Annotated in this window: 109 protein-coding genes and 1 pseudogene (1 of these 110 running past the window's edge); 84 read left to right on the top strand and 26 right to left on the bottom strand. The window is 71.1% G+C overall.

Features of this window, described 5'->3' with window-relative positions:
- From IE255_RS10270 to truA, 33 genes are all read left to right on the top strand, one after another.
- Positions 1-3336: the 3' portion of a DUF6531 domain-containing protein gene (locus IE255_RS10270; protein ID WP_190049862.1), read on the top strand. 1290 nt of this gene lie to the left of the window's left edge; 3336 of the gene's 4626 nt are visible here — the last part of the coding sequence; its start codon lies off the left edge, out of view; its stop codon occupies positions 3334-3336.
- Positions 3337-4314 (top strand): SUKH-3 domain-containing protein, encoded by a 978-nt coding sequence (locus tag IE255_RS10265; RefSeq protein WP_190049861.1) that lies wholly within the window; start codon positions 3337-3339, stop codon positions 4312-4314.
- 694 nt (positions 4315-5008) lie between these two features.
- A complete protein-coding gene (rpsJ, locus tag IE255_RS10260; RefSeq protein WP_003948644.1) occupies positions 5009-5317 on the top strand; it encodes a 30S ribosomal protein S10 in 309 nt (102 codons plus the stop codon).
- Positions 5318-5334: 17 nt separating this feature from the next.
- The gene (gene rplC / locus IE255_RS10255) at positions 5335-5979 is read left to right on the top strand and encodes a 50S ribosomal protein L3 (RefSeq protein ID WP_014674369.1); all 645 of its coding nucleotides are present in this window, start codon (positions 5335-5337) and stop codon (positions 5977-5979) included.
- A gap of 4 nt (positions 5980-5983) precedes the next feature.
- Positions 5984-6640 (top strand): 50S ribosomal protein L4, encoded by a 657-nt coding sequence (gene rplD, locus IE255_RS10250; RefSeq protein WP_030233889.1) that lies wholly within the window; start codon positions 5984-5986, stop codon positions 6638-6640.
- Positions 6640-7059: a 50S ribosomal protein L23 gene (gene rplW / locus IE255_RS10245; protein ID WP_190049860.1), complete on the top strand. Its 420-nt coding sequence runs from the start codon at positions 6640-6642 to the stop codon at positions 7057-7059. Before rplD ends, rplW begins: the two co-directional genes overlap by 1 nt.
- 38 nt (positions 7060-7097) lie before the next feature.
- Positions 7098-7934, top strand: a complete 837-nt coding sequence (rplB, locus tag IE255_RS10240; RefSeq protein ID WP_037669203.1) for a 50S ribosomal protein L2 — start codon at positions 7098-7100, stop codon at positions 7932-7934.
- 12 nt (positions 7935-7946) lie between these two features.
- Positions 7947-8228, top strand: coding sequence for a 30S ribosomal protein S19 (gene rpsS, locus IE255_RS10235; RefSeq protein WP_190049859.1), 282 nt, complete (start codon positions 7947-7949; stop codon positions 8226-8228).
- A 44-nt stretch (positions 8229-8272) separates the two neighbouring features.
- On the top strand, positions 8273-8620 hold the full coding sequence (gene rplV, locus IE255_RS10230) for a 50S ribosomal protein L22 (protein WP_010036727.1): 348 nt from the start codon (positions 8273-8275) through the stop codon (positions 8618-8620).
- Positions 8620-9447, top strand: a complete 828-nt coding sequence (gene rpsC / locus IE255_RS10225; RefSeq protein WP_190049858.1) for a 30S ribosomal protein S3 — start codon at positions 8620-8622, stop codon at positions 9445-9447. Before rplV ends, rpsC begins: the two co-directional genes overlap by 1 nt.
- 5 nt (positions 9448-9452) lie before the next feature.
- On the top strand, positions 9453-9872 hold the full coding sequence (rplP, locus tag IE255_RS10220; RefSeq protein ID WP_125504725.1) for a 50S ribosomal protein L16: 420 nt from the start codon (positions 9453-9455) through the stop codon (positions 9870-9872).
- Entirely contained in the window at positions 9872-10096 is a 225-nt protein-coding gene (gene rpmC, locus IE255_RS10215; protein ID WP_003974259.1) for a 50S ribosomal protein L29, read from the top strand. The genes rplP and rpmC overlap by 1 nt, the downstream gene beginning before the upstream one ends.
- Positions 10093-10380, top strand: a complete 288-nt coding sequence (rpsQ, locus tag IE255_RS10210) for a 30S ribosomal protein S17 (protein ID WP_010036717.1) — start codon at positions 10093-10095, stop codon at positions 10378-10380. The genes rpmC and rpsQ overlap by 4 nt, the downstream gene beginning before the upstream one ends.
- Positions 10381-10477: 97 nt before the next feature.
- Positions 10478-10846, top strand: coding sequence for a 50S ribosomal protein L14 (gene rplN / locus IE255_RS10205; protein ID WP_003998823.1), 369 nt, complete (start codon positions 10478-10480; stop codon positions 10844-10846).
- Between the two features lie 2 nt (positions 10847-10848).
- A complete protein-coding gene (gene rplX, locus IE255_RS10200) occupies positions 10849-11172 on the top strand; it encodes a 50S ribosomal protein L24 (protein ID WP_010036713.1) in 324 nt (107 codons plus the stop codon).
- Positions 11172-11729: a 50S ribosomal protein L5 gene (gene rplE, locus IE255_RS10195; RefSeq protein WP_010036711.1), complete on the top strand. Its 558-nt coding sequence runs from the start codon at positions 11172-11174 to the stop codon at positions 11727-11729. The genes rplX and rplE overlap by 1 nt, the downstream gene beginning before the upstream one ends.
- 5 nt (positions 11730-11734) lie before the next feature.
- Positions 11735-11920: a type Z 30S ribosomal protein S14 gene (locus IE255_RS10190; protein ID WP_003948630.1), complete on the top strand. Its 186-nt coding sequence runs from the start codon at positions 11735-11737 to the stop codon at positions 11918-11920.
- 212 nt (positions 11921-12132) lie between these two features.
- Positions 12133-12531 carry a 30S ribosomal protein S8 gene (rpsH, locus tag IE255_RS10185; protein ID WP_086601011.1) on the top strand — a complete coding sequence of 133 codons (399 nt, stop codon included), beginning with the start codon at positions 12133-12135 and terminating at the stop codon, positions 12529-12531.
- Between the two features lie 23 nt (positions 12532-12554).
- Complete coding sequence (rplF, locus tag IE255_RS10180; RefSeq protein ID WP_190049857.1) at positions 12555-13094, top strand: 50S ribosomal protein L6; 540 nt, start codon at positions 12555-12557, stop codon at positions 13092-13094.
- Positions 13095-13097: 3 nt separating this feature from the next.
- Entirely contained in the window at positions 13098-13481 is a 384-nt protein-coding gene (gene rplR, locus IE255_RS10175) for a 50S ribosomal protein L18 (RefSeq protein ID WP_190049856.1), read from the top strand.
- Between the two features lie 41 nt (positions 13482-13522).
- Entirely contained in the window at positions 13523-14128 is a 606-nt protein-coding gene (gene rpsE / locus IE255_RS10170; RefSeq protein ID WP_030860989.1) for a 30S ribosomal protein S5, read from the top strand.
- Between the two features lie 2 nt (positions 14129-14130).
- Positions 14131-14313: a 50S ribosomal protein L30 gene (gene rpmD, locus IE255_RS10165; protein WP_003974250.1), complete on the top strand. Its 183-nt coding sequence runs from the start codon at positions 14131-14133 to the stop codon at positions 14311-14313.
- 2 nt (positions 14314-14315) lie between these two features.
- Positions 14316-14771, top strand: a complete 456-nt coding sequence (gene rplO, locus IE255_RS10160) for a 50S ribosomal protein L15 (protein ID WP_018564817.1) — start codon at positions 14316-14318, stop codon at positions 14769-14771.
- A gap of 236 nt (positions 14772-15007) precedes the next feature.
- Positions 15008-16321 (top strand): preprotein translocase subunit SecY, encoded by a 1314-nt coding sequence (gene secY / locus IE255_RS10155; protein ID WP_190049855.1) that lies wholly within the window; start codon positions 15008-15010, stop codon positions 16319-16321.
- Positions 16321-16983, top strand: a complete 663-nt coding sequence (locus IE255_RS10150; RefSeq protein ID WP_190049854.1) for an adenylate kinase — start codon at positions 16321-16323, stop codon at positions 16981-16983. The genes secY and IE255_RS10150 overlap by 1 nt, the downstream gene beginning before the upstream one ends.
- Before the next feature lie 132 nt (positions 16984-17115).
- Positions 17116-17952: a type I methionyl aminopeptidase gene (map, locus tag IE255_RS10145; RefSeq protein ID WP_190049853.1), complete on the top strand. Its 837-nt coding sequence runs from the start codon at positions 17116-17118 to the stop codon at positions 17950-17952.
- Between the two features lie 234 nt (positions 17953-18186).
- Positions 18187-18408, top strand: coding sequence for a translation initiation factor IF-1 (gene infA, locus IE255_RS10140; protein ID WP_003948620.1), 222 nt, complete (start codon positions 18187-18189; stop codon positions 18406-18408).
- Positions 18409-18467: 59 nt separating this feature from the next.
- Positions 18468-18581: a 50S ribosomal protein L36 gene (gene rpmJ / locus IE255_RS10135; protein ID WP_190049852.1), complete on the top strand. Its 114-nt coding sequence runs from the start codon at positions 18468-18470 to the stop codon at positions 18579-18581.
- Between the two features lie 194 nt (positions 18582-18775).
- Positions 18776-19156: a 30S ribosomal protein S13 gene (rpsM, locus tag IE255_RS10130; RefSeq protein WP_010036675.1), complete on the top strand. Its 381-nt coding sequence runs from the start codon at positions 18776-18778 to the stop codon at positions 19154-19156.
- Between the two features lie 64 nt (positions 19157-19220).
- Positions 19221-19625 carry a 30S ribosomal protein S11 gene (rpsK, locus tag IE255_RS10125; protein ID WP_003956432.1) on the top strand — a complete coding sequence of 135 codons (405 nt, stop codon included), beginning with the start codon at positions 19221-19223 and terminating at the stop codon, positions 19623-19625.
- Between the two features lie 158 nt (positions 19626-19783).
- Positions 19784-20806, top strand: coding sequence for a DNA-directed RNA polymerase subunit alpha (locus IE255_RS10120; RefSeq protein WP_003966937.1), 1023 nt, complete (start codon positions 19784-19786; stop codon positions 20804-20806).
- A gap of 167 nt (positions 20807-20973) precedes the next feature.
- The gene (rplQ, locus tag IE255_RS10115) at positions 20974-21483 is read left to right on the top strand and encodes a 50S ribosomal protein L17 (RefSeq protein WP_190049851.1); all 510 of its coding nucleotides are present in this window, start codon (positions 20974-20976) and stop codon (positions 21481-21483) included.
- Between the two features lie 142 nt (positions 21484-21625).
- Entirely contained in the window at positions 21626-22480 is an 855-nt protein-coding gene (truA, locus tag IE255_RS10110; RefSeq protein WP_190049850.1) for a tRNA pseudouridine(38-40) synthase TruA, read from the top strand.
- A gap of 3 nt (positions 22481-22483) precedes the next feature.
- Here truA and IE255_RS10105 read toward each other — a convergent pair whose 3' ends face one another.
- Positions 22484-23353: a hypothetical protein gene (locus IE255_RS10105; RefSeq protein WP_190049849.1), complete on the bottom strand. Its 870-nt coding sequence runs from the start codon at positions 23351-23353 to the stop codon at positions 22484-22486.
- 74 nt (positions 23354-23427) lie between these two features.
- Here IE255_RS10105 and IE255_RS10100 point away from each other — a divergent pair, with 74 nt between their 5' ends.
- The 4 genes from IE255_RS10100 (at position 23428) to glmM (ending at position 26476) form a co-directional block, all read left to right on the top strand.
- On the top strand, positions 23428-23739 hold the full coding sequence (locus IE255_RS10100) for a hypothetical protein (protein ID WP_190049848.1): 312 nt from the start codon (positions 23428-23430) through the stop codon (positions 23737-23739).
- Positions 23740-23953: 214 nt separating this feature from the next.
- Positions 23954-24397 (top strand): 50S ribosomal protein L13, encoded by a 444-nt coding sequence (gene rplM / locus IE255_RS10095; RefSeq protein ID WP_010036634.1) that lies wholly within the window; start codon positions 23954-23956, stop codon positions 24395-24397.
- Between the two features lie 42 nt (positions 24398-24439).
- Entirely contained in the window at positions 24440-24952 is a 513-nt protein-coding gene (rpsI, locus tag IE255_RS10090) for a 30S ribosomal protein S9 (protein WP_031118774.1), read from the top strand.
- A 165-nt stretch (positions 24953-25117) separates the two neighbouring features.
- The gene (gene glmM, locus IE255_RS10085; RefSeq protein ID WP_190049847.1) at positions 25118-26476 is read left to right on the top strand and encodes a phosphoglucosamine mutase; all 1359 of its coding nucleotides are present in this window, start codon (positions 25118-25120) and stop codon (positions 26474-26476) included.
- A 93-nt stretch (positions 26477-26569) separates the two neighbouring features.
- On the opposite strand, the gene IE255_RS10080 is transcribed toward glmM, so the two are convergent.
- Both IE255_RS10080 and coaA read right to left on the bottom strand, forming a co-directional pair.
- Positions 26570-27502, bottom strand: a complete 933-nt coding sequence (locus IE255_RS10080; protein ID WP_190049846.1) for a DUF389 domain-containing protein — start codon at positions 27500-27502, stop codon at positions 26570-26572.
- Between the two features lie 32 nt (positions 27503-27534).
- Complete coding sequence (gene coaA, locus IE255_RS10075) at positions 27535-28503, bottom strand: type I pantothenate kinase (RefSeq protein ID WP_190049845.1); 969 nt, start codon at positions 28501-28503, stop codon at positions 27535-27537.
- A gap of 191 nt (positions 28504-28694) precedes the next feature.
- Between coaA and IE255_RS10070 the strand changes: the two genes are divergently transcribed.
- From IE255_RS10070 to glmS, 3 genes are all read left to right on the top strand, one after another.
- Positions 28695-29702, top strand: a complete 1008-nt coding sequence (locus IE255_RS10070) for an ATP-binding cassette domain-containing protein (protein WP_190049844.1) — start codon at positions 28695-28697, stop codon at positions 29700-29702.
- The gene (locus tag IE255_RS10065; RefSeq protein WP_190049843.1) at positions 29699-30508 is read left to right on the top strand and encodes an ABC transporter permease; all 810 of its coding nucleotides are present in this window, start codon (positions 29699-29701) and stop codon (positions 30506-30508) included. The genes IE255_RS10070 and IE255_RS10065 overlap by 4 nt, the downstream gene beginning before the upstream one ends.
- Positions 30509-30614: 106 nt before the next feature.
- Positions 30615-32462 carry a glutamine--fructose-6-phosphate transaminase (isomerizing) gene (gene glmS / locus IE255_RS10060; protein WP_190049842.1) on the top strand — a complete coding sequence of 616 codons (1848 nt, stop codon included), beginning with the start codon at positions 30615-30617 and terminating at the stop codon, positions 32460-32462.
- Between the two features lie 58 nt (positions 32463-32520).
- On the opposite strand, the gene IE255_RS10055 is transcribed toward glmS, so the two are convergent.
- Positions 32521-32907 carry a hypothetical protein gene (locus IE255_RS10055; protein WP_190049841.1) on the bottom strand — a complete coding sequence of 129 codons (387 nt, stop codon included), beginning with the start codon at positions 32905-32907 and terminating at the stop codon, positions 32521-32523.
- Between the two features lie 51 nt (positions 32908-32958).
- On the bottom strand, positions 32959-33624 hold the full coding sequence (locus IE255_RS10050; RefSeq protein WP_229906341.1) for an ankyrin repeat domain-containing protein: 666 nt from the start codon (positions 33622-33624) through the stop codon (positions 32959-32961).
- 74 nt (positions 33625-33698) lie between these two features.
- On the opposite strand from IE255_RS10050, the gene IE255_RS10045 reads away from it, so the two are divergent.
- Positions 33699-34070 (top strand): holo-ACP synthase, encoded by a 372-nt coding sequence (locus IE255_RS10045; RefSeq protein WP_190049839.1) that lies wholly within the window; start codon positions 33699-33701, stop codon positions 34068-34070.
- 143 nt (positions 34071-34213) lie between these two features.
- On the opposite strand, the gene IE255_RS10040 is transcribed toward IE255_RS10045, so the two are convergent.
- The gene (locus tag IE255_RS10040) at positions 34214-35368 is read right to left on the bottom strand and encodes a hypothetical protein (RefSeq protein WP_190049838.1); all 1155 of its coding nucleotides are present in this window, start codon (positions 35366-35368) and stop codon (positions 34214-34216) included.
- A 158-nt stretch (positions 35369-35526) separates the two neighbouring features.
- Between IE255_RS10040 and IE255_RS10035 the strand changes: the two genes are divergently transcribed.
- From IE255_RS10035 to IE255_RS10010, 6 genes are all read left to right on the top strand, one after another.
- Positions 35527-36975 carry an NAD(P)H-hydrate dehydratase gene (locus IE255_RS10035; protein ID WP_190049837.1) on the top strand — a complete coding sequence of 483 codons (1449 nt, stop codon included), beginning with the start codon at positions 35527-35529 and terminating at the stop codon, positions 36973-36975.
- A gap of 170 nt (positions 36976-37145) precedes the next feature.
- Complete coding sequence (locus IE255_RS10030; RefSeq protein WP_190049836.1) at positions 37146-38033, top strand: L,D-transpeptidase family protein; 888 nt, start codon at positions 37146-37148, stop codon at positions 38031-38033.
- 60 nt (positions 38034-38093) lie between these two features.
- Positions 38094-39260: an alanine racemase gene (gene alr, locus IE255_RS10025; RefSeq protein WP_190049835.1), complete on the top strand. Its 1167-nt coding sequence runs from the start codon at positions 38094-38096 to the stop codon at positions 39258-39260.
- A 125-nt stretch (positions 39261-39385) separates the two neighbouring features.
- Complete coding sequence (locus IE255_RS10020) at positions 39386-40645, top strand: alpha/beta fold hydrolase (protein WP_190049834.1); 1260 nt, start codon at positions 39386-39388, stop codon at positions 40643-40645.
- Positions 40611-41132, top strand: coding sequence for a tRNA (adenosine(37)-N6)-threonylcarbamoyltransferase complex ATPase subunit type 1 TsaE (tsaE, locus tag IE255_RS10015; protein WP_190049833.1), 522 nt, complete (start codon positions 40611-40613; stop codon positions 41130-41132). The genes IE255_RS10020 and tsaE overlap by 35 nt, the downstream gene beginning before the upstream one ends.
- Positions 41133-41303: 171 nt before the next feature.
- Positions 41304-41471 carry a hypothetical protein gene (locus tag IE255_RS10010; protein ID WP_190049832.1) on the top strand — a complete coding sequence of 56 codons (168 nt, stop codon included), beginning with the start codon at positions 41304-41306 and terminating at the stop codon, positions 41469-41471.
- Positions 41472-41506: 35 nt separating this feature from the next.
- Here IE255_RS10010 and IE255_RS10005 read toward each other — a convergent pair whose 3' ends face one another.
- A complete protein-coding gene (locus IE255_RS10005) occupies positions 41507-42061 on the bottom strand; it encodes a hypothetical protein (RefSeq protein ID WP_190049831.1) in 555 nt (184 codons plus the stop codon).
- Positions 42062-42174: 113 nt separating this feature from the next.
- On the opposite strand from IE255_RS10005, the gene tsaB reads away from it, so the two are divergent.
- From tsaB to IE255_RS09985, 4 genes are read left to right on the top strand one after another with little or no spacing between them, the layout of a single operon-like run.
- Positions 42175-42828 (top strand): tRNA (adenosine(37)-N6)-threonylcarbamoyltransferase complex dimerization subunit type 1 TsaB, encoded by a 654-nt coding sequence (gene tsaB / locus IE255_RS10000; protein ID WP_190049830.1) that lies wholly within the window; start codon positions 42175-42177, stop codon positions 42826-42828.
- Entirely contained in the window at positions 42825-43331 is a 507-nt protein-coding gene (rimI, locus tag IE255_RS09995) for a ribosomal protein S18-alanine N-acetyltransferase (protein ID WP_229906340.1), read from the top strand. The genes tsaB and rimI overlap by 4 nt, the downstream gene beginning before the upstream one ends.
- Positions 43324-44418, top strand: a complete 1095-nt coding sequence (gene tsaD / locus IE255_RS09990; RefSeq protein WP_190049829.1) for a tRNA (adenosine(37)-N6)-threonylcarbamoyltransferase complex transferase subunit TsaD — start codon at positions 43324-43326, stop codon at positions 44416-44418. The genes rimI and tsaD overlap by 8 nt, the downstream gene beginning before the upstream one ends.
- Positions 44415-44672 (top strand): hypothetical protein, encoded by a 258-nt coding sequence (locus IE255_RS09985; RefSeq protein ID WP_190049828.1) that lies wholly within the window; start codon positions 44415-44417, stop codon positions 44670-44672. The genes tsaD and IE255_RS09985 overlap by 4 nt, the downstream gene beginning before the upstream one ends.
- Here IE255_RS09985 and IE255_RS09980 read toward each other — a convergent pair.
- Both IE255_RS09980 and IE255_RS09975 read right to left on the bottom strand, forming a co-directional pair.
- Positions 44623-45153 (bottom strand): hypothetical protein, encoded by a 531-nt coding sequence (locus IE255_RS09980; protein WP_190049827.1) that lies wholly within the window; start codon positions 45151-45153, stop codon positions 44623-44625. The genes IE255_RS09985 and IE255_RS09980 overlap by 50 nt on opposite strands.
- A 30-nt stretch (positions 45154-45183) precedes the next feature.
- The gene (locus IE255_RS09975; RefSeq protein WP_190049826.1) at positions 45184-47493 is read right to left on the bottom strand and encodes a beta-xylosidase/alpha-l-arabinosidase; all 2310 of its coding nucleotides are present in this window, start codon (positions 47491-47493) and stop codon (positions 45184-45186) included.
- Between the two features lie 184 nt (positions 47494-47677).
- Here IE255_RS09975 and IE255_RS09970 point away from each other — a divergent pair, with 184 nt between their 5' ends.
- From IE255_RS09970 to IE255_RS09950, 5 genes are all read left to right on the top strand, one after another.
- Positions 47678-48736 carry a LacI family DNA-binding transcriptional regulator gene (locus tag IE255_RS09970; protein ID WP_190049825.1) on the top strand — a complete coding sequence of 353 codons (1059 nt, stop codon included), beginning with the start codon at positions 47678-47680 and terminating at the stop codon, positions 48734-48736.
- Between the two features lie 94 nt (positions 48737-48830).
- Complete coding sequence (locus tag IE255_RS09965; RefSeq protein WP_190049824.1) at positions 48831-50180, top strand: glycoside hydrolase family 10 protein; 1350 nt, start codon at positions 48831-48833, stop codon at positions 50178-50180.
- Between the two features lie 72 nt (positions 50181-50252).
- Positions 50253-51305, top strand: coding sequence for an LCP family protein (locus IE255_RS09960; protein WP_190049823.1), 1053 nt, complete (start codon positions 50253-50255; stop codon positions 51303-51305).
- Between the two features lie 129 nt (positions 51306-51434).
- Positions 51435-51791 carry a YciI family protein gene (locus IE255_RS09955; protein WP_190049822.1) on the top strand — a complete coding sequence of 119 codons (357 nt, stop codon included), beginning with the start codon at positions 51435-51437 and terminating at the stop codon, positions 51789-51791.
- Positions 51792-51838: 47 nt separating this feature from the next.
- The gene (locus IE255_RS09950) at positions 51839-53128 is read left to right on the top strand and encodes an RNA polymerase sigma factor (protein WP_229906339.1); all 1290 of its coding nucleotides are present in this window, start codon (positions 51839-51841) and stop codon (positions 53126-53128) included.
- Between the two features lie 3 nt (positions 53129-53131).
- Here the strand turns inward: IE255_RS09950 and IE255_RS09945 are convergent, their stop codons facing one another.
- Complete coding sequence (locus IE255_RS09945; RefSeq protein ID WP_190050101.1) at positions 53132-54295, bottom strand: THUMP-like domain-containing protein; 1164 nt, start codon at positions 54293-54295, stop codon at positions 53132-53134.
- 118 nt (positions 54296-54413) lie between these two features.
- On the opposite strand from IE255_RS09945, the gene IE255_RS09940 reads away from it, so the two are divergent.
- From IE255_RS09940 to groL, 4 genes are all read left to right on the top strand, one after another.
- A complete protein-coding gene (locus tag IE255_RS09940) occupies positions 54414-55337 on the top strand; it encodes a polysaccharide deacetylase family protein (RefSeq protein ID WP_190049821.1) in 924 nt (307 codons plus the stop codon).
- The gene (locus IE255_RS09935; RefSeq protein WP_190049820.1) at positions 55334-56056 is read left to right on the top strand and encodes a polysaccharide deacetylase family protein; all 723 of its coding nucleotides are present in this window, start codon (positions 55334-55336) and stop codon (positions 56054-56056) included. Before IE255_RS09940 ends, IE255_RS09935 begins: the two co-directional genes overlap by 4 nt.
- 225 nt (positions 56057-56281) lie before the next feature.
- Positions 56282-56590, top strand: a complete 309-nt coding sequence (groES, locus tag IE255_RS09930) for a co-chaperone GroES (protein ID WP_053135717.1) — start codon at positions 56282-56284, stop codon at positions 56588-56590.
- 115 nt (positions 56591-56705) lie between these two features.
- Positions 56706-58331 carry a chaperonin GroEL gene (groL, locus tag IE255_RS09925; protein ID WP_190049819.1) on the top strand — a complete coding sequence of 542 codons (1626 nt, stop codon included), beginning with the start codon at positions 56706-56708 and terminating at the stop codon, positions 58329-58331.
- An 83-nt stretch (positions 58332-58414) separates the two neighbouring features.
- Here the strand turns inward: groL and IE255_RS09920 are convergent, their stop codons facing one another.
- The 3 genes from IE255_RS09920 to IE255_RS09910 all read right to left on the bottom strand — a co-directional run bounded on the left by IE255_RS09920 (position 58415) and on the right by IE255_RS09910 (position 64334).
- The gene (locus IE255_RS09920) at positions 58415-59122 is read right to left on the bottom strand and encodes an ester cyclase (protein ID WP_190049818.1); all 708 of its coding nucleotides are present in this window, start codon (positions 59120-59122) and stop codon (positions 58415-58417) included.
- Between the two features lie 3675 nt (positions 59123-62797).
- Positions 62798-63571 (bottom strand): SDR family NAD(P)-dependent oxidoreductase, encoded by a 774-nt coding sequence (locus IE255_RS09915; RefSeq protein WP_190049817.1) that lies wholly within the window; start codon positions 63569-63571, stop codon positions 62798-62800.
- A 94-nt stretch (positions 63572-63665) separates the two neighbouring features.
- The gene (locus tag IE255_RS09910) at positions 63666-64334 is read right to left on the bottom strand and encodes an MOSC domain-containing protein (protein WP_190049816.1); all 669 of its coding nucleotides are present in this window, start codon (positions 64332-64334) and stop codon (positions 63666-63668) included.
- Positions 64335-64414: 80 nt separating this feature from the next.
- Here IE255_RS09910 and IE255_RS09905 point away from each other — a divergent pair, with 80 nt between their 5' ends.
- Entirely contained in the window at positions 64415-65311 is an 897-nt protein-coding gene (locus IE255_RS09905) for a LysR family transcriptional regulator (protein WP_190049815.1), read from the top strand.
- 65 nt (positions 65312-65376) lie between these two features.
- Here IE255_RS09905 and IE255_RS09900 read toward each other — a convergent pair whose 3' ends face one another.
- Positions 65377-65706, bottom strand: a complete 330-nt coding sequence (locus IE255_RS09900) for a WhiB family transcriptional regulator (protein ID WP_107455880.1) — start codon at positions 65704-65706, stop codon at positions 65377-65379.
- A 380-nt stretch (positions 65707-66086) separates the two neighbouring features.
- On the opposite strand from IE255_RS09900, the gene IE255_RS09895 reads away from it, so the two are divergent.
- The 4 genes from IE255_RS09895 to IE255_RS09880 all read left to right on the top strand — a co-directional run bounded on the left by IE255_RS09895 (position 66087) and on the right by IE255_RS09880 (position 70690).
- Positions 66087-66698, top strand: coding sequence for a response regulator transcription factor (locus tag IE255_RS09895; protein WP_003948568.1), 612 nt, complete (start codon positions 66087-66089; stop codon positions 66696-66698).
- A gap of 520 nt (positions 66699-67218) precedes the next feature.
- Complete coding sequence (locus IE255_RS09890; protein ID WP_010036508.1) at positions 67219-67806, top strand: sigma-70 family RNA polymerase sigma factor; 588 nt, start codon at positions 67219-67221, stop codon at positions 67804-67806.
- A 139-nt stretch (positions 67807-67945) separates the two neighbouring features.
- A complete protein-coding gene (gene guaB / locus IE255_RS09885) occupies positions 67946-69448 on the top strand; it encodes an IMP dehydrogenase (RefSeq protein WP_190049814.1) in 1503 nt (500 codons plus the stop codon).
- A 117-nt stretch (positions 69449-69565) separates the two neighbouring features.
- A complete protein-coding gene (locus IE255_RS09880; RefSeq protein WP_190049813.1) occupies positions 69566-70690 on the top strand; it encodes a GuaB3 family IMP dehydrogenase-related protein in 1125 nt (374 codons plus the stop codon).
- A gap of 652 nt (positions 70691-71342) precedes the next feature.
- Here IE255_RS09880 and IE255_RS09875 read toward each other — a convergent pair.
- A complete protein-coding gene (locus IE255_RS09875) occupies positions 71343-72551 on the bottom strand; it encodes a nucleotide sugar dehydrogenase (protein ID WP_190049812.1) in 1209 nt (402 codons plus the stop codon).
- Positions 72552-72822: 271 nt separating this feature from the next.
- Here IE255_RS09875 and IE255_RS09870 point away from each other — a divergent pair, with 271 nt between their 5' ends.
- Positions 72823-74529, top strand: coding sequence for a glycerol-3-phosphate dehydrogenase/oxidase (locus tag IE255_RS09870; RefSeq protein WP_190049811.1), 1707 nt, complete (start codon positions 72823-72825; stop codon positions 74527-74529).
- Between the two features lie 87 nt (positions 74530-74616).
- Here IE255_RS09870 and IE255_RS09865 read toward each other — a convergent pair.
- A pseudogene (locus tag IE255_RS09865) lies at positions 74617-75659 on the bottom strand (serine hydrolase domain-containing protein).
- Positions 75660-75830: 171 nt separating this feature from the next.
- Between IE255_RS09865 and IE255_RS09860 the strand changes: the two are divergent.
- From IE255_RS09860 to IE255_RS09825, 8 genes are all read left to right on the top strand, one after another.
- Positions 75831-77924, top strand: a complete 2094-nt coding sequence (locus IE255_RS09860; protein ID WP_190049810.1) for a serine/threonine-protein kinase — start codon at positions 75831-75833, stop codon at positions 77922-77924.
- Positions 77925-78077: 153 nt separating this feature from the next.
- Positions 78078-80576, top strand: coding sequence for a serine/threonine kinase C-terminal domain-containing protein (locus IE255_RS09855; RefSeq protein WP_229906338.1), 2499 nt, complete (start codon positions 78078-78080; stop codon positions 80574-80576).
- Between the two features lie 167 nt (positions 80577-80743).
- Positions 80744-82504 carry a serine/threonine-protein kinase gene (locus IE255_RS09850; protein ID WP_190049808.1) on the top strand — a complete coding sequence of 587 codons (1761 nt, stop codon included), beginning with the start codon at positions 80744-80746 and terminating at the stop codon, positions 82502-82504.
- 124 nt (positions 82505-82628) lie between these two features.
- Positions 82629-83807 (top strand): serine/threonine-protein kinase, encoded by a 1179-nt coding sequence (locus IE255_RS09845; RefSeq protein WP_190049807.1) that lies wholly within the window; start codon positions 82629-82631, stop codon positions 83805-83807.
- Positions 83808-83925: 118 nt separating this feature from the next.
- Positions 83926-85569 (top strand): serine/threonine-protein kinase, encoded by a 1644-nt coding sequence (locus IE255_RS09840; protein ID WP_190049806.1) that lies wholly within the window; start codon positions 83926-83928, stop codon positions 85567-85569.
- A gap of 68 nt (positions 85570-85637) precedes the next feature.
- Complete coding sequence (locus tag IE255_RS09835) at positions 85638-87422, top strand: serine/threonine-protein kinase (protein ID WP_190049805.1); 1785 nt, start codon at positions 85638-85640, stop codon at positions 87420-87422.
- 136 nt (positions 87423-87558) lie between these two features.
- Entirely contained in the window at positions 87559-89196 is a 1638-nt protein-coding gene (locus tag IE255_RS09830) for a succinic semialdehyde dehydrogenase (RefSeq protein WP_190049804.1), read from the top strand.
- Between the two features lie 106 nt (positions 89197-89302).
- Positions 89303-91090, top strand: a complete 1788-nt coding sequence (locus tag IE255_RS09825; RefSeq protein WP_190049803.1) for a GMC family oxidoreductase N-terminal domain-containing protein — start codon at positions 89303-89305, stop codon at positions 91088-91090.
- A gap of 91 nt (positions 91091-91181) precedes the next feature.
- Here IE255_RS09825 and IE255_RS09820 read toward each other — a convergent pair whose 3' ends face one another.
- The gene (locus tag IE255_RS09820) at positions 91182-92165 is read right to left on the bottom strand and encodes an LAETG motif-containing sortase-dependent surface protein (RefSeq protein ID WP_190049802.1); all 984 of its coding nucleotides are present in this window, start codon (positions 92163-92165) and stop codon (positions 91182-91184) included.
- Positions 92166-92379: 214 nt separating this feature from the next.
- On the opposite strand from IE255_RS09820, the gene IE255_RS09815 reads away from it, so the two are divergent.
- Positions 92380-93522: a hypothetical protein gene (locus IE255_RS09815; protein WP_190049801.1), complete on the top strand. Its 1143-nt coding sequence runs from the start codon at positions 92380-92382 to the stop codon at positions 93520-93522.
- A gap of 498 nt (positions 93523-94020) precedes the next feature.
- Here IE255_RS09815 and IE255_RS09810 read toward each other — a convergent pair whose 3' ends face one another.
- The gene (locus IE255_RS09810; RefSeq protein ID WP_190049800.1) at positions 94021-94302 is read right to left on the bottom strand and encodes a chorismate mutase; all 282 of its coding nucleotides are present in this window, start codon (positions 94300-94302) and stop codon (positions 94021-94023) included.
- Between the two features lie 330 nt (positions 94303-94632).
- Between IE255_RS09810 and guaA the strand changes: the two genes are divergently transcribed.
- On the top strand, positions 94633-96213 hold the full coding sequence (gene guaA, locus IE255_RS09805) for a glutamine-hydrolyzing GMP synthase (protein WP_190049799.1): 1581 nt from the start codon (positions 94633-94635) through the stop codon (positions 96211-96213).
- Positions 96214-96216: 3 nt separating this feature from the next.
- On the opposite strand, the gene IE255_RS09800 is transcribed toward guaA, so the two are convergent.
- Positions 96217-96690 carry a pyridoxamine 5'-phosphate oxidase family protein gene (locus IE255_RS09800; protein WP_190049798.1) on the bottom strand — a complete coding sequence of 158 codons (474 nt, stop codon included), beginning with the start codon at positions 96688-96690 and terminating at the stop codon, positions 96217-96219.
- A 221-nt stretch (positions 96691-96911) separates the two neighbouring features.
- On the opposite strand from IE255_RS09800, the gene IE255_RS09795 reads away from it, so the two are divergent.
- Positions 96912-97751 (top strand): class II aldolase/adducin family protein, encoded by an 840-nt coding sequence (locus IE255_RS09795; protein WP_190049797.1) that lies wholly within the window; start codon positions 96912-96914, stop codon positions 97749-97751.
- Here IE255_RS09795 and IE255_RS09790 read toward each other — a convergent pair.
- Entirely contained in the window at positions 97733-98356 is a 624-nt protein-coding gene (locus IE255_RS09790) for a dihydrofolate reductase family protein (RefSeq protein ID WP_190049796.1), read from the bottom strand. The genes IE255_RS09795 and IE255_RS09790 overlap by 19 nt on opposite strands.
- Positions 98357-98370: 14 nt before the next feature.
- Positions 98371-99267 carry a DUF4429 domain-containing protein gene (locus tag IE255_RS09785; protein ID WP_190049795.1) on the bottom strand — a complete coding sequence of 299 codons (897 nt, stop codon included), beginning with the start codon at positions 99265-99267 and terminating at the stop codon, positions 98371-98373.
- A gap of 184 nt (positions 99268-99451) precedes the next feature.
- Between IE255_RS09785 and IE255_RS09780 the strand changes: the two genes are divergently transcribed.
- On the top strand, positions 99452-100828 hold the full coding sequence (locus IE255_RS09780) for a hypothetical protein (protein ID WP_190049794.1): 1377 nt from the start codon (positions 99452-99454) through the stop codon (positions 100826-100828).
- A 214-nt stretch (positions 100829-101042) separates the two neighbouring features.
- Positions 101043-101573 (top strand): DoxX family protein, encoded by a 531-nt coding sequence (locus IE255_RS09775; RefSeq protein ID WP_190049793.1) that lies wholly within the window; start codon positions 101043-101045, stop codon positions 101571-101573.
- A gap of 41 nt (positions 101574-101614) precedes the next feature.
- On the opposite strand, the gene IE255_RS09770 is transcribed toward IE255_RS09775, so the two are convergent.
- Together IE255_RS09770 and IE255_RS09765 are read right to left on the bottom strand one after the other, a co-directional pair.
- On the bottom strand, positions 101615-101857 hold the full coding sequence (locus IE255_RS09770) for a hypothetical protein (RefSeq protein ID WP_190049792.1): 243 nt from the start codon (positions 101855-101857) through the stop codon (positions 101615-101617).
- Positions 101844-103337, bottom strand: a complete 1494-nt coding sequence (locus IE255_RS09765) for a PspC domain-containing protein (protein ID WP_190049791.1) — start codon at positions 103335-103337, stop codon at positions 101844-101846. The genes IE255_RS09770 and IE255_RS09765 overlap by 14 nt, the downstream gene beginning before the upstream one ends.
- 178 nt (positions 103338-103515) lie before the next feature.
- Between IE255_RS09765 and IE255_RS09760 the strand changes: the two genes are divergently transcribed.
- Positions 103516-104808: an ATP-binding protein gene (locus IE255_RS09760; RefSeq protein ID WP_190049790.1), complete on the top strand. Its 1293-nt coding sequence runs from the start codon at positions 103516-103518 to the stop codon at positions 104806-104808.
- Positions 104805-105545: a LuxR C-terminal-related transcriptional regulator gene (locus tag IE255_RS09755; RefSeq protein ID WP_190049789.1), complete on the top strand. Its 741-nt coding sequence runs from the start codon at positions 104805-104807 to the stop codon at positions 105543-105545. The genes IE255_RS09760 and IE255_RS09755 overlap by 4 nt, the downstream gene beginning before the upstream one ends.
- Positions 105546-105556: 11 nt before the next feature.
- On the opposite strand, the gene IE255_RS09750 is transcribed toward IE255_RS09755, so the two are convergent.
- The gene (locus IE255_RS09750; protein WP_190049788.1) at positions 105557-106624 is read right to left on the bottom strand and encodes a C40 family peptidase; all 1068 of its coding nucleotides are present in this window, start codon (positions 106622-106624) and stop codon (positions 105557-105559) included.
- Between the two features lie 422 nt (positions 106625-107046).
- On the opposite strand from IE255_RS09750, the gene IE255_RS09745 reads away from it, so the two are divergent.
- Positions 107047-107400, top strand: a complete 354-nt coding sequence (locus IE255_RS09745; RefSeq protein WP_190049787.1) for a hypothetical protein — start codon at positions 107047-107049, stop codon at positions 107398-107400.
- Here IE255_RS09745 and IE255_RS09740 read toward each other — a convergent pair.
- Positions 107378-108313, bottom strand: a complete 936-nt coding sequence (locus IE255_RS09740) for an SLAC1 family transporter (protein WP_190049786.1) — start codon at positions 108311-108313, stop codon at positions 107378-107380. The two genes, IE255_RS09745 and IE255_RS09740, sit on opposite strands and share 23 nt — an antisense overlap.
- A gap of 226 nt (positions 108314-108539) precedes the next feature.
- Between IE255_RS09740 and IE255_RS09735 the strand changes: the two genes are divergently transcribed.
- The gene (locus tag IE255_RS09735; protein WP_190049785.1) at positions 108540-109808 is read left to right on the top strand and encodes a pentapeptide repeat-containing protein; all 1269 of its coding nucleotides are present in this window, start codon (positions 108540-108542) and stop codon (positions 109806-109808) included.
- A 271-nt stretch (positions 109809-110079) separates the two neighbouring features.
- On the opposite strand, the gene IE255_RS09730 is transcribed toward IE255_RS09735, so the two are convergent.
- Complete coding sequence (locus IE255_RS09730; protein ID WP_229906337.1) at positions 110080-111747, bottom strand: pentapeptide repeat-containing protein; 1668 nt, start codon at positions 111745-111747, stop codon at positions 110080-110082.
- A 582-nt stretch (positions 111748-112329) separates the two neighbouring features.
- Here IE255_RS09730 and IE255_RS09725 point away from each other — a divergent pair.
- A complete protein-coding gene (locus IE255_RS09725) occupies positions 112330-112959 on the top strand; it encodes a class I SAM-dependent methyltransferase (RefSeq protein WP_190049783.1) in 630 nt (209 codons plus the stop codon).
- The last annotated feature ends 139 nt before the right edge of the window (positions 112960-113098 follow it).

Raw genomic sequence — 113098 nt, 5'->3', positions numbered from 1 at the left:
CTCCTCTATCCGGTGCCCGAGCCCGGCGCTTCGGTGATGCCACAGGAAGGGCCACGCCGGCCGATGCACTGGGACGGCGGCCCCGGGGCGCCGGTCAGCATCACGGATCCGCTCACGGCAGTCACCCGTCACTTCGCTGCCCCGCAGCGGCCGGCCGCCAGCGACGAGGCGTTCTCTCTCTTCCTCGTCGCCCTGACCGACCGCAATGGCTACCGGATCGACATCGACCGCAGCGCCGACGGCACGCCGGTCGCCGTGCGGGACTCCGGAGGCCGACACGTTCACGTTGACACGGAGAACGGGCGAGTCACCGCGCTGAGGCTGCGTGATCCGGAGGCCGGCTCCGAGGGCACGCTGCTCAGGCGCTTCGACTACAGCCCCGAAGGCGACCTCACCGAGATCCGTGACTCAACCGGTCTCCCGCTGAAGCTCACGTACGACGACCACTCCCGCATCACCTCCTGGACCGATCGCAACGGCTACTGGTACCGCTTCACTTACGACGACCAGGACCGCTGCGTGGCCGGTGAGGGCACCGACGGCCTCCTCCGGTGCACCATCGCCTATGACACCGACAGCCGCGAGACCCGCTACACCGACGCGTCGGGCAACACGACGACGTACCGCTGGAACGACCGCTACCAACTCGTCTCCGTGACCGACCCTCTGGGGCACAACACCCGTTCCGAGTGGGACCGTTACGACCGGCTGCTCGCACGGACGGACGCAGGCGGCCGGACGACCCGCTACACGTACGACGGCACCGGAGCCCCGACTGCCGTCATCCGGCCCGACGGCAGCCGGGAGACGGCCGAGAACAATGCGTGGGGGCAGCCCGTCACCGTGGTCCAGGCCGATGGCCACGCGTGGCACCTGGAGTACGACGAACGCGGCAATCTGATCGCCGAGACGGACCCCGCGGGAGCCCGTGTCAGCTACCGGTACCGCGCCGACGGCGCACTCACCACGGTCACCGATGCGCTCGGTCGTACCGCTGTGCTGGAGCCCGACGCGGCGGGCCTGCCCCACACGGTCACGGACGCCGAGGGCGGCATCACGCGGTACATCCGCGATGCGTTCGGACGGGTGGTCACGCAGACGGGCCCCGACGGGTCCGTCACACGGATGAGCTGGAGCCCGGAGGGCCGCCAGCTCGGGCTGGACCTGCCCGACGGCAGCACGGAGCGACGCCGCTACGACGCCGAGGGCAACCTCGTCGAGCACGTCGACGCACAGGGCCGGGTGACTCGCTTCGAGTACGGCGGCTTCGACCTGCTGCTGGCGCGCACGGACCCCGACGGCTCGCAGGTGCGGTTCGCCTACGACGGCGAACTGCGTGTCACCTCCGTGACCAACCAGCAAGGCCACGCATGGGAGTACTTCTACGACGAGGCGGGCCGTCTGGTCCGGGAGCGGGATTTCGGCGGCCGGATCCAGTCCTACCGCTTCGACGCAACCGGGCGTCTCATCGGTCAGACCAACGGCGCGGGCCAGTCCATCGACTATGTCCGCGACGACCTCGGCAAGGTGACGGAGCAGCGGACAGCCGAGGGCGTCACCCGCTACGAGTACGACGCCCGCGGGCAGGTCCGCCGAGTGGCCGGCCCCGGGGCGGAACTGGCCTACGAGCGTGATGCCCGGGGCCGGATCCTGGCGGAGACCTGCAACGGAGCCACCGTGCGCTCGGCCTACGACGTCCTGGGCAGGCGCGTGAGCCGCGTGACCCCGTCGAACGCGGTGAGCGTGTGGGAGTACGACGGGCGGGACCGGCCCGTACTGCTGAGGACGGCCGGAAGAACCGTCGCGTTCGCCTACGACCAGGCCGGGCGTGAGACCGAACGGCGCGTGGGCGGGGTCACGCTGAGCCAGACCTGGGACGCGGTCGGCAGGCTGAGCTCTCAGACCCTGACCGCTGCCGGTCCGGTGAACGGACCTGTCCCGGTGGAGGAACCCGAGCGTCTCCAGCACCGCGCCTACCGATACCGGCCTGACGGCACGGTCGCCGCGATCACCGACATGCTGCAGGGTGACCGCGTCGTCGATGTAGACGGCCACGGCCGAGTCGCCGCTGTGCGAGCGGCGGACTGGTCCGAACGCTACGCATACGACGCGGCGGGCAACCTCGCCGAGGGGGAGTGGCACCTCGCGTCGCCCGCCCAGGCGGTACCGCCCCGAGAACACGCACCGCTCCGCCGGGCCGGGGACATCAGCTACGAGTACGATGACCAAGGCCGGGTCGTCGTCCGGCGGAAGAAGCGGTTGTCCCGCAAGCCCGACGTGTGGCGCTACACATGGGACAGCCAGGACCGTCTGGTCGCCGTGACCACCCCGGACGGGACCGCTTGGACTTACGCGTACGACCCGTACGGCCGCCGCATAGCCAAACGGCGGCTCGGGCCGGACAGCGAAACGGTGGTGGAGGAGACCACGTTCGTCTGGGACGGCTTCGTGCTGGCCGAACAGGTCACCAGGGCGGTCGACGAGGCCCCCCGGTGCACTGTGTGGGACTGGGAGCAGGATCGCTTCAGTCCCATCACACAGATCGAGCGAGTGGCGTCGCCGGACCTGTCCCAGGAGTGGATCGACCGCGAGTTCTACTCCATCGTCACGGACCTGGTCGGGACCCCCACCGAGATGGTCACGGAACCTGGGGAAGTGGCCTGGCGGGCTCGGACCACGGTGTGGGGGGCGCCGCTTCGATCCGTGGGTCCGGACGGTGCGTACTGTCCACTGCGCTTCCCAGGACAGTACGACGATCCGGAGACGGCACTCCACTACAACTATCAACGCCATTACGACCCGGAGACGGGACGGTACGCGTCCCTGGACCCGCTCGGTCTGTCTCCGGGACCGAATCCGCGCACCTACGTGGCCAACCCGTTCACGGCCGTCGACCCCTTCGGCCTCGCGCCTTCCTGCGAGGACGCGGCCCGCAGTGCCGCCGAGCGGCGGGCGGACCTGGAACAGCAGAAACCGGGAGCGAGCAAGAGGACCAGGCCCACGAGTGCTGCGGGACTGTCGGTTCCGGGGCACGAAACGCCTTTCCACGGCGCCAGCATCAAGGGCGGGGGCAGCCACGATCTCCACCCCGATGTGCAGGCTGCCTATGATCGGGTCCCGGACCACATCAAGGAGCAGGTCGGTGGCGCGCACTCGAAGTGCGGCGAGGCCGAAGCCCTGTCGCATGCCATGAGGGCGGGGGTCGACCCCCGAGGCGGGGTGATGGCGGCGGTGGAGGTACGCGCGCCGGGCAATCCGGTTCACGGCCAACCCAAACCGGCCTGCCCGTCGTGCAGGCACGTTCTCGAAGAACTAGGCGTTCGGACGGTGTTGTAAGTGAGCGATGGCTACACGCGGGACTGGTCTCCGCAGACCGAAGACGTACTGCGCCGCGCTGGCTGGCGCCCCGGGCGCTCGGTGCCGACCGTCACCTGGGAGTCGGTCCTGCACGAGCGTGGGGCCTTTGCGGCCCACGACGAGGCACGCCGGTTCCTCTCCGAATTCGGCGGGCTGGTGACCTACGGCTGGCCCGCCGATTCGATCACCACGTCGTCCGCCATCCGGTTCGATCCCGTCCGCGCCCAGTGGCAGGACGAGCGGTTCGCGAGGGCCGGCCGGGAAGCGGGAGCGCCCCTCTACCCCGTGGGCACGGCGGACGAGGGCGCCAGTTTCCTGGGCATCACCGAGGACGGAGCCCTTCACCTCATGAGGGGAGACCGTGTGGAACTGCTCGCCCCGACCACCGACCGGGCGCTGGCCCGCTTGGTCGAGGTGCAGGGTGCCCGGTCTGCCCTCTGGACGCCCGGTGTTCCGACGGCCGAGGACCCCTTCTGGAGGCGACTGCACACGGTGGAGACCGGCCCGGACGCCGGGTCCCGCTGGCCGGAGGAGACCGACCGGGTACTGCGGGCCGGTGGCTGGTTCCCGGGCCGGTCCGTGCCCACGCAGACGTGGGAAAGCATCCTTCTGCAGACCGGCGAGTTCGAGATCCACGACGCGGCGCGGTCCTTCCTGTCCGAGTTCGGCGCCGTGAGCGTGTCCTACCGGGAGCCGTGGGACTCGATGCCGTGGATGGAGTTCTCGCTGGATCCGCTGCTGGCGCTCTGGGACGCGGAGATCATCGACGACCTCGCCGAGCAGGCGGGCGTCGACCTGTACCCGATCGGCATGCGCGACCGCGGAAACCAGCATCTGGCCATGGCGGAGGACGGCTCGGTCTATGCCGGTATGGACAGCGTCTGGCTGCTGGCCCCCACACCCGACGAGGCCCTGCAGAAGCTCACGAGCAGAATTCAGCCAACGGCTTCCTACTGAACGGCGGGCTGCCGACGCCCCGCGCCGCCTCGACGAGGCTTGGAGGGCTCGTGCTCGCGCCATCGGTGTCCTGTCCGAAGACGCCACGTGTCTGGTGGCCGCCGGCACGAAGCACGGCTGGCTGCGCGTACGACTGGCCGAGGACTCAGACGTCTCTGCCCTGCGGTCCCCGGACGGCGAGCTGCTTCTCATCGCTCGCTCCCCGAGCGGCCACCGGGTCCGCGGGCGACCTCCGGCGGGCCCGGGCCTCCCGGCGTGCGCCGGGCGCGCCCCTGGTTTGACCTACGTCACCCCCGGGGTATTCTCTCCGGCTCGATTGGCGTCGGCGTTGCCCCGTATGGCAGACTGTCCGAGTTGCTCGGTCGAGTGTTGATGCTGCGCGCCTCCCGCCGGGAGGACCGGAAGCGAGTCCCACAGTACTCGTCGCCCTAACTGCCACACGGCAGCGCTGGGGCGGACGTACGGGAATCTTTCGGGAAGCAAGGTGCGGCACCGGCCAGGCACCCGGTGGGCCTTCAGCCCCCGGCTCGCGGTTCCGGCAGGGCCGTGCGCAATCCCGCAGGGATGTTCGAACAAGGGACATCTGTGTCAGCGAGAGTGCGACACGCCCGACCGCGTGGGTCGGAGGAACGAAGGCAGCAGAAGGAATCCACCGGGTTCCAGAGCGTAAGAGAGACAGGACTACTGAGTAGCCATGGCGGGACAGAAGATCCGCATCCGGCTCAAGGCCTACGACCACGAGGTCATCGACTCCTCGGCGAAGAAGATCGTCGAGACGGTGACGCGTACTGGTGCGTCGGTCGCGGGCCCGGTGCCGCTGCCCACTGAGAAGAACGTGTACTGCGTCATCAAGTCGCCGCACAAGTACAAGGACTCGCGCGAGCACTTCGAGATGCGCACGCACAAGCGCCTGATCGACATCCTCGACCCGACCCCCAAGACCGTTGACTCTCTGATGCGACTCGACCTCCCGGCCGGTGTCGACATCGAGATCAAGCTCTGAGGCCGGTGATCTGAGAGATGGCTAAGCAGATCAAGGGCATCCTGGGCGAGAAGCTCGGTATGACTCAGGTCTGGGACGAGAACAACCGTGTCGTCCCGGTGACCGTCGTCAAGGCCGGGCCGAACGTCGTCACCCAGGTCCGTACGAACGACGTCGACGGCTACGAGTCCGTCCAGATCGCCTTCGGCGAGATCGACCCGCGCAAGGTGAACAAGCCCCTCAAGGGCCACTTCGCCAAGGCCGACGTCACTCCCCGTCGTCACCTCGTCGAGATCCGCACCGCGGACGCCTCCGAGTACACGCTCGGCCAGGAGATCACCGCTGAGGTGTTCGAGGCCGGCGTCAAGGTCGACGTGACCGGCAAGAGCAAGGGCAAGGGCTTCGCCGGTGTCATGAAGCGCCACAACTTCCGTGGCCTCGGCGCCGGACACGGCACCCAGCGCAAGCACCGCTCTCCCGGTTCCATCGGTGGCTGCGCCACCCCGGGCCGTGTGTTCAAGGGCCTCCGCATGGCGGGTCGCATGGGCAACGAGCGGGTCACCACCCAGAACCTGACCGTCCACGCCGTTGACGCGGAGAAGGGTCTGCTGCTCATCAAGGGCGCGGTTCCCGGTCCGAACGGCGGCCTCGTCCTGGTCCGCACCGCGGCCAAGGGGGCCTGAGGTAATGAGCACTGTTGACATCCTTTCGCCGGCGGGCGACAAGGCCGGTTCCGTCGAGCTCCCCGCGGAGATCTTCGGCGTTGAGAAGGTCAGCATCCCGCTGATCCACCAGGTCGTCGTCGCACAGCTGGCCGCTGCCCGCCAGGGCACGCACAAGACCAAGACCCGTGGCGAGGTCCGCGGCGGTGGCAAGAAGCCGTACCGCCAGAAGGGCACCGGTCGCGCCCGTCAGGGTTCGACCCGCGCGCCGCAGTTCGCCGGTGGTGGCGTCGTGCACGGCCCCGTGCCGCGTGACTACTCGCAGCGGACCCCGAAGAAGATGAAGGCCGCGGCCCTGCGCCACGCCCTCACCGACCGGGCCCGCCACAACCGCATCCACGTCGTCTCCGGCGTCGTCGAGGGTGAGAACCCGTCGACGAAGGCCGCCAAGACGCTGTTCGGCAAGATCTCGGAGCGCAAGAACCTGCTCCTGGTCGTCGACCGCGCCGACGAGGCCGCGTGGCTGTCCGCCCGCAACCTGCCCCAGGTCCACATCCTGGAGCCGGGCCAGCTGAACACGTACGACGTTCTCGTCTCGGACGACGTGGTCTTCACCAAGGCTGCCTTCGAGTCCTTCGTGTCCGGCCCGAAGGCCAATGACACCGAAGGGAGCGAGGTCTGATGGCTATCCGTCACCCCGCTATCGCCTCCAAGGCCGCGAAGAAGGCCAAGGAAGCCCGCGTCAAGAAGGCGCGTCGCCACGCCACCGAGGGCAAGAACACCGTCGAGACCCCGCTGAGCAAGTCCTTCACGGACCCCCGTGACGTGCTGCTCAAGCCGGTCGTCTCCGAGAAGAGCTACGCGCTTCTCGACGAGGGCAAGTACACCTTCGTCGTGGACCCGCGTGCCAACAAGACCCAGATCAAGGAGGCCGTCCAGTCGGTCTTCTCGGTCAAGGTCACCGGGGTCAACACGATCAACCGCCAGGGCAAGCGCAAGCGGACCCGCACCGGCTTCGGCCAGCGTGCGTCCACCAAGCGCGCGATCGTGACCCTCGCCGAGGGCGACCGTATCGACATCTTCGGCGGTCCGACCGCGTAAGCGGTCAGGATCGTCCGGAATCGGACGAGGACTGAGAAATGGGTATCCGCAAGTACAAGCCGACGACTCCTGGCCGTCGTGGTGCCAGCGTCGCCGACTTCGTCGAGGTCACGCGGTCCACGCCGGAGAAGTCGTTGGTCCGCCCCCTGCACAGCAAGGGTGGCCGTAACAACTCCGGTCGTGTGACCGTCCGCCACCAGGGTGGTGGCCACAAGCGCGCCTACCGCGTGATCGACTTCCGTCGTCACGACAAGGACGGCGTGCCGGCGAAGGTCGCGCACATCGAGTACGACCCCAACCGCACCGCGCGCATCGCGCTGCTGCACTACGCGGACGGCGAGAAGCGCTACATCCTCGCGCCGCGTGGCCTGTCGCAGGGCGACCGCGTCGAGAACGGTCCCGGGGCCGACATCAAGCCGGGCAACAACCTTGCCCTGCGCAACATCCCGGTCGGTACCACGCTGCACGCCATCGAGCTGCGTCCGGGCGGCGGCGCCAAGTTCGCCCGCTCCGCCGGCGCCTCGGTGCAGCTGCTCGCGAAGGAGGGCCAGATGGCCCACCTGCGCATGCCGTCCGGTGAGATCCGGCTGGTCGACGTCCGCTGCCGCGCCACTGTGGGCGAGGTCGGCAACGCCGAGCAGTCCAACATCAACTGGGGCAAGGCGGGCCGTAAGCGGTGGCTGGGCGTTCGCCCGACCGTCCGTGGTGTGGTCATGAACCCGGTCGACCACCCGCACGGTGGTGGTGAGGGCCGGACCTCCGGTGGCCGCCACCCCGTGTCCCCGTGGGGCAAGAAGGAAGGCCGTACTCGTTCGCCCAAGAAGGCGTCGAACAAGTACATCGTCCGCCGCCGCAAGACGAACAAGAAGCGCTAAGGACGGGTTGAGATGCCTCGTAGCTTGAAGAAGGGGCCCTTCGTCGACGACCACCTGATCAAGAAGGTGGAAGCCCAGAACGAAGCCGGCACCAAGAACGTCATCAAGACCTGGTCCCGCCGCTCGATGATCGTCCCGGACATGCTGGGCCACACGATCGCGGTGCACAACGGCAAGACCCACATCCCGGTGTTTGTCACCGAGTCGATGGTCGGCCACAAGCTCGGCGAGTTCTCGCCGACCCGCACCTTCCGGGGCCACGTCAAGGAAGACCGGAAGTCGAAGCGCCGCTAGTCAGCGGGGTGCGAATGATCATGACAAACATCGAAGGGACAACCATGGAAGCCAGGGCCCAGGCGCGGTACATCCGCGTCACGCCCATGAAGGCCCGCCGTGTGGTGGACCTCATCCGTGGCCTGAACGCCACGGAGGCTCAGGCGGTCCTGCGTTTCGCCCCGCAGGCCGCGAGCGTGCCGGTCGGCAAGGTGCTGGACAGCGCCATCGCCAATGCCGCGCACAACTACGACCACACCGATGTCGACAGCCTCTACATCTCCGAGGCCTACGTCGACGAGGGCCCGACCCTGAAGCGGTTCCGTCCGCGTGCCCAGGGCCGTGCCTACCGGATCCGCAAGCGGACCAGCCACATCACCGTGGTCGTCAGCAGCAAGGAAGGAACCCGGTAATGGGCCAGAAGGTAAACCCGCACGGGTTCCGGCTCGGTGTCACGACCGACTTCAAGTCGCGTTGGTACGCCGACAAGCTGTACAAGGACTACGTCAAGGAAGACGTCGCCATCCGTCGGATGATGACGTCCGGCATGGAGCGCGCCGGCATCTCCAAGGTCGAGATCGAGCGCACCCGTGACCGCGTCCGTGTGGACATCCACACGGCCCGTCCGGGCATCGTCATCGGCCGCCGTGGCGCCGAGGCCGACCGCATCCGCGGTGACCTCGAGAAGCTCACGGGCAAGCAGGTCCAGCTGAACATCCTCGAGGTCAAGAACCCCGAGACCGACGCTCAGCTGGTTGCCCAGGCCGTCGCCGAGCAGCTCTCCTCCCGCGTCTCCTTCCGCCGTGCCATGCGCAAGAGCATGCAGTCGGCGATGAAGGCCGGCGCCAAGGGCATCAAGATCCAGTGCGGTGGCCGCCTCGGCGGCGCCGAGATGTCCCGCTCGGAGTTCTACCGCGAGGGCCGCGTGCCCCTGCACACGCTCCGCGCGAACGTGGACTACGGCTTCTTCGAGGCCAAGACGACCTTCGGCCGCATCGGTGTGAAGGTCTGGATCTACAAGGGCGACGTCAAGAACATCGCCGAGGTCCGCGCCGAGAACGCTGCCGCCCGTGCGGGCAACCGCCCGGCCCGCGGTGGCGGTGCCGACCGCCCGGCCCGTGGTGGCCGCGGTGGCGAGCGGCGCGGTCGCAAGCCGCAGCAGGCCGCTGGTGCCGAGGCCCCCAAGGCCGAGGCTCCCGCGTCCGCCGCTCCGGCTGAGAGCACCGGAACGGAGGCCTGACCGAAATGCTGATCCCCCGTAGGGTCAAGCACCGCAAGCAGCACCACCCGAAGCGCACCGGCATGTCCAAGGGTGGCACGCAGGTTGCGTTCGGCGAGTACGGCATCCAGGCGCTGACCCCGGCGTACGTGACGAACCGTCAGATCGAGGCCGCTCGTATCGCGATGACCCGTCACATCAAGCGTGGCGGCAAGGTCTGGATCAACATCTACCCGGACCGCCCCCTCACCAAGAAGCCGGCCGAGACCCGCATGGGTTCCGGTAAGGGTTCGCCGGAGTGGTGGGTGGCCAACGTCAAGCCCGGACGCGTGATGTTCGAGCTGTCGTACCCCAACGAGAAGATCGCGCGCGAGGCCCTGACCCGTGCGGCTCACAAGCTGCCGATGAAGTGCAAGATCGTCAAGCGCGAGGCAGGTGAAGCGTGATGTCGGCCGGTACCAAGGCGTCGGAGCTGCGCGAGCTGGGCAACGAGGAGCTTCTGGCGAAGCTCCGCGAGGCCAAGGAAGAGCTGTTCAACCTCCGCTTCCAGGCGGCGACGGGCCAGCTCGAGAACCACGGTCGGCTCAAGGCCGTCCGCAAGGACATCGCGCGGATCTACACCCTGATGCGTGAGCGCGAGCTGGGCATCGAGACGGTGGAGAGCGCATGAGCGAGAGCAACGTGACTGAAGAGACCAAGACGGACCGCGGTTTCCGCAAGACCCGTGAGGGCCTGGTCGTCAGCGACAAGATGGACAAGACCGTCGTCGTCGCCGTCGAGGACCGCGTCAAGCACGCGCTGTACGGCAAGGTCATCCGTCGTACGAACAAGCTCAAGGCCCACGACGAGCAGAACGCCGCGGGTGTCGGCGACCGCGTCCTCCTCATGGAGACCCGGCCGCTGTCCGCGACCAAGCGCTGGCGCGTCGTCGAGATCCTCGAGAAGGCCAAGTAATTCCTGCGGGGCAAACCCGCAGGTCAGTTCCGCCAGGCTCCGGGGGCCCGCTCGGTGAGCGGCCCCCGGGGAACCGGCAGACGATCAGGAGATAGACGTGATCCAGCAGGAGTCGCGACTGCGTGTCGCCGACAACACGGGTGCGAAGGAGATCCTCTGCATCCGTGTGCTCGGCGGCTCCGGTCGCCGCTACGCGGGTATCGGTGACGTCATCGTCGCCACCGTCAAGGACGCGATCCCCGGTGGCAACGTGAAGAAGGGTGACGTCGTCAAGGCGGTCATCGTTCGCACCGTCAAGGAGCGCCGCCGTCCGGACGGCTCGTACATCCGCTTCGACGAGAACGCCGCCGTCATTCTGAAGAACGACGGCGACCCTCGCGGCACCCGTATCTTCGGCCCGGTCGGCCGTGAGCTGCGCGAGAAGAAGTTCATGAAGATCATCTCCCTCGCGCCGGAGGTGCTGTGAGCATGAAGATCAAGAAGGGCGACCTGGTCCAGGTCATCACCGGCAAGGACAAGGGCAAGCAGGGCAAGGTCATCGCGGCCTTCCCCCGCGAGGACCGTGTCCTGGTCGAGGGTGTCAACCGGGTCAAGAAGCACACCAAGGCCGGTCCGACGGCTCGCGGTTCGCAGGCCGGCGGCATCGTCACCACCGAGGCGCCGATCCACGTCTCCAACGTCCAGCTGGTCGTGGAGAAGGACGGCAAGAAGGTCGTGACCCGCGTCGGTTACCGCTTCGACGACGAAGGCAACAAGATCCGCGTTGCCAAGCGGACGGGTGAGGACATCTGATGACGACCACCACCACTCCGCGCCTGAAGCAGAAGTACCGTGAGGAGATCACGGGCAAGCTGCGTGACGAGTTCAAGTACGAGAACGTCATGCAGATCCCCGGCCTCGTCAAGATCGTGGTCAACATGGGTGTGGGCGACGCCGCCCGCGACTCCAAGCTGATCGAGGGCGCCATCCGCGACCTCACCACGATCACCGGTCAGAAGCCGGCCGTCACCAAGGCCCGCAAGTCCATCGCTCAGTTCAAGCTGCGTGAGGGCCAGCCGATCGGTGCCCACGTCACGCTCCGTGGCGACCGCATGTGGGAGTTCCTGGACCGCACCCTGTCGCTCGCGCTGCCGCGCATCCGCGACTTCCGCGGCCTGTCCCCCAAGCAGTTCGACGGCCGTGGCAACTACACCTTCGGTCTCACGGAGCAGGTCATGTTCCACGAGATCGACCAGGACAAGATCGACCGCGTCCGGGGTATGGACATCACCGTGGTCACCACGGCGACCAACGACGCTGAGGGCCGCGCGCTCCTTCGTCACCTCGGCTTCCCCTTCAAGGAGGCGTGAGCGAGATGGCGAAGAAGGCTCTGATTGCCAAGGCTGCTCGCAAGCCCAAGTTCGGTGTGCGTGGCTACACCCGCTGCCAGCGCTGCGGCCGCCCGCACTCCGTGTACCGCAAGTTCGGCCTGTGCCGCGTGTGCCTTCGTGAGATGGCTCACCGTGGCGAGCTGCCGGGCGTGACCAAGAGCTCCTGGTAGTCCCGGTAATTCGGGATTCCCCAGGCTCTCGGTAAATCTAGGGGCGGTCAGACGCCCAGCCCGCATGCCTTAGGCTTGTGGGGTTGGGCGTCTGTCGCCGCCCGTACGACTTACTACGCCGTAGGTCCACCGCGCCGCACCCGTCCCGTCTCGGATCGGGGAGAGGGATGGCGCACCAGGAAACCCCGGCGAGAGAGGCCGAAGGCCAATTCATGACCATGACTGATCCGATCGCAGACATGCTGACGCGTCTGCGGAACGCGAACTCGGCGTACCACGACACCGTGGCGATGCCGCACTCGAAGATCAAGTCTCACATCGCGGAGATCCTCCAGCAGGAGGGCTTCATCACGGGCTGGAAGGTCGAGGACGCCGAGGTCGGCAAGAACCTCGTCCTGGAGCTGAAGTTCGGCCCCAACCGTGAGCGCTCCATCGCGGGCATCAAGCGGATCTCCAAGCCCGGTCTCCGGGTGTACGCGAAGTCCACCAACCTGCCGAAGGTCCTGGGCGGCCTGGGCGTGGCGATCATCTCCACGTCCCACGGGCTCCTGACCGACAAGCAGGCGCAGAAGAAGGGCGTGGGTGGGGAAGTCCTCGCCTACGTCTGGTAATTCGGGAACGGAGGAGAGACACAATGTCGCGTATCGGCAAGCTCCCCATCCCGGTTCCCGCCGGCGTGGACGTCACCATCGACGGCCGGACGGTCGCGGTCAAGGGCCCCAAGGGCGAACTGACCCACACCGTCGTCGCGCCGATCGAGATCGCTAAGGGCGAGGACGGCACCCTCCAGGTGACCCGCCCGAACGACGAGCGGCAGAGCAGGGCCCTGCACGGCCTGTCCCGCACGCTGGTGGCGAACATGATCACCGGTGTGACCCAGGGATACGTCAAGAAGCTCGAGATCAGCGGTGTCGGTTACCGCGTCCAGGCGAAGGGCTCCAACCTGGAGTTCTCCCTGGGCTACAGCCACCCGATCCTGGTCGAGGCCCCCGAGGGCATCACCTTCAAGGTGGAGACCCCCACCCGTTTCTCGGTCGAGGGCATCGACAAGCAGAAGGTCGGCGAGGTTGCGGCCAACATCCGCAAGCTGCGCAAGCCCGACCCGTACAAGGCCAAGGGCGTCAAGTACGAGGGCGAAGTCATCCGCCGCAAGGTCGGAAAGGCGGGTAAGTAAGCCATGGCATACGGGCAGAAGATCCTGAAGGGCGACGCCTACAAGCGCGCCGCGATCAAGCGCCGTCACATCCGGATCCGCAAGCGGATCAACGGTACGGCGGAGCGTCCCCGTCTGGTCGTGACCCGCTCCAACCGCCACATCGTGGCGCAGGTGATCGACGACCTGAAGGGCCACACCCTGGCATCGGCGTCCACCCTGGACGCTTCGATCCGCGGTGGCGAGGACGACAAGTCCACGCAGGCCAAGAAGGTCGGCGCCCTGGTCGCCGAGCGTGCCAAGGCCGCCGGTGTCGAGTCGGTCGTGTTCGACCGTGGTGGTAACCAGTACGCGGGGCGCATCGCCGCCCTGGCGGACGCCGCCCGCGAGGCCGGACTCAAGTTCTGAGTCGGTTCCGTAGCTAGCGGAAACAGAGAGAGGTAATTCCAATGGCTGGACCCCAGCGCCGCGGTGGCGGTGCCGGTGGCGGCGAGCGGCGGGACCGGAAGGGCCGTGACGGCGGCGCTGCTGCCGCCGAGAAGACCGCGTACGTTGAGCGCGTCGTCGCGATCAACCGCGTCGCCAAGGTTGTGAAGGGTGGTCGTCGCTTCAGCTTCACCGCGCTGGTCGTGGTGGGCGACGGTGACGGCACCGTGGGTGTCGGATACGGCAAGGCCAAGGAGGTGCCGGCCGCCATCGCCAAGGGCGTTGAGGAGGCCAAGAAGCACTTCTTCAAGGTCCCCCGGATCCAGGGCACCATCCCGCACCCCATCCAGGGTGAGAAGGCTGCCGGCGTCGTGCTGCTCAAGCCCGCGTCCCCGGGTACCGGTGTGATCGCCGGTGGTCCGGTGCGTGCCGTGCTCGAGTGCGCCGGTATCCACGACGTGCTGTCGAAGTCGCTCGGCTCCGACAACGCCATCAACATCGTGCACGCGACCGTGGCGGCCCTGAAGGGCCTGCAGCGTCCCGAGGAGATCGCGGCCCGCCGTGGTCTGCCCCTTGAGGACGTCGCCCCCGCGGCTCTTCTCCGTGCGCGTGCCGGGGCGGGTGTGTGATCATGGCGCAGCTCAAGATCACGCAGGTCAAGTCCTACATCGGCAGCAAGCAGAACCACCGTGACACCCTGCGCTCCCTTGGTCTCAAGGGGATCAACACGCAGGTCGTCAAGGAGGACCGCCCCGAGTTCCGCGGCATGGTGCACACCGTCCGCCACCTCGTGACGGTCGAGGAGGTCGACTGATCATGGCGGAGCAGAACCCGCTCAAGATCCACAACCTCCGTCCCGCCCCGGGCGCCAAGACCGCCAAGACCCGTGTCGGTCGTGGTGAGGCGTCGAAGGGTAAGACGGCCGGTCGTGGTACCAAGGGCACCAAGGCCCGCTACCAGGTTCCGGAGCGCTTCGAGGGTGGGCAGATGCCCCTCCACATGCGCCTCCCGAAGCTGAAGGGCTTCAAGAACCCGTTCAAGACCGAGTACCAGGTCGTGAACCTGGACAAGCTCGCCGCCCTCTACCCCGAGGGTGGGGAGGTCACGGTCGAGGACCTGGTCGCCAAGGGTGCCGTTCGCAAGAACAGCCTCGTCAAGGTGCTCGGCCAGGGCGAGGTCTCCGTGGCGCTGCAGGTGACGGTCGACGCCGTCTCCGGCTCCGCCAAGGAGAAGATCACCGCCGCCGGCGGTTCTGTCACCGAGCTCGTCTGAACTCCACAGGCGTCTCGGATGACCTGAGCGATCCCGACCGGGGATACCCCACAAATGGGGTATCCCCGGTTGGTCGTTCCTAGGGCGGCAGTCTCGCCGGTAAGGTGGCCTGCACTGCCCACTTTTCACAGGGTGCTGCACTTCGGGCACTCTGAGCGGCAGTTGACCGTTACTTATTCGTCGAACCTCAAGACCGTCACCCTTGACGCAGTTGCGCGGGGGTCGCAGGAGGCACCGTGCTCACCGCGTTCGCCCGGGCGTTCAAGACGCCCGACCTGCGCAAGAAGCTGCTCTTCACGCTCTTCATCATCGTGGTCTACCGGATCGGTACGCACATCCCGATCCCGGGCGTCGACTACCGGAACGTCCAGACCTGTATCGACGCTGCCCAGGCCAACCAGGGCCTGTTCGGTCTGGTCAACATGTTCAGTGGCGGCGCGCTGCTCCAGATCACGATCTTCGCGCTGGGCATCATGCCGTACATCACGGCGAGCATCATCCTCCAACTGCTGACCGTGGTGATCCCGCGCCTGGAAGCCCTGAAGAAGGAGGGCCAGGCCGGTACGGCGAAGATCACGCAGTACACCCGTTACCTGACGATCGCCCTCGCCATCCTCCAGGGCACCGGCCTCGTCGCCACCGCCCGCAGCGGCGCTCTGTTCCAGGGCTGCCCGGTGGCCAGCCAGATCGTCCCGGACCAGTCGATCTTCGTCACCATCACCATGGTCATCACCATGACCGCCGGCACGGCGGCCGTGATGTGGCTCGGTGAGCTCATCACCGACCGCGGCATCGGCAACGGCATGTCGATCCTGATGTTCATCTCGATCGCCGCCACCTTCCCGTCCGCCCTGTGGGCGATCAAGGAGCAGGGCTCGCTGGCCGACGGCTGGATCGAGTTCGGCACCGTCATCGCGGTCGGCCTCGTCATGGTCGGCCTGGTGGTCTTCGTCGAGCAGGCCCAGCGCCGTATCCCGGTGCAGTACGCCAAGCGCATGATCGGCCGCCGCTCCTACGGCGGTACGTCCACCTACATCCCGCTGAAGGTGAACCAGGCGGGTGTGATCCCCGTCATCTTCGCCTCGTCGCTGCTCTACATCCCGGCGCTGATCGCCCAGTTCGCCGGAGGCACCTCTGGCTGGAAGACCTGGATCGAGCAACACTTCGTCAAGGGCGACCACCCGTATTACATCGCCACGTACTTCCTGCTGATCGTTTTCTTCGCGTTCTTCTACGTTGCGATCTCCTTCAACCCCGAGGAAGTCGCCGACAACATGAAGAAGTATGGTGGCTTCATCCCGGGCATCCGGGCTGGCCGACCGACCGCTGAGTACCTGAGCTACGTACTCAACCGGATCACCTGGCCGGGTTCGCTGTACTTGGGTCTGATCGCTCTCGTACCGACGATGGCGTTGGTTGGTTTCGGGGCAAACCAGAACTTCCCGTTCGGTGGGACCAGCATCCTGATCATCGTGGGTGTCGGCCTGGAGACGGTGAAGCAGATCGAGAGCCAGCTCCAGCAGCGCAATTACGAAGGGTTCCTCCGCTGATGCGAATCGTCCTCGTCGGGCCGCCGGGCGCCGGTAAGGGAACGCAGGCCGCGTTCCTGGCTCAGAACCTGTCGATCCCGCACATCTCCACGGGCGACCTGTTCCGGGCCAACATCAGCCAGCAGACGGAACTCGGCAAACTGGCGAAGTCCTACATCGACGCGGGCAACCTCGTGCCCGACGAGGTCACCATCGCGATGGCGAAGGACCGCATGGAGCAGCCGGACGCCGAGAACGGCTTCCTGCTGGACGGCTTCCCGCGCAACGTCTCGCAGGCCGAGGCGCTGGACGAGCTGCTGGAGACCGAGAGCATGCAGCTCGACGCGGTGCTGGACCTGGAGGTCCCCGAGGACGAGGTGGTCAAGCGGATCGCCGGCCGCCGCGTCTGCCGCAACGAGTCGGCGCACGTCTTCCACGTGACGTACAAGCCGCCGGCCAAGGAGGGCGTCTGCGACGTCTGCGGCGGCGAGCTCTACCAGCGGGGCGACGACTCCGAGGAGACCGTCCGCAAGCGGCTGGAGGTCTACCACACGCAGACCGAGCCGATCATCGACTACTACAAGGCGCAGGGCCTGGTGGTCACGATCTCGGCGCTCGGCAAGGTGGAGGACGTCACGACGCGCGCCATGGAGGCGCTCAAGCGTGGCGAGGGCGACAAGTAGTCGTTCGTACGCAGCTACGGCCGCGGTTCCCCTCGGGGAGCCGCGGCTGCTGTGTGGGCGGGGCCGGCCGCACGGCCCCGTATCGTTGAAGGCGTTCGTTGTCGCCGAAGGTCCAGAAAGGCCGTAGCCCCCATGGTGCAGATCAAGACCCCTGAGCAGATCGCCAAGATGCGTGAGGCGGGGCTGGTCGTCGCCGCCATCCACGCGGCGACCCGCGAGGCCGCCGTGCCGGGAGCCACGACGAAGGATCTGGACCAGGTCGCCCGCAAGGTGCTCGCCGAGCACAACGCCAAGCCGAACTTCCTCGGCTACGGCGGCTTCCCGGCGACGATCTGCACGTCCGTGAACGAGGTCGTCGTGCACGGCATCCCGTCCGACGACGTCGTCCTCAAGGACGGGGACATCATCTCCATCGACTGCGGCGCGATCATCGACGGCTGGCACGGCGACGCCGCCTACACGGCCTTCGTGGGATCCGGTCACGCTCCGGAGCTGGTCGAGCTCTCCCGGGTGACCGAGGAGTCGATGTGGGCCGGCATCGCGGCCATGAAGCAGGGCAACCGCCTGGTCGACGTCTCCCGGGCCATCGAGACATACATCCGCCGCCAGCCCAAGCCGGGCGGCGGCCGGTACGGGATCATCGAGGACTACGGCGGTCACGGCATCGGCACCGAGATGCACATGGACCCGCACCTGCTGAACTACGTCGACCGGCGGCGCGGGAAGGGGCCCAAGCTGGTCCCCGGGTTCTGCCTCGCCATCGAGCCCATGGTGTCGCTGGGCACGCCCAAGACGGAGGTCCTCCAGGACGACTGGACGGTCGTCACGACGGACGGTACGTGGTCGTCGCACTGGGAGCACTCCGTCGCGTTGACGGAGGAGGGGCCGTTGGTGCTGACGTCTCCCGACGGGGGGAAGGCGAAGCTCGCGGAGCTGGGGATCGTCGCGGCGCCGGATCCCCTCGGCTGAGCGCCTTCCGGGAAGGGTGGCCCTGCCGGCCGGCGGCTGCGGGCGCGTGGGGGCTGTCGCGCAGTTCCCCGCGCCCCTTCGGGGCGCGCTTAAAGCTCTCTCGGTACGGGCAGACTCTCTCGATTCGTGTTTCCGAGGGCCCTGACGTAGACTGACTCGTCGGCTCTTGTGCATCCGCATGTCTGCGTGCGCTCGCACTGGGCCGATCAAGGTAGTCGATTCGAAGGGCGAAGCGTGGCCAAGAAGCAAGGTGCCATCGAGATCGAGGGCACTGTCGTCGAGTCTCTTCCGAACGCCATGTTCAAGGTCGAGCTCCAGAACGGCCACCAGGTCCTGGCACACATCAGCGGCAAGATGCGTATGCACTACATCCGCATCCTCCCTGACGACCGGGTCGTGGTGGAGCTGTCTCCGTACGACCTGACGCGTGGCCGGATCGTCTACCGCTACAAGTAGATCTTGCCTGTGCCCCGGCTTCCCGGGGTGGTGGCACTGACCCGGAGAACCTCACACCCATGAAGGTCAAGCCGAGCGTCAAGAAGATCTGCGACAAGTGCAGGGTGATCCGCCGTCACGGCCGGATCATGGTCATCTGCGACAACCCGCGCCACAAGCAGCGCCAGGGCTGACGTACGGCCGATCCCTCTGCATCCCTCGCAGAGTTTCGCGCGACGCAAGCTGAATATGTTCATACGCAGGATCCAGGCGAATGGCTGTTCGCCTGACACCCCCGGTTCGGAGGCCGGGGACCCAGTTCGTACCTGGTACGGCGGCTGGGAGTCGGTTCTGCGGAAGACCTCCGACAAGCAACTGGAGCCATTGAATGGCACGCGTTTCCGGTGTTGACATCCCGCGCGACAAGCGCGTGGAGATCGCCCTCACCTACGTGTTCGGCATCGGCCGGACCCTCTCGCAGCAGACGCTGGCCGCCACCGGCGTCGACCCGAACACCCGCGTTCGCGACCTCTCCGAGGAGCAGCTCGTCGCGATCCGCGAGTACGTCGACAACAACATCAAGACCGAGGGTGACCTCCGTCGCGAGATCCAGGCCGACATCCGCCGCAAGGTCGAGATCGGTACCTACCAGGGTCTGCGTCACCGTCGCGGTCTGCCCGTCCGCGGTCAGCGCACCAGCACCAACGCCCGCACCCGCAAGGGCCCGCGTCGCGCCATCGCCGGCAAGAAGAAGCCGGGCAAGAAGTAGTCCTCAGCGGACGCTCGTCAGCGGTCTTCGCTGCAGGACCGACCACCTCCCGTAGGAGTTATAGATGCCCCCCAAGGGACGTCAGGGCGCTGCCAAGAAGGTGCGCCGCAAGGAAAAGAAGAACGTCGCTCACGGCCACGCGCACATCAAGAGCACGTTCAACAACACGATCGTCTCGATCACGGACCCGTCCGGCAACGTGATCTCCTGGGCCTCCGCCGGCCACGTCGGCTTCAAGGGCTCCCGGAAGTCCACGCCGTTCGCCGCGCAGATGGCCGCCGAGTCGGCCGCCCGCCGCGCCCAGGAGCACGGCATGCGCAAGGTCGACGTGTTCGTGAAGGGCCCGGGTTCCGGTCGTGAGACCGCGATCCGCTCCCTCCAGGCCACGGGCCTCGAGGTCGGCTCCATCCAGGACGTCACGCCGACCCCGCACAACGGCTGCCGTCCGCCGAAGCGTCGCCGCGTCTGACGCGAGGCTCCTTCACGCAGACTGAGGTTTCGGGCGGTACGGCTCCGTAAAAGGGCCGTATCGCCCGTACCCTTGCAGTACCCGTCCCTTTCTGTCGGGGACGGTTCAAGTCGGGCGTCAAATAGCGGGCGCCCCCGACTGAAGGATCTGATCCACACATGCTGATCGCTCAGCGTCCCTCGTTGACCGAAGAGGTCGTCGACGAGTTCCGCTCCCGGTTCGTGATCGAGCCGCTGGAGCCGGGCTTCGGCTACACCCTCGGCAACTCCCTGCGCCGGACCCTCCTCTCCTCGATCCCGGGTGCGGCGGTCACGTCCATCCGCATCGACGGCGTGCTGCACGAGTTCACCACCGTGCCGGGCGTCAAGGAGGACGTCACCGACCTGATCCTCAACATCAAGCAGCTGGTCGTGTCGTCCGAGCACGACGAGCCCGTGGTGATGTACCTGCGCAAGCAGGGCCCGGGTCTGGTCACCGCCGCCGACATCGCGCCGCCGGCCGGTGTCGAGGTGCACAACCCCGACCTCGTCCTCGCCACGCTCAACGGCAAGGGCAAGCTGGAGATGGAGCTGACGGTCGAGCGTGGCCGCGGTTACGTCTCCGCCGTGCAGAACAAGCAGGTCGGCCAGGAGATCGGCCGGATCCCGGTCGACTCGATCTACTCGCCGGTCCTCAAGGTCACCTACAAGGTCGAGGCCACGCGTGTCGAGCAGCGGACCGACTTCGACAAGCTGATCGTCGACGTCGAGACGAAGCAGGCCATGCGGCCGCGTGACGCCATGGCGTCCGCCGGTAAGACCCTGGTCGAGCTGTTCGGTCTCGCCCGCGAGCTGAACATCGACGCCGAGGGCATCGACATGGGCCCGTCCCCGACGGACGCCGCCCTCGCCGCCGATCTGGCGCTGCCGATCGAGGAGCTGGAGCTCACCGTTCGGTCGTACAACTGCCTCAAGCGTGAGGGCATCCACTCTGTGGGTGAGCTCGTGGCTCGTTCCGAGGCGGACCTGCTCGACATTCGCAACTTCGGTGCGAAGTCGATCGACGAGGTCAAGGCGAAGCTGGCGGGTATGGGCCTGGCGCTCAAGGACTCGCCTCCCGGGTTCGACCCCACCGCTGCGGCGGACGCGTTCGGCGCGGACGACGACGCGGATGCCGGGTTCGTCGAGACCGAGCAGTACTGAGAGCTCGGGCCTTCCGGTCCGTACTCGGGTGCGGGTGCGCTGTGCTTGATCGCGCAGTTCCCCGCGCCCCTTCCGGGGCGCACCCCGGATCTCCGACGGGCAACCGCTCGCTCGGATACTGACCCCGGTACCTGATACGGCCGGGGCAGACACCTAGGAGAAACACCATGCCGAAGCCCACCAAGGGTGCCCGTATGGGCGGCAGCGCCGCGCACGAGAAGCTGATGCTCGCGAACCTCGCGAAGTCGCTGTTCGAGCACGGTCGTATCACCACCACCGAGGCGAAGGCCCGCAAGCTGCGGCCGTACGCCGAGCGTCTGGTCACCAAGGCGAAGAAGGGCGACCTTCACAACCGCCGTCAGGTGCTCCAGGTCATCACGGACAAGAGCATCGTCCACACGCTCTTCACCGAGATCGGCCCGCGCTACGAGAACCGTCCGGGTGGCTACACCCGTATCACCAAGATCGGTAACCGCCGTGGCGACAACGCGCCCATGGCTGTCATCGAGCTGGTCGAGGGTCTGACGGTGGCGCAGGAGGCGACCGGCGAGGCCGAGGCCGCGACCAAGCGTGCGGTCAAGGAAGACGCGCTGAAGAAGGACGAGGCCGTCGAGGCCAAGTCCGACGAGGGCGTCGAGGCCGATGAGGCTGGCGCCGAGGAGTCGAAGGACGCGTAAGCGTTCTGCCGGGGGCTGTGCGCTTGCGGCTGCGGGTTCGTGGTGGCTTGTCGCGCAGTTCCCCGCGCCCCTTCGGAGGGCGTTGGCGGGTCCGTTCCTTTCGAGGGACGGGCCCGCTTTTGTGTTCTGAGAGGATCTGTACGTGAGTGATGAAGTGGCACCCGGGTACGTCCGTGTCCGGCTCGATCTGTCGTATGACGGGAGTGAGTTCTCCGGGTGGGCCAAGCAGGCCGGGGGGCGGCGGACCGTGCAGGGGGAGATCGAGGACGCCCTGCGGACCGTGACGCGGTCGCGGGAGACGTACGAGCTGACCGTGGCGGGGCGTACCGATGCCGGGGTGCACGCCCGGGGGCAGGTCGCGCATGTGGATCTGCCGCGTGAGGTGTGGGCCGAGCACCACCAGAAGCTGCTGAAGCGGCTCGCCGGGCGGCTGCCCCGGGACGTGCGGGTCTGGGCCCTCAGGGAGGCGCCCAGCGGCTTCAACGCGCGCTTCTCGGCGGTCTGGAGACGGTACGCGTACCGGGTCACCGACAACCCCGGGGGCGTCGACCCGCTGCTGCGCAGCCATGTGCTGTGGCACGACTGGCCCCTGGACGTCGACGCCATGAACGAGGCGGCGCGGGGGCTGCTCGGGGAGCACGACTTCGCCGCCTACTGCAAGAAGCGGGAGGGCGCGACGACGATCCGGACGCTCCAGGAGCTGAGTCTCGTCAAGGGCGACGACGGGATCATCACCGCGACCGTGCGGGCCGACGCCTTCTGCCACAACATGGTGCGCTCGCTCATCGGGGCGCTGCTGTTCGTGGGGGACGGGCACCGGCCCCCGGACTGGCCCCGGAAGGTGTTGGCGGCCGGCGTACGGGACTCCGCGGTGCACGTCGTACGGCCGCACGGCCTGACGCTGGAGGAGGTCGGCTACCCGGCCGACGAGCTGCTCGCCGCGCGCAACAAGGAGGCGCGGAACAAGCGGTCGCTGCCGTCGGCGGGGTGCTGCTGACGCCTACTGTTCGGCCGCGGCCGACGCCTGGGCCTCGCCGCGCAGGCGGATCCGGTCGAACGTGAAGTCCTGGAGGTCGTCGCCCACGGCGAACACCTCGGTGTCCTTCGGCGTCACGTCCTTGCCGTTGAGGAAGCCGGCGTTGGTGAAGTAGGCGTAGCGGCCGTAGGAGTTGCTCGTCGTGCGGCAGAACCCGGCGTCGCAGAAGGACTTCACACCGCCGCCGGAGAGCGACTTGACGAAGCTCTTCTTGTTGGTCTGGGTCTTGGCCTTGAGGGCCTGGGCCTCGGTGTCGAAGACCGCCACGCCGACCGTCACCGCGATGCCGTCCGTGGTGTAGGTCACGCGTATCAGGCGGGTGCAGTCGTTCTCGGTGAGGATCTTGGGGAGCGTGCCGCCCGCCGCCGTGGCGCAGCTCCTCGTGTCGGCCGTGGGGCCCTTCTTGAACGCCCTCTCGTTCCACGTCAGCTGGGTGCCGGAGAAGAGGGTTTCCGGGCTGAGCGGGGCCTTGTCCTTCTTCGCGCTGGAGATGAAGTCCTTCGGGTTCAGCGGGGGCGGGGCGCTGGTCGGGGCGAACGACGGGGCCGAGGCGGAGCCGCTCGGGATGTCCGCGGAGGGCAGGGAGGCCGGGTTGTTGGCCTGGTTGTCGCCGCCCGCCGACACCACGGCCACGGCGACGGCGGCACCGATCGCGACGGTGGCGAGCGCGCCGCCGCCGACCAGTAGCAGCCGGCGTCGTTTGTTACGGGCCTCGGACGCCTCGGCGAGCGCGGCCCAGTCCGGAGACTGGCCGCCGCCGCTGTTCCACGGCTGCTGCGACTGCGGTTTCCAGGGATCCCACTGGGACTGAGGTCCCCCCTGCCCAAAGCTCATGGGGCGCATCTTAGACGGGACATGGGGTGTGCTGGTCCGCGCCGAGCGACCCCGGAGCCCCTAGCGTTCCTCCCATGACGACGGGCAAAAGCGACATCTGCGGGTGGTTGGGGCGACTGCTGCCGGCTGTGGTGCTGCTGGCGTGCCTGCTGGCCTGGCTGCCGCTCCAGGCCGGGGTGTGGCCGTCGCTGCTGGTCGGGGTGGTGCGCGCGTCCCGCCGTCCGCGCGGTGGCGGTTCCGTGCTGCGGTGGGGTGCCGGGGTGTGCGTCGACGTGGTGCTGTCGTCGGTGGTCCCGTACGTCCGGCCGGTGCGGCGGCGGACGCTGTGGAGAGTCGTCACTGTGTGTGCCGTCCTGTGTCTGCCCGTGACCGGTCGTCGGCGGTGATCCCGCGTTTTGACCCTTGTCCACAGCCCCGGTATTCTGCTTGTTCGTTGTGTATTGGCTTGCTCATTCTCACGGGACGGGCCCTTACACCGGTCCACCGGGCCGATGACCAGCGACCAGCACGCGGTTTGCGTCACCGCAGTGCGGTCAAGGCTGTCGTGATCGTTTCGGTGACCTGTTCAGGACCATTCACTCGAAGCGAAGGCTACGAACCGTGCGTACGTACAGCCCCAAGCCCGGCGATGTGACGCGCCAGTGGCACGTCATTGACGCTCAGGACGTCGTCCTGGGCCGTCTCGCCACCACCGCAGCGACCCTTCTCCGGGGCAAGCACAAGCCGATCTACGCGCCGCACGTCGACGCTGGTGACTTCGTCATCATCATCAACGCCGACAAGGTGCACCTGTCCGGCAACAAGCGGACCCAGAAGATGGCGTACCGCCACTCCGGCTACCCGGGTGGTCTGCGCTCCGTCCGCTACGACGAGCTGCTCGACAAGAACCCCGAGAAGGCCATCGAGAAGGCCGTCAAGGGCATGCTCCCCAAGAACACTCTGGGCCGTCAGATGCTCTCGAAGCTGAAGGTCTACAAGGGTGACCAGCACCCGCACGGCGCGCAGCAGCCGCAGCCGTACGAGATCACCCAGGTCGCGCAGTAAGTCCGGCCACCCCCTAAGACTGAAGAGAATCTGAGGAGAATCGTGGCCGAGACCACTGCCGAGCAGCCGCTCGAAGAGCTTGACATCGACAGCTACACCACCGAGTCCGAGGTCCCCGTCGAGGGTGAGTACACCTCGGAGTCCATGGCCTCCCGCTTCGGCGAGCCCCAGCCGGCCGCCGGCCTGGGCCGTCGCAAGAACGCCATCGCCCGCGTCCGGATCGTCCCGGGCACCGGCAAGTGGAAGATCAACGGTCGCACCCTCGAGGACTACTTCCCGAACAAGGTGCACCAGCAGGAAGTCAACGAGCCCTTCAAGGTGCTCGAGCTCGAGGGCCGCTACGACGTCGTCGCCCGCATCGCCGGTGGCGGTGTCTCCGGTCAGGCCGGTGCGCTCCGTCTCGGTGTCGCCCGCGCGCTGAACGAGGCGGACGTCGACAACAACCGCGGCCCGCTGAAGAAGGCCGGGTTCCTCCGCCGCGACGACCGTGCGGTCGAGCGCAAGAAGGCCGGTCTGAAGAAGGCCCGCAAGGCCCCGCAGTACAGCAAGCGCTAATCGAGTCGCCTGTCCTGGCGACTGGCTTCGCAACGATCGCCCCGGCGGCACGGACGTGCTGCCGGGGCGGTTCGTTTACACAACCCCTACCGCCCCCGGACAGTCTCAGGGATGTACTCAGGGGATGTGAGCCGCATTCTCTTCAGCAATTCGGAGGACAGCACAGTGGGACGACTCTTCGGCACGGACGGCGTGCGCGGTGTCGCCAACGCGGATCTGACGGCGGAGATGGCCCTGGGCCTCTCCGTGGCCGCGGCGCACGTACTGGCCGAGGCGGGCACGTTCGAGGGACACCGGCCCACCGCGATCGTCGGGCGGGACCCCCGCGCGTCCGGAGAGTTCCTGGAGGCCGCCGTGGTCGCGGGCCTCGCCAGCGCCGGTGTGGACGTCCTGCGGGTCGGCGTGCTGCCGACGCCCGCGGTGGCGTTCCTGACCGGGTCGCTCGGCGCCGACCTCGGCGTGATGCTCTCCGCGAGCCACAACGCCATGCCCGACAACGGCATCAAGTTCTTCGCCCGCGGCGGGCACAAACTCGCCGACGAGCTGGAGGACCGGATCGAGTCCGTCTACGAGGAGCACCGCACCGGCGCCCCGTGGGACCGGCCGACCGGCGCCGGGGTGGGCCGCGTGCGCGAGTACGGCGAGGGCTTCGACCGGTACGTCGCGCATCTGCTGGGTGTCCTGCCGAACCGGCTGGAGGGGCTGAAGGTCGTCCTCGACGAGGCGCACGGCGCGGCCGCCCGGGTCTCGCCGGAGGCGTTCCAGCGGGCCGGGGCCGAGGTCGTCACGATCGGGACCGAGCCGGACGGGCTCAACATCAACGACGGGTGCGGTTCGACGCACCTGGACCTGCTCAAGGCCGCCGTCGTCGAGCACGGGGCCGACCTCGGCATCGCGCACGACGGCGACGCCGACCGGTGCCTCGCCGTGGACCACACCGGTGAGGAGGTGGACGGGGACCAGATCCTCGCCGTGCTCGCGCTGGCGATGCGGGAGCAGTCCGCGCTGCGGTCCGACACGGTCGTGGCGACGGTGATGTCCAACCTGGGCTTCAAGCTGGCCATGGAGCGGGAGGGCATCCGGCTGGTGCAGACGGCCGTGGGTGACCGGTACGTGCTGGAGGAGATGAAGGAGCACGGGTTCGCCCTCGGGGGCGAGCAGTCCGGGCACGTGATCGTCCTCGACCATGCGACGACCGGCGACGGGACGCTGACCGGGCTGCTGCTGGCGGCTCGGGTGGCCGGGAGCGGGCGTCCGCTGCGGGAGCTGGCCTCGGTCATGGAGCGGCTGCCGCAGGTGCTGATCAATGTGCCGGACGTGGACAGGTCGCGGGTGAAGACGTCCGCGGAGCTCGCGAGTGCCGTCGCTGACGCGGAACGGGAGCTGGGTGTTACGGGGCGGGTGTTGCTTCGGCCGTCCGGGACCGAGCCGTTGGTTCGGGTGATGGTGGAGGCGGCGGATATCGAGCAGGCTCGGTCTGTGGCGGGGCGGCTGGCCGATGTGGTGAAGTCCGCGCTTGGTTGATGACCGGGCAGGGGGCGGGGGTTCTGTTGTGGGCGGGCTGCGGGTGCTTCGTGGCTTGTCGCGCAGTTCCCCGCGCCCCTGGGGAGCTGCCCTTCAGGGCGTGTTCTTGCGCTGTCTGGACCAGAACCACTTCTGGGCCGCCAGCGTTGCCGTGCCCGCCAGGATGATGCCCAGCAGGTTCAGCAGGAGTTGCTCCGTGGAGCCCCAGGTCTGTTTCGTGTCGCCGTAGCTCAGGGCCACCGCGGCGTTCGCGGCGGCCGGGACCGTGGTGACGGAGATGGCCACGCCGACCAGGAGTCCGGACTTGGCGGAGGTCAGGGAGAGGGTGCCGGCGATTCCGGCCAGGACCGCCACGACGAAGGAGAACCAGTCGGGGGCGTAGATGAAGCCGGTGTTGGGGCGGTCGGCCTTCAACTGGTCCTGGGTGAACAGGCCGACGGCGTCCATGAAGAGGCTGAAGCCGACCGTCACCGCCATCGCCGCCGCGAAGCCCACGAGCAGGGCGGTCAGGGAGCGCAGGGCCAGGCGTGGCCGGCGCTGGACGATCGCGGTGCAGATGCCGGCGAGCGGGCCGAACTCCGGGCCCACCGCCATGGCGCCCACGATCAGGATCGCGTTGTCCAGGACCACACCGCAGGCCGCGATCATCGTGGCGAGCGTGATGAACGCCAGGTAGGTGACGGAGAGGGTCGACTCCTCGTGGGTCGCGTCGCTCAGGTGCTCCCACAGGACCGCGTCCGCGCCCTCGCCGGGCGCGTCGGCCTCGGCCTTGTCGGCGCGCGCGGACAGGGACAGGTCGATGGACTCGACGGCGATGGAACCGCTGGAGTCGAGGCCCAGCTCCCGCAGCCCGGTGAGCAGTTCGTCGCCCGCCTCGCGGGCCACGTCGCACATCACCACGTCCCCGGCGGGGTCGCGGGCGCTGTCCGGCAGCACGACGAGGTGCGTGGTGCCGACCGTCTTCTCGATCAGCCGCACCACGTCGTCGGTCTTCTCGCACGGCGTGATCAGGCGCAGATGGAGCATGGCGACCATCTAACAGGCTTTTCGCCAGGGCGTCACAGCTTGCGCAGGCTCAGCCGCTGCACCTTGTGGTCCGGGCCCTTGCGCAGCACGAGGGTGGCGCGGCCGCGGGTGGGGGCGATGTTCTCGACCAGGTTGGGCCGGTTGATCGTGCGCCACATCGTCCGGGCGTAGTCGAGGGCCTCCTCCTCGGAGACCTGGGTGTACTTGCGGAAGTACGAGGACGGGTTCTGGAAGGCGGTGGCGCGCAGCTTGCGGAAGCGGGCGAGGTACCAGTGCTCGATGTCCTCGACGCGGGCGTCGACGTACACGCTGAAGTCGAAGTAGTCGGCGAGGCCGACCCGGGTGCGGCCGTCCTTGCCGGGCAGGGCGGGCTGGAGGACGTTCAGGCCCTCGACGATCAGGATGTCGGGGCGGCGGACCGTGAGCCTCTCGTCGGGGACGATGTCGTAGATCAGGTGGGAGTAGACGGGGGCGGTGACCTCGTCCTTGCCGGCCTTGATGTCGGCGACGAAGCGGGTCAGCGCCCGGCGGTCGTAGGACTCGGGGAAACCTTTCCGCGACATCAGGCCGCGGGCCTGGAGCTCCTTGGTGGGCAGCAGGAAGCCGTCGGTGGTGACCAGCTCGACCCGCGGGTGCTCCGGCCAGCGCGAGAGCAGGGCCTGGAGGAGGCGGGCGACCGTCGACTTGCCGACAGCGACCGAGCCGGCGACGCCTATGACGAACGGGGTGCCGGACTGGGAGCCCTGCTCGCCGAGGAACGTGTTGAGTGCTCCTCTCAGGCCGTCCGTGGCCCCGACGTAGAGGTTGAGAAGCCGGGACAGCGGGAGGTAGATGTCCCGCACCTCGTCGAGGTCGATGACATCGCCGAGGCCGCGCAGCTTCTCGACCTCCTCGGCCGTCAGCGGCAGCGGCGTCTTGTCGCGCAGCGCGCTCCACTCGGCTCGGGTGAGGTCGACGTAGGGAGTCGCCTCCGGGCGGGGCCGGTGGGCGCTCCGGGGCATCGGGGAGACCGGAGAGATCACAGTCCATTGTGACGGGCGCACGAACGGGCGGTGGGGTGGGATCCGTCACGCGGGCTTTCGGCCCGTCCCCGGGGGAGAAATCCGGCCAAGGGGAGGAATGTCAGTGGCGTGCGTCACAGTTGTGGGAAGGGTGGGCCCGGCCCGGGGTCCACGGACGCCGAGGGGTGACCATGACGTATGCGATAGAGGCGGAAGGCCTGGTCAAACGGTTCCGGGAGACGCAGGCGCTGGCCGGTGTCGATCTGGCGGCCCGCAAGGGCACGGTGCTCGGGCTGCTGGGTCCCAACGGCGCGGGGAAGACGACCGCGGTGCGGATCTTCGCCACGCTGCTGCGGCCGGACGGCGGCCGGGCCCGGGTCGCCGGGCACGACGTGGTCCGGGAGGCCGGGGTGGTGCGCTCCCTGGTGGGGCTGACCGGGCAGTACGCGGCGGTGGACGAGAACCTGACCGGTACGGAGAACCTGCTGCTCATCGGCCGGCTGCTGGGGCTGCCGCGGCGGGAGGCCAAGGCGCGGGCGGGTGAGCTGCTGGAGCGCTTCCAGCTGACGGACGCGGCCGGGCGGGCCGTGAAGACCTACTCGGGAGGCATGCGGCGGCGGCTGGATCTCGCGGCCAGCCTCGTCGGCCGGCCCAGCATCCTCTTTCTCGACGAGCCGACCACCGGCCTGGATCCGCACAGCCGCGGTGAGCTGTGGGACCTGCTGCGCGGCCTGGTCGCGGACGGGGCGACCGCCCTGCTGACCACGCAGTACCTGAACGAGGCCGATGTGCTCGCCGACGACATCGTGGTGATCGACAAGGGCCGGGTGATCGCCGAGGGGACGCCGGACCGGCTGAAGGCCCAGGTCGGCGGGCAGGTCCTGGAACTCCGGCCGATCCTCGGGCAGGACCTCGTACGGGCGCACGCGCTGGTGGCCGGGGCCGCCGGCCCGGAGGCCCGGATCGAGGGCGAGAGGGTCACCGCGCCGGTGAAGGACCCCGAGCTGATGCCGGCCGTCGTGCGCGCGCTGGACCGGGAGGGCATCGCGGTGGGCGAGCTGGCCCTGCGCCGCTCCTCGCTCGACGAGGTCTTCCTCGCCCTGACCGGCCACCGGGCCGAACCGGGCGAGCCCGAGGAGGACGGCGGCGCGGCCGTCCGGGACGAGGGCGAGCTGGAGAGGGCGGTGAGCCGGTCATGACCGCCACCACCGTCACGGCGCCGGTCACCGGGTCGGGCCGGGTGCCGCCCCTCGCCGGGCTGCGGCAGACCTTCACGATGGCCTGGCGGAGCCTGGTCGCCGTCAAGCACAACCCGCTCGAACTGGTCGACTACAGCATCACGCCGATCATGTTCGTGTTCCTGTTCACCTATGTGCTGGGCGGGCAGATGGCCGGATCGCCCGACGCGTACCTGAAGTACGCGCTGCCCGGGATCATCGTGCAGAACACCCTGTTCATGACGGTGTACACGGCGATGGCGCTCAACACCGACCTCACCAAGGGCGTCTTCGACCGGCTGCGCAGCCTGCCCATCGCCCGCTCCGCCCCGCTGATCGGGCGGATCACCGCCGACCTCGCCAAGCACGTGTGGGCGATGCTGCTGATGATCGGCCTCGGTCTGGCGCTCGGCTTCCGCATCACCGGCGGATTCGGCGGGTTCCTGCTCGGCGCGCTGCTGCTGGTGGTGTTCGCGGCGGCCGTGTCCTGGAGCGCGGTGCTGATCGGGATGCTGGCCGGGGACGCGGAGAAGGTGCAGGCGTTCGCCTTCACGCTCATCTTCCCGATCACCTTCACCAGCAGCGCGTTCGTCGTCGTCGACACCATGCCCGGCTGGCTCCAGGCGTGGAGCGACGTCAACCCGGTCACGCATCTGTCCGACGCCTTCCGCGGGCTGCTGGTCGGCGGGCCGGTGGCGGAGCCGGTGCTGTGGTCCCTGGTCTGGGCGGCGGGAATCGCACTCGTCTTCTATCCGCTGGCGATGAGGGCGTATCGGGCGAAGGTCTGAGAGCAGGAGGCTCAGCGCTTCCGAGCTTCCTACCCCGGTGGGAATTTCCGATTTCGGGCACGCTGCGGCCGGTTCGGCGCGGGAATCGACCCTAAGCTGCCGTTCCATGTGTGGAATCGTGGGATACGTGGGGCCGCAGTCGGCGCTCGAGGTCGTGATGGCCGGGCTGAAGCGGCTGGAGTACCGGGGCTACGACTCGGCGGGCGTCGCCGTCCTGGCCGACGGCGGGCTGGCGACGGCGAAGAAGGCCGGAAAGCTGCTCAACCTGGAGAAGGAACTGGACGGCAGGCCGCTGCCGACGGGCCCGACGGGCATCGGGCACACCCGGTGGGCCACGCACGGCGGCCCGACCGACGCCAACGCCCACCCGCACATCGACAACGCGGGCCGCGTCGCCGTCGTGCACAACGGCATCATCGAGAACTTCGCCGCGCTGCGGGCCGAGTTGGCGGAGCGCGGCCACGAGCTGGCCTCCGAGACCGACACCGAGGTCGTGGCGCACCTGCTCGCCGAGGAGTTCTCCTCCTGCGCGGACCTCGCCGAGGCGATGCGGCTGGTGTGTCGGCGGCTGGAGGGCGCGTTCACGCTGGTCGCGGTGCACGCCGACGAGCCGGACGTGGTGGTGGGCGCCCGGCGGAACTCGCCGCTGGTGGTGGGCGTCGGCGAGGGCGAGGCCTTCCTCGCCTCGGACGTCGCCGCGTTCATCACCCACACGCGCTCCGCGATCGAGCTGGGCCAGGACCAGGTGGTGGAGCTGCGCCGGGACGGCGTGACGGTGACGGGCTTCGACGGCCGCCCGGCCGACGTCCGCTCCTACCACGTCGACTGGGACGCCTCGGCCGCGGAGAAGGGCGGCTACGACTACTTCATGCTCAAGGAGATCGCCGAGCAGCCCAAGGCGGTCGCCGACACCCTGCTGGGCCGTATCGACGGCTCCGGTTCGCTGACCCTGGACGAGGTGCGGATCCCCACGAGGGTGCTGCGGGAGATCGACAAGGTCGTCATCGTCGCGTGCGGTACGGCCTTCCACGCCGCGATGATCGCCAAGTACGCCATCGAGCACTGGACGCGCGTTCCGTGCGAGGTGGAGCTGGCGAGCGAGTTCCGCTACCGGGACCCGATCCTGGACGCGCAGACGCTGGTCATCGCCATCTCCCAGTCCGGCGAGACCATGGACACGCTGATGGCGCTGCGGCACGCCCGCGAGCAGGGCTCCAAGGTCCTGGCGATCTGCAACACCAACGGCTCGACGATCCCGCGCGAGTCGGACGCGGTGCTGTACACGCACGCCGGGCCGGAGGTGGCGGTCGCCTCCACCAAGGCGTTCCTCACGCAACTCGTCGCCTGCTACCTGGTCGCCCTGTACCTGGGCCAGGTGCGGGGCACCAAGTGGGGCGACGAGATCCGGGCGGTGATCCGGGACCTGTCCTCGATCGCCGGTGCGGTGGAGCAGGTGCTGGGGACGATGGAGCCGGTCCGCGAGCTGGCCCGCACGCTCGCCGCCAAGGACACGGTGCTGTTCCTCGGCCGGCACGTCGGCTACCCCGTGGCGCTGGAGGGCGCGCTGAAGCTCAAGGAGCTGGCTTACATGCACGCCGAGGGGTTCGCGGCGGGCGAGTTGAAGCACGGGCCGATCGCGCTGATCGAGGAGGACCTGCCGGTGGTCGTGGTCGTCCCCTCGCCCCGGGGGCGGTCCGTGCTGCACGACAAGATCGTGTCCAACATCCAGGAGATCCGGGCGCGGGGAGCGCGGACGATCGTCATCGCCGAGGAGGGCGACGAGGCGGTCGTGCCCTACGCGGATCATCTGATCCGGATCCCGGCCACGCCGACCCTGCTCCAGCCGCTGGTGGCCACGGTGCCGCTCCAGGTGTTCGCGTGCGAGCTGGCGACGGCCCGGGGCAACGAGGTGGACCAGCCGCGGAACCTGGCGAAGTCGGTGACGGTGGAGTAGCGCGGCGACGGAAAGGGCGAACGGCCGGTCGCCGTTCGCCCTCGATATCGGCTGGTGACTACCAGTTGATGCAGGTCTTCGGGACCCAGCCGTTCACCTTGTCGCCGCCGTAGTACCACATGTTGCTGGTCTTGCCGCAGGCCGTGTACGAGCCGCCCTTGTAGGCCTTGCCGTCGTTGCAGATGCCGCCCCGCTGGCCCTTGCCCCAGATACCCAGGGCGGTGGCCGTCTTCTTCGGCGCGGAGCGGACGTTGACGGTCTCCTTGGCCTTCACGTTCACGATCGCCTTGCTGCAGTCCTGCGGAGCGGCTGCGGCGGTGCCCGCCGTCGCCACGGTGCCGGTGAGGGCCGTGGCGAAGAGAGCCATCGACGTGGCCGCGGTCCCCAGCGACTTGAACCTCATGGTCTGTGCGTCCTCCCGTTTGGCGCGATGCCGTTTGCTCATCGCGATCATCGCGAACTGTACAAGGGGGAGGGGTAGTTGGAGATCGGGGGTTCAGTCCGGGTAGGACCAGGGCCATGGCCGTCCGGGGCTGTAGGGGAGCTTGGTCCAGCCATCGGGGGTCACCTGGTAGAAGTCCCCGTGGTCGCCGTCCATCCGCGAACTGCCGTGCACGTGCACGATGTCCGTGTGGAGGCGGTAGTGGAAGCCGCCCATCATGCCGGCCACCCGGAAGAAGATCCGCACGTCCAGGCCCTCCGTCAGGGGCGCGAGCGGTGGCAGGAGGTGCTCGATCTCGTCGAAGCAGCGGCCGGTGCGCTCCCGCAGCATCGCGTGGAAGTGGCGCTCCAGCGCATCGGCGGGGGCGGGGAGCTGCCGCACCGCGACCGGCTCCAGCAGTTCCAGCAGATACGTGTGGCCCCGCTCCCGTGCGATGTCCACCGGGAGCCGTCCGTCCCGGGTGCGCTGGGTGCGCCAGGCGCCGTGCGCGATCAGCCGGGAGACGACCGCGATCCCGGCGCCGTGCCAGGCGGCCTGGTGCAGCGGCGCGAATCCGCTGCGGTTGCCGGGGCGGGCGAGATTGACCCGCTCGGGATGCTCCACCAGCTCCCCGAACACGCCGTCCCAGTCGGCGTCCCGGGCCAGGTCCGCGAACCGGTCCCGCTCCTTCAGGTACCAGTCGTTGTAGCGCCCGCGGTCGGTGAAGCCGTCCCATTCCATGCGGATCATGCTAGGCGGCGGCCAACGGGCCCGGTGTCGTCGGGGGCGCCCCGGCATGACCGTAGGGTGCTGGCATGAGCATCATCGGGGTCGGGATCGACGTCGCCGAGATCGATCGGTTCGCGGCGTCCCTGGAGCGGACGCCCGCGCTGGCCGAGCGGCTGTTCGTGGAGCGGGAGTTGCTGCTGCCCAGCGGGGAGCGGCGGGGCGTCGCCTCGCTGGCCGCGCGGTTCGCCGCCAAGGAGGCCCTGGCCAAGGCGCTGGGTGCGCCGGCCGGGCTGCTCTGGACCGACGCCGAGGTGTGTGTCGAGGACAGCGGGCAGCCCCGGCTGCGGGTGACCGGGACGGTGGCCGCCCGGGCCGCCGAACTCGGAGTGCGGTCCTGGCACGTGTCCCTGAGCCATGACGCGGGGGTGGCCTCCGCCGTGGTGATCGCGGAGGGGTGAGCGGCTTTCCGCGCGGCTGGAGGCTTGGCGCCGTCCTCGGGGACATCGCGGGTGTCGAGCGCGACGCTGTGCGGGCGCTGAGTCTCCTGGGCGGCGGAGCCTCCGCCCGGTGAGGGCGGAGGCTCCGGGGCGGTGGGGCCCGGTCAGCAGATGGTCTGGCTGCTGTTCACCCGCGTGATGTTGCGGAACGTCGTGTTCTCGCCGCAGGGGCTCTCCCTGATGGCCGAGTTGGTGACCGTCAGGTTCTGGATGGTGATGTCCTTGTTGTTCGGGAAGTCCGAGCGGGCGGCCAGTCGCAGTTCGCCGCCGCCGTTGATCGTGCCGCTCTGGGCCGCGAGGTTGACGTTGTAGCAGTTCTCGATCAGGACCGAGTTGTTGCCGGTGTTGGAGAGCGTCACCTTGTTGATGACGGCGCCGCCGCTCTCCGACACGCAGAACACGCCGCGTCCGCCACCGCGGGCTGTGACCTCGCCGACCCGGATGTTGGTGGGGTAGCCGCTGCCGACCCGGCCGTTGCGGTTGGCCATGCGGAAGGCGGCGTAGCCGGTGCCCGTGCCCGCGTTCTCCGCGTCGACCTTGGTGACGTTGGCGTTGATGGTCTGGTTGAGCAGCAGGCCCGACTCGCCGACGTTGCGGGCCGTCACCGTGCCGATGGTGATGCCGTCCACGCCGTACGTCTCGACCGCGTGGCTGGACGCGCCGGAGACGTAGACGTTGTCGATGCGGACGTTGCGCGTCCACTGGCTCGTGTCGCCGCGGTTGTCGATGCGGATGCCCAGGCCGCGGGAGAGTCGCATGTCGATCTGGCCGAGCACGACGTTCTGGACGTTGCGCATGAAGATGCCGTACAGCGGCGTGCCGGTGAGCTTGAGGTTCTGGACCTCCACGTCACGCGTGCCGCGCGAGTACACCGGCGCCTGGTCGCCCGAGCCGGTGCCGGTGACGTTGATGGTGCCGCAGACGTCGAGGACGGTGTAGCTCGGGAGCGAGATGCGCGAGCCCGCCGAGATCGAGCCCGAGCCGCGGACCACGACCCGTTCCTTCGATGTGCGGCCCGCGCTGAGGCTGTTGACCGCCGCCTGGACGGCGGCGCGCATGTCGGTGCCGGTGTAGACCGTGCTGCCGCCGCGCCGGGCGGTCCAGTTGCTGCCGCTCTGCACGGCCTCGGCCTGGTAGGAGCCGTCTCCGCAGGCCAGTGCTCGGGTGGGGGCGGCCGTGGCGGGGGCGGTCATGGTGCCGGCGGCGGTGAGGAGGGCGGTGGCACCCGCGGCGGCGAGGAATGCGGCTCTGCGTCCCATGGAGGCCTCGGTTTCGTCGAATGTGGGGGGTGCGCAAGCGCTTTCTGCGCGCCGGGAGTCTGGCAAAGGGACGGCAAAGCGTCAATGGATGCGACACGGATCGGAGTTGTGCGGGATACGGGGGAGTGGTCCGGCGGTCGTACGGGAAACTCGACCGCATGCGTAGTGCGTACAGCGTGGACACGGTCAGGACCGCCGAACGGGAACTGATGGCGCGGCTGCCGGAGGGGGCGCTGATGCAGCGCGCCGCCGCCGGGCTCGCCGCGGCCTGCGCCGATCTGCTGGGGCGGGTGTACGGCAGCCGGGTCGTGCTGTTGGTCGGCAGCGGCGACAACGGGGGTGACGCGCTGTTCGCCGGGGCCCGGCTGGCCCGGCGCGGGGCCGGGGTGACGGCGGTGCTGCTCGCGCCGGAGCGGGCTCACGCCGCGGGGCTCACGGCGCTGCGGCGGGCCGGGGGCCGGGCCGTGGGGGTCGGCGAGGCCGTCGGGGCCGGTGGGGTCGAGGAACTGGTCGAGCGGGCCGACCTCGTCGTCGACGGCATCGTCGGGATCGGCGGGAAGGGCGGGCTGCGGCCGGACGCGGTGCCGCTGGCGGCCGCCGCCGGGCGGTCGCGGGGCGCGGTCGTCGCCGTCGATCTGCCGAGCGGGGTCGACGTCGACACCGGGGAGGTGCGCGGTGTCGCGGTCCGGGCCGATCTGACGGTGACCTTCGGGACGCACAAGCCGGGGCTGCTCATCGACCCGGCGCGGGAGTACGCGGGCTCGGTGCGGCTGGTCGACATCGGGCTGGAGCTGCCGGCCGAGCCGGAGCTGGAGGCGTTGCAGCACGCGGATGTGGCCGAGCTGCTGCCGGTGCCGCGGGCGGAGAGCGACAAGTACCGGCGGGGGGTCGTCGGGATCGCCGCCGGGTCGGCGCGGTACCCCGGGGCCGCCGTGCTCGCCGTCGCGGGGGCGCTGCGGGGCGGGGCCGGGGCAGTGCGGTACGTCGGGCCGGCCGGGGACGCGGTCATCGCGCGCTTCCCCGAGACGCTCGTGTCGGACCAGGGACCGAAGCGCGCCGGGCGGGTGCAGGCGTGGGTCGTGGGGCCGGGGGCCGGGGACGACGCGGCGACGGTGGGGGAGGTGCTGGCGGCGGACGTTCCGGTGCTGGTCGATGCCGACGGGCTGCGGTTGGCGGAGGTGGGTGTCGTGCGGGGGCGCCGGGCGCCGACGTTGCTGACACCGCATGCCGGGGAGGCTGCGGCACTGCTGGGGGTGGAGCGGGGGGAGGTCGAGGGGGCTCGGCTGGCGGCGGTGCGGGAGCTGGCGGGGCGGTACGGGGCGACGGTGCTGCTGAAGGGGTCCACGACGCTGGTGGCCGACTCCGGGGGCGGTGCGGTGCGGGTGAATCCGACGGGGACGTCCTGGCTGGCCACGGCGGGGAGCGGGGACGTGCTGTCGGGGCTGGCCGGGTCGTTGCTGGCGGCGGGGCTGTCGGCGGTGGACGCGGGGAGTGTGGGGGCGTATGTGCACGGGCTTGCGGGACGGCTGGCGGCGGAGGGGGCGCCGGTGGGGGCGCATGACGTGGCGGAGGGCATTCCCGGGGCTTGGCGGAACGTGCTGGGGTGAGTGCGCGCGTGCGGGTCGGTGGGGGTTGCTGTGGGGGTGGGGTCGCCCCCGCTTCGGCCTGAACGGCCTCGTCCTCAAGCGCCGGACGGGCTGAGTGTGGCTGATGCCTCTGGGTGACCCGTGCCGCGCGGCGGCCCGGGGGCCGCGGCCGGCCGCGGTTTTCTGATCGTATGACCCGCAGACGTACCGCCGGCCGTGCCCTCGCCCTCCTGCTCGCCGTCGTCGCCGCGCTGCCCGTCGGAGTCGCCGGTGCCGCTCCCGTGCCGCCGGCTCCCGGCCCCCTGGGCGAGCTGGTCCCGGGGGTCGCGCCGGGGCCGGCCCAGCCCTGGTCCGTCGATACGCCCGACCAGGCGCTGCCGCCGGTGGTGTACACGCCGTCGGCCGAGGAGGACGCCGTCGAGCCGCGCAGGGCGGTGGCGGGGACGTACGCGCTCGTCGAGTACGTGCCGTTGGGGGAGGCGGTCGCGCAGGTGAGCTGTACGCGGAAGGCCGGGCCGTATCAGCGGCAGGTCGAGCGGTGGCTGGGGCTGAGGGTGGACGGGAGGCAGTCGGCGGCGGACTGCCGGGCCATCCGGGCGTTCCAGGTGCGGCAGGGGATCAAGCCGGCCATCGGGTTCGCCGGGCCGGTGACCTGGTCGCGGATGCGGTACCTGTCGGCCCGGCGGAACCCGAACGCCGCCGGGAAGTGTCCGGTGCGGGCCTACCCCGTGGCGTGCGTGGATCTCAGCCGGCAGCTGATGTGGGTACAGAAGGGCAGGCAGGTCGTGTTCGGGGCGGTGCCCATCCGCAGCGGGCGGGCCGGATACCGGACGCGCGCCGGGTGGCACAAGATCTACTGGCGGCACAAGAACCACTGGTCGACGCTGTACAACACGCCCATGCCGTACTCCCAGTTCTTCAGCGGCGGACAGGCCTTCCACGGCGTCTACGGCAGCCTCCACACCGCCGTCGGCTCGATGGGCTGCGTGAACCTCACCGTGGGTGACGCGCGGAGGCTGTGGGGCGTGCTGAAGAAGGGCGACCGGGTGTTCGTGTGGGGGCGGCGGCCCGGGACGTAGACGGCCTCCGGGTGGGCCGCTGGCTCGGGCGTGTCGGGGCGCTCTGAGACACTGGGCGCGATGAGCGAGAGAACAGCCCTGCGGACCGCGCCCCTGCGGGCCCGCGCCGAGATCGACCTGGCCGCCCTGCGGGCCAATGTGCGGGCCCTGCGTGCCCATGCGCCGGGCGCGGCCCTGATGGCCGTGGTGAAGTCCGAGGCGTACGGCCACGGGGCTGTGCCGTGCGCCCGCGCCGCCGTCGCCGCGGGGGCGAGCTGGCTGGGCACGGCCACGCCCGAGGAGGCCCTCGCCCTGAGGGCCGCCGGGCTGCCGGGCCGCATCATGTGCTGGCTGTGGACGCCCGGCGGGCCGTGGCGCGAGGCGATCGACGCCGAGCTGGACGTCTCCGTCAGCGGGATGTGGGCCCTGGAGGAGGTCACCCGGGCCGCCCGGGGAGCCGACCGGCCCGCTCGCGTGCAGCTCAAGGCCGACACCGGGCTCGGCCGCAACGGCTGCCAGCCCGGCGACTGGGCCGAGCTGGTCCGCGCGGCGCTGCGCGCCGAGGCCGAGGGGCTGCTGCGCGTCACGGGGCTGTGGTCGCACTTCGCCTGCGCCGACGAGCCCGGGCACCCCGCCATCGCCGCCCAGCTCGGCCGCTTCCGCGAGATGGTCGCGTACGCCGAGCAGCAGGGCGTCCGGCCCGAGGTCCGGCACATCGCCAACTCGCCGGCCACCCTCACGCTCCCCGAGAGCCACTTCGACCTGGTCCGCACCGGCATCGCCACCTACGGCATCTCGCCGAGCCCCGAGCTCGGCACCCCGGCCGACTTCGGGCTGCGCCCGGTGATGACGCTGTCCGCCTCGCTCGCCCTGGTCAAGCACGTCCCGGGCGGGCACGGCGTCAGCTACGGACACCGGTACGTGACGCCCGGCGAGACCACCCTCGGCCTCGTGCCGCTGGGCTACGCCGACGGCATCCCGCGGCACGCCTCCTCGGCCGGCCCGGTCCTGGTCGAGGGCAAGTGGCGCACGATCGCCGGGCGGGTCGCCATGGACCAGTTCGTCGTCGACCTGGGCGGCGACGAGCCCGCCCCGGGCACCGAGGCGGTCCTCTTCGGGCCCGGGGACCGCGGGGAGCCCACCGCCGAGGACTGGGCGCAGGCGGCCGGAACCATCGCCTACGAGATCGTGACCCGGATCGGAACGCGTGTTCCCCGCGTCTATGTGAATGAGGAACAGGACGGGTAACTCGCACAGGGGAACCGGTCACCCGAAGAACGACAGGCACCCTGGTAACACCGGCCACACAGCCACACGACATCATCCGACCCAGTGAGTCACCCGATCGGCAGCCCGGCGAAGAGGAGCGGTACGTGAGCGAGAGCAGTGCGGAGGTCGTCGCGGACGTCGCCTCCGCGGCCGTCGCGGCCTCCGCCGCGACGGCCGCGGGAGGCTGGCGCCGGGCGACCGGCATCGCCGGCGTCGCGATAGGCGTGGTGGCCGCGGGCGCGGCCGCCGGTGTCGCCCTGGAGCGGATGACGGTCGGCCGCGGCATGCGCCAGAAGGCCCGGCTGGCTCTGGACTCGGCGGGACCCTACGGCTCGCTGCGCGGCATGCCCGGCAAGGCGTTCGCCGACGACGGCACGGAGCTGTACTACGAGGTCGACGACGTCGACCCGGAAGCCGCCCCGGCCATGGGCTCGCGCCGCCGGCGGCTCTTCGGCCGCAAGGCACCCGCGCCCGTCACCGTCGTCTTCAGCCACGGCTACTGCCTCAGCCAGGACTCCTGGCACTTCCAGCGGGCGGCCCTGCGGGGCGTCGTCCGGACCGTGCACTGGGACCAGCGCAGCCACGGCCGGTCCGGCCGGGGCGTCGCCCAGCACCGGGACGACGAGCCGGTCACCATCGAGCAGCTGGGCCGCGACCTGAAGGCCGTCATCGACGCTGCCGTCCCCGAGGGGCCCATCGTGCTCGTCGGGCACTCCATGGGCGGCATGACGGTGATGGCGCTGGCCGACCAGTACCCCGAGCTGATCCGCGAGCGGGTCCTCGGAGTCGCGTTCGTCGGGACGTCGTCGGGGCGCCTCGGCGAGGTCAACTACGGGCTTCCCGTCGCGGGCGTCAACGCGGTGCGGCGGGTGCTGCCCGGGGTGCTGAAGGCGCTGGGGCAGCGGGCCGAGCTGGTGGAGAAGGGGCGCCGGGCCACCGCGGACCTGTTCGCCGGGGTCATCAAGCGGTACTCGTTCGCGTCCCGGGACGTCGACCCGGCCGTGGCCCGGTTCGCCGAGCGGATGATCGAGAGCACGCCGATCGACGTGGTCGCCGAGTACTACCCGGCGTTCAACGACCACGACAAGACCGAGGCCCTCGCCTACTTCGCGGACATGCCGGTCCTCGTCCTGGCCGGCGTGCAGGACCTGGTCACGCCCAGTGAGCACAGCGAGGCGATCGCCGACCTGCTGCCGGACGCCGAGCTGGTGCTGGTGCCGGACGCGGGGCACCTGGTGATGCTGGAACACCCGGAAGTGGTCACCGACCGCCTCGCCGACCTGCTCACCCGCACGGGTGCCGTGCCCGCAGGAGCTACCGTGAAGGGCTATGGAAGCACCAGCAGCACCGCACAACCCGGCTGAGTCCGGATCCGTCCAGATCGTCGTCACGTCCCCCGAGCAGATGCGGGAGCTGGGCCGCCGGCTCGCGAAACTGCTGCGCGCGGGCGACCTGGTGATGCTCAGCGGGGAGCTCGGCGCGGGCAAGACGACGCTGACCCGCGGGCTGGGCGAAGGGCTCGGCGTGCGCGGGGCCGTCACCTCGCCGACCTTCGTGATCGCCCGGGTGCATCCCTCCCTGGGCGACGGGCCGCCGCTGGTCCACGTCGACGCCTACCGGCTCTCCGGCGGGCTGGACGAGATGGAGGACCTCGACCTCGACGTCTCGCTGCCGGAGTCCGTGGTCGTCGTGGAGTGGGGCGAGGGCAAGGTCGAGGAGCTGACCGAGGACCGGCTCCAGGTCGTCATCCACCGGGCGGTGGGCGACACGACCGACGAGGTCCGGCACATGACGATCACCGGTCTGGGCGAACGCTGGGCGTCCGCTGACCTGACCGTGCTCATCGCGTGATCCCGCAGGGCGCCTGAGCGGCCGGCGCCCCGCCGTGCGGTCTTTTGATGAACGTTCCGACAAGACGTCGGCAAGATGTTGCGTTCGGCGTCTTGTGCGTGGTCACATGGTATCCAGTCCGTAGTTAGGTGTACCTAACTACGTCCGCCCCCGGCCTTTCAGGAGGCGTCCATGTCGGCTACAGAGAGCAAGGGGCAGCCGCTGCCGTTCGCGGTCGCCGGGGTGACCATGCGTGACCTGCTGGCGGCGGGCCAGGCCGCGGCGCTGATCTCCACGCCGCCGCGCGCTCCCGACCCGGAGCTCGCCGAGCCGGTGGCGGACCACCGCGAGGCCGCCTAGGGGCTGTCGGTTCGGATCAGGCCCTGGCGCAGCCGCTAGCGCACGACGACGACCTTGCGGCCGATCGTCGCGAAGGTCCACATCGCCTCGCCGTCCGCGCGCGACTCGCGGATACCGCCCGTGCGCACCTTCGGCTCGGGGGCGGCGGTCGAGCCGTCCACGGCCGCGCTGAAGCCGATGACCACGCCGTCCACGCTGGTGAACCGCACGACGTGCTCGACGGGGAGGCCATCGGAGCCGGTGACCGCCTTCGAGCGGGACGTGACCGTGTAGCTGCCGGGGGCCGGGTCCACCGTGCTCGGGTCGACCTCGAACGTGCGGGTGACCGTCTCGTCGGCGCCGACCAGCCACACGCGGTCGCCGCGCAGCGAGTACACGACCCGGGCGCCCTTGCCGGACCCGGCGGGCAGTGCGGCGGGGTCCTTCCGGGCCTGGGGCGCCTTCGACGGAGCGACCGCCGGCGCGGCGCCCGGCTGCGCCCTGCCCAGCCCGGCCGGGACGGTCTGCGCCGCCTGGTGGGCGAGGTAGCCGACCGTCGCGAGGGCCGCGGCGGTGAGCCCGGCCACGATTCCCGAGCTGCTGACTGCCACCGGCGGCCACCTCCGCGTCGTAGTCCCTGCCGTGACGGTAGGTGACGGTAGCAGCAGGTGACGGGCCGACAGGTACGTCCGACACGGGCCCCGGGGAGCCGTAGGCTGTTTGCGTGCTCTTGCTCGCTCTGGATACCGCCACACCCGCTGTCACCGTCGCGCTGCACGACGGCGAGGACGTCATCGCCTCGTCGAGTCAGGTGGACGCCCGGCGGCACGGGGAACTGCTGCTGCCGGCGATCGACCGGGTGCTCGCCGAGGCAGGTCTGAGGCTCGACGCCGTCACGGGCATCGTCGCCGGGATCGGCCCGGGCCCGTACACCGGGCTGCGGGTCGGCCTGATGACCGCGGACACCTTCGGGCTCGCGCTCGGCGTCCCCGTGCACGGCGTGTGCACGCTGGACGGCCTCGCCTGCGCCGCCGACCTGGAGGGCCCGTTCGTCGTCGCGACCGACGCCCGCCGCAAGGAGGTCTACTGGGCGCGCTACGCCGACTCCCGCACCCGCGTCACCGACCCTGCCGTCGACCGGCCCGCCGACATCGCCGAGCAGGTGAAGGGCCTGCCCGCGGTCGGCGCGGGCGCGCTCCTCTACCCGGACACCTTCCCGCAGGCGCACGAGCCCGAGCACGTGTCCGCCGCGGCCCTGGCCCGCCTGGCCGCGGAGAAACTGGCGGCGGGCGAGGAACTGCCCGCGCCCCGGCCGCTCTACCTGCGCCGCCCCGACGCCCAGGTCCCCAAGAACTACAAGGTGGTCACCCCCAAGTGACCGAGCCCGTGACGTGTGTGCTGCGCGAGATGCGCTGGTGGGACATCGACCCCGTGCTGGAGCTGGAGCGGGATCTGTTCCCCGACGACGCCTGGTCGCGGGGCATGTTCTGGTCCGAGCTGGCCCATGCGCGCGGGCCCGAGGCCAACCGGCGGTACGTGGTCGCCGAGACCGGCTCCCGGATCGTCGGGTACGCCGGTCTGGTCGCCTCCGGCGAGCAGGCCGACGTGCAGACCATCGCCGTCGCCCGCGAGCTGTGGGGCACCGGCCTCGGCGCGCGGCTGCTCGCCGAACTGCTGCGCGCGGCGACCGCCTTCGAGTGCGCCGAGGTGATGCTGGAGTGCCGCGTCGACAACGTCCGCGCGCAGAAGCTGTACGAGCGGTTCGGTTTTGAACCCATCGGCGTGAGGCGCGGGTATTACCAGCCGGGCAACGTGGACGCCCTGGTGATGCGCCTGACCGCCCCCGAGAACTCCGTACAAGGAACCGAGATCCATGGCTGACGAACCCCTCGTTCTGGGGATCGAGACCTCCTGCGACGAGACCGGCGTCGGCCTCGTCCGGGGGACCACCCTGCTGGCCGACGCCGTCGCCTCCAGCGTCGACGAACACGCCCGCTTCGGCGGCGTCGTCCCGGAGGTCGCGAGCCGCGCCCACCTGGAGGCGATGGTCCCCACCATCGACCGCGCGCTGAAGGAGGCGGGGGTGAGCGCCCGCGACCTCGACGGCATCGCCGTCACCGCGGGTCCCGGACTCGCCGGCGCCCTGCTGGTCGGCGTCTCCGCGGCGAAGGCGTACGCGTACGCGCTCGGCAAGCCCCTCTACGGCGTGAACCACCTCGCCTCGCACATCTGCGTGGACCAGCTGGAGCACGGCCCGCTGCCCGAGCCGACGATGGCGCTGCTGGTCTCCGGCGGCCACTCCTCGCTGCTGCTGTCCTCGGACATCACCTCCGACGTCCGCCCGATGGGCGCGACCATCGACGACGCGGCCGGCGAGGCCTTCGACAAGATCGCGCGCGTGCTGAACCTCGGCTTCCCCGGCGGCCCGGTCATCGACCGGTACGCCAAGGAGGGCGACCCGAACGCGATCCCGTTCCCCCGGGGCCTGACCGGCCCGCGCGACCCGGCCTACGACTTCTCCTTCTCGGGGCTGAAGACGGCCGTGGCGCGCTGGATCGAGGCCAAGCGGGCGGCGGGGGAGGAGGTGCCGGTGCGGGACGTGGCGGCCTCCTTCCAGGAGGCGGTCGTGGACGTGCTGACCCGCAAGGCCGTCCGGGCCTGCAAGGACGAGGGCGTCGACCACCTGATGATCGGCGGCGGCGTGGCCGCCAACTCCCGGCTGCGCGCCCTGGCCCGGGAGCGCTGCGAGGCGGCCGGGATCCGGCTGCGGGTGCCGCGGCCCAAGCTGTGCACGGACAACGGCGCGATGGTCGCCGCGCTCGGCGCCGAGATGGTGGCCCGGAACCGTGCCGCGTCCGGCTGGGACCTGCCGGCGGACTCCTCGCTGCCGGTGACGGAGCCGCACGTGCCCGCCGTTCCCGCGCACGACCACGTCCACGAGGCCGGCGAGGAGAACCTCTACTCGTGACGGTCGCGTTGATGTGGGAGGCGCGGGCGGTGCCCGGGCGGGGCGGGGACCTGCTCGCCTGGGCGCGCGCCCAGGACCTGCCCCGCGAGCCGCTGCGCCGTGAGACCCTGCGCGCTCCTCAGGACCGGGTCCTCGTCATCACCTGGTGGGACGCCCCGTACGACGCCGAGCTGCCCGAGCTGCCGGAGCCGGACGGGGAGCTGGTCACGCGGGCTGTGCACCGGTGGCGGTTCGAGTCGGTGGGCGACGGCTGACCGAGAGCTCCCACGGCCTGCTGTCGACGCGGCCCCGCCACAGCAGCAGGCCGTTGCGGCGCTCCCAGTGGGCGGCGACCGCGGCCTCGCTCAGCCAGTCGAGAGCCGACCACAGGAAGATCCCCGTCGTCAATGGTTGCCACAGGGCCAGCGGTACCGCGCCCAGCACGTACCCCACGAAGAGCCGCGGGCTGAACGGCCGGTGGCGCAGGAGCCGCTCGGCGGCCCCTGGGGGGTCGATGTCCTCGACCGGTACCGCCTTCTCGAAGTTCCGTACTTCGCTGAACCACCTGAGCCTGGACGCCCTCAGCAGTGTCCACACCAGCAGGAGGGCGAGCACGCCGGCGGCGTACAGGGCCAGCCGGCCGGTGTCGGACGGCGGGGAGAAGCCGTGGAACAGCACTGATGCCGTCAGGGCGACGGCAGTGGCGGCCAGGACCGAGAAGACGGCCCGCAACTCGTGGTGCACCAGCCTGTCCATCGCCACCCCCTGAGGGTCACCCCCTGAGGGTCACCCCGCCCCCGACACCTCTGCCTCGCACCGCAGCCGCCGGTCGCCCCCGGTGACCCGGACCGGGCCCGTGAGCGTGAGGTGCGCGGTGTGGCGTACGTCCGTGCTGGACGCCGCCAAACGTAGTTCCAGGGCGCCCGGTTCGACCACCCTGCGACCTGAACGGTCGGTGAACGCCGAGAGATCGGTGTGGAACCGGAATGTCAGCCGGCTCGCCGCGCCCGGCGCCAGTTCCATGCGCTGGTAGCCGATCAGGCGCACGTCGGGCCGGGTGACGGAGGCCACCGGGTCGTGCAGGTACAGCTGGACGATCTCCGCGCCCTCGCGGTCGCCCGTGTTGCGGACGGTCACGGAGAGGTCGTACGAGCCGTCCGTGCCGATCTCCGTGCGCTCGCCGCCGGTGAAGTCCTCCCAGGCGAACGTCGTGTACGAGCGGCCGTGGCCGAAGGGGTACAGCGGGGTCGGGTCGAGGTTGCTGACCTCGCCCGCGAGGCCGAGGGGCGGCTGGAGGTACGTCCAGGGCTGGCCGCCGGGGACCCGCGGGACGCTCACCGGGAGGCGGCCGGACGGGTTCACGCGGCCCGACAGCACTCCCGCGACCGCCGGGCCGCCCTCCTCCCCGGGGAAGAAGGCCTGGACGACCGCGCCCAGGCGGCCGTCCCAGCGGCCGAGGGCGTACGGGCGGCCGGTCAGCAGGACCAGCACCACGGGGACGCCCGTCGCGACCAGCGCGTCCAGCAGCTCCCCCTGGGCGCCCGGCAGGGCGAGGTCCGTAGCGTCGCAGCCCTCGCCCGAGGTGCCGCGGCCGAACAGGCCTGCCCGGTCGCCGAGGACCGCCACGCACACGTCCGCGTCGGCGGTGCGGGCGATCGCCTCCTCGAAGCCCGCGGTGTCCGGATCCGTCACGTCGCAGCCCGGCGCGAACGTCACCTTGGCGTCGGGGAGTTCGGTGCGCAGGGCGTCGAGGACGGTCGGGATCTCGATGCCCGTCGGCACGTCCGGGTGGTGGGTGAGGACGTGGGACGGGAAGGAGTAGCAGCCCAGCATGGCCAGGGCGTCGGCCGCCCGGGGGCCGACCACCGCGATCCGGGTGTCGGGGGCGAGGGGGAGCAGGCCGTCGGGGTTGTCGAGCAGGACCACCGACTCCTCGGCCAGGCGGCGGGCCAGGATCCGGTTGCCCGTGGAGTCGAGGTCGACCGAGGCGGCCGGCTCGGGGGTCCAGTCGGGGTCGAGCAGGCCCAGTTCGCACTTCTGGAGCAGGATGCGGCGGGCCGCGCGGTCCACGAGGTCCTCGGGGATCTCGCCCGAGCGGACCGCGTCCACCAGCGGATCGCCGTAGCACTTGAGGCTCGGCAGTTCGACGTCGATGCCGGCCTCCAGGGCCGCGTGGGCCGCCTCGGCCGGGGTGCCGGCGACCCGGTGGAGGGTGTGCAGGAAGCCGATGCCGAAGTAGTCGGAGACGACCGTGCCGGTGAAGCCCCACTCCTCGCGCAGGAGCCGGGTGAGCAGCTCGGGGTCGGCGGAGGCCGGGACGCCGTCCGTCTCGGTGTACGCGGCCATCACCGAGCGGGCCCCGCCCTCGCGCAACGCCATCTCGAAAGGGGGCAGGGTGATGTCGGCGAACTCGCGGGTGCCCGCCCGTACGGGGGCGAGGTTGCGGGCGCCGGCCGAGGAGGCGTACCCGGCGAAGTGCTTGAGCGTGGCGACGACCCCGGCCGACTCCAGGCCCCGCACATAGGCCGTGCCGACCGTGCCGACCAGGTACGGGTCCTCGCCGATGGTCTCCTCCACGCGGCCCCAGCGCGGATCGCGTACGACGTCCAGGACGGGCGCGAGGCCCTGGTGGACGCCCGCCGCGCGCAGGTCGTCGCCGATGCGGCGGGCCATCTCCTCGACCAGCGGCGGGTCCCAGGTCGCACCCCAGGCCAGCGGGACCGGGTAGGCCGTGGCCTGCCAGGCGGTGAAGCCGGCCAGGCACTCCTCGTGCGCGATCGCCGGGATGCCGAAGCGGCCGGCCTCGGTGATACGGCGCTGGGCGCGGGCCAGGGCCTGCGCGCCCAGCGCCGGGTCCACGGGGGCGGTGCCGAAGGAGCGCGTGAGCTGGCCCAGGCCGCGGGTGATCAGCTCTTCCCAGTCGTGTTCCACGGCCATGTCGTGCTGATGGGGAGCGACTCCGTCACCGTCCGTCGAGGCTCCCACCCACACGCCGTACAGCTGGGCGGTCTTCTCCTCCAGGGTCATCCGGGAGAGCAGGTCGTCGACGCGGGCGGCGGCGGGCAGGGCGGGGTCACGCCAGGGCGCGGTGGTCATGAAGCTCCTGTCGGGTGGACGGACGGCCCTCTCACGAACGGTGCTGACGAGCGCGTGAGCCGTGCTGACGACCGCTTCCCGCACCCGCTTCTGCGAATGTTTCGATATGCACGTCGAATGTTCCGGGAACCTATGGCGCCGCGGAGACTTCGTCAAGAGGCCCCGCAGGGATACGATCGCCGCCATGACATCCCCGGAGCCCGTTGAAAGCCGGACGCAAACCCGGACGCAGGGGCGCACCGCGCAGACCGCGACGCTCGCCGAGATCGCCCGTGAGGCCGGCGTGTCGGCGCCGACTGTTTCGAAGGTCCTCAACGGCCGGGCCGATGTCGCCCCGGCCACCCGGGCCCGCGTCGAGGAGCTGCTGCGCGCCCACGGCTACCGGCGGCGCCGTGCGGAGGCGACCCGCTCGCCGCTGATCGACCTGGTCTTCCACGAGCTGGACAGCTCCTGGGCGATGGAGGTCATCCGGGGCGTGGAGAACGTGGCCCGGGACGCCGGGCTGAGCGTGGTGCTGTCGGAGAGCGCCGGGCGGCTCACCCCTGGCCGGACCTGGGCCGACCAGGTCGCCGCGCGCCGCCCGCACGGGGTGGTCCTGGTCCTGTCGGGGCTCGACGAGTCGCAGCGCGCGCTGCTGACCAGCCGCTCCATCCCGTTCGTGGTCATGGACCCGGCCGGCGACCCCGGGGCCGACGTGCCGTCGATCGGCGCGACCAACTGGCAGGGCGGTCTCGCGGCCACCCGGCACCTGGTCGAGCTGGGGCACCGCAGGATCGGCGCGATCAGCGGGCCGACGCAGATGATGTGCAGCCGCGCCCGGATCGACGGCTACCGGGCCGCGCTGGAGACGGCCGGGCTGCCGGTCGACCCCGCGCTGATCGCGAACGGCGACTTCCACCACGAGGCCGGCTACCGGCTGGGCCTGGAGCTGCTGCGCCGCCCGGACCGGCCGACCGCCGTCTTCGCCGGGAACGACCTCCAGGCGCTCGGGCTCTACGAGGCCGCCCGCGAGCTGGGGCTGCGCATCCCCGAGGACCTGAGCGTGGTCGGCTTCGACGACCTGCCGGTGGCGCCCTGGGTCGGACCGCCGCTGACGACCGTACGGCAGCCGCTGACGGAGATGGCCGAGGCGGCGGCCCGGCTGGTCCTGGACCTCGGGCGGGACGAGAGCGGCCCGGCGGCGACCCGGGTGGAGCTGGCGACGAGCCTGGTGGTGCGCAGCAGCACGGCGGCGCCCGCGTGAAAGGCCCGTTGCTGTATTGACGGGTGGTGCGGGCGCCTCCACACTGCACCGAAGCCAATCGGTTGCACCACCGAAACTTTCGGAGGCACCCGCAATGAGATCGCTGAGATCGGGCTTACTCACCACCCTGCTGGCCGGCGTCGTCACGGCCGGCTCCCTGCTGCTCGCCGCCCCCGCCGCGCACGCCGCCGACGCCCCGCTGCGCGACCTCGCCGACGCCAAGGGCAAGGTCATGGGCACGGCGGTCACCGGCTCCAAGCTCACCGGCACCTACGGCGAGATCGCCGGGCGCGAGTTCAACTGGCTCACCCCCGGCAACGCCATGAAGTGGGGCTCGGTGGAGCCGAGCCGGGGCAGCTACAACTGGGCCGAGGCCGACCAGATCGTGAACTTCGCCGAGGCCCACGACCAGCAGGTGCGCGGGCACACCCTGCTCTGGCACCAGCAGAATCCGGGCTGGCTGACCAACGGCAGCTGGACGCGGGACCAGCTCAGCGCCATCGTCCAGGACCACATCGCCACCGAGGTCGGCCGCTACAAGGGCCGGCTGGCCGCCTGGGACGTGGTGAACGAGCCCTTCAACGAGGACGGCACCTACCGCCCGACCCTCTTCCACACCACCCTCGGCCAGGACTACATCGCGCAGGCGCTGACCTGGGCCCGGGCCGCCGACCCGAGCGCCGAGCTGTACATCAACGACTACAACGTGGAGGGCGTCAACGCGAAGAGCACCGCCCTGTACAACCTGGTCAAGTCGTTGAAGGAGCGCGGGGTTCCGATCGACGGGGTCGGGCTCCAGGCCCATCTCATCGTCGGCCAGGTGCCCTCGACGATGCAGCAGAACATCCAGCGCTTCGCCGACCTGGGCGTGGACGTGGCGATCACGGAGCTGGACATCCGGATGCAACTCCCGGCGACGCAGGCGAAGCTGGCCCAGCAGGCCGCCGACTACAAGGCGGTCATGAACGCCTGCGTGGCGGTCGCGCGCTGTACCGGCGTCACCGTCTGGGGCTTCACCGACTCCGACTCCTGGATCCCGGACACCTTCCCCGGCCAGGGCGCGGCGACGCCGTACGACGAGAACTACGCGCCGAAACCGGCGTACCACGCCATCGCGGAGGCGCTCGGCGGGACGACGACCCCGCCGACGGGGGTCTGCACGGCGACCTACAGCGTCACCAGCCAGTGGAGCACCGGCTTCACGGGGCAGGTGCGGATCGCCTGCTCGGGGGCCTCGCTGTCGTCGTGGAAGGCGAACTGGACGTTCGGGGCCGGGCAGCGGATCACGCAGGCGTGGAACGCGAGCTGCACCCAGACCGGCGCGGCGGTCAGTTGCGCGAACGCCTCGTACAACGGGCCGGTGCCGGACGGCGGTTCGGTGACGTTCGGCTTCAACGGCTCGTGGAGCGGGAGCAACCCGGTGCCCACGGTGACCCTGGGGTGAGGCGAGGCCGGGAAGTCTGAGAATTTCCGAAGAAAATCGGCCGGGGGGCCCTGCTCGTAATAATTCGGACTTATGTTCCTGCCCGTGACGGGACTCGACGGGAACGGGACCGAGGGCAGGGAGGCGGGCCGGCGGTCGAGAGCGCTGCGGATCGCCGGCCTCGCCCTGGCGGGTGCGCTGGTGCTGGGCCTCGGGGCGGCGGGCTGGGCCTACTGGCATCTCGACAGCAACATCACCAGCGTCGACATCGACAACGCGCTGGGCGACAACCGCCCGCCCAGACCGGTGAGCACGCCGTCGCCGTCGGCAGCCCTGCCCAGCGGAGCCCTCAACATCCTGGTCCTGGGCTCGGACTCGCGCAGCGGCCGGGAGAACCAGCGGCTCGGCGGCGGCGACAGCGCCGGCGCCCGCTCCGACACGACGATGGTCGTCCACCTCGACGCCGGGCGGACCAGCGCGACGGTGGTGAGCATCCCGCGCGACACGCTGGTCACCCGCCCGTCCTGCCCGCGCCCGTCCGGCGGGTCGACGGCGGTCGCGTACAACTCGATGTTCAACAACGCGTACGCGGTGGGCGGTCCGGTCTGCGCGGTGAAGACGGTCGAGTCGATCACCGACGTCCGGATGGACCACTACATCGAGATCGACTTCTCCGGCTTCGCGAAGCTCGTGGATGCGCTCGGCGGCGTCACCGTCACCACGGACGAGGACATCGCCGACGAGGACAGCCATCTGCGGCTGAAGGCGGGCACCCACCACCTGGACGGCACCCGGGCCCTGGCCCTGGCCCGCACCCGCCACGGCATCGGCGACGGCAGCGACCTCGGTCGCATAGGGCTCCAGCAGAAGCTGGTGAAGGCCCTGCTGGACCAGATCGCCTCCCAGGACCTGCTCACCGACCCGGCGAAGCTGTACCGGGTCGCGGACGCGGTCACCGCCGGCCTCACCACCGACACGGGCCTGGACTCCCTGAGCGAGCTGACCCGGCTCGGCCAGAGCCTTGAGGGCCTGTCGGCGAGCGGCGTACGGACGGTGACGATGCCGGTGGTGCGGGCGCCGTCGGACCCCAACCGGGTGGTGGCCGACGAGCCGGAGGCCCGGGAGCTGTGGGAGTCACTGCGCTGACCTGCACGGACGAGGCCCGGAAAAAATCTCGGAGAAAATCCGGCGAGGGTGTCGATCCCGGCGTCTCCCGATCGACGCAGGGGTGAGAGCGAGGAACGGCCTCGCCCCACAGAGCCCCGAGGAGTCACCATGCCGCGCTTTCTCACCCTGATCCGCATCGACGAGAAGAACGCCCCCGCCGAGGGCCCGAGCCCCGAGCTCCAGGAGCGGATGGGCAAGCTGCTGGAGGAGATCACCAAGGCCGGGGTCATGCTGGACACGGCCGGGCTCACGCCGACGTCGGACGGCACCCGGGTGACCTGGGAGGGCGGGGAGCTGTCCGTCACCGACGGGCCGTTCACCGAGACCAAGGAGGTCATCGGCGGTTACTCGATCAGCCAGTGCAAGGACAAGGCCGAGGCGGTCGAGTGGACCAAGCGGTTCCTGTCCCTGCACGAGGACTACTGGACGATCACCGCCGAGGTCCGGCAGATCGCCGAGGGCTGACCGGTCCGCCTTGGCCGGGAGGCGCCACGGGTGTCTGATGGTGGGCTGTGACCCCGCAGCCCACCGCCGACCCGAGCGGCACCACCGCCGACCCGAGCGGCACCAGCACAGCCATCGAAACGGTCTTCCGCATCGAGTCGCCCCGCATCATCGCCGGCGTCGCCCGGGTCGTCCGGGACGTCGGCATCGCCGAGGAACTCGCGCAGGACGCGCTGGTCGCCGCGCTGGAGCAGTGGCCGCGGGACGGCGTGCCCGACAACCCGGGCGCCTGGCTCATGGCCACCGCCCGCAACCGCGGCGTCGACCTGGTCCGCCGCCGGGAGAACTACGCCCGCAAGCTGGCGGAGATCGGCCGGGACCTGTCGACGGTGTCTCCACCGGAGGAGCCCGCCGACCCGGACGACTTCGACGACGACCTGCTCCGCCTGGTCTTCACCGCCTGCCACCCGGTGCTGTCCACCGAGGCCCGCACCGCCCTCGCCCTGCGTCTCCTCGGCGGTCTGACCACGGCCGAGATCGCCCGCGCGTTCCTGGTCCCCGAGCCGACCGTCGCCCAGCGCATCGTCCGCGCGAAGCGCACCCTGGCCGCGAAGAACATCGCCTTCGAGGTGCCCTACGGCCCCGACCGCGAGGCCCGTCTCGGCTCGGTCCTCGACGTCATCTACCTCGTCTTCAACGAGGGTTACGCCGCCACGGCCGGCGACGACTGGCTCCGCCCGGGCCTGTGCGAGGACGCCCTGCGGCTGGCCCGGGTGCTCTCCGCGCTCATGCCGAAGGAACCGGAGGTGCACGGCCTGACCGCGCTCCTGGAGTTCCAGGCGTCCCGGACGGCGGCTCGCACGGGCCCTTCCGGCGAACCGGTCCTCCTCAAGGACCAGAACCGCGCCCGCTGGAACCGCATGCTCATCGCCCGCGGCATCGCCGCGCTGGGCAGGGCCGAGGCCACCTCCTCCGGCGCCCCGGGCCCGTACCTCCTCCAGGCCGCCATCGCCGCCTGCCACGCGCACGCGTACACGTACGAGGAGACCGACTGGCCCCGCATCGCCACCCTCTACGCCCTCCTGGCCGCCCGCTCCCCGTCCCCGGTCGTGGAACTGAACCGCGCGGTGGCCGTCTCGATGGCCGAGGGCCCGGGCCCGGCCCTGGCCATCGTCGACTCCCTGGCCGACGACCCCGCCCTGCGCGACTACCACCTGCTCCCCAGCGTGCGCGGCGACCTCCTCTCCCGCCTCGGCCGTACGACGGAGGCCCGCGCGGAGTTCGAGCGGGCGGCTTCGCTGACGCGCAACGAGAGGGAGCGGGAGCTGCTGCTGGGGCGGGCGGCCAAGGAGACCTGAACGTCAGGCGGGGTGGCCGAGCAGCATCGCCGGTGCCCCCGCCACCCGGGTCAGGAACACCGTCGCCGCGTTCGGGCCCTGCGGCTTGACCTTCCTGCGGAGGTCCTCCGGCTCGACCGCCGAGCCGCGCTTCTTCACCGTCAGCGTGCCGACCTCGCGCTCCCGCAGCAGGGCCTTCAGCTTCTTGACGTTGAAGGGGAGGTGGTCGGTGATCTCGTAGGCCGTGGCGTACGGGGTCGGGCGCAGCGCGTCGGCCGTGACGTACGCGATGGTCGCGTCGAGCAGGCCGCCGTCGACCTGGTCGGCGACCTCCGAGACCAGATGGGCGCGGATGACGGCGCCGTCGGGCTCGTAGAGGTAGCGGCCGGGCGGGCGGACCGGGGGATCGGGCAGGGCACGGGAGAGCAGAGTGCGGGGGCCCGGCAGCAGGGTGGCCCGTACCGCCCCCGGCTCGGTGCCGAACCACAGCACCGCCTCCTTCACGTCCCCGCCGTCGGAGATCCACTCGGCCTCGGCGTCCTCGGGGACCGCCTCGTGCGGAATGCCGGGGGCGATCTTCAGCGCGGCGGTGCGGGAGGCCCGGCGGGCGGCGGACACCGCCCAGGACAGGGGCGGTGAGTAGGCCTCGGGGTCGAAGATCCGGCCGCGGCCGCCGCGCCGGGCCGGGTCGACGAAGACGGCGTCATAGCCGGCCGTGTCCACGTCCGTGACGTCCGCCTCCCGCACCTCGATCAGGTCGGCCAGGCCCAGCTCGTCGGTGTTGGCCCGCGCCGCGGCGGCCGTCAGCGGGTCCCGGTCCACGGCCAGCACCCGGATCCCGGCGCGGGCCAGCGCGATCGCGTCGCCGCCGATGCCGCAGCACAGGTCGGCGACCGAGGCCACGCCCAGCTCCGCCATCCGCCGGGCCCGGTAGGCGGCCACGCTCGCCCGGGTCGACTGCTCCACCCCGTGCGGCGTGAAGAACATCCGCCCCGCGTCCTCGGCCCCGAACTTCACCGCCGCCCGCTGCCGCAGCCGCGCCTGGCCGAGCGCCGCCGACACCAGCTCGGCCGGATGCTCGCGGCGCAGCCGGGTCGCGACGGCCAGTTCCCGCGCCGGGTCGGTGTCGCGCACCTCGTCGAGGAGGGCGCGGCCTTCTGGGGTGAGGAGAGGGGCGAGGTCGTTCACCGGTTCATTGTCGGCCACGGCGGCAGGAGGCGGGTGTGTGGGCCAGTCGGTGGATGGTGGGCCGTCGGCCGCGGTGTCGGGGCGGGTTCACCCGGGTCGGCTGCGAGGATCCGGCACCATGCGAGCAGTCGTACAAAATGACAAAAGCCGGGCATTTGGCCGTGCGCGGGTCGGCCTCGCCGTGCTCGCCCTCGCCGCCATCGCCTCGGGCTGCGCGCAGGGCGGCAGCGACCAGGTCACCCCGGCCGGCGGCCAGCAGCCCCTCGACGCGCCCCCGGCCCGCGCGCTCGAGTCCTACGCCTCCAAACTGCGCGCCGCGCACGCCGCCCGGGGCGCCGCCGCGCACCGCTGGGACCTGAAGAGGGCCCCGCTGCCCGCCCCGCCGGCCCCCGAGGAGAAGCCCAGGATCAGGACCCGCGAGGGCTTCGAGGTGAAGGGCCACGAGGAGTCGGACCTCCCGCCCGTCTTCACCAGGATCCCCACCCGGGACAAGGTCGTCTTCCTCACCATCGACGACGGCGCCGAGAAGGACCGGGCGTTCCTGCGGATGATGAGCGACCTGGACGTCCCGTACACCGCGTTCCTCAGCGGCTACCTGGTGAAGGACGACCCCCGCTACTTCCGGAAGATGCAGGCCAGGGGCGTGGTGCTGAACAACCACACCCTCCACCACCCCTATCTGCCGGGCCTGTCGTACCGCGCGCAGAAACGCGAGATCTGCGGCATGCAGCGCTACATCCTGAAGCGCTTCGGCAAGCGCCCCACCCTCTTCCGCCCGCCCTACGGCAGCTACAACCGGGCGACCCTGCGCGCCGCCAAGGCCTGCGGCATCGAGTACGTCCCGCTCTGGAACGAGGAGGTCTTCGCCGACCGCTGGGAGTACCGCGAGGCGGACCGGAAGCTGCGCCCGGGCGACATCGTCCTCACCCACTTCCGGGGCCCCGCCCAGTGGAAGGGCACGATGCCGGACATGATCCGCCGCTTCCTGAACAAGGTCACGGCCGAGGGGTACGCGGTGGGGCGGCTGGAGGACTACCTGTGAGGCGGCGACCGGCGGCCGCCGTGCTGTGCGCGGGCGCGGTCCTGCTGGTCGGCTGCGCGGGCGCCGCGGGGGAGCGGCCGGGAACCGCCGACGGCCGCGCCCAGTCCCCGACGCACGCGGCGAGCCACGCCCACCCCCTCCCGCCCGTCGTCGACCACGTCCCCACCCGCGACCCGGTCGTCTTCCTCACCTACGACGACGGCGCCGAGCGCGACCCCCGCTTCGTCGGCCTCGTCCGCGCCCGGCGGCTCCCGGTCAGCATGTTCCTCACGGACAGCGTCGTGGGGCCCGGCTACGGCCACTTCGCCCGGCTGCGCGCGGTCGGCGCGTCCATCCAGAACCACACCCTCGACCACCCCGCCCTGCGCGGCCTGCCCTACGCCGGCCAGCGCGCCGAGATCTGCGGCCAGCAGCACAAACTCCGCTCCCGCTTCGGCATCCGCCCCCGCCTCTTCCGCCCGCCCTACGGCACCTACGACACGACGACCCTGCGCGCCGCGGCCGACTGCGGCATCACGGCGGTCGTGCTCTGGCGGGCGTCCCTGGGCGCCGAGGGCGAACTGACGTACACCAGGGACGGGCCCGGCCTGCGCCCCGGCGACATCGTCTCCGTGCCCTCGGGCGACGCGTCCCTGACCCTGACCGAACGGACGCTGCGACTGCTGCGGGAGATCGAGGGGAAGGGCCTGCGGGTGGGGCGGCTGGAGGACTACCTGTGAGGGTCCGGACGGCCCCGCGCGGCAACCTGCCTGGCCGACGCGCCGCCCGCAATTAGCAGTCCGCTTGACCGAGTGCTAATCGCGGTCATAGTCTCGGCTCTGGCACTCGACGAAGGAGAGTGCCAACACAGCGACGGGCAGGTCCGGCACCCGCGACGACGGATCGACCTGGTCGCCACCTCAGACAGTTAACCCCGTGAGATCTCCGAAGGGGGAGGTCGGATCGTGACGACCACCAGCTCCAAGGTTGCCATCAAGCCGCTCGAGGACCGCATCGTGGTCCAGCCGCTCGACGCCGAGCAGACCACCGCCTCTGGCCTGGTCATCCCGGACACCGCCAAGGAGAAGCCCCAGGAGGGCGTCGTCCTGGCCGTGGGCCCGGGCCGCTTCGAGGACGGCAACCGTCTTCCGCTCGACGTCTCCGTCGGCGACGTCGTGCTCTACAGCAAGTACGGCGGCACCGAGGTGAAGTACAACGGCGAGGAGTACCTCGTCCTCTCGGCCCGCGACGTGCTCGCGATCATCGAGAAGTAATTCACCCCAAGCACGCTGCTTTGAACTGCGCCCCTGGCCCCCGCGATCGATAAGAAGCCGGGCGCCCGGGGCGCAGTGCCGTTACCCCAGATTCCGGAAGAGGGCTCACGCTCCCATGGCGAAGATCCTGAAGTTCGACGAGGACGCCCGTCGCGCCCTCGAGCGCGGCGTCAACAAGCTTGCCGACACGGTCAAGGTGACGATCGGCCCCAAGGGCCGCAACGTCGTCATCGACAAGAAGTTCGGCGCCCCCACCATCACCAACGACGGTGTCACGATCGCCCGCGAGGTCGAGATCGAGGACCCGTACGAGAACCTCGGTGCCCAGCTGGTCAAGGAGGTGGCGACCAAGACCAACGACATCGCGGGTGACGGTACGACCACCGCGACCGTGCTCGCCCAGGCGCTCGTGCGCGAGGGCCTGAAGAACGTCGCCGCCGGTGCCTCCCCGGCCGCCCTGAAGAAGGGCATCGACGCCGCCGTCGCCGCGGTCTCCGAGGACCTGCTCGCCTCGGCCCGCCCGATCGACGAGAAGTCCGACATCGCCGCCGTCGCCGCGCTGTCCGCCCAGGACCAGCAGGTCGGCGAGCTCATCGCCGAGGCGATGGACAAGGTCGGCAAGGACGGTGTCATCACCGTCGAGGAGTCCAACACCTTCGGTCTGGAGCTGGACTTCACCGAGGGCATGGCCTTCGACAAGGGCTACCTGTCGCCGTACTTCGTGACGGACCAGGAGCGCATGGAAGCCGTCCTGGACGACCCCTACATCCTCATCACGCAGGGCAAGATCTCCGCCATCGCGGACCTCCTGCCGCTGCTGGAGAAGGTCATCCAGTCCAACTCCTCCAAGCCGCTGCTGATCATCGCCGAGGACGTCGAGGGCGAGGCCCTGTCGACCCTGGTCGTGAACAAGATCCGCGGCACCTTCAACGCCGTCGCCGTGAAGGCCCCCGGCTTCGGCGACCGCCGCAAGGCGATGCTGCAGGACATGGCCGTCCTCACCGGCGCCACGGTCGTCTCCGAGGAGGTCGGCCTCAAGCTCGACCAGGTCGGCCTGGACGTCCTCGGCTCCGCCCGCCGCGTCACCGTCACCAAGGACGACACCACGCTCGTCGACGGCGCCGGCAAGAAGGACGACGTGCAGGGCCGCGTCGCCCAGATCAAGGCCGAGATCGAGACCACGGACTCCGACTGGGACCGCGAGAAGCTCCAGGAGCGCCTCGCGAAGCTGGCCGGCGGCGTGTGCGTCATCCGCGTGGGTGCCGCCACCGAGGTCGAGCTCAAGGAGCGCAAGCACCGTCTGGAGGACGCCATCTCCGCGACCCGCGCCGCGGTCGAGGAGGGCATCGTCTCCGGTGGTGGCTCGGCTCTGGTCCACGCCGCGAAGGTCCTGGAGGGCAACCTCGACAAGACCGGCGACGAGGCCACCGGTGTCGCGGTCGTCCGCCGCGCGGTCGTCGAGCCGCTGCGCTGGATCGCCGAGAACGCCGGCCTCGAGGGCTACGTCATCACCTCGAAGGTCGCCGAGCTCGACAAGGGCCAGGGCTTCAACGCCGCCACCGGCGAGTACGGCGACCTGATCAAGGCCGGTGTCATCGACCCGGTCAAGGTCACCCGCTCCGCCCTGGAGAACGCCGCCTCCATCGCCTCCCTGCTCCTCACGACCGAGACCCTGGTCGTCGAGAAGAAGGAAGAGGAGGAGCCGGCCGCCGCGGGCCACGGCCACGGCCACGCCCACTGAGGCACCGACCTCGTGGCAGAAGCCCCCGTACCGCCTCGGCGGCACGGGGGCTTCTCCCGCTTCACCTCAGGTACCTGCGCGCCTCACAGCTCCAGCGGGTCCAGCGCCCCGAGCTGCTGCATCAGCCCCAGCCGGTCGTACTGCCACCAGCCCTCGGCGATCTTCCCGTCCGGGGTGCAGCGGTGGATCGTCGTCCCGGTCATGGTGACGTCCTTCCCGGTCGGCGGGATCCCGAGAAACTCGCCCTTGTGGTGCCCCCGCCAGGTCCACCGGGTGCACACCCGGTCACCCTGCGCCAGCTGGTCCTCGATCGTGAACGAGAAGTCGAACCCGCCCCGCCAGACCTCCACCTCGCGCCGCACCGCGTCCAGCCCGATGACGTCCTGCACATTGGCGGGATCGTGGTCGTGGTAGTCCTCGACGAACACGTCGTTGAACGGCGGCGCGTCGCCCCGGCCGGGCGCCAGCTCGAAGAACCTGCGCGCGGTGGCCGCGTTCAGCTGCTCGTCGCGCACCACGTCCAGATCCGTGAAGGTCGGCGTCTCGTCGCAGAGCGCCACCATCTCCTGGAAGATCCGGTCGGTCTCCGGGAGCCCCGAGTTCCGCATCGCCTCCTCGTACGACGGGAACTCCACGATCTCGACGATGTGCGACGCGTCGGCCCGGTCCTTCGCCACCACACTGTGCGTCGCGGTCCGCTTCCCCCGGGTCTGCTCGACCCACTGGTCCATCAGCCGGTTCATCTCGTCGAGCCGGCTGGTCCTGCATTCAATGAGCTGTACGAACGTCATGGCCTCGCCTCCGGCCCCCCTGGGTCCGGCTGAACAGCTCCATCATCCCAAGCGGGGCGCGTGGGTGCCTCTCGGCCCTTTGGCATCATGACGGCATGCGGTGGTGGGGGAAGCGGGCGGGGCGGTCGGTGGCCGCGGGGCGGGACGTGGGGGTGGCCGTCACCGGCGACCACAACCGCCTCTTCTTCACCCGGCAGGTGCGCTCGGCGTACTGGGAGCAGGTCCGCAGGATCGCCCCCGGCGAACTCGTCGGCCGCGAGCGGGAACTCGCCGAGCTGTCCGCCTTCTGCACGGCCGACTCCGGCCCCCCGTACGCCTGGTGGCGTGCGGAGGCGTGGGCGGGCAAGACCGCGCTGCTGTCGTGGTTCGCCCTGCACCCTCCGCAGGGCGTGCGGATCGTCCCGTTCTTCATCACGGCCCGCCTGGGCGCCCAGAACGACGTCGTGGCGTATGTGGACGTCGTACTCGAACAGCTGGCGGAGCTGTCCGGCGAGGCCCTGCCCGCCCACCTGACCGTGGCGACCCGCGAGGCCCATCTCCTGTACCTGTACGGTGCCGCCGCCCGCGCCTGCGCCGAGCGCGGTGAACGCCTGGTCCTGCTGGTGGACGGCCTGGACGAGGACCGCGGCGTCACGACCGGCCCGGACGCCCACAGCATCGCGAGTCTGCTGCCCATCCGCCCGGAGGCGGGGATGCGGGTCCTGGTCGCGGGGCGGCTCAATCCGCCGCTGCCCGGTGACGTACCCGAGGACCATCCGCTCCGCGATCCCGCGATCGTACGGACGTTGGCGCCGTCCCCGTACGCCCGTGCGATCCGCGCGGAGGCCGAACGGGAGCTGAAGCGGCTGATCGAGGCGGGCGGCCTGGAGCACGACCTGCTGGGCCTGGTGGCGGTGGCGGGCGGCGGCCTGACGGCCGAGGACCTGGCAGCCCTGACCGGAGCGGTTCCGTACCGGGTGCGGGATGTCCTGAGCACCCGGGCGGGGCGGACCTTCGGCCTGCGGGTCGACGTCTACCTGCTCGGGCACGAGGAGCTGCAGGCCCAGGCGGAGGAGATGCTCGGCACGTCCGAGATGGACCACTACCGCGCGAAGCTGCACGCCTGGGCGGAGGAGTGGCGTGAGCGCGACTGGCCGGAGGAGACCCCCGAGTATCTGCTGCGGGGGTACTTCCGGATGCTCCGGTCCACCGGTGACCTGGAGCGGATGCTCCGGTGCGGGGCGGACACCCGACGCCAGGAGCGCATGCTGGCCCTCACCGGCAGTGACGCGTCCGCCGTGAACGAGATCCACCTCGCCGAGGACCTGATCATCGAGCGCGGTGCGCGACGGCCGCTCGACTCACTGCGCCTGGCGATCCACCGGGAACGGCTGGTCGACCGCAGCGCGGGCGCCCCGGACTCCCTGCCGCACGCCTGGGCCCTGGCCGGGCGGACCGGCCGGGCCGTCGCACTGGCCCGCAGCCTCCCGAACGGCCATCGCCGGGGCATCGGCCTGGCCGCCGTCGCCGACGTGCTGCTGGAACAGGGCGACCGTGACGGGGCGCTGGACCTGCTCGTCGAGGCGGCGGAGGCCGTGCGCCAGGGTGAGGGACAGAGCCGGGACGACCTGGCGCGCTGCGCGGTGGCGGGCCTCTTCGCCCGGGCCGGGCAGTTCGACCGGGCGGCAGCGCTGGCGCGGACGGTCAGCACCCTGTACCTCGATGTCCATACGTACGTTCAGGTCGGCAAGGCCTGCCTCGCGGCCCAGCGGTGGGATCTCGCACAGGAGTTGGTCGACGGCGCACCGAACCTGGCGTGCCGCACCGGTATGGAGGACGCGGTGTTGTCGGCCCACGCGGCGGCAGGCCGGCACGCCGAGGCGGAGGCGATGGCGAGAGCGATCGAACCGGAAGCCCGCGCCGCCGCACTGATCACGGTGGCCTCCGCACTGCGCGAGTCCGGGCAGCACCGACGCGCCGATGCCCTCTGCGCCGAGGCCGAGACGTGGGCGCGGGACCGTGCGGAGGCCGACGAGGTCGTGGGCCTCCTGGCCGGGGCCGGCGAGTTCGACCGGGCCGAGGGGGTCCTGGCCGGCCTGCACGGCAAGGCGGACCACGAGGAGGCCGCGGCGGAGTTGACCAGGCGGCTGGCGCGGGCCGGAGAGCTCGACCGAGCCGAGGCACTGCTCGGCATACTTGCCCCTCGCGCACACCACCACACGCTGTGGGAAGTGGCAGAGGCCCGGGCGAGAGCCGGGCGCTACGCGCAGGCCGAGGCCCTGGCCCGGCAGATCCCTGCCGCGGATGTCGCGTCGGCGGCGCTGTGCTCGATCGTGCGCGTCATGGCGGACGGGGGCGAGGTCGAGCGGGCCGAATCGCTGGCACGCACCCTCGGCCCGCGGACGGAGGGCCCGTCAGCCCTCTACGAGGTCGTCGAATCTCTGGCGCAGTCCGGAGACCCGGACCGGGCCCGGAGTCTCGCCGATTCCCTGGCCCACCCGGTGGAGCACACCCATGCGTCTCTCGAGGTGGCTGCCGCACTGGCGCGGGCAGGACGGCGCGACGAGGCCGCGCGGATCCTGCTGGCCGTCGAGAGCCGGACGCGCGTGCTCCATCCGCTGACGGCCGCCCGGAAACTCGGCGTCGCCGCCACGGCGCTGGCCGAAGCGGGGCACCGGGAAGCGGCGCTCTCGGTGCTCGACGGGACCGGGACGCTGGTCGCGGACCGCCGGAGCGAGCCCCACACCACTCCAGGGGAGTACATCTGGTCCCTGCGGGCGCTGGTCGCCGCCCGCACGGCCACCGGACAGCTGGACCGGGCGGAGACGTTGGCCGGGTGGGCACCTGACGACTACGAGCGGCGACACCTCCTGGCCCCGGTGGTGCAGGGCTGGGCCAGGTCCGGTGAGGTGGCCCGGGCGGTAGCGGTGATGACGGCCGAGGACGAGGCGGACTCCGCACTCGCGGGCATCCTGTCGCCGCTGGTCGTGCCGTTCGCCTGCGGTCTGGCCGAAGCCGGCGACGTGGAAGCGGCCGAGGCCCAGGTGCGCAAGGGCGCCGCGCTCGGGGCCCGTGCATCGGCGCTCTGCTCGCTCGCCGTGACGCTGACCGAAACGGGTCGCACCGACAGGGCGCGGCGCATCGTCGACGAAGTGATCGCGATGGAGGGCGAGTACGACCAACCGTCCACGATGGAGCTGAGCGCTCTGGTCCGGGCCCTGGCCGCGGCGGGCGAGGGCGAGGCCGCCCGGGCCGCGCTCGACGCCATGCCGCCACCGGACCGGCCGAGCGGGTCCGCGTGGTACATCGGGGCCACAGCCGTGGCCGAGGCCCTGACCGCCCTCGGGCACCACGAGCGTGCCATGGAAACGCTGCGCACCATCGAGGACCCGTACGACCGCGCGCAAGGGACGCTCGCCGTGGTCGAGGTGCTGGCCGAGACGGGAGAGTGCGCCCGCGCCGAGGAACTCGCGGGGACGCTCTCCGTTCCGGCGATGGTGTCCAGGGCCTGGGCGCGCATCGCGGCCGCGACGACCGACGGCGAACGGGCCCGACGGCTCGCCGCCCTGGCCCTTCAGGGCGGCGAGTGGGTGTCGGCCCTGCCCGCCCTTCTCCGACAGGCACCGGACGTGGTTCCGCTCGTGGTGGAGGCGGCCGACGCGATGAAGTCCGCCTGCGGGCAGCACCCCGGGGCGCCTATTGCGGCCCGTACTTCCGCCCCGTCTTGGACGACACAGCCCCCAGCACCCCCCGCGGCACCAGCTTCGCCGCCCCCATCAGCGCCTTGTACCGCGGGTCCGGGATCGACACCGTCTTCCCCCGGGCCAGATCGCTGAGCGCCGCCGCCACCAGCTTGTCCGCGTCGAGCCACATCCAGCTTGGGATGTTGTCCGTGCCCATGCCGGCCCGCTCGTGGAACTCCGTGCGGACGAAACCGGGGCAGAGCGCCATCAGCCGTACGCCACTGCCGGCCAGGTCGCGCGCCGCGCCCTGCGTGAACTGCACGACCCAGGCCTTGGACGCGCCGTAGGTGCCGCGGGGGAGGAAGGCGGCCACCGACGCGACGTTGACGACGCCGCCCCGGCCGCGCTCCCGCATGGCCTCGGCCGCCGCGGACGTCAGCCGCAGCACCGCCTCGCAGTGCACCTTCAGCATGGTCAGCTCGTCGGCCATGGGGACGTCGAGGTAGCGGCCCTTGTTGCCGAAGCCGGCGTTGTTGATCAGGAGGTCGACGGGGTTCCTGCGGTCGCCCAGGCGGTCGGCCACCGCCTCGATGCCCTTGTCCCCGGCCAGGTCGGCCGTCAGCACCTCCGCCTCGATGCCGTGCCGGTCGTGCAGCTCGGTCGCCTGTTCCCGCAGCCGCTTGGTGTCGCGGGCGACCAGCACCAGGTTGTGCCCGTCGGCCGCCAGTCGCCGCGCGAACGCGGCCCCGATGCCTGCCGTCGATCCCGTAATCAGAGCCGTTGTCATGGCAGAAGCGTAGTGACCTGGACCGCGCACCTCCGCTTCCCCGTGGGGCCGTCCGTGGTGAAGGGTCGGTGGAGACGGGCGTGGTGAGCCGCGGTCAGTCCCCGTACTTCTCCTCGTACTCCCGCGCCGTCCTCAGCAGTTCCGGGTGCAGCGCCTCGCCCGCCGCCAGCAGCCGCGGCAGCAGCGTCCGCTCGGTCGTCACCGCGCGGAACTGCAGGGCCACCGTCACGTCGTGGTCCGGCCGGTGCACGATCTCGACCGGGTCGCCCGCGCGGATCTCGCCGGGCTCGATCACCCGCAGATACGCCCCGGGCGCGCCCCGCTGCGTGAACCGCTTCACCCAGCCCTTCTCGCCCAGATGGCCCTGGAACGTGCGGCACGGGATCCGCCCGGAGGTGACCTCCAGCACCACCTCGGGCCCGATGCGCCAGCGCTCGCCGATCAGCGCGCCGGACACGTCGAGGCCCGCCGTCGTGAGGTTCTCGCCGAACGCGCCGTCGGCCAGGGTCCGGCCCAGCTCGCGCTCCCACTCGTCCAGGTCCTCGCGCGCCATCGCGTACACCGCCTGGTCGTTGCCGCCGTGGTGCTCCAGCTTGCACACCGCGTCCCCGGCCAGCCCGCTGCCGCCGACGCCCTTGGGCCCGGGCGCCGACACCCGCACCGGCCCCGCCACCGGCTGCTTGTCGATCCCGGTCACACCCTCCGGGTTGTCCGTGTACGGCACAGCCTCGGCACGGCCCAGATTCACAGACAGAAGCTTCATGCCCGCACGGTAAGCGACCGCCCCTCAAAGCGTCGACGCATTATTCAGTACGCCGTCAAAGGGTCACTTATCCTCAAAGGGTGATCGAAGCTCGTCATCTCCGCGTCCTGCGCGCCGTCGCGGCCACCGGCTCCTTCTCCGCCGCGGGCCGCGAACTGGGCTGCACGCAGCCCGCCGTCAGCCAGCAGATGAAGGCCCTGGAAACGTCCGTCGGCACCCCCCTGCTGATCCGCACCGGACGCGAGATGCGCCTGACCCAGGCCGGTGAGGCCCTGGTGCGGCACGCCGCCGGGATCCTCGCCGGGCTCACGGCCGCGGAGGAGGAGGTCGCCGCCATCGCCGGGCTGCGCGCGGGCCGGGTCCGGCTCGTCTCCTTCCCCAGCGGCAGCTCCACCCTCGTGCCCACGGCCCTCGCCGCACTGCGCGCGGCCCACCCCGGCACCCGGGTCTCCCTGGAGGAGGCCGAGCCCCCCGCCTCCGTCGGTCTGCTGCGCGAGGGCGACTGCGACGTGGCGCTCGCCTTCCGCTACGAGGGAGCGGCGGGCGCCGGGGAGTGGGACGACCTCGTCGTACGGCCCCTGCTGACGGACCGGCTCGTCGCGCTCGTGCCGGAACGGCACCGGCTCGCGGGCGCGGAGTCCGTCGCCATCGGCGAGCTGGCCGAGGAGTCGTGGATCGCGGGCTGCCCGCGCTGCCGGGGCCACTTGGTCGAGGTGTGCGCGGCGGCCGGCTTCACCCCGCGCATCGACTTCGCCACGGACGACTACCCGGCCGTCGTCGGCCTGGTCGGGGCCGGACTGGGCGTGGCCGTACTGCCCCAGCTGGCCGTCGAGTCGGTACGGCCCCGGGGAGCGCGCACCGTGACGCTGGAGCCGGCGGTGCGGCGGGAGATCGTCGCGCTCACCCTGCCCGACCTCGCGCAGGTCCCGGCGGTGTCGGCGACGCTCGACCAGCTGGCCCGGGCCGCCCACCGCTAGCAACGGCTCACCCGCGCCAAAAACCAACGGCACGCGTGCGCGTGCCTCTTCGCAGAAACGTTCCTTCAGTTGTTCGAGGCGGCGTGCCCGCCCGATGCCGATGCCGACACCAGCCGGTTGCGCGCCCGCCCCATCAGCTCTTCGCGCTCGTCCTCGGTCAGTCCGCCCCACACGCCGTACGGCTCGCGCACCGCCAGCGCGTGGGCAGCGCACTCGGCACGCACCGGGCACCTCATGCAGACCTCTTTGGCCGAGTTCTCGCGAGCGCTCCGAGCCGCCCCGCGCTCGCCCTCCGGATGGAAGAAGAGCGAGCTGTCCACCCCGCGACAGGCAGCCAGCAGCTGCCAGTCCCACAGGTCCGCGTTCGGTCCGGGAAGGCGGGAGAAATCTGCCATTACGTGACCCCTTGTAGCCGTTCTTGGCGGATCCGGTGTCCAAGACCGTACAACTACGATCTAAGGAGATGAAAATATGACTCATTGCGAATCTAGCTCCAGACACTGCCAAAGCGGAAGAAATGGGTCTGAATGGGGCATAGGTTGTGATGAAAGTTCGAGGGTCTGTTGCGCATATCTGCACCGTGTCCGTGCCCTCACGTAGAGTGCCGAAGATGGCAGCCGGCCCCGTAACTCTTTCGAGTGACCGTCGTTGAGAGTGCGAGGCGGTTGAAGGAACAAGCGCTCGGGCGGGCGTCCGAGACGGTCGACCGCACAGGTGACGATTTCGTACCAGCCTGGAGGCTCAAGGTGACGCGCATCAGCTGCGGAGGGCGGCCATGACTTCCGTCCTCGTCTGCGACGACTCCCCGCTTGCCCGAGAGGCGCTCCGCCGCGCGGTCGCGACCGTGCCCGGTGTCGAGCGCGTGACGACGGCGGCCAACGGCGAGGAAGTCCTCCGCCGCTGGGGGGCCGACCGCTCGGACCTGATTCTGATGGACGTACGCATGCCCGGCCTGGGCGGCGTCGAGACGGTCCGGCGGCTGCTGTCCGCCGACCCCGGTGCGCGCATCATCATGCTCACCGTCGCCGAGGACCTGGACGGTGTGGCGCTCGCCGTCGCCGCCGGTGCCCGCGGCTATCTGCACAAGGACGCCTCCCGCGCGGAACTGCGCGCGACGGTGACCCAGGCCCTGGCCGACCCGACCTGGCGGCTCGCCCCGCGCCGGCTGCGCTCCGCCGAGATGGGCGCCGCGCCCACGCTCACGGCGCGTGAGATCCAGGTCCTCGAAGGCATGAGCCACGGCCGCTCGAACGCGGAGATCGGCCGTGAGCTGTTCCTCTCCGAGGACACCGTCAAGACGCACGCCCGGCGCCTGTTCAAGAAGCTCGGCGCCTCGGACCGGGCCCATGCCGTGGCGCTCGGCTTCCGGTGGGGTCTGGTGCGCTAGGGCCTGTCGTTTGGATCAGGCCGCAGGAAACTGACGGCATCTTGTCAGGGCCGGCTTCGACGCGCGGCATCCTCCGGCGCGGGCCGGAGAGCGGGGGCACGCGGATGCCCCCGCGCGAGCCCTGCACGCGCGTGCGGAAGCCGGCGGCCGACGACGCCGCCGGAGGAGATCTGTCCCTGCCCGAGCGAGGTCGAGAGCTCGGGAGGGCGCAGGCGAGGCCCCGCGTCCCCGGGATGATCCGAACGGCAGGCCCCAGGGGCGACCGCGCAGGTCGTGGCGGTCGCGGTGAGGGCACGGAAAGCCAGGTGGGCGGGGGTGGACCGGGGGTCTGCCGGGTGCCCGCTGCTCGTTTCGCCGCGGATGCCGCATCCTTGAGGGTGTGGAGTTCCTCGGGGACGAGTCGGTCGAGCGGAAGGGGAGGGCGCAGGGGATGAGTTCCGGCGCACCTGCTCATAACGCTTCGGTGCACAACAACGGGCGCGGAGCCACGGACCCGGCGGCCGCAAGGCACCATGGACCGATGCGCGACGACGAGGCGGTCAATGCCCAAGGGGCGATCGGCGCGCTCGTCCACCGCGCCGTCGACGGGGACGAGCAGGCCACGCACGATCTGCTCGCCCATGTCCACCCCCTGGCGCTGCGCTACTGCCGCACCCGCCTGTCCCGCCTCCCGGGCGACGCCCGGCACTTCGTGGAGGACCTCGCCCAGGAGGTCTGCGTGGCGGTGCTCCTCGCACTGCCCCGCTACCGGGACACCGGGCGCCCCTTCGAGGCGTTCGTCTTCGCCATCGCCGCCCACAAGGTCGCCGACCTCCAGCGCGCGGCGATGCGCCACCCCGGCTCGACGGCCGTCCCGTCCGACGAGATGCCCGAGCGCCCGGACGACTCCCTGGGGCCGGAGGAGCGCGCCCTGCTCAGCAGCGACGCGGAATGGGCCAAGAAGCTCCTGGCCAACCTCCCCGAGAACCAGCGGGAGCTGTTGCTGCTGCGCATCGCGGTGGGGCTCACGGCCGAGGAGACGGGCCAGATGTTGGGAATGTCACCCGGCGCGGTCCGGGTGGCGCAGCACAGGGCGCTGAGCCGGCTGCGGGCGCTGGCCGAGCAGTAGCCCCTTCATTGAACAGGCGGTGCGCCGCTTCCGTACGAACATACGAAGCCCGGTGCGGGCAGGAACCGTGGAATGAGACAGCTGTCCTTCCCGTTAGCATGGACATCCGCACCGATCAAGGCCATTTGGGGAAGGTGTCATGACTGCAAACGTCGACGGAGTGCCCGGTAAATTCGCGACACTCGGGCTGACCTACGACGACGTGCTGCTGCTGCCGGGCGCATCCGAGGTGCTCCCGAACGCGGTCGACACCTCGTCCCGCATCTCCCGCAACGTCCGGGTCAACATCCCCCTGCTGTCCGCCGCCATGGACAAGGTCACCGAGTCCCGCATGGCGATCGCGATGGCCCGGCTGGGCGGGGTCGGTGTGCTGCACCGCAACCTCTCCGTCGAGGACCAGGTCAACCAGGTCGACCTGGTGAAGCGGTCCGAGTCCGGCATGGTCACCGACCCGATCACGGTGCACCCCGAGGCGACGCTCGCCGAGGCCGACGCGCTGTGCGCCAAGTTCCGCATCAGCGGCGTCCCCGTCACCGACCCGGCCGGCAAGCTGCTGGGCATCGTCACCAACCGGGACATGGCCTTCGAGACGGACCGCACCCGTCAGGTGCGCGAGGTCATGACCCCGATGCCGCTGGTCACCGGCAAGGTCGGCATCTCCGGCGTCGAGGCCATGGAGCTGCTGCGCAAGCACAAGATCGAGAAGCTGCCGCTGGTCGACGACGCGGGTGTCCTCAAGGGCCTCATCACGGTCAAGGACTTCGTCAAGGCCGAGAAGTACCCGAACGCCGCGAAGGACGCCGAGGGCCGCCTCCTCGTCGGTGCCGCCGTGGGCGCCAGCCCCGAGGCGCTGGAGCGCGCGCAGGCCCTGGCCGCGGCCGGTGTGGACTTCCTGGTCGTCGACACCTCGCACGGCCACAACAGCAACGCCCTCAGCTGGATGTCGAAGATCAAGTCCAGCGTCTCCGTCGACGTGATCGGCGGCAACGTCGCCACGCGTGACGGCGCCCAGGCGCTCATCGACGCCGGTGTCGACGGCATCAAGGTGGGCGTGGGCCCGGGCTCCATCTGCACCACCCGCGTGGTCGCCGGCATCGGCGTCCCGCAGGTCACCGCCATCTACGAGGCCTCCCTCGCGGCCCGTCCGGCGGGCATCCCGCTGATCGGAGACGGCGGCCTGCAGTACTCCGGCGACATCGGCAAGGCGCTCGCCGCCGGCGCCGACACGGTGATGCTGGGCAGCCTCCTCGCGGGCTGCGAGGAGTCGCCGGGCGAGCTGATGTTCATCAACGGCAAGCAGTTCAAGTCGTACCGCGGCATGGGGTCCCTGGGCGCCATGCAGTCCCGCGGCCAGGGCAGGTCGTACTCCAAGGACCGCTACTTCCAGGCGGAGGTCTCCTCCGACGACAAGCTCGTGCCCGAGGGCGTCGAGGGCCAGGTGCCCTACCGGGGCCCGCTGGCCAACGTGCTGCACCAGCTCGTCGGCGGTCTGCGCCAGACCATGGGCTACGTGGGCGCCGCGACGATCGGCGAGATGGAGTCCAAGGGCCGCTTCGTCCGGATCACCTCCGCGGGCCTCAAGGAGAGCCACCCGCACGACATCCAGATGACGGTCGAGGCGCCGAACTACAGCAACAAGTGACGCGCACGCGCGCGTGAGGCTCGGCCGAGGGCGGTCCCGGAAGCACAGGGGCCGCCCTTGTCGTACCCGTCGGCGATACTGGAAGACGCTGAAACGCATCAGGGAAAGGCCACAGACGTGACTGAGATCGAGATCGGGCGCGGCAAGCGCGGCCGCCGGGCGTACGCCTTCGACGACATCGCCGTCGTCCCCAGCCGCCGTACGCGGGACCCGAAGGAGGTCTCGATCGCCTGGCAGATCGACGCCTACCGCTTCGAGCTGCCGTTCCTGGCCGCCCCCATGGACTCGGTCGTCTCCCCGGCCACCGCGATCCGCATCGGCGAGCTCGGCGGCCTCGGCGTGCTGAACCTCGAGGGCCTGTGGACGCGGTACGAGGACCCGCAGCCGCTGCTCGACGAGATCGCCGAGCTGCCCGCCGAGGCGGCGACCCGGCGCCTCCAGGAGATCTACGCGGCTCCCATCAAGGAGGAGCTGATCGGGCAGCGCATCAAGGAGGTGCGCGACTCGGGCGTCGTCACGGCCGCCGCGCTCTCCCCGCAGCGCACGGCCCAGTTCTCCAAGGCCGTCGTCGACGCGGGCGTGGACATCTTCGTCATCCGCGGTACGACGGTCTCCGCGGAGCACGTCTCCGGCTCGCACGAACCGCTGAACCTGAAGCAGTTCATCTACGAACTCGACGTCCCGGTGATCGTCGGCGGCTGCGCCACGTACACCGCCGCCCTGCACCTGATGCGCACGGGCGCGGCCGGCGTCCTGGTCGGCTTCGGCGGCGGCGCCGCGCACACCACGCGCAACGTGCTCGGCATCCAGGTCCCCATGGCGACGGCGGTCGCCGACGTGGCCGCGGCCCGCCGTGACTACATGGACGAGTCGGGCGGCCGGTACGTGCACGTGATCGCGGACGGCGGTGTCGGCTGGTCCGGCGACCTGCCCAAGGCGATCGCCTGCGGCGCGGACGCGGTGATGATGGGCTCCCCGCTGGCCCGTGCGACCGACGGTCCGGGCAAGGGCCACCACTGGGGCATGGAGGCCGTGAACGAGGAGCTGCCCCGCGGCAAGAAGGTCGCCCTCGGCACGGTCGGCACGCTGGAGGAGATCCTCACCGGCCCGTCCCACACGCCCGACGGCTCGATGAACCTCTTCGGCGCACTGCGGCGGGCCATGGCCACGACCGGCTACAGCGAGCTGAAGGAGTTCCAGCGGGTCGAGGTGACGGTGGCGGACTCGCAGCACCGGCGGTAGTCCGCTTCAGGACTGACAAGGGCCTGGTCACTCGCCGGAGTGGCCGGGCCCTTTCGCATGCCCAACTGGCTTGCACGGGGCGCGTGTTGCCGTAGGGGGGCGCACGGTTGCTTTTGGGCCGGTTGGCCCCGGTGAGGGCGGTTTCGAGGCGCTAGTGTCCGTGATCGGCGCCCCAGGTTCTTCTGGGTGCCCCCTTCCAAGGAACACGGTTCCGGACCCCGGCCCTCGGGGCCCGGCCCGAATCCGACGTGCTGTCTACCGGGTCAATGGGCAGCGTCGTGGAAGGGGGCGCCCATGGGACGCCACCGCAAGCCCACCCGCTGGGATCGACTCCGTCTTCGGATGGTGCAGTGCCGGAGGAGGTGGATCTTGCGGCTTTTCGGATGGTGAGCGGCCGCCCCCACGAAGCCTAGGGGCGGACACTCCGTGATCCATCCAGGAGCCTGCCGCAGCGACCACTGCGGTGGGCTCCACCTTGTTTCGGATGGTGAGCGTCCGCCCCCACGAGAACTAGGGGCGGACACTCCGTGATCCATCCAGGAACCTGCCGCAGTACCCCCTGCGGTGGGCTCCACCTTGTTTCCGTAAGGTACCCGCGCCGTGCGCCGCATGCCACCAGTCCTCAGGCTTCATGCACCCCGCACGCCCCCTTTCACAACCGATGCGCCGCCCCCATCGGCGCTGCCCCCCGCGTGTCCAGCAGGAGCTGGGCCTTCACCGACAGGCCCTGGAGGTCGTACGTGCGGTGCTGCTGGAGCAGGATGGTCAGGTCCGCGTCGGCCGCCGCCTCGTAGAGGGAGTCCGCGCGGGGGATCGGGCGGTCGAGGACGCTCCAGGCGGGGACGTGGGGGTCGTGGTAGCTGACCGAGGCGCCCAGTTCCATCAGGCGCAGGGCGATCTCCTGGGCCGGGGTGCCCTGGAGGTCGGCGAGGTCGGGCTTGTAGGTGACGCCGAGGAGCAGCACGCGTGCGCCTCGGGCCGATTTGCCGTGTTCGTTGAGGAGCGTGGCGGCGCGCTGGACGACGTAGCCGGGCATGCGGCTGTTGACCTGCTGCGCCAGCTCCACCATGCGCAGGCCGCGGCCGCCGTGGGCGGTCAGGTCCTGGGGGACCGAGTGCCCGCCCACGCCCGGGCCCGGGCGGAAGGCCTGGAAGCCGAACGGCTTGGTCTCCGCGCAGCGGATGACGTCCCACAGGTCGACGCCGAGATCGTGGCAGAGGACCGCCATCTCGTTGACGAGGGCGATGTTCACATGCCGGTAGTTGGTCTCCAGCAGCTGCACGGTCTCCGCCTCGCGGGGTCCACGCGCGCGTACCACCTTGTCGGTCAGCCGTCCGTAGAAGGCGGCGGCCGACTCAGTGCAGGCCGGGGTGAGACCGCCGATGACCTTGGGGGTGGTGGCGGGCGTGACGTCACGGTTGCCGGGGTCGACACGGCTGGGGGAGTACGCGAGGTGGAAGTCGCGGCCCGCGCGCAGGCCGGAGCCCTCTTCGAGGAGCGGACGGAGGAATTCCTCTGTCGTCCCCGGGTACACAGGTGACTCAAGGATCACGGTGGTGTGGGGGCGCAGATGGGCGGCCAGGGTGCGGGCGGCGGCCTCCAGCTGGCCCAGGTCGAGCCCGCCGTCCGCACCCGGCGGGGTCGGCGCGCAGAGGACCGCCGTGCGCACACGGCCCAGCTCGGCCGGGTCGGTGGTCGGCCGGAAGCCCCCCGAGAGCATCCGGCGCAGTTCGGCGGGGCTGAGGGAGCCGGCCTCGGGGCCGGTCCGGTAGCCGATGGTGGGGACGCCGGCGGCGACGGCGGCCTGGGCCAGGGGCAGGCCGTACGGGCCGAGTCCGATGACGGCGAGATCTGCGGGCATGGCGTGGCCGTCCTTCCCGATAGCCGAAGTGGGACAGGTGCGCAAGCCCTGTGGACAGGACGGGCGAGCGCAATGTCAGACTAGGAGTAAATATGACCGATATGCGGGATTGCTCGGCCGAGTTTCGGTGAGTGTTCCGTGCGCGTTGTCCACAGGCTCATGGCCCGTGGTGGCTGAAGTCGGGCAACCCGGTCAGAATTTGGGCAGGGGGGAACGGACGGGGCTGCGCCCGACGGGTGCGGTCGGCACGACCGAAGAGCGGGAGGCAGCGGTGAGGACAGCGACACTCGGACCGGCGCAGCGCGCCGAGTCACTCGCAGCGATGGCCGAGCGCGAGCTGGACGTGCTGGTCGTGGGCGCAGGCGTGGTCGGTGCGGGCACCGCGCTCGACGCCGTGACCAGAGGCCTGTCCACGGGCCTGGTCGAGGCGCGCGACTGGGCGTCCGGTACCTCCAGCCGGTCCAGCAAGCTGATCCACGGCGGGCTGCGCTATCTGGAGATGCTCGACTTCGCGCTCGTCCGCGAGGCCCTGAAGGAGCGCGGCCTGCTGCTGGAGCGGCTCGCCCCGCATCTGGTGAAGCCGGTGCCGTTCCTGTACCCGTTGCAGCACAAGGGCTGGGAGCGGCTGTACGCCGGGTCGGGCGTCGCGATGTACGACGCCATGTCCATGGCCCGGGGCCACGGCCGGGGGCTGCCGATGCACCGTCACCTGACGCGCAATCACGCCCTGCGGGTGGCCCCCTGTCTGAAGAAGGACGCGCTGGTCGGTGCGTTGCAGTACTACGACGCCCAGATGGACGACGCCCGGTACGTGGCGACGCTGGTGCGCACGGCGGTGGCCTACGGCGCGAAAGCCGCCAACCGTGCGCGGGTCACGGGCTTCCTGCGCGAGGGAGAGCGGGTCGTCGGCGCGAAGGTGCAGGACGTCGAGGGCGGCGGCGAGTACGAGATCCGCGCCAAGCAGGTCGTCAACGCCACCGGCGTGTGGACGGACGACACGCAGGCGATGGTCGGCGAGCGCGGCCAGTTCCACGTCCGGGCGTCCAAGGGCATCCATCTGGTCGTGCCGCGCGACCGGATCCACTCCACGACCGGGCTGATCCTGCGCACGGAGAAGTCCGTGCTGTTCGTCATCCCCTGGGGCCGGCACTGGATCGTCGGCACCACGGACACCGACTGGGACCTCGACAAGGCCCACCCGGCCGCGTCCAGCGCGGACATCGACTACCTCCTGGAGCATGTGAACTCGGTCCTCGCGGTGCCGCTCACCAGGGACGACGTCCAGGGTGTGTACGCGGGCCTGCGGCCCCTGCTCGCGGGCGAGTCGGAAGCCACCAGCAAGCTGTCGCGCGAGCACACCGTGGCGCATCCGGTGCCCGGGCTGGTCGTCGTGGCGGGCGGCAAGTACACCACCTACCGGGTCATGGCCAAGGACGCCGTGGACGCGGCGGTGCACGGCCTCGACATGCGGGTCGCCGAGTGCGTCACCGAGGACGTGCCGCTGCTGGGCGCCGAGGGCTACCGGGCGCTGTGGAACGCGCGGGCGCGGATCGCCGCCCGGACCGGACTCCATGTGGTGCGGGTGGAGCACCTGCTGAACCGGTACGGGGCGATGGCCGAGGAACTTCTCGACCTCATCGCCGAGGACCCGTCCCTGGGCGAGCCCCTGCCGGCGGCCGACGACTACCTGCGCGCCGAGATCGTGTACGCGGCCTCGCACGAGGGGGCGCGGCATCTGGACGACGTGCTGACCCGGCGGACGCGCATCTCCATCGAGACCTTCGACCGGGGCACGCGCAGCGCGCGGGACGCCGCCGAGCTGATGGCGCCGGTGCTCGGCTGGGACAAGGACCAGATCGAGCGCGAGGTGCAGCACTACGAGAAGCGGGTGGAGGCCGAGCGGGAGTCCCAGCGGCAGCCGGACGACCTGACGGCGGACGCGGCGCGGCTGGGGGCGCCGGACATCGTGCCGTTGTAGGCGGCTGTTCCCGCGAACCGGGCGACGCTCCCGACATCACCCGAACGAGTGTCGGGGACCGGGATCTTCGTTCGGAACCCGGTCGTTCTACGAGGTGCGGGGGCAGAACTCGGCCGTGAGCACCGCGGGTTCCAGGCCGGGATCCGCGATCGCGTCCGTGTTCACGCGGAAGGTGAGGACACGCCGGCCGTCGACGGTGGCCGCGCTGCGCACATAGCTGCCGGCTATGTGCCCTTGTGCCCCCACACCGTGGTGCCGCACGGAAGCCTCTCGGGAAACAGCCCCATGCCGTACGCGCCGTGTGCGGCACGGGTGTCGAGCATTTCGCGCAGCCAGTGCGGGGGCAGCAGCCGGCCGCCGAGCAGGGCCGCGTAGAAGCGGTCCAGGTCGGCGAGCGTGGTCACCAACTCGCCCGCGGCGCCGGCCACCCGCGGGTCGAGATCGGTGACGTCGGTTCCGTCGGCGGCGTAGGCGTGGCCGTGCGGAGAGGGCAGCGAGGAGCGGGATCCGGGGAAGGAGGTGCCCGTCAGGCGCAGGGGAGTGATGATGCGGCGCTCGGCCTCGGCGGCGTACGAGTGGCCGGTGACCTGCTCGATGACCAGGCCGAGCAGGACGTAGTTGGTGTTCGAGTAGGAGAAGCGGCCGCGTGCGGCCGGAGGGTGGGTGAGTGCGATGCGCAGGGCCTGACGGGGTGTGACGGGCGTGGTGCCGCCGGTGGCCGCGGTGAAGTCGTACAGGCCGCTGGTGTGGGTGAGCAGGGAACGCAGGGTCAGCGCGCGGCCGTCGTTGCCCGCTCCCCGCACCAGGCCGGGCAGGTGCTGCTCCACGGTGTCGGACAGCGCCAGCCGGTGCTCGGCGGCCAGTTGCAGCACGACCGTGGCGATGAACGTCTTCGTGATGCTGCCGGCGCGGAAATGGTCCGACCGGGCGATTCCCCGCCCGGCGTGGGCGTAGTGGGTGGTGGCTCCCTCCTGGGCCAGCAGGGCCGCGGCGGGGGCTCTGCCCCGGGTCACCAGCAGCGGCAGCACGGTGTCCGTGGGCGGCGCCGAGAGGGCCGACGAGTCGGCCGGGGGCAGCACGAGGAGGGCGAGGGACACAGTCAGCACCAGCAAGGTCCGAAGCGGCGGCATACGGGCTCCTCCCTGGTCAGGGCCCATCATGCAAGGCAGTGCGTGGTGGGCCGCAGCCGGGTCGGAGGGGGCCGGGCCCGCGGGCGTTCGCCAGGGGGCCCCTGGGCGCTGGGCACTTGTCGGGTGAGAGACAATGGAGGCTCTGTCAGGGCGGGTTGTATGAGGGGACGCATGTCGGAGGCGGAGCGGGCGGGCACATCTCGTCAGGACACTCGTCAGGACAACAGGGAGCGTCTCCTCGCGGGGCGTTACCGGCTGGGCGAAGTGCTCGGCCGCGGGGGCATGGGCACGGTCTGGCGGGCCCAGGACGAGACCCTCGGCCGGACGGTCGCCGTCAAGGAGCTGCGATTCCCGTCGAACATCGACGAGGACGAGAAGCGGCGGCTGATCACGCGGACGCTGCGCGAGGCCAAGGCGATCGCGCGGATCCGCAACAACAGCGCGGTGACGGTCTTCGACGTGGTCCAGGAGGACGACCGGCCCTGGATCGTGATGGAGCTCGTCGAGGGCAAGTCGCTCGCCGAGGTCATCCGGGAGGACGGCCTCCTCGAACCGAAGCGCGCCGCCGAGGTCGGGCTCGCCGTCCTGGACGTGCTGCGCTCCGCGCACCGCGAGGGCATCCTGCACCGCGACGTGAAGCCGTCCAACGTGCTGATCGCCGAGGACGGCCGGGTCGTGCTCACCGACTTCGGCATCGCCCAGGTCGAGGGCGACCCGTCCATCACCTCGACCGGCATGCTCGTCGGCGCGCCCTCCTACATCTCCCCGGAGCGGGCGCGCGGGCACAAGCCGGGTCCGGCGGCCGACCTGTGGTCGCTCGGCGGGCTGCTGTACGCGGCGGTGGAGGGCTCGCCGCCGTACGACAAGGGGTCGGCCATAGCGACCCTCACGGCCGTGATGACCGAGCCGCTGGAGGAGCCGAAGAACGCGGGCCCGCTGAAGGACGTCATCCACGGGCTGCTCACCAAGGACCCGGCCAAGCGGCTCGACGACGCGGGTGCCCGGGCGCTGCTGAACGCGGTCATCCGCGCGCCCGAGGTGTCCGAGCCGGAGCCGCTGGACGCGACGAAGGTCGTGCCGCTGCCGGCGCAGCCGGACGGCCCGTCGGGCAAGAAGGGCTCGGCGGGTTCCGGGGGCAAGCGGGGCGAGGAGGCCGGGGAGCGGTTGCGCGGGGCGCTGCGTTCCGTGCGCAAGGCCGCGGCGGGGACGGCCGCCGCCTCCACCGAGTCCGAGGCGGGCACGGCCTCTTCCGGCTCGGACGGCAAGGCGGGCCGGAGCGGGACCGTGAGTGCGTCGAAGGCGAAGCCGGGTTCGGCGGTGGCGTCGGGGGCGGCGGCCGGGGCCGGTGAGCGGGGTGCGCAGGGCGCCAAGGCCAAGTCGAGCGGCGGGAGTTCCGGGTGGCCCGTGGTGCCGCCGCCGGGTACGCAGGGCGCCAAGCCCCAGTCGGGCGGCGGGAGTTCGGGGTGGCCCGTGATGACGCCGCCGGACCTGCCGCCCCGGCCCGTACCGAGGGCGCCGCTCACCGACGTGGTGCCGCGGCGGACCCTGATGATCATCGCGGTGGTCGTGGCGCTCGCCGTGATCGGCACCGTGCTGGCCATAGCGCTCAGCGGGGACGACAAGGGCTCGAAGGGAGCGGCCGGCGGGAGTGGCGGCAAGACCGTCGCCACCGCGTCGGACAGCGCCGACACCAAGGGCGACGAGACGGGTGGCACGCGGACGGACGGTACGGCGACCCGTCCCGCGTCCTCGGGGGCCGCCTCCTCGAACAGCACGCCGAGCGGCTCGTCCGGCGCCCGCGCGGGGTCGGACGGCTCTGACGGTGAGGGCACCTCGCAGGTGTCGACCCATCAGGGGAACCAGGGGTACTCGATCGGGCTGCCGAAGGGGTGGAAGTACCGCTCCACGAGTGCGGCGGGCGACCGGTTCACCGGGCCCGACGGGCAGAAGCTGCTCATCGCCTGGACGTCCACGCCCAAGGGCGACCCGGTGGCGGACTGGAAGAGCCAGGAGCGCTACATGAAGCGCGCCCAGTACAAGAGGATCCGAATAGAGCAGGTGGACTACCGCGGCTGGAACACGGCCGACTGGGAGTTCACCTACGTGGAGAGCGGCACCAAGTACCGGACCATCGACCGCGGATTCGTCGTCGACGACCGGCAGGGGTACGCGCTGATGTACACGGCGAAGGCGGCCGACTGGAACGGCGAGCCGCGCAAGGGGACTTGGCGGACGCTGACGAAGACCTTCGAACCCAAGTCCTGAGCATGAGCGGCCCCGGGTTTGGGGAGTGAGATCTGGCATCCCCACGATGTGAGTTGCCTGCGGCACGTATCGTAAATGTTTGCGGACCGTGCGCAGCCGGAACGGACCGTGGGGCGAACGGATGTGACCGACCAGGCTGCCGGGGGAGGCAACGTGGACGACTATGCGGGACGGGTACTCGCCGACCGCTACCGCCTGCCGCTGCCGCCGTCCGACGAGTACGAACTCACCGAGACCCGGGCCTTCGACACCTACAGCGGACAGGAAGTCCTGGTCAGGCAGGTGCCGTTGCCCGAGGTGGTCGAGGCGGAGGTCCTCGACGCGGAGGGGCTGCCCGACGGCTTCACGGCACGAGAGGGCGGCGCGCGGCGGCCCGGCGTGCGGCCGGGCACCCGGCGGCCCACGGATCCGGTCGTGCGACGCGCGGTCGAGGCCGCGCAGTCCGCAGCGGCCATCCCCGACCATCCCCGGCTCGACCAGGTCTTCGACGTGTTCGCCGAGGGCGGTTCGCTGTGGATCGTCAGTGAGCTGGTGGCCGCGCGTCCGCTGGCGGCGCTGCTCGCCGAGAAGCCGCTGACGCCGTACCGGGCGGCCGAGGTGGCCTCCGATGTCCTGATGGCGCTGCGGGTGCTGCACGCCCATGGCTGGGTGCACCGGAACATCACCGCGCGGACGGTGCTCGTCTGCGACGACGGCCGGGTGATGCTGACCGGTCTGGCGGTGGGCGCGGCGGAGGAGGCGCTGTGCGGGTACGACCCGGTTCCGCCTCCGGCCTTCGAGGAGTCCGAACAGGGGCCGGGCCAGGCGGGTGGTCCGGGGCAGGCCGGTGGTTCCGCCGGGCCGGTCAATGGCGTGGGCGGCCCGCCCGGCGTCGGTGGGCCCGGTGGCGCGGGTGATCCCGAGGCCGCGCGGCGGGCCGCCATAGAGGCGCGGGAGGCCAGGGGCCTGCCGGCGACCGGAGCCGACACGGGCGGGGGCCCGGCCGTGCCGGCGCGGCGGAGCGTGGACGACAGCGAGGACCCGCGGGCCGCGCGCGCCGGGGCGATCGCCGCCTACCGGGCGGGCGCCCGGGCCGCCGCCCGGGTCCAGGAGACGCAGCAGAACGGCCGGGCGGCGCTGCCCGGTGCCCGCCCTGCCCCGGACGGCAACGGCTCGGCGCAGTCGCCGTACATCCCCGGGCAGGGCGCGGCGCCCGGTGCGGCCCCGCCGGGGCGGATAGCCGACCCCTACGGCGTGGGCGGCACCCCCCGGACGACCGCCTGGCACGGCGCCACGCCCCGCGGCGGAACCGGCGAGGCGCCCGCGCCGCAGGGCCAGGAGCAAGCGGCTCTCCCCCCGGCCTCCGACACCTCCGCGGCCACGCGGTGGGACGACCTGGTCGCCCACACCCCCGCACCCCGGCGCGGTCCGGCCACGGCCCTGGCCGCCGAGCGGGCCCGGCAGGCGCGCATGGCGGTCGTCGGGCCCGTGACCGAGCGCTGGGCGCCGGAGCAGGCCGGACCCGTCCACGAGAACTGGCAGCTGGCCGCGCCGATCGGCCCCGCGACCGACCTGTGGGCGCTCGGCGCGCTGCTCTTCAGGGCCGTACAGGGGCATGCGCCCTACCCGGAGGAGTCGACGGCCGAGCTGGTGCAGATGGTGTGCGCGGAACCGCCCGCGTACGCCGAGGAGTGCGGGCCGCTCCGGCCGGTCGTGGAGTCGCTGCTGCGGCAGGACCCCACCGAGCGCCTGGACTTCGAGGAGCTGCGCGGCTGGCTGCGCTCGCTGGTGCGCTCGGCGCCGGAGCCGGAGGCCGGGGTGCACGTGGTCCCGGCCCCGCCCGCCGACGCCAGCCGGCTGCCCGTCGTACGCCGCCGGGGCGAGCTGGTGCGCCGGCGGCGGGCCGGGCTGCCCGCGCACCACGGGCGGCACAAGCGGGCCAAGGAGTCCCGGTCGCCGCACCGCCTCGGGCGCACCCTGCTCCTGCTGGTCCTGCTCGCGATGGCCGCCGCGGTCGCCTATGCCGTGCTCTTCATGCCCAAGTCGGACGCCGGCGGCGCGCAGGGCGCGGACCGCACCGGTGCCGCCGGTGAGGTGAGCCAAGTCCCCGAGCCGGATGCCAGCAGCGAGCCCCGGACCGACCAGACGTCGCCCGAGCCGGAGAAGAGCCCGTCGGCGTCGGCCGGTTCCAGCGAGACGCAGACCACCGGCCCCGAGGTCGCCGACGGCTTCACCCTGCGCAAGGACTCGGCCGGCTTCCAGGTCGCCGTGGCCCAGGGCTGGGAGCGCACCCCGCGCAACGGCAGCGGGCAGGTCGTCTACTCCAAGGGCGACTTCGAGCTCATCGTCGTACCGGGCCGGGACAGCGCGTCGGAGTACGGCAGTGACCCGATGGCCTACCAGCGAGAAGTCGAGCGCGAGTTGCAGCCGTACCGCGACTCCAGCTGGGCCACCTCCACCGGCCTGAAGACGATCGAGGTGGGCGGGCGGACCATGGCCGAGGGGCAGTTCACCTGGACCGGCGAGGACGGGGGCGAGCTGTATGTGCGCAATCTCGCGATGCTGGTCGACGGGCGGTACCACGTGGTCCAGGTGCGCGGCCCGGAGGCGGAGCGGGACGAGGTGACACGGCTGTTCGAGCAGGCGGCGGCGACGTACCGGGCGACGAAATGATCTTCTGACCTGGCTGCCGTACGCTGGAGTTCACCTCCCGGCTCCCTCCTGTCCCGGACGGCGACAACCGTCACAGTGCGGTCACCGTGGCACCCCGCTTGTTCCCTGGGCAAGGGCGGGTCCTTACGCTGACCCTGTCAAGACCATTGCGGGGCAACGTGAATCAGATGCAGGGCCTGCTCGTCGCGGGCCGCTACCGGCTGGCCGACTCCATCGGCAGTGGCGGCATGGGCCGAGTATGGCGTGCGCATGACGAGGTGCTGCACCGGTCCGTGGCCATCAAGGAGTTGACGGCCGCCCTCTACGTCTCCGAGAGCGAGCAGGCCATCCTGCTGGCGCGGACGCGGGCGGAGGCCAGGGCCGCCGCGCGGATCAGCCACACCGCGGTCGTCACCGTGCATGACGTGCTGGAGCACGACGGCCGCCCGTGGATCGTGATGGAGCTGGTCGAGGGCCGCTCGTTGGCCGACGCGGTCAAGGAGGAGGGGCGTGTCGAGCCGCGCGAGGCGGCGCGCATCGGCCTCTGGGTGCTGCGGGCCCTGCGCGCCGCGCACACCGCCGGCGTCCTGCACCGCGACGTCAAGCCGGGCAACGTCCTCCTCGGCCGCGACGGACGCGTCCTGCTCACCGACTTCGGCATCGCCCAGATCGAGGGCGACACCACCATCACGCGCACCGGCGAGGTCGTCGGCTCGGTCGACTACCTCGCTCCCGAGCGCGTGCGCGGCCACGACCCCGGCCCGTCCTCCGACCTGTGGGCCCTCGGCGCGACGCTCTACACGGCCGTGGAGGGCCGGTCGCCGTTCCGCCGCACCACGCCCCTGACGACCATGCAGGCGGTGGTCGAGGAGGAGGCCGCCGAGTTCCGGCACGCCGGGCCGCTCGCGCCCGTCATCACCGCCCTGCTACGCAAGGATCCGGCCACCCGGCCCGACGCCTCCGAGGCCGAACAGATGCTGGCCGAGGCGGCGGAGGGACGGCGGCCGAGCGGGGCGCAGGCGTATGTGCCGACGCAGTACGGGGGGACGCGGCCGTACCAGGAGGCCCACAGCGGGACAGGCCCGGCCGGAACGGGCTCGGTCGGCACAGGCCCGGCCGGTACGGGTCCGGTCGGCACCCCCTCGGCGTCGCACACCCGGACGCCGCTCCCGCCGCTCGCCCGGACCCCGGCCATCGGCACCCCGGCTTCCGGGACGCCCGCGGCCGGTACCCCCGCGGCAGGCACTCCGACGGGCCGTCCCACCATGCTCGGCCGGACGGCGACCGGGCCCCGGCAGTCCGGTTCGGGGCGGCGCGGCCGGCTGCGCACGCTCGCCCTCGTCGTCGCGCTCGCGGCGATCATCGGCGGGGGCACGGCCGTGGCGCTCCAGCAGTGGAACGACAACCGGCAGACGCCGGGCGCCGCATCCGGCTCGACCACGCCCAAGAGCACGGAAGTGCCCGGCGGTTCGGTGCCCGACGGCTGGACCCGCCGCGACGACCCCGCGGGTTTCAGCCTCTACCTGCCCAAGGGCTGGAAGCGCCAGCTCTACGGCCCGCAGGGCGAGCTCAAGCAGATCGACTACACGCCCGACGGGGGCCGGCACTTCGTCCGGATAGCCGTCGACACCTCCCCGGACTTCGCCGACCCGTACGCCCACCAGCTCGACCTGGAGCAGCAGCTCCAGCGGCTGGTCGACTACAAGCGCCTCACGCTGAAGCGCAACGTCTACCGCGACCGGAACGGCGCGCTGTGGGAGTACACCTGGACCGCGCAGGCGAAGGACACCAAGTTCCCCGGCCCGCGCCGCGCCATCGAGGAGACGTACGTCGCCCGCGACGGCACCGAGTACGCGCTCTACATGTCCGCGCCCGCGTCGGACTGGGCGACGGCGCGCAAGCAGTTCACCTCGCTGCTCCAGGGCTGGCAGGAAAAGACCTCCTCCTGACGCGCAGGACCGCGGAGGTACCGCGGAGGTACCGCGGAGGGGTTTCTGACATGGGGGCCGTCTGTTTCGGCCACCCGCAGGTCGCGCCCCGGAGCGGTTCCGTCCGGTGGGGCATGATGGCCGCATGGGGACCGAGGGGCACAACAGGCGTGTCATCGCGGGCCGTTACCGGCTCGAGGAGAGGCTCGGGCGCGGTGGCATGGGCGTGGTCTGGCGGGCGACCGACCAGCTGCTCGGCCGGGGCGTGGCCGTCAAGGAACTCCCCTACGACGAGACCCTCTCCGCGGCGGACGCGCGCCGCCGGCGGGACCGTACGCTGCGCGAGGCCCGGGCGGTGGCCCAGCTGAGCCATCCACACATCATCGTCGTCCACGACGTCGTCGAGCACGACGAACGCCCGTACATCGTCATGGAGTTGATCGAGGGCGGCTCGCTCGCCGACCGGCTCGCCGGCCAGGGCCCGGTCGACGCCGACGAGGCAGCGCGCATCGGCATCGCCCTGCTCGGCGCGCTGCGTGCCGCGCACGCGTCCGGGGTCCTGCACCGCGACCTCAAACCGGACAACGTGCTGCTGGAGGCCGGCACCGACCGGGTCGTCCTCACCGACTTCGGCATCGCCCAGGTGCAGGGCGCCCCCACGCTCACCGAGAGCGGCTCCTTCGTCGGCTCGCCCGAGTACACCGCGCCCGAGCGGATGTCCGGGGTCAGGACCGGGCCCGAGTCCGACCTCTGGTCGCTGGGCGCGCTGCTGTGCGCGGCCCTCAGCGGGGAGTCGCCGTTCCACCGCGACTCGTTGGGCGGCATCCTGCACGCGGTGGTCGTCGGCGACATCCAGCCGCCCGCGCAGGCCGGGCCGCTCCTGCCCGTCGTGCGCGGCCTGCTCGAACGCGATCCGGACCGGCGGCTGGACGCGGACCGGGCGGAGCGGATGCTGCGGGCCTTCCGCGACACGGGACGTACGCCGCAGTCACCGCCGCCCGGGTACGCGCCGACGGTGCGGGACGCACCGCGCAGGCCCCTCGGACCGCCGCAGGACATGGCCGAGGGGCAGCCGCCCGTGCCCCCGGAGGACACGCCCGGACCGGACCGGCAGGAGGAACCGTTCCTCCGGCAGCCCACGCGGCGCGTGCTCGTGGCCGCGCTGCTGGTCGCCGCGATGGCGGGGGCGGGGGTGTCCGCGGCGGCGCTGCTCATGGGGGAGGGCGACGGGGACGGCGGTCCCGCGCCGACGAGTTCGGCACCCGGCACGCCCACGACCCGGCCCGCCTCTCCGAGCACTCCCGTGGCCACCCCCACCCCCTAGCCGGTCGAGCCCCGTACCGCCACAAAGGGGAGATAGGCCCCCGCCCGAAGTCACGGGTCTGTGACCGGCTCGCGTCCGTGGTGGATACGGAAGCGCTCGGCGCGATAGGGATGAGCCCATGAGCAACAACGGGGGAGCCCGATCCGGGGCCGACGAGCCCACGAGTTTTGTTCTGCAACCGCCGAATCCACCGGAACCGGTACCCGGTAATCCGTACGCGACGCCCACCCAGGTCGTGCCGCCCCGGTCGGCGGCAGCCGCCGAGGAACCCGGTGCCGGGCGGCTCATCGCCGGGCGGTACCGGCTGATCGCCAGGCTCGGGCACGGCGGCATGGGCACGGTGTGGCGGGCCAAGGACGAGACGGTGGACCGGGAGGTCGCCGTCAAGGAGCCCCGCGTCCCGGACCACCTTCCCGAACGCGAACGCGCCAACACCTTCGAGCGTATGCGCCGCGAGGCACGTGCCGCGGCCCGGCTCGACCACCCGGCGGTGGTCGGTGTCCACGACGTCGCGGTCGTGGAGGGCCGGCCCTGGATCGTCATGGAGCTGGTGCGGGGCCGCTCGCTGGGCGCCGCGCTCCAGGAGGGCACCCTGTCCGCACGCGAGGCCGCCCGGATCGGCCTGGAGGTGCTCGGCGCGCTGGAGGCCGCCCACGCGGCGGGCATCCTGCACCGCGACGTGAAACCGGACAACGTGCTGCTCGGCCGGTACGACCGGGTGGTGCTCACGGACTTCGGCATCGCCCGGATCGAGGGCGAGACCAACCTGACCGACACCGGCGGCTTCGTCGGCTCGCCCGAGTACATCGCGCCCGAGCGCGTGCTGGGCCAGCGCCCGGGCCCGGCCAGCGACCTGTGGTCCCTGGGAGTGGTGCTGTACGCGGCGACGGAGGGCGTCTCGCCGTTCCGCCGCAGCAACACCCCCGCCACCCTCCAGTCCGTCCTCAACGCCACGCCCGCACCGCCCGCCTCCGCCCGGGGCCCGCTCGCCGAGGCCATCAACGGCCTGCTGCACAAGGACCCGGCCCGCCGCCCGAACGCCGCACAGGTGCGGGCCCTGCTGGAAGCGGCAGCGGACCCGCCCGCCGGCCGGCCCACCCAGTCCGTCCCGGTCACCGGCCGGGGCGACGGCGGCAGACGGGGCGTCAGGCTCGGCCGCACGGCGTGGGCCGGGCTCGGCGCGGCGGTCGTCGCCGCGGCGGTGACGGCGTACCTGGTGATCGCGGACCCGTTCGCCGGGCCGCTGCCCGAGGGCTGGAAGGTCCGCCAGGAGAAGGGCCTCGCCGCGGCGCTGGCGGTCCCCGACGGCTACCAGCGGACCGTGCCCGACCGGAAGACGGACCAGGGGCACTGGGTCACGTACACCGACTGGAGCGGCAGCATCTGGATCGGCCTGACCCTGGACCGGAAGGCGGAGGACACCGGCAGCACCATCGCGGGTTCCGCGGCCGCCGAGATGTACGACGACGACAGCAGGTTCAAGGACAGCGGCAGCTACGACCTGGACATGCCGGAGAACCCGGACACGGACCCCAAGGTGACCGCCTACCGGGGCGGGAAGGCCGCCGAGAACACCGTCGCCTACGACACCGACGACACCGAGAACCCCCGCCCCCGCGAGTTCAGGATCTTCTACTACAAGACCTCCGGCGGCGACATGTACAAACTCACCGTCAGCTACCCGGGCAAGGGCGACTTCACCGACCGCGGGCGTGAGGTGGCGGGCACGGCCATCGCGAACCTGGACATCGACGGCACCTGAACCGGCCAACACCCCTGAGAAACGCCCCGCGTCGACAAGCGCCCGGCCAGCAGGGTACTGATGGGGGCATGAGCAACGACGGGGGTGGGACGGGCGCCCAGGACCGGCTGGTCGGCGGGCGGTACCGGCTGGTCGAGCGCATCGGCTCCGGCGGCATGGGCACCGTCTGGCGGGCCCGCGACGAACTCGTCCAGCGCGAAGTCGCCGTCAAGCAGCCCCGGTTGCCCGGCGACCCGGAGGACGAGAGCCACCGGCGGGCCGCCCACCGGCTCTACCGCGAGGCCCGCGCCGCCGCCCGCGTCGACCATCCCGCGGCCGTCACCATCCACGACGTGGTCGTCGAGGCGGAGCAGCGGGACGAACGCCCTGGGCCCAAAGGACCCGACGAACTCGACGCGGCCGAGGCGCTCGACGGACTGCCCTGGATCGTCATGGAGCTGGTCCGGGGCGAGTCCCTGCACGAGAGGCTCCGGCGCGGCCCGGTCGAGGCCCGGGAAGCGGCCCGGATCGGCCTCGCCGTCCTCGGCGCCCTGCGCGCCGCCCACTCCGTCGGCATCGTGCACCGGGACGTCAAGCCCGCCAACGTGCTGCTCGGCCCGCACCGGCGCGTCGTGCTCACCGACTTCGGCATCGCCCACGTACAGGGCGAGGAGTCCCTCACGGCCAGCGGGGAGTTCGTCGGCTCGCTGGAGTTCGTCGCGCCCGAGCGGATGTCCGGCCGTATCGCCGGGCCCGCCTCCGACCTGTGGTCCCTGGGCGTCCTGCTGTACGCCGCCGTCGACGGCGCGTCCCCGTTCCGCCGGACCACGCCGGAGGCCACGCTCGCCGCGATCCTCGCCGCCGAGCCGCCCGAACCCAAGCAGGCCGGACCGCTCGGGCCGCTGATCGTACGGCTGCTGGTGCAGGACCCCGAACAGCGGCCGGACGCCGAGGAGGTCGCGAGGGCGCTGGAGGCCGTGGCCGGGCGGTGGCCCGAGACGGAGCCGGTGCGGGAGCGGCCCCAGGAGGCCGAGGACATACCGGAGCCGGAGGAGGACACCGGCACGGTACGCCTCGGGGACGGAACGGCCGTACCGCAGGGGTCGGCAGGGCAGCACACACCGTCCGAGCCGGCCGCGCAGCTCACACCGTCCGAGCCGGCCGCGCAGCACACCCCGCCCGAGTCCATGGCGCCGAGCGACTCCACACCCCCCAAGCGCCACACCCTCCTCCGCCCCGGCCCCCTCGCCCTGCTGGGCGCACTGCTCGTCGGCGGCACGGGGATCGCCACCCACCTCGCCGGCACGAGCAGCGCGGAGACCACCGAACAGGGCACCGGCACAACGCCGGCCCCCACCGCCCCGGCCCCCACCGCACCGAGCCCGACCACACCGGACCCCACCGCCTCCGGCCCCGGCGACGCCTGGACCCCGCACCGTGAGTCGGACATGGCGGTCGTACTCCGCCTCCCGGCCGACTACCGCCGGTTCGCCAAAGTCGGCAGCGCGACCGACCAGCCCCGCATGGCCGTCTACGGCGACGCGCGGGGCGGCACGATCCAGGTCCGCCTCCTCCTCTGGGACAGGGCACCGGGCTCCCCGATGGACCAGGCCCGGAAGGCCCACGTCACCTGGGGCGAGAAGGCGGAGACGCAGTACACCCGCACCAGCGTCCAGGCCTACGACGCCGCCATCGCCGACACCACCTACAACGTGGACGAGGACCCCCGGCGGGTCATGCAGGTGCTGATCCGCACCGACGACGGCCGCATGTACGAACTGCGCGTCGACATGCCCAAGGGCACGCCGGAGGAGAAGGAGGGCACCGCGCTGTTCAAGGGCGCCCGGGATCGGCTGGGGATCGTAGAGGGCTGAATCACACGACGGGTCGCCGCGTGATGCCCTGATCAGCGCATTCGTTGCCAGCAGCCACTGGCGCCGTGTGTGCAGTCGGTGAAGCCGTATTACCGACGGGTACCCAAAGGCTCCGCCGCGGCATACCCTGCGCCTCATGACGGACGCGCAGGCCGCTGAGAAGACGGCAGAGATCGGCACGGCACAGACCGGCACGAACCCCCTCGCCCCCGCCCCGGAGGGCGCCCGCACCGCCGCCGACGTGGTCACCCCCGAGCTGGTCGCCCAGCTCACCAAGGGCGTGGTCGGCTCCGGTCGCACCGCCAACCACACGCCGTTCACCGGTGAGAAGCTGGCCGACCTCCCCGAGTCCACGCCCGAGGACGTGGCGAAGGCCTACGAACTGGCCCGCGCCGCCCAGGCCGTGTGGGCGCGGACCCCGGTGCGGCAGCGCGCCGCCGTCCTGCTCCGCTTCCACGACCTGATGCTGGAGCGCCAGGCCGAGGTGCTGGACCTGATCCAGCTGGAGACCGGCAAGGCCCGCCTGCACGCCCACGAGGAGGTCCAGGCCGTCGCGGTCGCCGCCCGGCACTACGGCCGCAAGGCCCCCTCCTACCTCCGGCCCAAGCGGCACGCCGGCGCCATGCCGACCCTCACCAAGGTCAGCGAACTGCGCCACCCGCGCGGCGTGGTCGGCCAGATCGCCCCCTGGAACTACCCCCTGGAGCTGTCGGTCGGCGACGCGCTCCCCGCGTTCGCCGCGGGCAACGCGGTCGTCATGAAGCCCGACACCGAGACCTGCCTGACCGCCCTGTGGGCCCGCGACCTGCTCATCGAGGCCGGTCTGCCCGCCGACGTCTTCCAGGTCGTCCTCGGCGACGGCCCGGTCGTCGGCCCCGAGGTCGTCCGGCACGCCGACTACGTCTCCTTCACCGGCTCCACCCGCACCGGCCGCGAGGTCGCCCAGGGCGCCGCCGCCCGGCTGGTCGGCGTCTCCCTCGAACTCGGCGGCAAGAACGCCATGCTGGTACTGGAGGACGCCGACATCGAGAAGGCCGCCGCCGGAGCCGTCCGCGCCTGCTTCTCCTCCGCCGGCCAGCTCTGCATCTCCATCGAGCGGCTCTTCGTCCACGAGTCGATAGCCGACGCCTTCCTGGAGCGCTTCGCCGCCCGCACCAAGGCCATGCGCCTCGGCAAGTCCCTGGCGTACGGCGCCGACATGGGCTCCCTGGTCGGCGAACGCCAGCTGGAGACCGTCACCCGGCACGTCGAGGAGGCCGTCGCCAAGGGCGCGAAGGTCGTCGCGGGCGGTGTCGCGCGCCCGGACATCGGCCCGTACTTCTTCGAGCCGACGATCCTCGACGGGGTGGGCACGGACATGTCCGTCTGCGCGGAAGAGACCTTCGGCCCGGTCGTCTCGGTCTACCGCTTCACGAACGAGGACGAGGTGATCGAGCGCGCCAACGCCACGGCGTACGGCCTGAACTCCTCGGTCTGGACGAGGAACGGCCGGCGCGGCCAGGAGGTCGCGGCCCGCCTGCGCACCGGCACGGTCAACATCAACGAGGGCTACGCCCCCGCGTACGGCAGCGTCCAGTCGCCCATGGGCGGCATGAAGGACTCCGGCCTCGGCCGCCGCCACGGCTCCGAGGGCATCCTCAAGTACACCGAGGCCCAGACGATCGCCCACCAGAGGGTTCTCCCGATGGCCCCCTCCCTGGGCATGGACGACGAGAAGTACGCCCAGTTCATGACCAGGAGTCTCCGCCTGATGAAGGCATTCAGGTTCCGGTGACCGACCTTCTTTTCTAGGGGCGCGGGGCTGTATCGATATGCGGCTCCGCCGCGTGGGCGCGACCAGCCACCAACGACCCGCACGCGAAACTCAACGAGGAGAACACGTGCCTCAGGACGCATACGACTACGACGTCATCGTCGTAGGTTCCGGCTTCGGCGGCTCCGTGACCGCCCTGCGCCTCACGGAGAAGGGCTACCGCGTAGGCGTCCTGGAGGCCGGCCGCCGCTTCACCCGCGAAACCCTCCCCAAGAACTCCTGGGACCTCAAGAACTACCTCTGGGCCCCGAAACTCGGCATGTACGGCATCCAGCGCATCCACCTGCTGGGCAACGTCATGGTCCTGGCCGGCGCGGGCGTCGGCGGCGGCTCCCTCAACTACGCCAACACCCTCTACGTCCCGCCGAAACCGTTCTTCGAGGACCCGCAGTGGCGTGACATCACGGACTGGCAGGAGGAGCTGAAGCCGTACTACGACCAGGCCCGCCGCATGCTCGGCGTACGGCTCAACCCGACCATGACCCCGTCCGACGTCCACCTGAAGGCCGCCGCGGAGCGGATGGGCTGCGGCGACTCCTTCCACCTCGCCCCCGTCGGCGTCTTCTTCGGCGACGGCGAGGACGCCGACGGCACGGTGAAGGCCAAGCCGGGCCAGGAGGTGCCCGACCCGTACTTCGGCGGGGCGGGACCGGCCCGCAGGGCCTGCGCGGAGTGCGGCGAGTGCATGACCGGCTGCCGCCACGGCGCGAAGAACACCCTCAACGAGAACTACCTGTACCTCGCGGAGAAGGCCGGCGCGGTCGTCCACCCCCTGACGACGGTCGTCTCGGTCACCGACGACTCACGCGGCGGATACGCGGTCGCCACCCTGCCCACCGACGACCGCCGCAAGGCCAAGGGCCGCACCTACACGGCCCGCCGGGTCGTCCTCGCCGCCGGCACCTACGGCACGCAGACCCTCCTGCACCGCATGAAGGCCGGCGGGCAACTGCCGTACATCTCGGACCGGCTGGGCGAGCTGACCCGCACCAACTCCGAGGCCCTGGTCGGCGCCCAGACCGACGACCGGCGCTACCGCAAGGCACACGGCGCGCCCAGGGTCGACTTCACCCGGGGCGTGGCCATCACGTCCTCGATCCACCCCGACGCCAGCACCCACATCGAGCCGGTCCGCTACGGCAAGGGATCCAACTCGATGGGCAGCCTGTCCATCCTCCAGGTGCCCTACGCCGGGCGGAACTCGGGCACCTCACGGGTCCTGGGCTTCCTCGCCCACGCGGCCAAGCACCCCCTGCTGGTGCTGCGCTCCCTGTCCAACCGGCGCTGGTCGGAGCGGACCATCATCGGCCTGGTGATGCAGTCGCTGGACAACTCCCTGACGACGTACCTGAAACCGTCGGGCGCCGGCCGCGGCCTGCTCACCGCCCGCCAGGGCCACGGCGCCCCGAACCCCAAGCAGATCAAGGCCGCCACGGAGGGCGCGTCGGCGCTGGCCGCCGAGATCAACGGCTTCGCGGGCTCGAACATCGGTGAACTCATGGGCACCCCGCTCACGGCCCACTTCCTCGGCGGCTGCCCGATCGGCGCCTCCCGCGAGACCGGCGTGATCGACCCGTACCACCGCCTCTACGGCCACCCCGGCATCTCGGTCGTCGACGGCGCCGCGGTCTCCGCCAACCTGGGCGTCAACCCGTCCCTGACCATCACCGCCCAGGCCGAGCGGGCCATGTCGTTCTGGCCCAACAAGGGCGAGCCCGACCCCCGGCCGCAGCAGGGCGCGGCCTACCAGCGGCTCCAGCCGGTCGAGCCGAAGTCCCCGGCGGTCCCGGCGGAGGCGTTCGGCGCGCTGCGGCTGCCGTTCCTGGGCATGCCTGCGGTGCCGCCGGAGAACTGACCGGCAGCGGACAGCAGAAGAGGGACCTGCGCCCCCCTCCGAGCGCAGGTCCCTCTTCTGCTTGGCGTTGCCCCTTACGGGGCGCTGCGTCTTACGCCTCCGCGCCGGCCTTGCGGCGACGGACCACGAACATCGCGCCGGCACCGGCGACGACCGCGGCACCGCCGACGAGGCTGATCATCGGCAGGGCGGAGCTGGAGCCGGTCTCGGCGAGGCTGCCGGTGACCTCCGGCGTGTTGCCGCTGGGCTTCTCGTCGGTGACGGGCGCCTTGCCGCCTTCCTGCGGCTTGGTGCCGTCGGTGTCCGTACCGGCGGCGACGATCTGGAACTTGTACGAGACGTCACCGAAGCCGACGCACTCGCCGTCGCTGTCGCCGTAGATCGTCGCGCCGAGCGAGAAGCCGGCGCCGACCGGGGCGGACGGCTTGACGTTCAGGCGCAGCGGGATGTTGACCTGGTACTCGGGCTGCAGCTCGTCGGTGTAGCCGACGTAACCGACCGCGTAGCCGCCCTCGTTGAGGTCGACCCAGATCTTGTCCTGGGGGTCCCAGGCCTGGAGCTGGACCTGCTTGCTGGAGAACAGCTCCTCGCCGTTCTTGTCGGGGGAGGCCCCGGCGAAGAAGTCGAGGTCGTTCAGCGTGGAGTCGGAGTTGTTGACCACGTTCAGCGAGAACTTGTGCCAGCCGCTGCCCGCCGCGATCTTGCCGGGCAGGCCGGTGATGCTGACGTCGACCTTGGTGTCCTCGCACACCGACGGCTCGGGGTCCGGGGCCTCGGACTCCTCGGGCTCGGACGTGGTCGGCGCCGGCGTCGACGGGCTCGCGGACGTGCTGGGCGAGCTCGAGGTCTCTGGAGCGGACTCGCTCACGGACGCGCTCGGGGTCGGCGACGTCTCGGCGGGCGTGGACTCGGTCGCCGACGGCGAGGGCGACGTCTCGGGAGCGGTCTCGCTCACGGAAGCGCTGGGCGTGGGCGTCGTTTCGTCGGTCGCGTACGCGGCCGGTGCCGCGAGCAGTGCGACCGGGGCTATGACCGCCGTGGCGGCCGCTGCTGCCATGGCGCGGCGAAGCTTCATGAAGACCTCGGAGAGTCCGGCGTACCGCGGGGTGCGGTACGAACGTTGGGGGAGGCCTCCGCGTGTGGGGCGCGGGTGTGGCCCTTGGTTCGCGAGGTTTGATCCGTGAAACCTGTGAATGGTTGCGCTGGCATTCACAGAATTCTTATGTGGGCTGAGTCACACCCACGACCTTCTTGTGAAGGCGCTTACCATCCGCTTAGATCTTGACCTCGTGTCTGAAAAGCCGTCCGACGACCAGCCGTCGGCCTCGCAGCTCCCCGACGACGTCTGGGAGCAGTTCACCCGCGACAGCGAGCGGGACATCCGTTCCTCCGCCCCGAAGGAGCCGTCCGCGCGAGCGCGGATGGTGACCGAGCGGCTGCGCCGGCAGGAGGAGCGGGGCGAGTTGCCTCCAGGGTGGCGAACCGGGCCGGTATGGCAGGAGATGAACGGCCGGGCGGCCCGGCGCCGCAAGCTGTGGACGGTGCTGGGTGTGACCGCTGCCGTAGCCGTGGCGGTGGTGGCCCTGAAACCGTCGGTGCTGCCCGGCGACCCCTTCGGTACCGGGGGATCCCAGGCCGCCGAGGCCTCGCCCCTGCCCGCCGAGACCACGGCACCCACCGCCCCGCCCGGGGCGTCGGACCCCGAAATCCCCACCCTGGACGAGCCGTTCGCGGGTTCCCCGGCCCTGCGCTGGGCCGACGGCGAGGCGGGCATCGTCCTGCCCGAGGCGAAGGCCGTCGGCCCGGTCTCCAAGGACCGCGTCGAACAGGCCCTGAAGCTGACGAAGAAGCTGCTGGTCGGCGCCAATCTCGACCCCGCGGCGGTGCGTGGCGGACGCCCCGGGGCCGCGCTCTCCGTGCTCGACCCCAAGCAGCCGGACGTCCTCGACCACCTCGACACCGCCCTGCGCTCACCGAGCCCGAAGTACGACCCGCTGACCCTGTTCAGCCGCTTCGACCCCGACGAGGTGCGGCCCGTCGGCGACGTGATCAAGACGCGCGGGCGCATGACGTTCCAGAAGGGAACGCACGGGGGCGTGGCGGTGCGCGCCGACTACACGTTCGTCTACCCCGTCGTACGGGCGGACGGCCCCACCGAGGTCACCCGCACCATCGTGCGCCGCGTCGTCGAGGTCGAACTCGCCGACCCCGCCCGGTACCAGGTCACTCCGGGCCGCCTGCTCCTGCTGGAGTACGACCAGGAGATCGGCAACTCCTCCTGCTTCGTCTACGACGGCTACCTGCACCCGGAGTTCTCGTCGAGCAGCCCCACGGGCGCGGCCCCGAGCGGCCCGGCGACGGACCCGTACGACCGGAGCAAGGACATCGACGACGGCGACCGGGAGGACTGCGGCACGGTGACCCGCACCTGAGCAGAGCGAAGGGCCCCGCGGGGTGGAGCCGCGGGGCCCTTCTTCTCGTCAGCACCGACGTCAGGGCAGCGCCGGTGCCGGGAAGCGGCGCCGGGGGGTTGCGCCGCTGGTCTCTACCTCTGGCAGTCGGACAATGCGGGTGTCCGCCGAGGGACTTGGGCTGTGTACGCATCGTGCTGGATGAACGCGGCGCCCGCAACCGTTTGACCCAGCCTTGTGCATTTTTGCAAGGTCCGCCGGCCGGCCCCGGGCGTCCCCGGGGCCGGCCGTTCTCTTGGTGACCGGGCTGCTGTCCCCTGCCGTCCGGTCACTTCCCTGGAGCGAGGTCCCACGACGCACGGCACGATCCGCACGTCTCATCGCTCCAGTGAGCCACGCGTGGTTCTCTCGGGCCCGCCCCTGGCTGGCACGGACACCGGGACCAACGAGGCGGCGCGGAAGACGGTCACGCGCCGTACGGGTGAGGGGGGTGCGCACGTGTGTCCCGCGCATGGGGGTTCAGATCTTGCCGCGGCACAGCTCCAGCAGGGTCATCGCGAGAGTCGTGCCCGGCTTGCCCAGGGCCTCCCGGTAGTGGGCGAGGACCTCCATCTCGCGGGAGAGGTTCACGCGCCGGCCGCCGGAGCCGATCCGCGCCTCCTGGATGACGGCCGAGACGGCCGCCCGTTCCTGGATCAGGCCGATGATCCGGTCGTCGAGCGCGTCGATCCGCTCGCGGGCTCCGGTGATCACATCGGCGGCCTCGGGGGTACGGGCGCCGGTCACGTCGGTGGCGGTCATGAGAGGGGCTCCTCGTCGTCAAGGGGTGCCCCGGTCCGGCAAGGCCCCGACGACGGCAGACGCCCCGGGCCTTGTCGGCCCGGGGCGCCTGGGAAGTCGCTTGTCAGTTGCTCAAGCAGCACGACCATGGCGTCCGGTGGGCCGGATGCCATAGGTAAAGACGAACGTCTGGTGCTTGAACATGGGGGCAAGTATGCACCGCACGCCAGAGACGTCCAAGCCGGTTCGCATCCTGAGACGGGGCGGCTGCCCGGCGCCCGGAAGGTGCCCGGCCGCCCCCGGTAGAATCGGGTGGCACAAGACCCCCGCCCCACCGCCGGAAGGCACCCCGTGTCATCAGCGACTCCCGCTGCCAACGCCGCCGACACCGTCCTGGTCGTCGACTTCGGCGCGCAGTACGCCCAGCTCATCGCCCGTCGCGTCCGCGAGGCGCGGGTCTACAGCGAGATCGTGCCGAGCACCATGCCGGTCGAGGAGATCCTCGCCAGGAACCCCGCGGCGATCATCCTCTCCGGCGGCCCCTCGTCGGTCTACGAGGAGGGCGCGCCCCGCCTGGACCGCGCGCTCTTCGAGGCCGGCGTCCCCGTCTTCGGCATGTGCTACGGCTTCCAGCTGATGGCGCAGACCCTCGGCGGCACCGTCGACAACACCGGCGCCCGCGAGTACGGCCGCACCGACCTGCACGTCTCCAAGGCGTCCTCCACCCTCTTCGAGGGCACCCCCGCCGAGCAGGCCGTCTGGATGTCCCACGGCGACGCCTGCTCCGCCGCCCCCGAGGGCTTCTCCGTCACGGCCTCCACGGACGTCGTCCCGGTCGCCGCCTTCGAGAACGACGAGAAGAAGCTCTACGGCGTCCAGTACCACCCCGAGGTGATGCACTCCACGCACGGGCAGCAGGTGCTGGAGCACTTCCTCTACCGGGGCGCGGGCCTGACCCCGTCCTGGACCACGGGCAACGTGATCGAGGAGCAGGTCGCCGCCATCCGCGAGCAGGTCGGCGACAGGCGCGCCATCTGCGGCCTGTCCGGCGGCGTGGACTCCGCCGTGGCCGCCGCCCTCGTCCAGAAGGCCATCGGGTCCCAGCTGACCTGCGTGTACGTCGACCACGGTCTGATGCGCAAGGGCGAGACCGAGCAGGTCGAGAAGGACTTCGTGGCCGCGACCGGCGTGCAGCTGAAGGTCGTGGACGCCGAGGAGCGGTTCCTCAAGGCGCTGGCCGGGGTCTCCGACCCCGAGGAGAAGCGGAAGATCATCGGCCGCGAGTTCATCCGCGTCTTCGAGCAGGCCCAGGCCGAGATCATCGCCGATCAGGGCCCGGCGGTGGAGTTCCTCGTCCAGGGCACGCTCTACCCGGACGTGGTCGAGTCCGGCGGCGGCACCGGCACCGCCAACATCAAGTCCCACCACAACGTGGGCGGCCTCCCCGAGGACCTCGAGTTCAAGCTGATCGAGCCGCTGCGCAAGCTCTTCAAGGACGAGGTCCGCATGGTCGGCCAGGAGCTCGGCCTGCCGGAGGAGATCGTCCAGCGCCAGCCGTTCCCCGGCCCCGGCCTCGGCATCCGGATCGTCGGCGAGGTCACCAAGGAGCGCTTGGACCTGCTGCGCGAGGCCGACGCCATCGCCCGCGAGGAGCTGACGGCGGCCGGCCTCGACCGGGACATCTGGCAGTGCCCCGTGGTCCTGCTCGCGGACGTCCGGTCGGTCGGCGTCCAGGGCGACGGCCGCACCTACGGCCACCCCATCGTCCTGCGCCCGGTCTCCTCCGAGGACGCCATGACGGCCGACTGGTCCCGCCTGCCGTACGAGGTCCTCGCCCGGATCTCCACGCGGATCACGAACGAGGTCAAGGACGTCAACCGCGTCGTCCTCGACGTGACCTCCAAGCCGCCGGGGACCATCGAGTGGGAGTGACCCCTACGTGCGCCTGATCGTGCGCAGGGGCTCGCCGGGCTTCCAGACCTGGACGACGAGGTAGGTGTCGTCCTCGACGTAGGTCCGTACGACCTCCGTCAGCTCGGTGCGGAAGAGGTGGAACGGCTCCGGCGGTTCCACCTCTTCGACGTATCCGGCCTTCGTCTCCACGTCGTCGACCTCGATCGCCCGGCCGCTGATCCGGACGTCGCCGCCGCCCATGCCGGTGCCCTCCCCGGGGTTCGCCTGGAGCGCGAAGCGCGGGTCGCGGCGCAGGTCGAGCGCCTTGAGCGAGTCCGGCATCATGCCCAGCCACAGTTCGCCGTTCAGGAACCGCACCTCCAGGCCGCTCGTACGGGGCGAGCCGTCCTTGCGGAGGGTGGCGAGGAGGTGGTGCGTGTAGGCGCCGAAGCGCTTCTCGACGGTTCTGGCCAGATCCGGTTCGGCGGTGGCGAAAGCCGCCCAGTTCACTGTCATACGGAGAGTCTGGCGCCGAAATCCGACATCCTCTGTCGGCTATTCGTGGGGTCGGGGAGCCCGGTGGCGCATCGGGGAGCCCGGTGGCACAAGGGTGTGCGCAGGGTGCTCGCGGGGGCGCTCGCGGGGCACTCGTTTCATCTTCACGAACCGGTTCTGTCCATCGCTGCCCGACCGACGGTAGCTTCCGCCCCGTACGAGGAACCATCGCTGGAGGACCTATGCACGGGCCCACCCCGCCCCTGCCGCTGCCCACCGACCGCCTGCGGTTCGCGATGCCGCCGATGCACGAGTCGGTCGAGGACGAGCGCCGGCACCGCAAGGAACGGCTCGCGGGCGCCCTCAGGATCTTCGGGCGGCTCGGCTTCGAGGACGGCGTGTCCGGGCACATCACCGCCCGCGACCCGGAGTACAGCGACTGCTTCTGGGTCAACCCGTTCGGCATGCCCTTCCGGCACGTCACCGTGGACGACCTGGTGCTCGCCAACCAGGACGGCCAGGTCGTCGAGGGCCGCTACCACGTCAACCAGGCGGCGTTCACCGTGCACGCCCAGGTCCACGCCGCCCGCCCCGACGTGGTCGCCGTCGCCCACTGCCACTCGGTGCACGGCCGGGCGCTCGCCGCCCTGGGCGAGCTGCTGGAGCCGATCACGCAGGAGAGCTGCGCCTTCTACGAGGACCACGCCCTCTACGACACCTACACCGGCGTCGTCGTCGACGCCGAGGAGGGGCGGCGCATCGCGGACGCGCTCGGCTCCCGCAAGGCGCTCGTGCTGCGCAACCACGGGCTGCTGACCGTCGGCGACTCGGTGGACGCGGCGGCCTGGTGGTTCGTGTCGATGGAGCGGTCCTGCCAGGTGCAGCTGACGGCGCAGGCGGCCGGGCGGCCGGTCCGGATCGACCACCGGATGGCGGTGGCGACGCGCGAGCAGCTGGGCGGCGACCTGGTGGCGTGGATCAACTACCAGCCGATGTGGCAGGACGTCTGCCGGAGCGAGCCGGACCTGCTGGGCGAGGCGACGCCCCGCGACCGGCCGCCGGCTCAGGACAGCACGCGGTAGGTCACGTGTGTGACCAGACTCGCCGGCCGTGACGTCACCTGCTCCAGTCTCAGCGGCGGGACGCCCTCGAACAGCCGCGTGCCGGCGCCGAGCGTGAGCGGTGCGATGTGCAGCCGCAGCTCGTCGACCAGGCCGGCGGAGAGGTACTGGTTGATGGTGGTCGCTCCGCCGAGGATCGTGACATCGCCATCGCCATCGGCCGCCGCGCGTGCCTGTGCCAGGGCCGAGGCGATTCCCTCGGTGACGAAGTGGTACGTGGTGCCGCCGTTCATCTGCTGCGGCTCGCGCGCGTGGTGGGTGAGCACGAACACCGGCGCGTGGAACGGCGGATCGTCGCCCCACCAGCCGTTCCACGGGCGATCCCAGGCGCCGCGCACGGGGCCGAACATGTTGCGCCCCATGATGAAGGCCGCGGCGGTGTTCAGCTGTTCGACCTCGGCCCGGTTCTCGTCGGGGGTGTCGAACATCCAGGCGTGCAGCCGGTCGCCCGAGCCGTCGCCGCCATCGTCGCCGAACGGGCGTTCCTCGCTCTGGTGGAGCCCGGCCGCGTACCCGTCGGCCGAGATCGTGATGTCGCAGATCACCCTGCCCGTTCGTTCGGTCATCGCTCTCTCCTGTGTCAGAAGCCGCGCAGTACCACTGCCTTGGTCCTCGCGAACTCCTCGTCCGTGAGCACGCCGTCGCGGTGCAGCCGGCCCAGCTCGCGCAGGCGGCGGAGCAGTACGTCGTGGTGGTCGGAGGACGAGGGCGGCAGGACGGGGGCGTACGCGTCGTTCGGGTCGGAGCCGTCGGTCTCGGTCGCGGTCCGGGTGGACGGGTGCGGCAGCCGGGCGGTGACCGCCGTGGCGACGAGCGCCGTGAGCAGATCGCGGCGGGCGCTGCCCCACAGGTCCAGAGCGTACGGGTCCTTCTCCGGCGGCAGCTTCGGGAACACCGTCTCGCGGGTCACGAACCGCAGGAAGCCGCCCTCATAGCCGGAGTTCGGCAGCCACTCGACCCGCACGAGGTGGCCGAGGTCGATGATGCGCGGGCCGGTGGCGCGTTTGAGCCGCTCGGAGGTGTCGGCCCAGTCGATGCGTACCTGCGTGCCGTCGAAGGAGACCGTGCCGTCCGAGGAGCGGACCGAGACCGGGACCGGCGGGCCGGGCAGCAGATAGGCCTTCGCCGGTTCCTTCGGTGTCCGGTCGAGGAGCAGCGCGCGGCGGATCTCCTCGGCGACGTACTCGGCGACCCCCATCCGGTCGACCGCCACCGTCAGCCGGTACGGATCGGCCGCGTCGGGCAGGCGCCCGCCCGTGGCCTGGAGCAGGGGGTCGGCGCCCTCGCGCAGCCGCAACCGGATCCGGCCGCGCCTGCGTTCGGTTTCGAGCACGACGCCCGCGACCGCCTCCAGTGGCACCGCGATCTCTCCGTACGTCTGCCGGAACAGCGGCACGGAGCGGTGCAGACCGGGCGTGATCCGGACCGTGCTGCCGTCGAAGGCCCAGGTCCCGTCACGCTGGATGATCTCGGCCATAAGGGAATTCTCGCAGCCAGGTCAACACGGCACGCCGAACTTCACCCGTGTTGACCAGAGCGGGCGGACGCGGACCGGGTGGTATAGGGCACAATTCGCTGTCGTCGCACGGGAGTTGTACAGCGGTGTTTCCGGGGTCCGGAAGGCCGGCGGTGGTTGGGTCGCGGGAAGGCGGGCGTCGGGCGTGGCGGTGCGCGAGACGGGGCAGGGCGGCGGGGACGCGGGCGGGTACGCGGCTGCGCGTGCCGGTGCGTATGCGGGCGGGTACCCGGCTGGTTACGCCAGTGGTTACGCGGGTGGTCACGGGGACGGACACGGTGAACCTCACGGGGGCGGGTGCGCCTGCGGGGACTGTCCGCACGGGGCGCGCGAGGGGCATCGGCGGGCCGTCGCCGCGTTCCTGCGCCGGCGTGACGAGTTCGCGGCCGGGCACGGGCTGCCGGCCGCCGTTGCCCACTCCGCCTCGGCCTCCCGCCAGTGGGTCTCGGAGGAACTCGCCCAGTCCGCGGAACTCGTCGCCGAGCGCGGCCGGGCCGAGGGCCGGGCCTGGCTGACCGGCCTGTGGCGCCGCACGGCGGCTGTGGTGTGGGCCGGTGTCGTGCTGTTGCTGCTCGGGCAGGCCCTCACCGCCATCGGCGCGGGCTGGACGTCGGCGCGTACGGCCGGGCTGGCCGCGGCGCTTGCGGTGGCCGGCGCGCTGACCGCGGCGTCGTGGTTCCACCGGGCGAAGGGCGGTGCGCTGGCGCCCGTGATCGGTGAGGACAACCGCCTGTCCACCTCCCGTACCGTCGCCGCGGCGTGGGTGCTCTTCATGGCGTACTCGGTGCTCGTCCTGGCCGGGCGGCTCGCGGGCGCCTCCCGGCACCGGGAGCGGGACGCGCTGATCTCCGGGCTGGAACTCGCCCGCGGCGCCGGGGTCGTGACCGTGCTCGCCGTGGTGTGCGGGATCGCCGTCCTCGTGCGCCGGGTGGTCGGGCTGCGGGTGCTGGGGCAGCGGCTCCAGAAGGTGCGCGCCGACCGGCCGCGCGCCGCCGACCTGCTGACCGACGACTCGGGGCGGGGCACCTTCGCCGACATCCAGTACGTCGTGATCAGCGCGGTCGCCCTGGTCTTCGCGGCGGTACGGCTGGCCAGGCGGCCGGACCAGTTGCCGGATCTGCCGTGGGGACTGGCGGTGGTGGTGCTGGTGTCGGCGGCGACGTACCTGGCGGGCAAGTACGCGGAGGGCGGCCGGCCGGTCATCCTCTCCGTGGTGCGGGCCCGGGAGGCGGGCGACCTGGACGCGCCGATCCGCACGGGTGACGACATCGAGATCCGGGGTGCGGGTTTCGTACCGCCGGGGGCGCAGGCGGCCGATCGGCTGGCCCGGATGGTCGTGCGGGTGGGTGCCGTGCACGTCCACGTGCCGCTGGTGCCGGTACCCGGCGGCTTCCGCAACCCGACGGACACGCTGCTGACCGTGCCGGTGCCTGCGGATGTGGAGCCGGGGCGGGTGGAGGTGCAGGTGGTCACCGCGGCGGGGGTGGAGACGAATCGGTATGCGGTGGAGGTGACGGAGTGACAGTTGCCCAGGTAGCTGGGCCGGCACGGGTGGGCGCGGCGGCACCCCGCTTCGCCGGGTGGCGCGACGCCCCGGCGCCGGCAGCCACGAGGGGCTCGCAAACACGTCGTGCGTCAGAAAAACCGTATGCGCAGGATTGAGCCGGGTCGGTTTGTCATACGTATGGTCTGTTGAGGGGGTCTCGGCACCGGCGCGCGAGAGGCGGCTAGCAGCGATGACTCACGGTATGCGAACGGACACGCACACCCCCCACTTCCGCGGCGGAGGAGACTGGCGGGACACGGCCGTCCGCTACGCCCTCCTTCCCCTCCGCGTCTTCCTCGGCATCACCTTCATCTACGCCGGCCTGGACAAGATGACCGACAGCGCCTTCATGAAGGAGGCCGGTTCCGGCTCGATCGGCGACATGATGCGTGCCGTCCGCGACTCCTCCGCCATCCCCGCCCTGGTCGACCTCTCCCTGAAGAACCCCGTCGGTTTCGGCTACGGCATCGCCATCGGAGAACTGGCCGTCGGCATCGGCACCCTGATCGGACTCCTCGCCCGGCTGGCCGCACTCGGCGGCGCGCTGATCTCCCTCAGCCTGTGGCTGACCGTGAGCTGGGCCTCCGACCCGTACTACTACGGCAACGACCTCGCCTACCTCATGGCCTGGATCCCCCTCGTCCTGGCGGGCGCCCCCCTGCTGTCCGTGGACGCCGCCTTGCGGCCGCGGCGACGGCAGCGGAGCGTGGAGTACCGGTAGCCGGCTCCGGGCTGTTGCGGTGGGCGGACGGGGCCTCGCCGTCACGTCGCCATGTCCGGGCCTGCCCCGTCGGCGGTGGTGCGGCCCGCCGTGCGGCGTCGGCGTATGCGGCTCGTCAGGAACGCCACCGCGCCCGCGAGGCACAGCCCGCCCGTGACGAGCGGGATCGCCACGAACCACGGGGTCTCCCAGGCGCCGCCCGCGTCACCGGCGTAGAGGACGCCCGCCAGGATGAGGGCGGCGCCGATGACCAGCTTTCCGGGCTGGAGTTCATGACGCAGCACGGGTCACCTCCGCCTGTCCCATGCCGACCTGGAGGTCCAGGTCGATCGTGCCGGACTTCTCGACTCCCTTGGCGGGGGAGAGGGTTATCTGCCTGTGCTGGCCCGGCTTCACGTCCACGTCCTTCTTGTCGTCGCCCGGCAGCTGGAGGTCGCCCACGCCGACGTCGACGGTCAGCCGCACCGTCACGTCCTCCGGTACGAGCACCTTGATCTGGCCCACGCCTACGTCGGCGCTCGTCGTCACGGTCTGTCTCCCGGCCACGTCCAGCCGGGTCAGGTCCAGGGTGCCGACGCCGGCGCCCACCTCGTACCGCTCCCGTACGTCCGTGACCGCGGTGGGCTGCCAGGTCGTGCGCGTCCAGTGCGTGCCGATGTCCTTGGGCAGTGCCGCGGCGCCGGCGAGCAGGCCGGCCGTGATGATCGCCAGGAGGATCGAGCCCGCCCCCGTCCGTCCGAGGAAGGCGCTGACCGCTATGCCCAGGCCCAGGACGGCGAGCGCGCAGGACAGGCCCGTCTGGAGGCTGGTGCCGAGCGGGTGCCCGTCCCAGGTCAGTCTCGTGCCCAGGGAGCCCGCGAGCAGGGCCAGCAGGAAGACCCAGCCGCCGATCCAGCGGGGGCCGCGCGGCTTGGGCGGCCGGGTGTGCGGGGCAGGTGCGTCCTCGCGGGTGCCGGGCTGGGTGCCGAGGCTGATGTTGATGGCCGCCGCGACATCCCGGTCGCCGGAGTCAGGGGGGCCCCACAGGTAGCCCGTGCCGCCGATGTGGGTGCCGTCCTTGACGATGGGGTCGCGCCACCAGGAGGGGGACGTGAGGAACACCGGCGGCGCCTGCGGCTCCGGCGGCGCGTCGGCGGCCGCCTGGGCGGCCAGGGGGTCGGGGCTGGGGGCGCCCCGCTGGCGGGACCAGTAGCCGGCGCCCGCGAGGAGGAGGGACAGGACGACGGCGAAGGTCAGCACCCCGCCGTTGTTCAGCAGCGTCAGGAACACTCCGCAGCCGACCAGCGCGAACAGCACGGCCGTCAGGGCCTGGCCGTCGACGCGGCCGGTGAGGAGCTTGCGCACCTCGTTCTCCTCCTCGTCGTCGTACGGGACGACGAGCCAGGCGAAGCCGTAGAAGAGGAGGCCGAGGCCGCCGGTGGCGGAGAGCACCGCGAGGGTGATCCGGAAGATCACCGGGTCCATGTCGCACTGCCGCCCGAGCCCGGCGCAGACGCCGGCCAGGGCCTTGTGGCGGCGGTCGCGACGGAACTTGTGGGGCGGACCGGCCGGGGCGGCCTCGGTGGCGGGGCCGGCCGCGTCGGGGGCTCCTCCTCCCTGATCTCCCGCGCCCGCGCCCGCCCCCGCGCCCGCGTGCCCGTGCGCGGGGGCGTCGGCGGGTGCCGCGCCCGCGGCGGGCGCGGCACCCTGCGGCCCGGCGCCCGGTGCGGGGCGCGGGCCGGAGCCGGGTCCCGGACCCGTCGCGGCGTGCTCGTGATCGGTCATGGGTCCATGGTGACGGGCGCGGCGCCGCAGCGGCAGTCGGAATGACCCTGGCCGGACCCTGATATCGGCCCTGAGCCAGGGCTCGGGAAGCGTTCGACGGACCGGCCCGCGGAGATCAGGGGAGTCTCCGGGGCCGACCCTGATGCTCCGGCCTTCCGCACGTGTGACCATCAATGGCATGTCGGAAGCCGCAGCAGCGCCAGTCGCCGAGCCGCGGCCGCCGCGCAAGCTCTACCGCAGCAGCGACGGACGCTGGCTCGGCGGGGTGGCGCGGGGGCTCGCCGGCCATCTCGGGCTGCCCGTGATCTGGGTACGGCTCGTCTTCGTCGGCCTGTTCATGGCCGACGGTCTCGGCGCGCTGCTGTACGCCGCGTTCTGGTTCTTCGTCCCGCTCGGCGTCGGCGGCGTAGAGGCCCAGAAGCCGCCCTCGCTGGTCACCACGGAGACCTCGCCCGACGGCCGCCGCAGACTCGTCACGCGCAGACCCGACAAGGGCCAGATCGTGGCGCTGCTCCTCATGGTCGTGGTGGCCATGGTCTTCGTGGGCAACGTGAACCTCAGCGGCGGCGCCAGGGTGTACCTCTGGCCGGCCGTGCTGGTCGGCGCGGGCGTGGCCCTGGTCTGGCGGCAGGCGGACAACGCCCGCCGGGCCCGCTGGGTCGAGGTCGGCCGCCGCCGGCGCACGGTCACGCTGCTGCGCTCGGTGGGCGGTGTCCTGCTGGTGACGGCCGGCGTCTCCGGCATCTTCGTCCTCCAGGGCTCCGCCGCCCATCTCGGCTCGGTCCTTCAGGCGGCGCTCGCGGTCCTCGTCGGGATAACGCTGCTCGCCGGGCCCTATCTGGTGCGCATGACACAGGACCTCTCCGAGGAGCGCCTGATGCGCATCCGGGCCCAGGAGCGCGCGGAGGTCGCCGCCCATGTGCACGACTCGGTGCTGCACACCCTCACCCTGATACAGCGCAACGCGGAGAACGCGAACGAGGTGCGCCGCCTCGCCCGCGCCCAGGAGCGCGACCTGCGCACCTGGCTCTACAAGCCCGAGGGCACCGGCAAGGACGAGGCCGACGAACCCGCGAACCTCGCCGACGCCGTGCGGCGCAACGCGGCCGAGGTGGAGGACAAGCACGGCGTGCCCATCGAGGTCGTGGTCGTCGGCGACTGCCCGCTCGACGAGCGGATCGCCGCACAGATGCAGGCCGCGCGCGAAGCAATGGTGAACGCCGCCAAGTACGGTGGCGAGGGCGGCGCCGTGCAGGTCTACGCCGAGGTCGAGGGGAAGACGGTCTTCGTGTCCGTCCGGGACCGGGGCCCCGGCTTCGACCTCGACTCGATACCCGCCGACCGGATGGGTGTCAGAGAATCGATCATCGGCCGCATGGAGCGCAACGGCGGTACGGCGCGGCTGCGCGCGGTGCCCGACGGCGGCACGGAGGTCGAGCTGGAGATGGAGAGGGCGGAGAAGACGTCATGAGCGACCCGACCGAGTCGAACGGTACGGCGGGATCGGCGGAGGCGCCCGGCCCCGCGGAGTCGGGCGGCGGCACCGGGCGTCGCGTGCGCGTGGTCCTCGTCGACGACCACCGCATGTTCCGTACGGGCGTCCAGGCCGAGATCGGGCAGACCGAGCAGACCGGTGTCGAGGTCGTCGGCGAGGCCGCGGACGTCGACCAGGCGGTCACGGTCATCACCGCGACCCGGCCCGAGGTGGTCCTCCTCGACGTGCACCTGCCGGGCGGCGGCGGGGTGGAGGTGCTGCGCCGCTGTGCCGCGCTGATGGCCGACGCCGAGCAGCCCGTCCGCTTCCTCGCGCTGTCCGTGTCGGACGCGGCGGAGGACGTGATCGGCGTGATCCGCGGCGGGGCCCGGGGGTACGTCACCAAGACGATCACCGGCACGGACCTCGTGGACTCCATCTTCCGCGTCCAGGAGGGCGACGCCGTCTTCTCGCCGCGCCTGGCCGGGTTCGTCCTCGACGCCTTCGCCTCCACGGACGCGCCGCCGGTCGACGAGGACCTGGACCGCCTGACCCAGCGCGAGCGTGAGGTGCTGCGGCTCATCGCCCGGGGATACGCGTACAAGGAGATCGCCAAGCAGCTGTTCATCTCCGTGAAGACGGTCGAGTCGCATGTCTCGGCGGTCCTCCGCAAGCTCCAGCTCTCCAACCGGCACGAGCTGACGCGCTGGGCGACGGCTCGCCGGCTGGTGTGACGCCGGTCCGGTCACACCACCCGCGTGGCACCCGCGTACGGCATCTCGTCGAGCGGCGCGACCCGGACCGGGGCGGACGGGTTCGGGGCGTGGATCATCCGGCCGTTGCCCACATAGATGCCGACGTGGCTGATGCCCGCGTAGAAGAACACCAGGTCTCCGGGGAGGAGTTCGGAGCGGGAGACGCGGCGGCCCGCGGCGATCTGGGAGTACGTCGTGCGCGGCAGGGAGACGCCCGCGGAGCGGTACGCGGCCTGGACGAGGCCCGAGCAGTCGAAGGCGTTCGGGCCGGTCGCGCCCCAGACGTAGGGGCTGCCGAGCTTCTGGTAGGCGTAGGAGACGGCGGCGGCCGCGCGGGCGTTGGGCGCCTGGGCGGTGGCGGATCCGGGGGCGGCCAGGCTGCCGCGCGGGCCCGTCGAGGAGCGTGAGGCGCGGCCGGTGCCCGGCGCTTCTCCGAGTCTGGAACGTTCCTGCACGTCGAGCCGGGACAGCAGCTGCCGTGCGGAGCCGAGCTTGCCGGTGATGGTCTTCTTGTGCCGCTTCAGCTCCGTCTGCCGCGACTTCAGGGAGGTCAGCTCGATGTGGGCGGCCCCGCGCAACTGCTCGATCTCCCGGAGTTGCCGGCGTACGCGCCCGACTGCGGCCTTCTGACGGTTGCCGGCCCGCTCGACGAACTCGGCGTTCTCCAGGTACCGGTCGGGATCGTCGGACAGGGCGAGCTGAAGGGCGGGGTCGAGACCGCCGGTGCGGTACTGCGCGGCGGCGACCGAACCCAGGTCCTCGCGGGCCGAGTTGAGCCGCTCCTTGGTGCGGGCGGCCTGGTCCTGGAGGTCCTTCAGACGCTGCCCGGCCGCCTCGGCCTTCTCCTTCGCGCCGTTGTACTTCTCGGTGGCGACCTCCGCCTCCTGGTACAGCTTGTCCACCTTGGCCTTGACCTGGCCGGGGGTGAGCTGTGGTTCGGCGTGTCCGGTCCCGTCGAAGCCCGTCGCGGTCGCCGCACCGGCGAGGGCGATCGTGGCGGCCGTACGGGCCGTGCCGCCGCTCGCGGGGCGCTGTCGGGGCTTGCGGTGCGCTGCCACCTGGAGGCCACGTCCTTTCCTCGACCGCCGGGTGGGTGCGTAGGGCCGCCCGGGGGAGCGGACGGGCGGCCTGCGCGTCCGGCGACGGCCCGCACAGGGGGAGCGGAGCCGCCGCCGGACCTTCTCGGCGGTGGTGCCCGACTGCCGCCCCTGGCCCGGGCGGCTGTGGGGAGCCGGTCACCTGGTGGAGGACGCTAAACCCCGTCGTGCGGGCCGGTGGCGGGTGCGCGGAACTGTCCCGAGAGGACCGGTGGTGACCGTATGCGACCGTGATCCGGCCTGGGCGCCGTCGTCTTAACTCAGCGTGATGACCGATGCGTCGATTCGTAGGAGAGTGACGGTGATCGGGTGCTATGGGGCGCATATATGCATCGATGGGCCGGTGTCGGACGGCCCAGGGGCCCTGATTAGGCTCCGGCCTCATGGACGTACTCATCCACCTCTTCGTCGGCCTCCACATCGTCGGCATCGCCGCGCTCTTGGGCGGCTTCCTCACTCAGATGAAGGCGATGGGCGAGGGCACCGCCCGCTACACCCCCGCGATGCTGCACGGCGCTCTGACGATGCTGGTCACCGGGGTGATCCTGGTCGGCCTCAACCAGGCCGACGACCAGTCCGTGAACAACATCAAGATCGGCGTGAAGCTGGCCCTGCTGATCGTGATCCTCGGCCTGGTCTATGTGAAACGGGACGACGAGAAGGTGGACAAGGGCCTGTTCGGCCTGGTCGGGCTGCTGACCACGGCGAACATCTTCATCGCCGTGCTCTGGACCTGACCCTGCCCGGCCTTTCGCCGGCCCGCGCCGAGGCGACCGTCCAGGCGGTGCACCCGAGCCACGCCGCCACCGCCAACCACAGCAGTGCCTCCCCGAGGCCGTCGAGCCAGGGGGCGTCGAGGGCGGCGGCGACCGCCAGGGCGGCCGTGGCCGTCACGACCGCGGCGAACACGGTCGCCCAGCGCCGTACGTCGTAGCGGCGCCGGGGCCAGAAGAGCTCGGCGGTGAACAGGGCGACGCAGCAGATCGCGGTGAGTACGAGCAGCGCGACGGTGACCCTGCTGAGGACGGCGTGGTCGTCGTCGTTCCACAGGTACAGGCGCTCGCTGTCGGCGCTGAGGAGCTTCGCCCCGGCCAGCGCCGACACGGCGAGCGCGCCGCCCGCGAGCCAGTGGTCCCCGGCCCCCTCGCCGACCTGCCGCGGCTCGAAGCGGAACAGGGCGAGGCAGTAGAGCACGAGCCCCAGCCAGAACAGCGTCAGCGCCGCGTGGGCGAGCCAGGCCGCCGACTCGGCCGCGGCGAGCGTGGCGCCGAGCACGGCGAGCCCCTGGGTGGCCACGCAGCGCAGGAACACGGTGCCGTGCCGCCGCGGGACCCCTGAGGCGAGGAGCGGCGTCCAGAGCAGCGCGGCGAGGGCCAGCAGCGCCGCGGCCGACCGCTGCCGGCCGGCCGCCGAGAGGCCGGTGCCGACCACGGCGGTCGCGGCCACGAAGGTGAGCGCGGTCGCCGTCTCCGCCCGCCAGGCCGCCCGTCGCACGGCGTGCGCGATCGCCCCCAGCCAGGCCGCGCAGGCCAGGACGACGGCGATCCGGGACAGGACCCCGTACCCGGCCGAGTCGAGACCGACCGACAGGGTGCCGGTCGTCAGCGCGTACGTCGCCCACAAGGGGGCAGACGAGGAGGGGCCGGACATAGCGCCGATGCTAGAGAGCGCCGCACGCGCGACGAGAGGGGCACGCGCGCGTGCCCCTCAAAATCCTCCGGTGCCTTGTAGGTTCCGATTTCAATTGTCGTTCGGTGGCGACGTGACCTGGGGCTTCGGAGTGTGGTCCAGCCTTCTTGTCGGGGGTTTCGTCCGGACTAACTGTCGGTTTCTGTCGGCTGCAACCAGTCGTGCACCTTGGGCAGTCTTGTCGGTAATGAGCTCACGTCTGCCCCGGCGCCAGGCCGAACAGCGCGGTCTGCGTCTGTGGCCCGTCGGCATCGTCTTGGTCCTTGCCTTCATCGCTGCGGTCCTGGTGGCCGCGGTTGTGTTCTACGCAGGTTGGGACCTGCTCGGCGTAACCGGGTTGAAGCCTGAGCCGCGCATTGACTCCAAGACGCTGTTCGATCTCGTCAAGCTTGCCTTCGGCGTGGTGGCTGGCGCGGGTGCCCTGGTAGCCCTGGTTGTGGCCTACCGTCGCCAGCGCGTCGATGAGGACGGCGCGTTCCGTGACGCCACCCGATTACATACCGAACGCTTCACCACTGCCGTTTCCCAACTCGGCGAAGAACCCGCGGCAGTCCGCCTCGGCGGCGTCCACGCACTGGCTGGACTCGCCGACGACGCCCCCAACCGTGAACTGCGACAGACCTGCATCGACGTCCTGTGCGCGTACCTCCGACTGCCCTACACCGCCGAAGCCGACCTGCCGGCGAACGACCCGAAAGCCCGCCACACTTACCTGGCTCTGCGGGAAGTCCGGCACACCGTCGTCAGGCTCCTTCGCGACCGCCTCCGTCTACCCCTCCACCATCACCACTCGTGGCAAGGTCACGACTTTGACTTCACTGGCGTCATCTTCGACGGTGGCGACTTCAGCGAGGCGGTCTTCTCCGGCGGTACGGTCGAGTTCACCGGGGCGGTGTTCTCCGGCGGTACGGTCGACTTCACCGGCGCGGTGTTCTCCGGCGGCGCAGTGGACTTCCATGGGGTGGTGTTCTCCGGCGGCACAGTCGACTTCAGCTTCGTGATGTTCTCCGGCAGCTCAGTCAGCTTCAGCAGGTCGACACTCTCCGGCGGCACAGTCGACTTCCACGGGTCGAGGTGCTCCGGCGGCGCGGTCCTCTTCGTCGGGTTGACTTTGTCCGGCGGCACGGTCGACTTCGATGGGGCGATGTTCTCTGGCAGCACGGTCCGCTTCAACAGTTCAACGTTCTCCGGCAGCACGGTCCGCTTCTACGGAGCGACATTCTCCGGAGGTACAGTCGACTTTGATGGATCGACATTCTCCAACGGCACGGTGCACTTCAACAATTCGACGTTTTCCGGCAGCACGGTTCACTTCGACGAAGCGACGTTCTCCGGCGGTGCAGTCGACTTCAGCGATGCCGGAGGGACTGCTCCAGCTAGCCTGCTTCCGGGACCAGGATTCCCCCTGCCAAATGGGCTCATCCTGCCCACGGCTTGGCAATCGCCGCCTCCCTAGTCGAGGCCACGGCGCGATCCCCATCAGTCCGGGCCAAGGCCAATCCACGTGTGCAGCACGTGACGTAGCCGACGACGGCACGGACGTCACCTAGGGCTTATAGCCTGTTTACTCAGCGGAGGCTGCTGATCGCGAGTGCAGGCAGGTTAGGCAAGTCCGGCTTGGCATGTCTTGGAAGGTGTTTCGGGTTGAAACACCTTCCCGAGCTCGGGGACTGGGGACGTCGGATAGGGGTCACTTTCCGTGGCGAACTGCCACCGATGGTGGTGGTTCAGCGTTTGACCCGGTTACGGACAGCCAGGACGGCGAGCGTCAGAAGGACGGGCTCGGTCAGGCGTGAGGTCATCTCTATGTAAGTGCCAGAAGTAGTCAGGTCCTGGCCAGAGGAGCGGAACACCACCGAGTTGAGCGTGACGTACAGAGCCTTCTCGAAGCGCTTGCCGGTGAATCGGTTGCCGGTAGGGTCTTGCGGGTCGTCCTTGTTGATCTCGAAGGTGACCTTGCCTCCGCTGGCCGGGACGGTGCCGGTCGCTGTCTGCTTCGGGGTGTCTTTGGCGAGGCCGACGGCCATCAGCAAGACGATGGTGAGGAGCATGGCGGCGCCGAGCCAGGCCAGGGCCCGGGAGGCGCGCAGGCCGTAGCCGGACAGCGCCCAGTACGCGGTCAGCAGCCGCCGTTCACTGTGGGGGATGTCGTCGGCGTGGCGGCGCATCTCCATCTCCCCGTAGTAGAAGTCTGCGGCCCCGGGCTCGTGTTTGCCGTCCTCGAAGGCCTTGCGCAGCGCCCGGTATACCGGCGCGAGCTGCAATGGCCCGGTGCGCCCGGCGCCGAGGACCGCGATATTCCAGCCCTGCACTGCCCTCGGCTGGTTGGCACGCCAGTGGTGTTCCTCGGCCAGGACGCGGCGTTCGGCGAACCACATAGGCCACCATCGTCGCCAGTGCACGGCGGGTGGGGCTGTGTCGAACGTACAGGCGCCCTCCAGCCTCAATTGATCCAGGTGGACCGTGCCAGCGAACAGGCATCCTGACAGGTTGATGTCGGCGAGGACCAGGTGGGCTGCATCCACCCCACGCAGCGATGCCACCCGCACGCCGGGATCGGGCGCCCTCTCAAAAGGATCCTCGGCCAGCTGCCGACCGTCGGCGAGAACGAACGGATCTGGCTCCGCGGCGATCGTGAGGGGGTACTCGAACACCGCATGAGCAAAGTCCACCGTGGCGTAGCGCAGACGTACCTCTGCTGTCGATGACCAGCGTGTCCGACGACACTCCAGGCGATGGGCGGCAAACGCCAGGGTCACTGGGCCGCCGAACGTCGCCCTGGACAGCAGGACTCGCCCAGTGCAGATTAAAGGCCCTACGGTCACAGCTTCCTTGAAGGTTGCAGACTCGAACCAAGCGTCGCCTTTGAAGGTCGCCGACTCGAATCCGGCCTTGCCCTCGAACGTCGCGGAGTCGAAACCGGCGTTGCCCTTGAAGGTCGCCGACTCGAACCAGGCTTTTCCTTTGAAGGTCGCTGCTCCGAACACAACGCTGTTCTCGAAGGTCGCCGACTGGAACCTGGCGCTGCCCTCGAAGCCTGCCGACTCGAACCAGGCGATGTCCTTGAAGGCCGCCAACCCGAACCCGGCGACGCCCTTGAAGGTCGTCGACCTGAACCCGGCGTGGCCCTTGAAGGTCGCCGACTGGAACCAGACATCGTCCTCGAAAGTTGACAACTGGAACCAGGCATTGCCCTCAAAGGTCGCCAACCCGAACCCGGCAGTACCCTCGAACGTCGCCGACTCGAACCCGGCGCTGTCCTTAAAGGTTGTTGACTGGAACCCGGCGTGGCCCTTGAAGATGGCCGACTCGAACCAGGCGATGTCTTGAAAGGTAACCGACTCGAACCAGACGTCACCCTCGAAGACTGCCGACTCGAACTTGGCGACGCCCACGCGAGGGTGGCCAGTTACGGGGTCACGGAGGGCGTTGAGGAGGGCGCCGAGAAGGGATCCGGTGAACGAAGTGCCGCGGTGGTCGATGTCGGCGCCGGGGACCAGATCCGCAAGGTAGGCATCGCGGTCGAGATCGGCCAGGTGTGCGAGACACGCAGTGTGACCCGACACACGAATGCCGGGACATCCGAAGAGGTTTTCTGGGTTGGCACCCTCGCCACAGTGCAGCCAGCTCTGCGGGGTCGGGGACGGTCCGTGGGGTGGCTGAGGCATATCCGAGAGACGATTGCACACGGCCCAGCGGTTGCGGATCTCACCTCTCGCCTATACCCGTTTCTCTCGCATCCGCCCCGGCGAGCGACGCCAGGGGCACGCTGCCCGGAACAAGGAGCGCCAGGGAAGCCGGTGATCGTGGCTGCCGAACTGGGCTGAAGAGTCTGCGGATACTTGTAAGGCATGTGTGCCTTCTCCAAACTACCCGGGGCGTGCCGTGATCAGGTGACGTGACGATCAGTCCCGAGGGGAAGGGCCGGTACGGGGCGGAGAACGGCGGTGCACGGCGGGGGTGTTAGCTTCCTGCCCGTGTTAGAACACCAGGATGAGACCAGGGCGGCCTACGACGGGGTCGTCGAGCTCTATGCGTCGATGTTCACTAGTCGGTTGGAGACGCGGCCGTTCGCACGGAACATGATCGGCACCTTCGCCGAGTTGGTGCGTGATACGGGGAACTTGCGGGTAGCCGACGTCGGGTGCGGACCCGGTCATCTGACGGCCATGATGCACGACTTGGGGTTGGACGCCTTCGGCATCGATCTCTCCCCGGCCATGGTCGACCACGCTCGGCGGGCCCAGCCGACGCTGCGGTTCGACGAAGCGCGAATGGAGGCCCTGCCGATCGAGGACGGCGGGCTCGGTGGAGTGCTGGCCCACTACTCGATGATCCATACCCCACCTGAAGAACTGCCCGCGCTACTTGCTGAGCAGGTGCGTGTCCTGGCACCAGGGGGTCTGCTCCTGGTGTCCTTCTTCGGGACTGAGGGGCCGGAGCCGGTCCGCTTCGATCACAAGGTGGCGCCCGCCTATAGCTGGCCGGCGGAGCAGTTTGCCGGGTTGCTGACCGAGGCCGGGCTCGTCACGGTGGCTCGGTTGCTCCACGACCCAGCGTCCGAGCGCGGCTTCCTCGACACACACTTGCTGGCCCGCCGCCCGTAGAGACTGACCTGCGGACTCTTGAGTTAGTTCGGTCAACATGCCTGACGCTTCTTCTGAACCTGAGATAACGCGTACTGCTGGTTCGATCCGCCAAGTGCAGCCGTGGCGGCCCGCCGCCCGACATCGCCAGCCTCACAGT

The organism is Streptomyces lomondensis, from assembly GCF_014651035.1.
Lineage (GTDB): Bacteria > Actinomycetota > Actinomycetes > Streptomycetales > Streptomycetaceae > Streptomyces > Streptomyces lomondensis.
The sequence above is the reverse complement of the archived record's forward strand: the minus strand, read 5'-3'. Positions and strand labels throughout refer to the sequence as shown.

Bases quoted from the DNA above. Each gene is read 5' to 3' on its own strand.
- rpsJ (WP_003948644.1), top strand. From the start codon at position 5,009: ATGGCGGGACAGAAGATCCGCATCCGGCTCAAGGCCTACGACCACGAG.
- rplC (WP_014674369.1), top strand. From the start codon at position 5,335: ATGGCTAAGCAGATCAAGGGCATCCTGGGCGAGAAGCTCGGTATGACT.
- rplD (WP_030233889.1), top strand. From the start codon at position 5,984: ATGAGCACTGTTGACATCCTTTCGCCGGCGGGCGACAAGGCCGGTTCC.
- rplW (WP_190049860.1), top strand. From the start codon at position 6,640: ATGGCTATCCGTCACCCCGCTATCGCCTCCAAGGCCGCGAAGAAGGCC.
- rplB (WP_037669203.1), top strand. From the start codon at position 7,098: ATGGGTATCCGCAAGTACAAGCCGACGACTCCTGGCCGTCGTGGTGCC.
- rpsS (WP_190049859.1), top strand. From the start codon at position 7,947: ATGCCTCGTAGCTTGAAGAAGGGGCCCTTCGTCGACGACCACCTGATC.
- rplV (WP_010036727.1), top strand. From the start codon at position 8,273: ATGGAAGCCAGGGCCCAGGCGCGGTACATCCGCGTCACGCCCATGAAG.
- rpsC (WP_190049858.1), top strand. From the start codon at position 8,620: ATGGGCCAGAAGGTAAACCCGCACGGGTTCCGGCTCGGTGTCACGACC.
- rplP (WP_125504725.1), top strand. From the start codon at position 9,453: ATGCTGATCCCCCGTAGGGTCAAGCACCGCAAGCAGCACCACCCGAAG.
- rpmC (WP_003974259.1), top strand. From the start codon at position 9,872: ATGTCGGCCGGTACCAAGGCGTCGGAGCTGCGCGAGCTGGGCAACGAG.
- rpsQ (WP_010036717.1), top strand. From the start codon at position 10,093: ATGAGCGAGAGCAACGTGACTGAAGAGACCAAGACGGACCGCGGTTTC.
- rplX (WP_010036713.1), top strand. From the start codon at position 10,849: ATGAAGATCAAGAAGGGCGACCTGGTCCAGGTCATCACCGGCAAGGAC.
- rplE (WP_010036711.1), top strand. From the start codon at position 11,172: ATGACGACCACCACCACTCCGCGCCTGAAGCAGAAGTACCGTGAGGAG.
- IE255_RS10190 (WP_003948630.1), top strand. From the start codon at position 11,735: ATGGCGAAGAAGGCTCTGATTGCCAAGGCTGCTCGCAAGCCCAAGTTC.
- rpsH (WP_086601011.1), top strand. From the start codon at position 12,133: ATGACCATGACTGATCCGATCGCAGACATGCTGACGCGTCTGCGGAAC.
- rplF (WP_190049857.1), top strand. From the start codon at position 12,555: ATGTCGCGTATCGGCAAGCTCCCCATCCCGGTTCCCGCCGGCGTGGAC.
- rplR (WP_190049856.1), top strand. From the start codon at position 13,098: ATGGCATACGGGCAGAAGATCCTGAAGGGCGACGCCTACAAGCGCGCC.
- rpsE (WP_030860989.1), top strand. From the start codon at position 13,523: ATGGCTGGACCCCAGCGCCGCGGTGGCGGTGCCGGTGGCGGCGAGCGG.
- rpmD (WP_003974250.1), top strand. From the start codon at position 14,131: ATGGCGCAGCTCAAGATCACGCAGGTCAAGTCCTACATCGGCAGCAAG.
- rplO (WP_018564817.1), top strand. From the start codon at position 14,316: ATGGCGGAGCAGAACCCGCTCAAGATCCACAACCTCCGTCCCGCCCCG.
- IE255_RS10150 (WP_190049854.1), top strand. From the start codon at position 16,321: ATGCGAATCGTCCTCGTCGGGCCGCCGGGCGCCGGTAAGGGAACGCAG.
- map (WP_190049853.1), top strand. From the start codon at position 17,116: ATGGTGCAGATCAAGACCCCTGAGCAGATCGCCAAGATGCGTGAGGCG.
- rpmJ (WP_190049852.1), top strand. From the start codon at position 18,468: ATGAAGGTCAAGCCGAGCGTCAAGAAGATCTGCGACAAGTGCAGGGTG.
- rpsM (WP_010036675.1), top strand. From the start codon at position 18,776: ATGGCACGCGTTTCCGGTGTTGACATCCCGCGCGACAAGCGCGTGGAG.
- rpsK (WP_003956432.1), top strand. From the start codon at position 19,221: ATGCCCCCCAAGGGACGTCAGGGCGCTGCCAAGAAGGTGCGCCGCAAG.
- IE255_RS10120 (WP_003966937.1), top strand. From the start codon at position 19,784: ATGCTGATCGCTCAGCGTCCCTCGTTGACCGAAGAGGTCGTCGACGAG.
- rplQ (WP_190049851.1), top strand. From the start codon at position 20,974: ATGCCGAAGCCCACCAAGGGTGCCCGTATGGGCGGCAGCGCCGCGCAC.
- IE255_RS10105 (WP_190049849.1), bottom strand. From the start codon at position 23,353: ATGAGCTTTGGGCAGGGGGGACCTCAGTCCCAGTGGGATCCCTGGAAA.
- IE255_RS10100 (WP_190049848.1), top strand. From the start codon at position 23,428: ATGACGACGGGCAAAAGCGACATCTGCGGGTGGTTGGGGCGACTGCTG.
- IE255_RS10080 (WP_190049846.1), bottom strand. From the start codon at position 27,502: ATGCTCCATCTGCGCCTGATCACGCCGTGCGAGAAGACCGACGACGTG.
- coaA (WP_190049845.1), bottom strand. From the start codon at position 28,503: ATGCCCCGGAGCGCCCACCGGCCCCGCCCGGAGGCGACTCCCTACGTC.
- IE255_RS10070 (WP_190049844.1), top strand. From the start codon at position 28,695: ATGACGTATGCGATAGAGGCGGAAGGCCTGGTCAAACGGTTCCGGGAG.
- IE255_RS10065 (WP_190049843.1), top strand. From the start codon at position 29,699: ATGACCGCCACCACCGTCACGGCGCCGGTCACCGGGTCGGGCCGGGTG.
- glmS (WP_190049842.1), top strand. From the start codon at position 30,615: ATGTGTGGAATCGTGGGATACGTGGGGCCGCAGTCGGCGCTCGAGGTC.
- IE255_RS10055 (WP_190049841.1), bottom strand. From the start codon at position 32,907: ATGAGCAAACGGCATCGCGCCAAACGGGAGGACGCACAGACCATGAGG.
- IE255_RS10050 (WP_229906341.1), bottom strand. From the start codon at position 33,624: ATGGAATGGGACGGCTTCACCGACCGCGGGCGCTACAACGACTGGTAC.
- IE255_RS10045 (WP_190049839.1), top strand. From the start codon at position 33,699: ATGAGCATCATCGGGGTCGGGATCGACGTCGCCGAGATCGATCGGTTC.
- IE255_RS10040 (WP_190049838.1), bottom strand. From the start codon at position 35,368: ATGGGACGCAGAGCCGCATTCCTCGCCGCCGCGGGTGCCACCGCCCTC.
- IE255_RS10035 (WP_190049837.1), top strand. From the start codon at position 35,527: ATGCGTAGTGCGTACAGCGTGGACACGGTCAGGACCGCCGAACGGGAA.
- IE255_RS10030 (WP_190049836.1), top strand. From the start codon at position 37,146: ATGACCCGCAGACGTACCGCCGGCCGTGCCCTCGCCCTCCTGCTCGCC.
- alr (WP_190049835.1), top strand. From the start codon at position 38,094: ATGAGCGAGAGAACAGCCCTGCGGACCGCGCCCCTGCGGGCCCGCGCC.
- tsaE (WP_190049833.1), top strand. From the start codon at position 40,611: ATGGAAGCACCAGCAGCACCGCACAACCCGGCTGAGTCCGGATCCGTC.
- IE255_RS10010 (WP_190049832.1), top strand. From the start codon at position 41,304: ATGTCGGCTACAGAGAGCAAGGGGCAGCCGCTGCCGTTCGCGGTCGCC.
- tsaD (WP_190049829.1), top strand. From the start codon at position 43,324: ATGGCTGACGAACCCCTCGTTCTGGGGATCGAGACCTCCTGCGACGAG.
- IE255_RS09980 (WP_190049827.1), bottom strand. From the start codon at position 45,153: ATGGACAGGCTGGTGCACCACGAGTTGCGGGCCGTCTTCTCGGTCCTG.
- IE255_RS09975 (WP_190049826.1), bottom strand. From the start codon at position 47,493: ATGACCACCGCGCCCTGGCGTGACCCCGCCCTGCCCGCCGCCGCCCGC.
- IE255_RS09970 (WP_190049825.1), top strand. From the start codon at position 47,678: ATGACATCCCCGGAGCCCGTTGAAAGCCGGACGCAAACCCGGACGCAG.
- IE255_RS09965 (WP_190049824.1), top strand. From the start codon at position 48,831: ATGAGATCGCTGAGATCGGGCTTACTCACCACCCTGCTGGCCGGCGTC.
- IE255_RS09960 (WP_190049823.1), top strand. From the start codon at position 50,253: ATGTTCCTGCCCGTGACGGGACTCGACGGGAACGGGACCGAGGGCAGG.
- IE255_RS09955 (WP_190049822.1), top strand. From the start codon at position 51,435: ATGCCGCGCTTTCTCACCCTGATCCGCATCGACGAGAAGAACGCCCCC.
- IE255_RS09940 (WP_190049821.1), top strand. From the start codon at position 54,414: ATGCGAGCAGTCGTACAAAATGACAAAAGCCGGGCATTTGGCCGTGCG.
- groL (WP_190049819.1), top strand. From the start codon at position 56,706: ATGGCGAAGATCCTGAAGTTCGACGAGGACGCCCGTCGCGCCCTCGAG.
- IE255_RS09920 (WP_190049818.1), bottom strand. From the start codon at position 59,122: ATGACGTTCGTACAGCTCATTGAATGCAGGACCAGCCGGCTCGACGAG.
- IE255_RS09915 (WP_190049817.1), bottom strand. From the start codon at position 63,571: ATGACAACGGCTCTGATTACGGGATCGACGGCAGGCATCGGGGCCGCG.
- IE255_RS09910 (WP_190049816.1), bottom strand. From the start codon at position 64,334: ATGAAGCTTCTGTCTGTGAATCTGGGCCGTGCCGAGGCTGTGCCGTAC.
- IE255_RS09900 (WP_107455880.1), bottom strand. From the start codon at position 65,706: ATGGCAGATTTCTCCCGCCTTCCCGGACCGAACGCGGACCTGTGGGAC.
- IE255_RS09895 (WP_003948568.1), top strand. From the start codon at position 66,087: ATGACTTCCGTCCTCGTCTGCGACGACTCCCCGCTTGCCCGAGAGGCG.
- IE255_RS09890 (WP_010036508.1), top strand. From the start codon at position 67,219: ATGCGCGACGACGAGGCGGTCAATGCCCAAGGGGCGATCGGCGCGCTC.
- guaB (WP_190049814.1), top strand. From the start codon at position 67,946: ATGACTGCAAACGTCGACGGAGTGCCCGGTAAATTCGCGACACTCGGG.
- IE255_RS09875 (WP_190049812.1), bottom strand. From the start codon at position 72,551: ATGCCCGCAGATCTCGCCGTCATCGGACTCGGCCCGTACGGCCTGCCC.
- IE255_RS09860 (WP_190049810.1), top strand. From the start codon at position 75,831: ATGTCGGAGGCGGAGCGGGCGGGCACATCTCGTCAGGACACTCGTCAG.
- IE255_RS09850 (WP_190049808.1), top strand. From the start codon at position 80,744: ATGCAGGGCCTGCTCGTCGCGGGCCGCTACCGGCTGGCCGACTCCATC.
- IE255_RS09845 (WP_190049807.1), top strand. From the start codon at position 82,629: ATGGGGACCGAGGGGCACAACAGGCGTGTCATCGCGGGCCGTTACCGG.
- IE255_RS09840 (WP_190049806.1), top strand. From the start codon at position 83,926: ATGAGCAACAACGGGGGAGCCCGATCCGGGGCCGACGAGCCCACGAGT.
- IE255_RS09835 (WP_190049805.1), top strand. From the start codon at position 85,638: ATGAGCAACGACGGGGGTGGGACGGGCGCCCAGGACCGGCTGGTCGGC.
- IE255_RS09830 (WP_190049804.1), top strand. From the start codon at position 87,559: ATGACGGACGCGCAGGCCGCTGAGAAGACGGCAGAGATCGGCACGGCA.
- IE255_RS09820 (WP_190049802.1), bottom strand. From the start codon at position 92,165: ATGAAGCTTCGCCGCGCCATGGCAGCAGCGGCCGCCACGGCGGTCATA.
- IE255_RS09810 (WP_190049800.1), bottom strand. From the start codon at position 94,302: ATGACCGCCACCGACGTGACCGGCGCCCGTACCCCCGAGGCCGCCGAT.
- IE255_RS09800 (WP_190049798.1), bottom strand. From the start codon at position 96,690: ATGACAGTGAACTGGGCGGCTTTCGCCACCGCCGAACCGGATCTGGCC.
- IE255_RS09795 (WP_190049797.1), top strand. From the start codon at position 96,912: ATGCACGGGCCCACCCCGCCCCTGCCGCTGCCCACCGACCGCCTGCGG.
- IE255_RS09790 (WP_190049796.1), bottom strand. From the start codon at position 98,356: ATGACCGAACGAACGGGCAGGGTGATCTGCGACATCACGATCTCGGCC.
- IE255_RS09785 (WP_190049795.1), bottom strand. From the start codon at position 99,267: ATGGCCGAGATCATCCAGCGTGACGGGACCTGGGCCTTCGACGGCAGC.
- IE255_RS09775 (WP_190049793.1), top strand. From the start codon at position 101,043: ATGACTCACGGTATGCGAACGGACACGCACACCCCCCACTTCCGCGGC.
- IE255_RS09765 (WP_190049791.1), bottom strand. From the start codon at position 103,337: ATGACCGATCACGAGCACGCCGCGACGGGTCCGGGACCCGGCTCCGGC.
- IE255_RS09760 (WP_190049790.1), top strand. From the start codon at position 103,516: ATGTCGGAAGCCGCAGCAGCGCCAGTCGCCGAGCCGCGGCCGCCGCGC.
- IE255_RS09755 (WP_190049789.1), top strand. From the start codon at position 104,805: ATGAGCGACCCGACCGAGTCGAACGGTACGGCGGGATCGGCGGAGGCG.
- IE255_RS09745 (WP_190049787.1), top strand. From the start codon at position 107,047: ATGGACGTACTCATCCACCTCTTCGTCGGCCTCCACATCGTCGGCATC.
- IE255_RS09740 (WP_190049786.1), bottom strand. From the start codon at position 108,313: ATGTCCGGCCCCTCCTCGTCTGCCCCCTTGTGGGCGACGTACGCGCTG.
- IE255_RS09735 (WP_190049785.1), top strand. From the start codon at position 108,540: ATGAGCTCACGTCTGCCCCGGCGCCAGGCCGAACAGCGCGGTCTGCGT.